Raw genomic sequence first — 111,086 nt, forward strand, 5'->3', positions numbered from 1 at the left:
ATCCGTGAAGGCGGCCGCACCGTCGGCGCGGGCGTCGTCTCCAAGATCATCGCCTAAGCGATCTTCTGACCTCAGTCGCATGACAGAACGGCCCCGGGAGCGATCCCGGGGCCGTTTTGCTGTGGGGAGATATCGATCTTCAGGTCGGCGACGTCGCGACGGCGCAGGGCCGAAAGTCGACCCTGGGCCGGACAAGAAAAGGGGCCCCCGGATGTCCGGGGGCCGTTCTGCTGTCAGGGGTTCCGCAAGGCCGAAGCGTGGCCACGAAAGCCTATCAAGACCTAGGCGCCGATGCGCACCGGTCGACGGAGGAAGGCGGGGATGTCGTCGCCGAAGCCGCGGGCGCCCTCGCGCGCCGGGGCGGGGCGGGAAGATCGCGCGTCGCCGCCTCGTTCGGCCTGGCGAAGTCGAGGCTCGCGCTCAGGCCGTGCCGGGCGTTCCGACGCAGCGACAGCGGCGACCGGAGCTTCGGTCGGCTCCGGCGTCCGGGCGACCGGGGCTTCGGCCTCGACCTCGACCGACTGTTCGCGCGACGGCCGACGGGCGCGGCTGCGACGAGGGGCGTCCTCGCGCTCGGACCTGGGCGCCTCATCCTGACCGACAGGCTTGCGGCGTCCGCCGGCGTTGCTCAGCTCGATGTCCAGCGCCAGTTCCTCGGGCGCCATCTTGATCAGTTTCAGGACCTTATCCAGACCCTTGGCGTCCGCCGGGGTGACGATCATGAACGCCTGACCCTTGCGGCCCGCGCGACCGGTCCGGCCGATGCGGTGCACATAGTCGTCGGCATGATGCGAAACGTCGTAGTTGAACACGTGGCTGACGTCCGGGATGTCCAGGCCGCGCGCCGCGACATCCGACGCCACCAGCAACTTCAGCTCGCCCGAGCGGAAGGCCGCCAGGGTCTTCATCCGCAGCGCCTGGTCCAGATCGCCGTGGATCGGGGCCGCGTCGAACCCGTGGGTCTTCAGCGACTTGGCCACCACGTCCACTTCCGACTTGCGGTTGCAGAAGACGATGCCGTTCTTGACGTCCTCCCGGCCCACCAGCGCCCGCAGGGCGGCGCGCTTCGCCTTCGGGTCGCTGGAAGGGATGCGAACCAGATACTGGGTGATGGTGTCGGCGGTCTGGGCCGGGCGCGAGACCTCGATCCGGGTCGGATCCTTCAGGAAGGCCGTGGTCAGGCGCGTGATCTCGGGCGGCATGGTGGCCGAGAAGAACAGGGTCTGGCGGCGCGGCGGGGTCAGCTTGAAGATGCGCTCGATATCGGGAATGAATCCCATGTCCAGCATGCGGTCCGCCTCGTCGACCACCATGATCTCGACGCCCGTCAGCAGCATCTTGCCGCGTTCGAACAGATCCAGCAGGCGGCCCGGGGTGGCGATCAGAACGTCCACGCCCTTGTTCAGAATGGCGACCTGGTCGCCCATCGACACGCCGCCGATCAACAGGGCCCAGGTCAGCTTCGTGCCCTTGGCGTATTTGGCGAAGCTCTCCGCGACCTGGTCAGCCAGTTCGCGGGTCGGAGCCAGAACGACGGCGCGCGGCATCCGGGCGCGGGCGCGGCCCGAGGCCAGGCGATCGATCATCGGCAGGGTGAAGGCGGCTGTCTTGCCCGTCCCGGTCTGGGCGATGCCGAGGACATCGCGTCCCGCCAGGGCGACGGGGATGGCCTGGGCCTGGATCGGAGTGGCGGTCGTGTAGCCGGTCGCGGCGACCGCCTTGAGGGTCGTGGGCGCGAGGCCCAAAGCAGTGAATTCGGTCATGTGTCCCTGGGACTGGAGAAGACGCCCCGATCGGCGGGGCGTGGGTGCGAAGCGCGGAACCGCCCGTTGTCCGAGGGCGTGCGGGCGGCGCGAATTCGCCAATTCCTGTCCCGAGCACCGCCGCTATATGGAAACCCATGGGATTTAGTCAAGTATTTCCCGGCCAGGCGACCACACCGGTGTGACGACCGTCACCCCTGCGACACGGCCCGTCGCGCCCGGCGCGTCAAGGCTACGCGAGCCGTGACGGGTCGATCACCACGTGGCGGATGCGCGTTCGGTTGTGGGTGTAGGTGGCGTGCACCCGGCCGTCGCGGGTCTGGATGATGGCGGGATAGGCGTATCCGTCCGGAATCGGCTCGCTCTCCAGCGTCAGCACACGCCGCCAGCTGATCCCGTCGTCCGACAAGGCCAGACACAGCGGCCAGCGCGGTCCCTTGCCCGGGGTCTCGGCGCGATGGGCCGAATGGTTGTAGATCATCAGCTGTCGCCCGTCCTCGAGCGTCACCGCGTCATTGGCCGAGTTCGGATTGGGCAGGTCCACGGCGCCCAGCGGCGACCACGTCCGCCCGCCGTCCCGGGACCACGTCGACGCCGTCACGCCCTGGCGCGTCCGCGCCACGGCCTGGAGCAGGCCGTCGGCATGAAACAGCACGCTGGGCTGGATGGCGTCGAGCGCGAGGGGGGAGGGGACATGCGCCCCCACCGTCCAGGTCCGGCCCTGATCCTCGCTGCGCTCGAACGTCAGGGCCCATCCGGCCCCCGCATGGGCGCCGACCCCTTCGCCGGCCTCGACGCTGGACGGCGAAAGCCACGCGCCGTCGCTCAGCACCACCGGCTTGTTCTTGATCGGGCCCAGTATTCCGTCGGGCAGGCGGCGCGGCGCGCTCCAGCTGCGTCCGCCGTCCGCCGACCGGGTCTCCATGCCCCACCACGCCTGCGGGCTGGGACCGGCCTTGTAGTAGAGGATCAGGGGGCCGCCTGGGGCCTGGAACAGGACGGGGTTCCAGGTCGGTTGGCGCTCGCCGCCGGGTTGCACGCCGCTGGCCACGCTGACCGGTGTCGTCCACCCGGCCCCGTCGTGTCGCGAAACCCAGATCTCCACGTCCGGGTGCCGTTCATGCGTCCCGCCGAACCAGGCCGCCGCGAGCGCTCCGTCCGTCACCTGAACGATGGTCGAGGCGTGACACTGGGGATAGGGGGCGGTCTCATAGATGAAGGTCGACGACAGCACCGCTGCGTCCGACGTTTGTGCGCGCGCCGCGCCCCCGCCCGCCGCCAGTCCCGCGATCAGGGCGCCGCCCAGCGTTCTGCGGTTTGGATTGATCATGGTCGTTCCCTGCGTCGATCGTTCCGGCGATCTCTGACACCGGTGTCTCCGATGCTCGCAAGTCGCATCGTCCGCTGCAAGGGCGAGGATGCCGCACGCGCCTACCGGAGGTTCGCGTTCATCTGAACGCAAGGGTTGTGCGGCATGCTGACGCCTCAGTCACACGGACGCCATGCCTTTTTCACCCGCTACCGCCGCCATCTTCGACGCCGCCCAGTTCGCTCGGGCGGTCGAGCATTCCGCGATCGGCACGGCTCTGGTCGGGCTGGACGGCGCGTGGCTGAGCGTGAACGGGGCCCTCCGGGACTTCCTCGGCTATTCCGCCGAAGAGCTTCGGGTCCTGACGTTTCAGGACCTGACCTGGCCGGAAGATCTGGACGTGGATTTGACGCAGCTGCAGGCTGTCCTGGCCGGACATGTAAGCTCCTACCAGATTGAGAAGCGCTACGTCCGCAAGGACGGCGCAGTCGTCTGGGCCGAACTGACCGTGTCGCTGGTGCGCGGCGCCGAAGGCCAGCCGCTGTTCTTCATTTCCCATGTCCAGGACATCGGCGCTCGCAAGGCGGCTGAGACCGAACGCGCCCAACTGGCCGAGCGAGTCACCCTGGCGACGCGCGGCGGCGGGATCGGCATCTGGGACTGGACGCTCGATACGGGGCGACTTGTCTGGTCGCCGGAGATGTTCACCCTGTTCGGCCTGCCCACGCCTCATGCCGGCGATACGGAGGTTTCGCTTGCGACCTTCTTCGACATGGTGGTTCCGGAAGACCGCCCGTCGCTCCAGTCGGCGGTGGCTTCGGCCAAGCGCGGTTCGATCTTCGACGCCGAGTTCCGCATCCGGCGTCCCGACGACGCCGTCCGCTTCATCAAGGCCTTCGCCCGGGTTCACCGGGACGACGACGGACGTGCGGTCCGGATGCTGGGCGCCAACTGGGATGTGACCGATCTGCGCGTCGCGGCGCGGGAGGCCCAGGCCGCAAATCGCGCCAAGTCCCAGTTCCTGGCGATGATGAGCCACGAGATCCGCACCCCCATGAACGGCATTCTCGGCATGACCCAGGTCATGCTGTCGGGATCGGTGTCGGAAGAGCAACGCCGTCATCTCGGGGTGATCGCCGACTGCGGCGAAGCCCTCGTGACCATTCTCAACGACATCCTGGACCTGTCGAAGGTCGAGGCCGGAAAGCTTGAGGTCGAGGCCGTCCCCTTTGACCTGCGCCGGGTGCTGGAAGGCGTTCACGCCACCTATGCCGGCGCCGCCCTCGCCAAGGGCGTGCAGCTGGAGCTGCAGATCGAGGACGATGTGGCCGGGTATGTCGGTGATCCGACGCGTGTGCGACAGATCGCGGCCAATCTGGTGTCGAACAGCGTCAAGTTCACCGGCTCGGGCCGGATCTCGCTGGTGGCGCGCACGGACATCGATGGGGTGGTGCTGCAAGTTTCGGACACCGGACAGGGCATGGATCAGGCGACGCTGGCCCGCATCTTCCGGCCTTTCACCCAGGCGGACGCCTCCACCACGCGCCAGTTCGGTGGAACGGGTCTGGGGCTGTCGATCGTGCAGGAACTGGTCCGGATCATGAATGGCGCCGTCGATGTCGACAGCCGACCCGGCGATGGCTCCTGTTTCACCATCCGTCTGCCGCTTCGCCCGGCGCGACTCAGCTCGCCGGTCGCGACTGACGCTGCGACCGCGGGCGTGCCGCCGCTGCGGGTCCTGGTGGCAGAGGACAATCCGGTCAACCAACTGGTGATCACCGCACTTCTCGGGCCGCTGGGTCTGGAGCCGAAGGTCGTGGCGAACGGCGCCGAGGCGGTCGAGGCCTGGCGCGACGAGCCCTGGGACGTCGTGCTGATGGACGTTCACATGCCGGTCATGGACGGGTTCGACGCCGCCGCCGAGATCCGCCGCCTGGAGTCGTTGGACCGCCGTCCCCGCACGCCCATCATCGCCCTGACCGCCGACGCCATGACCCATCATCGCCAGCGATGCCTGGCGCGGGGCATGGATGATCTGGTGGCCAAGCCGATCCAGGTCGGCGCCCTGGTCGCCGCGCTCCAGGCGATCACGCCGCCCGAACCGACCGTCCGGGCCGCCTGAACGGGATCAGACGTCCAGGTCCGCGGCGGCGAACTGGGCGTTGTCCTGGATGAAGCGGAAGCGCGCCTCGGCCTTCTTGCCCATCAGCCGCTCGACCAGGTCCTCGATGTCATCCTCGGAGGCGGGCAGGGTGACGCGCGCCAAGGTCCGCTTCTTCGGATCCATGGTCGTCTCCTTGAGCTGCGACGCCATCATCTCGCCCAGGCCCTTGAAGCGCCCGATCTCGGTCTTCTTGCCCTTGAAGGTGGTGGCCAGAAGCTCGTCGCGGTGTGCGTCGTCCCGGGCGTACTCCGACAGCGGACCGGCCTGGATGCGATAGAGAGGCGGCAGGGCCATGAACAGGCGGCCCTGACGGATCACCTCCGGCATCGAGCGATAGAAGAAGGTGATCAGCAGCGCTGCGATGTGCGCTCCGTCCACGTCGGCGTCGGTCATGATGACGATCCGCTCGTAGCGCAGGTCGTCGATGTTGAAGCGCGGACCAGGGGTGACGCCCAGGGCCAGCGTCAGGTCTGACAGTTCGACGTTCTGGCGCAGCTTGTCCGCTGTGGCCGAGGCGACGTTCAGGATCTTGCCGCGCAGGGGCAGGATGGCCTGGGTGTTGCGGTCCCGCGCCTGCTTGGCTGAACCGCCTGCCGAGTCGCCCTCGACGATGAACAGTTCGGTGCCGTCCGCCGCCTGGCGGGTGCAGTCCGACAGCTTGCCGGGCAGGCGCAGCTTGCGCGTCGCGGCGGCCCGCTGAACTTCCTTGTCCTTGCGCCGACGCAAGCGGTCTTCGGCCCGGTCGATGATGAAGCCCAGCAGGGTGTTGGCCTGCTTCGGGCTCTCGGTCAGCCAGTGGTCCAGGGGATCGCGCAGCAGTTGCTCGACCAGACGCGCGCCTTCTGGCGACGACAGTCGGTCCTTGGTCTGGCCCTGGAACTCCGGGTTGCGGATGAAGACGCTGATCAGGGCGCCCGCGTTGGCGATGACGTCCTCTGCCGTGATCAGCCCGGCGCGCTTCTCGTTGGTGAGCTCGCCATAGGCCTTCAGCCCCTTGACCAGGGCGGCGCGGAAGCCGGCTTCATGGGTGCCGCCGTCCGGGGTCGAAACGGTGTTGCAATACGAGCTGACGAATCCGTCCGCCTCGCCGAATCCGATCGGCGACCAGGTCACGGCCCATTCCACCGCCCCGGCTTCGCCCTTGCGTTCCACGCGACCGGCGAAGGTCGGGGTGACGGTCTCGATCTCGCCCACACGCTCGGACAGGGCGTCGGCCAGGCCGCCGGGGAAGTGCAGCACCGCCTCGGTCGGCGTCTGGTCGGTGATGCGATCGGCGGCGCAGGTCCATTTGATCTCCACGCCCCGGAACAGATAGGCCTTCGATCGCGCCATGCGGAACAGGCGCGCCGGCTTGAACGCCGCGCCCACGCCGAAGATCTCCGCGTCGGGATGGAACCGGATCAGGGTGCCGTGCTTCTTCGACGGCTGAACCTGCTGGATCGGCGCCCGCACATGACCGCGGCTGAACGACTGCTTCCATTCAAAGCCGTCGCGCCAGACCGTGACGTCCAGATGATCCGACAGGGCGTTGACGACCGAGACGCCGACCCCATGCAGGCCGCCCGAGGTCTCATAGGCCTTGCCCGAGAACTTCCCGCCCGAGTGCAGGACCGTCATCACCACTTCCAGCGCCGACTTGCCCGGATGTTTGGGGTGCGGATCGACCGGAATGCCGCGCCCGTCGTCGAACACCGACAGGAAGCCGTCTGCGTCCAGATCGACCTTGATGACCTTGGCGTGGCGAGCCACGGCCTCGTCCATGGCGTTGTCCAGAACCTCGGCGAACAGGTGGTGCAGGGCCCGCTCATCCGTGCCGCCGATATACATGCCGGGGCGTTTGCGGACCGGCTCCAGCCCCTCCAGCACCTCGATGGAAGAGGCGGAATAGCCGCCGGCGGGCGCCGCTTGAGGCGCGACATCGATCTTTGTCACGGGCGGGGGCGCTGGAGCGGGCGTCGGCGACGCCGCCGCAGGCTGCGCCGGGCGTTCAGGCTCGGGCGCGTCGTCGAACAGGGAGGGAGCGGCGGAGGGGGCCATGACCGTAGTTTGCGGCGATTCGGGGTCGGGTGAGGTAGCCCTCGTCGGCCCGTCGATCAAGCGCGGCGGCGGCGACGTGTCGATCCGCTTCCGGCTCGGGCAGGAATCCGCGCGCCAGCGCCGCGACCAGCAGGGTCCACGGCAGGTTGGCGTTGGTCATCAGCACGCTCTCGGACAGGCTGAGCAGCAGGAAGACGACGAAGTAGGCCAGGCTGAAATAGCCCTCTCGTCCGCCGGCCCCGCCCACCCGGAACAGCAGGGTGAAAAAGACCAGCGCCATGGTTCCGCCGACCAGCACGGCGCCGGGCCAGCCCAGTTGCACCAGAAGATCGATCCAGCCGTTGTGCGCAGACGGCACCGGCCACTGGGTCTCGATCCGGATCCATTCCGCCGGCACCGAGGTGCGCCCCCAGAAGGCCTGGTATCCGAAGCCGGTCCAGGGTCGCTCGGCCACCTTGCGCATCAGGGCCGCCCAGATGTCCGTGCGGCCGGTCAGCGACGGGTCCTTGCCCAGGGCCTTCAGGATCACGGCCGGTTCGGTGATCACCAGATAGACGATCAGGGCCCCGATCACGACGCCCAGCCACACGCAGACGACGGTGAAGGCCGCGCCGCCCTTCCGCATCGCCCAGAAGCCGATGACGATCCCGACGCCCAGGATCAGACACAGCAGCGAGGTCTTGGACTGGGTGGCCAGCACCAGAAGCGAACATGTCCCGACTGTCGCCCAGGACAGGATCATCGACAGCGAGACCCTGCGGGTGTCCGACGACGCCAGATTGGCGGCCGCCGCGATCACGCCGGACACCATGACCAGCCCCATCTGATTCTTCTCGTACCAGAGGCCCCGCCAAAGCCCGGCGTTCTCATACTGGTGAATCCCCACCGTCGGGTTGCCGAACACCATCGCCAGACTGCCAAGGCCCATCAGCAGGCAGGCGATCATCATCACCCGAGGCAGATGCGGCCCGCGGAACCGCGCGCCGAGATACAGGGCGAAAAGGCTGGACAGGGCGAAGGCGATCGTCCGGCGCGTCGTCACGCCGGGATCGATCGACCAGTATTTCGACGCATAGGCGTGGATCACCATGATCAGCAGGATCAGCGCCGCCGGCCAGATGCGCCACAGCTTGTCCAGGCGCAGCAGCACCAGCCCCAGGGTCGCGCCATAGACCGGCAGCCACATCAGCCGCAGGACCGGCGTCTCCTCCTGCGTCGGCGCCAGGATCGGCCCGACCAGAGCCCCGGTCAGCAGGATGATGATAACGACCGTGACCGCCTGCTCCCACAAAGGTGGAGCCGGTTCTTCGCGCGCAACCTCTGGACGAATGGCGGACACACGGTAATCATCGACGGCGTCGCTTAAGGAAGGGTTGGGGATGGGGCTGTCGTTGTTGCGGGAACGCCGCGCGGGCGAACATGCGCGGGTCGGGTTCGTCGAACTGTTCTTCGACCTCGTCTTCGTCTTCGCCATCACCCAGGTCAGCCACGGCCTGCTGGCGCATCTGACGCCGCTCGGCGCGGTTCAGGCGGCCATGATGCTGGCGGCGGTGTGGTGGGCCTGGATCTACACCTCCTGGGTCACCAACTGGCTGGATCCGGAACGTGGCGCCGTGCAGGCCGCTCTGTTCGTCCTGATGGGGGCCGGCCTGGTGCTGGCGGCCGCTCTGCCGCACGCCTTTGACGACAAGGGCCTGGCCTTCGCCGCCGCCTTCGTCTTCATCCAGGTCGGCCGTACCGTCTTCATGCTGTGGGCGGTCCGCGATCATCCCGACCTGCGGCGCAACTTCCTCCGGATTTTGGTCTGGCTGCTGGCATCGGCGGTGCTGTGGATCGCCGGCGGTCTGGCTGCGCCCGATCAGCGTTTGTGGTTCTGGCTGGCCGCTCTGGCGGTCGAGTATGTGTCGCCGGCGCTCTATTTCTTCGTCCCGGGCCTGGGACGGTCCCGAACAGAGGACTGGACCATAGAGGGCGGGCACATGGCCGAGCGGGTCGGCCTGTTCGTCATCATCTGTCTGGGCGAGACCCTGCTGGTGTCGGGCGCGACCTTCGCCGATCTGGACTGGTCGTCCGGGCCGGTGTGGGCGGCTTTCGCCTCGGCCGTCCTCTCGACGGTGGCCATGTGGCGGCTGTTCTTCAGCCAGGCGCACGAATCCGCCGCCCACGCCATCATGCACGCCGCCGACCCCGGCCGCCTCGCGCGCAAGGCCTATACCTATTCACCCATCTTGGTGATCGCCGGGATCATCGTCGTGGCCGTCAGCGACGAACTGGTCCTGGCCCACCCGGGCGGTCATGTCTCCACGGCGGCCGCCCTGACCCTGCTGGGCGGCCCGATCCTGTTCCTGCTGGGAACCGCTGTGGCCAGCTGGGCCATCTGGAACACCGTCGCCTGGACCCGGCTGGCGGGCTGCATCGTGCTCGCCGCTGGCTGGCTGCTCCTGCCCTGGGCCACGCCCCTGATCCTCAGTCTCGCTTCGACGGCGGTTCTGATGGCGATTGGCGTGTGGGAGAGCCTGCGGTCTCAGCGATCCTGATCGCCAGAAGGCTCTTCTTCTTCGTGCGGCAGAAGAGTCCAAGTCGCGACGGGTGGTCGCCGCGCGGCGTTGCGAGCCATACGTCGAAGGTCAGCCTTCGAGGCGATGATGCAGGCGTCCTGCTTCCAGATGTCGATCTGTGCCGTCCGGCGTTCGGCGTTAGCCGGGCATTTCCAGTCCAGCTCCTCCAGAGCCGCTGATAGCTCCGGGCCATGACGTCGCAGCAGAACATAGCGGCTGCCCGCCCGTACGCCGATCTGCAGTGCCAGGAGGTAGTCGTCATTCCCGTCGGCGCGACGAAGCTTGTCCAGTTGGATCAGCCAGGCGTGATCCTCGAACGCCTTCCCCGCATCTTCTCGATCATAGGCCTCGCCATAGATCAGGGCGCAATGGATCACACCATAGTTGGCGACGCGGACGAAGCTCTCGTCTTCGTCCGTTTCGGCGGAGGTCACCCTGTAGATGCCTAGGCCCAACGGAATGGAACAGCCGAAGCTGTCTTCGTCGAAGAAGTGTGTCGGAAACAGGCCCGGATCGGGTTCGTTCTGATAGGTCCAGAGCGGCGAGTCCGACCGAAGCGATTGCGCCTGTGCGACGCCACTCACCAATCCGACCATTGCTAGAGCCAGCCCGAACCTTTTCACTCCGCCTTCTCCACGAACGTGTCGATGACCTTCTTCTCGCCGGCCTTGTCGAAGGCGACCACCAGCTTGTTGCCCTCGATCACCCGCACCGAGCCGTAGCCGAACTTCTGGTGAAAGACCCTCTGACCCCTGATCCAGCCCGATCCGGCTTTCGGATCCGCTGTGGCGACCAGCCGGCCTTCGCCCTCGATGACGCTGTGCCGGGCCATGCGGCCGGCCGGCGTCGCGGCGGCCGTATGGCTCTGAGCGCGTTTCCAGCCGGGCGAGGAATAGCCGCTGCCGAATGAGGGCGCCTCATCCCAGCGCGATTTCGCCTCCTTCATCCCCTGGGACGCCCCGTAATAGCCGGTGTCGGACTGGGCCTCGACGTGGGCGTGGGGCAGTTCATCGACGAACCGGCTGGGCAGTTGCGAGGTCCAGCGGCCATAGACCAGACGGTTGGCGGCGAACGAAATCCGCGCGTCCTGCTTGGCCCGGGTCACGCCGACATAGGCCAGGCGGCGCTCCTCCTCGAGGCCCTTCTCGCCCTTCTCATCGATACTGCGCTGGCTGGGGAAAACGCCTTCCTCCCAGCCCGGCAGGAAGACCAGCGGAAACTCCAGCCCCTTGGCGCCGTGCAGGGTCATGATCTGCACCGCGTCATCCCCGGCCTCGCCGCGATCCAGGTCCATGACCAGGGAGACATGCTCCAGATAGGCCTGCAGCGTCTCGAACTGCTGCATCGACTGGCTCAGCTCCTTCAGGTTCTCCAGCCGTGTCGCGCCCGACGTCCGATCGGCCTTCTGCATGTCGACATAGCCGCTCTCTTCCAGCAGCGTCTCGGTCAGCTCCCAATGGGGCAGGTGGGCGGCCATGCCGCGCCAGCGATCCAGGTCGCGCACGAAGTTGGACAGGGCCGTGCGGGTTCGCGCCTGCAACTCGTCCGAGCCGATCAGGGCCCGGACCGCCGTCATGGCCGAGACGCCCTCGGTGCGGGCGATCAGCAGGATCTTCTGCACCGAGGTGTCGCCGACGCCGCGCTTGGGCGTGTTGACGATCCGTTCGAAGGCCAGATCGTCGTCCTCGGACTGGATCAGCCTGAGATAGGCATGAGCGTCGCGGATTTCGGCCCGTTCAAAGAAGCGCGGCCCGCCGATGACCTTGTAAGGCACGGCCAGCATCAGGAACCGCTCCTCGAATGCCCGCATCTGGAACGAGGCGCGCACCAGAACCGCCATGTCACGATAGGCCGTGCCCGCTCGTCGCGCTGTCTCGATCTCTTCGCCGATCAGCCGCGCCTCGGCCTCGCCGTCCCAGACGCCGCGCACTCTGACCTTGTCGCCGCCCTGATCCTCGGTCCACAGCGTCTTGCCCAGCCGTCCCTTGTTCGCCGAGATAAGCGCCGAGGCGGCGCCCAGAATGTGGGCCGTCGAGCGATAGTTGCGCTCCAGCCGGATCACCTTGGCGCCCGGAAAATCCCGCTCGAACCGCAGGATGTTGTCCACCTCGGCGCCCCTCCAGCCATAGATCGACTGGTCGTCGTCGCCGACGCAGCAGACATTGCCGGTCGAGGACGTCAGCAGCCGCAGCCACAGATACTGGGCGACATTGGTGTCCTGATATTCGTCCACCAGGATGTAGCGGAACCGGCGACGATACTCCTCGGCCAGATCGGCGTGCTGCGACAGGATCGTCAGGTTGTGCAGCAGCAGATCGCCGAAGTCGCAGGCGTTCAACGTGGCCAGCCGCGACTGATAGGCGGCGTAGAGCCCCTGGCCCTTGCCGTTGGCGAAGTCCTCGGACGGCGGCAGCTTGTCCGGCGTCCAGCCTCGGTTCTTCCAGTGGTCGATCAGTCCGGCCAGCGACTTCGGCGTCCACCGCTTGGTGTCGATGTTCGCCGCCTCCAGCAGCTGTTTCAGCAGCCGCTCCTGATCGTCGGTGTCCAGGATGGTGAAGCTGGATTTCAGCCCCACCAGTTCGGCATGCCGTCTCAGGATCTGCGCCGCCACCGAGTGAAAGGTGCCCAGCCAGCGCAGACCCTCGGCCGACGGCCCGATCAGATGGGTGATCCGCTCCCGCATTTCCCGCGCCGCCTTGTTGGTGAAGGTGACGACCAGCAGCTCCCACGGCTTCGCCCGCCCGGTCGCCAGGATATGGGCCAGCCGGGTGGTCAGAACGCGCGTCTTGCCGGTGCCCGCGCCGGCCAGCACCAGAACCGGCCCTTCCGTCGTCTCCACGGCGTCGCGCTGTTCGGGATTCAGCCCCTTCAGGTAGTCGGGCGCCGATCCCGCAGGCGGCGTCGCCCGGGCCAGGTCGGAGATGCGGGGCAGGGGATGATCGGACACAGTCGACAAACTCGGGCGGGCGGAAACGGGCGGAATCAGGGAGAACATAAGGGGCACGCGCGGCAAAGTCAGGGCCGGCCGGCGGAACCGGCGCCGATGCACGTCGTTTGTCTCCCCACCATGGCCGCGCTTGCCGGCGCGGTCCCAGCTTTAGGGAAGGGCGGCATATGACCGATCAGAACACGCAATCCAATGGCGGCCGCAGCGGCGGCGGGGCCGGCATGGCCTTCATCGTCGGCGGTCTCCTGGTCGCGGTCGCGATCATCGCCTGGTTCGTCTTCGGGCGCGGCATGACCCCGGAAACCAAAGACGTCGATGTCGACGTCAACCTGCCGACGGTCGAAGCGCCCAAGCTGCCGCCGGTGGAACCGCCTTCTGTCCCCAGCCCGTCGCCGGCGCCCGCGAACTGAGGGCTATTTCAGGCGATAGCTGACGGTGGTCACCACCCGCACCTTCTTGTCGGGCGACTGGCCCTCATCGCCGATTTCGTCGCGCGCCAGGATTTCGAACGATCCCTGCGTCGCCTGGCGAATGGGACCCAGGCCTGTGCCGGAGTCCTTGGCGAACTGCTCGGCGCCCTTGCGCGCCGAAGCGGTCGCCTCTGCGATCATGGCCGGCCGGACGTCGTTCAGCCTGGTGAAGACATAGGTCGGGCCGTTGAAATCCTGCAGCACGACCCCTTGGCGCACCAGCTCGTTCAAGGCGCGGGTGGTGCGTTGCACCCGATCCACATCGGTCGTGCGCACCACCACGGTCTGGGACAGGATGAACCGAGGGCCGCTGTTGTTGCTGCCCCATTCGCGTGACCGGGTGTCGGCGACCGACAGCTGGCCGAGGTTCACCGCATCTGCCGGATAGCCTTGCGCCGTCAGGAACTGCCGCACGATCGCCAGATCGCCGTCGATCCTGGCCTGGACTTCGGCCAGAACCTCTCCCGAGGCCGTGAACTTGAGCGGCAGCAGGGCCAGATCGGCCTTGACGTTGCGCTCGGACAGACCGCGCACGGTCACCGCCCGCTCCCCGGTCCGGGCGTTGACCACGCCCTGACCGATCGCCCAACCCCCGCCGATCAGCCCCACTGCGGCCAGGCCGCCGATGACCATCGCCGCGCCGATCCGATTGTCGCCCATGATGTCCTCCCCGACATCGCTGTTCGGCAACACAATGACGCCGATCCGTGACGATATTCAACAGGGGGGATGAACGGCCGCTGACAGTCGAATGCCTAAGGGAGCGGCGGCTCGCTTCGACCTGTGGACGCCCACTCCAGCGCCAGCAGGCGGCAGGCCGAAGCCAACGGTCGACGACCCCGCGTCTGGTCTACCCAAAGCATCAGGCCGGTGAACGTCGTCTCGCGTTCAACCGCGATCCGATCCAGCACGGCCCAGAATTCCGGTTCCAGGGCGACGGACGTCGCATGTCCGGCCAGGGTCAGCGACCGCTTCTTCAGTCCGCTCACCCGATCAGTTTCCGGCGGCGCGCAGGACAATCTCCGCCGTGGATCCGGCGCCCTGGGTCAGCACCGAATGCCGGGTGTCCGTCACGAACCGCAGACCGCCGGCCGGATCGCGAATCTCCGCGCGCGCAGCGTAGCTGTGGCGGGGGTCGATCGCGGAGGCCGGGACGCCCAGGGTCGTGACGTAAGGCGGACCGCGGCCGTCCAGCGTCTCCCTGTGCTCGGCCAGTATTCGCGATGGGGCGTCGGCCAGGCTGACGTCCTCGATCCGCACCGTCAGCACATGGCCGGGGGGCAACAGGATGCGCTCCCGGTAGGAGACGCTGACCTGAACCGTGATCATCCCATGGCCGACCTGCGGAGGCGCCGAGGGTGCGCCCGTCGTTGCGGCGCAACCCGTCAGGGCGCAGGCCAGCAGGGCCGCAACTCCTGTCGTCAGACGTATGCCCATCTTCGATCTCCGACCAACCAGCCCCACGCACTGTAAGCCGAAATCGGACCCGGAAACATTCCGGATCGACACGTGACGCGACCCCGGCCGAATCCGGTGCTAGACCGAAATCGGCTGAGTTGGGCGCCGTCCAACTCAGCTCAGATTTCGGTCCAGCCATCCCTGGAGCCTGATTCACGGCATCGACGGAATCGCGGAGCGATTCCACCTCAACCGATCAGGCTCTTGGCGGAGGTCGCCTTCTCAGAGTTTCGCGTGTCCAGCACCCCGTCCGACGATCCCCCCCACGCCATGGGCCGAAACCTCGCGCTCGGCGCCGTGGCGGTCTGCGCCCTTATCTGGGGCACCACCTGGTACGCCATCACCTTCCAACTCGGCGTTGTGGATCCGCTGGTGTCGGTGGTCTGGCGCTTTGCCATTGCGGCGGGCGTTCTGTTCCTCGTGTGCCTTGTCATACGGCGGCCGATCCGCCTGACGCGGAGCCAGCATCTGGCCGCGCTCGGGCAGGGAGGGCTGGCCTTCGCCCTCAGCTATGCCTGCGTCTATGCGGCCGAAGAGAAGATCACCTCCGGCGTAGTGGCCGTCGCCTTCGCCTCCATGGCGCTGATGAACCTCGTGCTGTTCCGGGTCGTGGTGGGCCAGAAGGCGGCGGGTCGTGTCTGGCTGGGCGCCGCCCTGGGCGCCGGCGGCGTCCTGGTCCTGACCGGGGGCGAACTGCTCGGCGCACGGCTCGGGCCGGACGCGTCGACCGGCGTGGCCCTGGCCCTGCTGGCGTCGGTGGCGTCGACGGTCGGCAACTATTTCGCCTGGCGCGGCCAGTCGCTGGGCGCGATGGTCCTGCCGTCCACGGCCTGGGCCATGGCTTACGGGTCGCTGCTGCTGACGATCGTCGGACTGGCGACGGGGGTCGAATGGCGTTTCGATCTCAGCCTGACCTATGTCGGATCGCTCCTCTATCTGGCGATCTTCGGCTCCGTGATCGCCTTCGTTCTTTATTTCTCCCTGGCCCGGTCACGCGGCTTCACCCTGGCCAGCTATATCGGCGCCCTGACGCCGATCATCGCCATGACAGTGTCGGTTCTGTTCGAGAACGCCCGCTTCGGCTGGCCGGCCCTGGTCGGATTGGCCCTCGTCGTGCTGGGGCAATTCCTGATCGTGCGAGCGCCCAAGAGCGGCTGATTTCAGTCGTCCGACCGCGCGTCGGGCTCCCGGCGCGCGCCATCCAGCGCCTTGCGGTCGCGTTCGGCTTCGATCCGGCTCGCGGACCTCTCGGCCTTGCTTCGCCCGAACAGGACGCGGTTGGATTTGGCGGTCTGCGACTTCTGCGCCTTGGCGCGCGCCTTGCGCGCCTGGTTCAGATTGACGACATCTCCCATGTCCGCTCCTGTGAAGCTCAGAAAATCAACGGCTTGCCATGGCCAAGCTGAAACGCGGCGCGTCTCCTCGCGTTCATCCTCCATCGGAAACCTCGTCAGGAGAAGCCCCATGGTGAACGCAGACCTCATCCGCGAACATCTCGAAGTCGTCGGATCGGACGGCGGTCATGTCGGTCGGGTCGATCACGTCCACGGCGACCAGATCGAGCTCGCCAAGCTGGATCTCGGCTCCGGCTTCAAGCACCACATGATCCCCGTCAGCTGGGTGGATCATGTCGATGAACATGTTCACCTCAATCTGACCAAGGACGAAGCCAAGGCGCGCTGGACTGAAAAGCCCCACTGACGCCGGATCGACCGAGCCGCCCGCCGGGGCTTCAATGCCCTTGCGGCGGGCGGTGCGACGGGCCAGGTCATGACCATGATCCGACTCTTCCTGAATGTGCTCTGGCTGATCTTCGGCGGCTTCGTGTCCGGGTGCGCCTGGCTGATCGGCGGAGCCTTCCTCGCCCTCACCATCGTAGGCCTTCCCTGGGCCTTCGCCGCATGGCGCATCGCCGCCTATTCGTTCTGGCCCTTCGGGCGTGAGATCGTGTGGCGCGATCCTGATCCTGCGGACCTGGGGCAAGGCTGTCTGGGCGTCAGTCTGAACCTCGTCTGGCTCGTTGTCGCCGGATGGTGGATCGCCCTGTCGCATCTGCTCATTGCGGTGGCGGAGTTCGTCTCGATCATCGGCATTCCCTTCGCGCTCAAGGATCTCGAGCTCGCCAAACTCGCCCTGGCGCCGATCGGCCGCACGATCCGCGAGAAGCCCTGAGACGGGTGAAACAACGCCGCATAACAACGCCGCCCCCGGTCCGGCCGGAGGCGGCGTTTCTTTGACAGATCGTCAGCGGCTGGTCTGACCTCAGTTCGCCGGCGCTGCGAAGGGGTCTGTGGCGCGTGGCCGGGTCGGCATCGGCATGCGGGGCAGGGGCTCGTCGCTGTTGGCCGCATTCAGCAGGAAGGCCGCCATGACGATGGCCGCCTGACGCAGATCCTCCGCCTTCAGGTGGTCATAGCTGTCGATCGAGGTGTGGTGGATGCGGCTGCCGTAGTCCAGCGGGTCCTGAATGAACTGAAAGCCCGGAATGCCCACCGTCTGCATGTAGACATGGTCCGTGCCGCCCGAGTTGCGCATCGACACCGTGGTGGCGCCCAGGCCGTGCAGCGGCTTCAGCCAGTCTTCGAAAACGGCGGCGGCGGCGACATTGCCCTCGGCGTTGATGCCGCGGATCTTCCCGGAGCCGTTGTCGTAGTTGAAGTAGGCGACCAGGTCGCGATAGCCCTGGCGCGGTTCGATCGGCCAGCGCGCCCGCCAGGTGCGGTTGTTCGGCAGGGCGTTCAGACCGTCGTCCGACAGGGGTGCGCGCGTCGCCAGATATTTGTCGACGTAGGCCAGAGACCCCAGGATCCCCTGCTCCTCTCCGTTCCACAGGGCGAAGCGGATGGTGCGCTTGGGTCGAACCCCCAGCGCCTTCAGGATGCGCGCAGCCTCCATCACCACGGCGCTGCCGGCGGCGTTGTCCTGGGCGCCGTCAGACGCCACCCAGCTGTCCAGGTGGGCGCCGGCCATCACATACTCGCCGGTCCGTCCCGTGCCCGGAATGTCGGCCAGGATGTTGTAGGCGTTGACGTCGTCGTCGTGGAACTGGACCAGGCTTTCCAGCTCCAGCGTCGGTGTCGCGCCGGCCCGCGCCAGGCGGACCAGACGGCGATAGTCCTCGGCCGCCATCTCGACGCCTGCGACCTTGGGCGTCTCTCCGACGCGGAACTGATAGCCCGTGCCGTGCAGCAGGCCGCCGTCCCGCTGCGAAATCCGAACCCAGGCCTTGGCGCCTTCCTCGGCCAGGAAGGCGTCCAGCTGCGCCGCGAAATTCGGCGACCGCAGACCGCGTTCGGCCGCGTCGGGCGCATGGTTCGGCAGGTTCAGCGACGTCCGCCCTGCCAGGTCTTCATCCGTCCAGCGCCGGAAGGCCGGCTCGGTGGGTTCAGAGCCCGTGCCGGGCTGGCTGATCAGCACGACCTTGCCGGCCAGCTTCCCTTTCCAGCGGGCGAAGTCACCCGCGCCGCTCATGGGGGCCACCACCACCTCGCCGCTGACGACACCGTCCGTCGAGGGCGTCCAGGCCACGGGAATGATGTTCAGCTGAAGGGGGCGCGGCGCCGTCATCCGGGCGCTGGACCTCACGATCGACCAGCCCCGGCCGAACTCGAAACCATCGGCCCGCACGTTCGACAGGCCCATGTCGCGGAACCGTTGCTGGGTCCACCGTTCGGCCTCGCGCATCTGGGGCGAGTTGGTCAGGCGTCCGCCGATCCGGTCGGTCAGCCAGGCCGCCGTTTCCATGATTTCCGAATGGTTCAGCCCCTGATCCAGGATGCCGTTCATCGCCACGCGATCGACGGGCTGCGCCGCTGCGGGCAGGGCGACAGGCATGACCAGGGCCATGGCGGTGAGGCCGAGGAGAAGACGCTTCATGTTTCACAATCCAACGAACAGCCGACCGCCTGAATCGGTCGCTCGGGATATGAGCCCAGTCCCGCGTCGTCCGCAAACTTTCCGCTCGCGGACGCGCGCCGTCGCTCAGCGCGCGCCGTTTGCGGCGCTCAGCACCGCCCTGACCGAGGCGGTGGCGACATCCGAGTCGGTTCCGAAGCCGAACACGGTCCGCCCGTCCGGCGTCCGGCACTGGACATAGGCCGCCGCCCTGGCGTCGCTGCCCGCGCCGATGGCGTGCTCCTGATAGTCGGCGACTTCCAGATCGACCCCGCAATCCGTCTTCAACGCCGCCAGCAGGCTGGAGATCAGGCCGTTGCCGCGCCCGGTGATCGACACCGGATTTCCGTCCACCATCAGATGGCCCGAGAACACGCGCAGCCCGTCCGATTTCGCGGCGCCAAGCTCGTCGAAACCCACCAGTTCGAACGGCTGCGGGCCTGACAGGCGATAGGTCGTCTCGAACGCGGCCCAGATGTCGGCCGTGGTCAGTTCGCGGCTGCTTTCGTCCGCCAGCTTTTGCACGGCGCGGCTGAAGTCGGCCTGCATGGCCTTGGGCAGCTTCAACCCCTTGTCCTGCTGCAGCACCCAGGCGACGCCGCCCTTGCCGGACTGGGAATTGACCCGGATCACGGCTTCGTAGCTGGCGCCGATATCCGCCGGATCGATCGGCAGATAGGGCACGTTCCACAGCTGGTCGTTGCGTCGGCCCTGGGCGTCGAACCCCTTCTTGATCGCGTCCTGGTGCGAACCCGAAAACGCGGTGAACACCAGTTCGCCCGCATAGGGGTGGCGCGGGTGGACCGGCAGCTGATTGCAGTATTCGACCGTCTTCACGATCGAGTCCATGTCCGACAGGTCCAGGCCCGGCGACACCCCCTGAGTGTAAAGATTCAGCGCCAGCGTCACCAGATCGACGTTGCCGGTCCGCTCGCCGTTGCCGAACAGACAGCCCTCGACCCGGTCGGCCCCGGCCATGATCGCCAGCTCCGCCGCCGCGACCCCGGTGCCCCGGTCGTTGTGCGGGTGGACGCTGATGACCACGCTGTCGCGACGCGAGATATTGCGGCTGATCCACTCGACCTGGTCGGCGTAGATGTTCGGCGTCGCCGCCTCGACCGTGGCGGGCAGGTTCAGGATCACCGGCTTGTCCGGCGTCGGCTCCAGCACGTCCAGCACCGCCTCACAGACCTCCAGGCTGAAATCCAGCTCGGCGGTCGAAAAGGTCTCGGGGCTGTATTCGAAACGCCAGTCGGTGTCCGGTCGCTTCTGCGCCTGCTCGCGCAGGATGCTGACGCCCTCGACCGCCAGGGCCTTCACCCCGGCGCGGTCCAGGCCGAACACCACTTCCCGCCAGGCCGGCGAGACGGCGTTGTAGACGTGGACGATGGCGGTGCGCGCCCCTTCCAGGCTCTCGAAGCTGCGTTCGATCAGGTCGCGCCGCGACTGGGTCAGGACCTGGATTGTCACATCGTCAGGAATGCTCCCGCCGCGCACCAGCCCCTGGATGAAGTCGAACTCGGTCGCGCCGGCCGAGGGAAACCCGACCTCGATCTCCTTCAGCCCCATCCGCACCAGCATGTCGAAGAAGCGCTGCTTCTTCTCGGCGTTCATCGGGTCGGCCAGGGCCTGATTGCCGTCGCGCAGATCGGTTGACAGCCAGCGCGGCGCCTCGGTGATCGTGCGGCCCGGCCACTGTCGGTCGGCCAGGGGGACCTGGGGGAACGGGCGATATTTTACGGAAGGGTCGCGGAGCATCGAAGGCAGCTTTCTGCGGTTCAGGCGTCGATCGTGTCAGGGGAGGCGAGCGGCGTGCGGCCGGGCGCCGGGACGGCCGTCAGTCCCGGCGGCCGCCGATAAGTCGCATCGAGGCGAGAAGCAGGGCAGGGGCGCTGCGAACCATGCGGCCACGCCTAACGGACGCCACCGGCCAAGTCCAGCCGCGACGGGTTCTCGCGACGAGTTTCCCTGACGTGATCTTGGCGCCACCTCGCCCGGGGGGTAGGTCAGAAGCTCATTCGTCTTAGGGAGACGCTCCATGGTCGATCTGGCCCAGGTTACCGAACACATCCGCAACGCCGTCGGCGACAACTCCGGTCTCGGCAAGACCGTGAAGCTGGACCTCGGCGACGCCGGCAAGATCTTCATCGACGGCGCCTCGTCGCCGAACACGGTCACGAACGAGGACAAACCCGCCGACGCCACCGTCTCGATCGGCTGGGACGACTTCCTCGCCCTGTCGGACGGCAAGCTGGATCCGATGATGGCCTTCATGCAGGGCAAGCTGAAGATCGCCGGCGACATGATGATCGCCCAGAAACTGGCTCCGCTTTTGAAGCGCTGAATCTCTAGTGGTCTGCTGACAAAAGCTATAGGTCGGAACGGCGCGGTCCCTGCGGACTGCGCCGTTCGCACATCGGGAAGGAAGAAACATGGACTTCAAGCACAGCGATCGCGCCCTGGACTGGCAGGCGCGGCTCACCCGGTTCATGGACGAAAAGGTTCTTCCCCGAGAGGCCGACTACTGGGCGGAAGTCCACGCCGACCACACCCGGCAGCCCCCGACCATGGAGGCGCTCAAGGCCGAGGCGCGCGACGCCGGCCTGTGGAACATGTTCCTCCCCGGTGATCACGGCGCCGGCCTGACCAATCTGGAATACGCGCCCCTGGCCGAGATCATGGGGCGCCACCCCTGGTCGTCCGAGGTCTTCAACTGCAACGCCCCGGACACCGGAAATATGGAGGTGCTCCATATGTACGGGAACGAGGCCCAGCAGGCGCGCTGGCTCAAACCGCTGATGGCCGGCGAAATCCGCTCAGCGTTTCTGATGACCGAACCCCGCGTCGCCTCGTCCGACGCCACCAATATCGAGACCTCCATCGTCCGCGACGGCGACGACTACGTCATCAACGGCCGCAAATGGTGGTCGACCAACATGGGTCACCCCAACGTCGCCATCTGCATCGTCATGGGCAAGACGGACACCGGCGCCGCCACCCACCAGCAGCAGTCCCAGATCCTAGTGCCGGTCGACACGCCGGGTTTCCGCGTCGAGCGCATGCTGTCGGTCTTTGGTTATGACGAACGTCCGATCGGCCACGCCGAGGTCGTCCTCGACAACGTCCGCGTGCCGGCCGAGAATCTCATCGCCGGCGAGGGGCGCGGTTTCGAGATCGCCCAGGGCCGCCTTGGGCCGGGCCGGATCCACCACTGCATGCGCACCATCGGCGCGGCCGAGCGGGCGCTGGAGCTGATGTGCCGACGGCTGCTGTCGCGCACCGCCTTCCGCAAGGCCATCGGCGAGCACTCGGTGTGGGAGCAGAGGGTCGGCGAGGCGCGCACCAACATCGAGATGTGCCGCCTTTCCGTGCTGAAGGCCGCCTGGATGATCGATCAGGCCGGCGCCAAGAACGCCAAGTCCGAGATCGCCCAGATCAAGGTCGCGGCCCCGCGCATGGCGCTCCAGGTCATCGATGACGCCATCCAGGCCTTCGGCGGCGCGGGCGTGTCCGGCGACACGCCTCTGGCGGAGCTCTACGCCGGAATTCGCACCCTTCGTCTCGCGGACGGCCCGGACGAAGTCCACAACCGCACGATCGCGCGTCTGGAATACGCCAAACACGGCGCAGGCCGCAGCGCCTGACACCAGGCGCGGCGAGGGCGTCGATGGGCGGTTCTCATCGGCGCCCGCATTGGCTAGACCCGTGACCACGCGGTTCGGAGCGGGGACGGAATGTTCATCGACTGCACGGCGCCGTTCCGAACGCAGTTCAACCTGCGCGGCATGGCGGAGTTCGACGGCCACGCCAGGGCCCTTCCGATTCTGGCCGCGCGCCTGGAGCCGAGATGGACCCCGGGTCCGGCCCTGACCGACAGGGCGCCCGACGACTGCTTCGAACGCTATGCCGACGAGGCGGGGGACGACGTCCCCATCGCGTTCAAGCCGCTGATCATTCTGGGCGGGCTGGAGGAAGACGGCGACGCCGACGCGCTCGGACCGGGCCTCCGTCTCAGTCACGTCCGCGCCGAGCTCTTCGACAACACCATCGCGCTTCTTCGGTACCGAATCGAGGGGCCGGGCGTCGCGGCCTTCATCACGTCGGGCGCCTATTCGCGGGCGACGCACCAATTGGCCCGGCGGTTGTCGCTGCGCGCCAATCGTCTGGCCGATGAACTGGTCGCCGAACAGTTGCAGGCTCAGACTGCGCCTGGCGAGGCAGAGATCGTCGCCCGGCCGGGCAGCTTTCTGGTGTTCGACGACATGAACGCCCTGGTCCGGCCTGACGGGTCGACAGTCTGGTCCGAGGACGCCTCGCCGGTGATCTGGACCAACCGGACGGTCGTGGTCGCGGGAGAGGCAGACCTGGCGGCCCTCGGACAGGCCGGCGGCCTGACGCGTGTTCCCTCGCCGATCCTCGGCCTCGACATCCGCCTGCGCTTCGGCGCCGGCACCGTCTTCGTCGTGGCGGATCCGGATTCCTATGCTGCGGCCAACTATCAGACGGTCATGGGGTGGATGCAGTTCGTCACCGCCCAACTCGACGTCTTCCGCCGCATTTTCTTCCGCGCGCATCAGCGACTGACCAGCGAGCGACGCAGCGAGGCCTTCGCCCACCGCCTCAACGCCATCAAGGCCTACAGCACCAATCTGGTCGAAAGTTACACGGACCTGACCTTCGGAGTGCAGCACGAACGCCGTTTCCTCCTGGACACCATCGCCGCCTGCTATGAGGTCGATCGCCTGATCGAGGTGGCCAAGGAGCGGGTGCGCATGGTCATCGACCGCGTCGGCGACATTCGGGCCGAGACGTCGGCTCGCGGCCGGCGCTTCTTTGAGAAGGCAGCCTTCTTCATCGGCTCGGTGTCGGTGCTCGACTTTGTCGTGAATCTGCTGTGGTTCTCCAAGGGCGACTACGCCCCGACGGCCGAATGGCCCAAGGACATCTTCCAGCCGCTGGTGGTCATCCGAGGGTTCTCCAGCGACCTTGTCGTCGCAGTCGCCGCCGTCCTCATCTTCATCCTTCTGGCCGCCCGCCTGAGAGCCCGCGAATGATCGAGTCCAGTAATGTCGGCCGCGTCCGCGCCGCCGCTGAGGGTCGTCTCGACGCTCGGGAAGTCTGGGGCCCAGCCGCCCCTGCCTTTCTGGAGGCCCAATGGCAGGCCTTCGAGCGGTTCATGGCTGCGGCGCCCGGCCCGATCTATGGCGTCACCACCCTGACCGGCCATCGCGACGGGGAGGCGCATTCGCTGACTCCGGCGCAAATCAACCACGCCATCGCCGACAGCCACTGGTTCGAGCCGACCTCTGAACCCGAAGACGGGTTATGGCGCCTCATCACCCTGACCAAGCTGGCTCAAATGGCCATCGGCGGGACGCCGGTCAGGCTCGAGCTATTCAATGCTCTGGCGGAGGGGCTGACGGCGGGGCGAGCGGGCCGCATCGACATGAACGCCAGCTATTCCAGCGGCGACGTGATCCCGGCCTGCCAGTGGGCGCTACAGTCGCTGCGCTTCGCCGGTCTGTCGGTCGAAGATCTGGCTCCCGGCGAGATGATCGCCTTGATCAATGGCGATTTCGTCCATCTGGGGTCTGCCCTGTGGGCGGCCGAGCGCATTGCTTCTGCCAGGCTACGCAACGACGCCCAGGGGCGACGCGCCGCCCGCCTCCTGAGCGTGAGTGGCCGCTACGCCCAGCGTCAATTCCCGGTTTCCTTCCGCGCCATGGAAGATGTCTCGGCTGCCTTGGCGTCAACAGAACGGCTGATGGACATGACCGCTGATCGGTTGCTGGGCTCGCCCTCGGGCAATCCGCTGTTCCACGTCGGGCCGCCGTCGAGAATGGAGAGTCAGGCCAGCTTTCTGGCGACAGACCTTTCCCTGGCGCAGGGAAGCCTCATCGAGGCCTCCCTGGCATTGGCCTGGATCATATCGCGGCGCATTCAACACCTCTGTGAGGCCTTCCACGACGGAGCCTCTCTCAGCAATCCCATCGCCCTGATACAGAAGCCAAAACTGGCCGAGGCCCGGCTGGAGGCGCTCCGACTGCGGCATGGCGTGCGGACCTTCGCATCCGGCGGCGTGATGTCGGAGGGGGTGGAGGACTTCTGGACGCGAGGCCTGATGACGTCCTCAGCCACAGCGGATATCGCAACCGGCTTGACGGACATGCTCCGGATCGAGGCGGACGTCATGGACTGGATCGAGGCGCAGCAAACGTCGGCCTGAAGGCGGCGATGGATCATGGAAACGGCGGCGACCGTGGTCGCCGCCGTCCGGCCGTCACATCTTGTCTTCGGTGTCCGGTGTCTTGCGCGAACCGTGCGACGCCTCGCCGCCCTTGCGTCCGGCCTGGGCGGCAAGGCCGCGATCCTGGGAGAAGCTGCGCTTCTCGCTGGGGACGCTGGCTCCGCCCTTGCGGGCGATCTCGCGTTGGCGTTCGGGGTCCATCGAGGCGAAGCCTCTCTTCGACACGCCGCCTGGGCGGTTGGTCTGACCTTCGGGCATCGGCGATCCTTCCTGACTGACTTCATCCGTCGTGCGAGGAAAATGCCGCCCCGCCGTCAAGGTTCCTGAGACGTCACGGTTCGTCAGGACGTGCGGGATCGGGCGGGGGCGGCGCTTCGTCGGGCGCGCCCGCAGGATCGATATCCGGACCCGGCGTCTCAGCCGGAGGGATGTCGGTATGATCGGGCCCGATCGGCGGGATGTCGGGCCCGGGCGTTGTCGGTGGCGCGATCTCGGGCCCTTCGGGCTGGAACGGCGGCATTTCGGCCGGGCTGACGGGGTCTATGTGGGTCATGTCGATCTCCTGTTGGGAAACAACGTCTGCTGACGCCGGCCGTTCAGTGCGCCGCGCAGGTCAGGGAACCGTTCTCCCACGCGGCCGGTTTTGGCCTTGCCCCGAACATCTTGCCGAGGACGATCCCCATGACCGACGCTCCGACCCCCATCGCCGACGACATCGTTGATCCGGCCGATCTCGAATCGGACCGGCTCGAGCGCCGCGCCGACGCCCTTCTTGGCGAGGACCGCGCCTTCGCCGCACGTCGAGCGCCCTCGGCGGCGCGCGGCTCGGTCCGGCCTTCGCCCGATCGCGGCCCGGTGCGTTCCGTCAGGGCCGCGATGCGCGAAGATGTCGCCGAGGGCCGGCTGTGGATTGTCCGCCGCGCCGATCACGCCCGTGAGGCGGTGCAGGATGCGCCGATGCGCGCCTCTTTGTACGCGCTCGGCGTCGGCGTGCTTATCGGGCTGCTGCTGCGCCGCTGAGGATCAGGCCGGTCCGCTGGCCGGGCGCGCCCGCGGCGCGCTTCTCAGCGCCGCGTCTGACACGAAGGGGTTGCTGCGTCGCTCCTCCCCGAAGGTGGATACGGGGCCGTGCCCCGGAACGAAGGTCACGTCATCGCCCAGCGGCCACAACTTGGCGACGATCGCGTCCAGCAGCGCCTGGTGATCGCTGCGCGGAAAATCGGTGCGCCCCACTGAGCCCCGGAACAGCACATCGCCGACCTGGGCGAACCGGCTGGCTCGATTGAAGAAGATCACGTGGCCCGGCGTATGTCCGGGCGTATGGTACACCTCCCAGCGGGTATCCCCGAGCCTCAGCTCATCGCCGTCTGCCAGCCACCGGTCCGGCGAAAAGGTGCGGGCGTCCGGCAGGCCCCACCGTCTGCCGTGCTCCTCCAGGTCGGCGATCCAGAACAGATCGTCCTCGTGCGGCCCCACGATCTCGACGCCGCTCTTGTCGCGCATCTCGGCGGCGCCGCCGGCGTGATCCAGATGGCCATGCGTCAGCCAGATCTGGTCGAGCGTCAGCCCGCGCCGCGCGACTTCGGCCAGCACGGCATCGACGTTTCCGCCGGGGTCGATGACCGCCGCCTTCTTCGTCGCGGCGCACCAGACGGTGGTGCAGTTCTGCTGAAGCGGCGTCACCTGGGTGACGAAGACGCCGATCGCGGGGGCAGGGGGCTGGCTCATCACGCCTGCTTAGCCAATGACGATCGTCCTGGCGATCCTGCGGGGAAACCGGCGTTCCCCTGTCGCGGCCCCATCGCGCGTTGACCTTTCGGGCATGTCTCGACATAAGGGCGGGCTTCGAGAGCCGCTCCGTCCGGGGCGGCCTTCTTGCTTTATCCATTCCGCGCACGGTCCCGCCCGGATCGCCGCGCCCCAGAACGTCAGAAACCGACCATGCAAGTCGTCGAAAAGTCCGCCGAAGGCCTGAGCCGCGTCCTCGCGGTGACCATCCCCGCCGCCGAGCTGAACGCCAAGCTGGACGCCAAGCTGAAGGAAGTCGGGCCGCAACTGCGCCTGAAGGGCTTCCGTCCGGGCAAGGTGCCCGCCGGCTACGTCAAGAAGACCTTCGGCCGCGACCTGATGGGCGAGATCGTCAACACCGAGCTGAATGAGTCGAGCCAGAAGGCGCTGGACGAGGCCAAGGTCCGTCCGGCCGCTCCGGCCGAGATGAAGCTGACGTCCGACATGGACAAGGTCATCAAGGGCGAGGAAGACCTGGCCTATGAGATGTCGCTGGAAGTCATGCCGGAATTCACCCCGGTCGATCCGGCCTCGCTGAAGCTGACCCGCCCGACCTACGAAGCCTCGGACGAGGATCTGGAAGAAGCCCTCAAGGAGCTGGCCTCGCAGGCCAAGACCTACGAGGACAAGAAGGGCAAGGCCGTGAAGGCCGCCGAGGGCGACCAGCTGACCATCGATTTCCTGGGCAAGCTGGACGGCGAACCCTTCGAGGGCGGCGCCGCCGAGGACGCCGATCTGGTCATCGGCTCCAACCGCTTCATCCCGGGCTTCGAAGAGCAGCTGAAGGGCGCCAAGGTCGGCGAGGAAAAGACCATCGAGGTCACCTTCCCCGAAGACTATCAGGCCGCTCACCTGGCCGGTAAGGCCGCGACGTTCGACATCAAGGTCAAAGCCATCAAGGCCGAGGCCGAAGCCAAGGTCGACGACGAGTTCGCCAAGCGCATCGGCCTGGAGTCGCTGGACAAGCTCAAGGAACTGCTGAAGTCCAACCTCGACCAGCAGTACGCCGGCGCCGCCCGCTTCAAGCAGAAGCGCGCCCTGCTGGATCAACTGGACGCCGCCCACAGCTTCGACCTGCCGCCCAAGATGGTCGAGGCCGAGTTCGACGGCATCTGGCGTCAGGTCGAGGCCGACAAGGCCGCCGGCCAACTGCCGGAAGAGGACGCCAAGAAGTCCGACGACGACCTGAAGGCTGAATACAGGAAGATCGCCGAGCGCCGCGTGCGTCTGGGTCTGGTCCTGGCCGAGATCGGCCGCGCCAACAACGTCGGCGTCACCGACAACGAGCTGAACAACGCTATCCTGCAGGAAGCCCGCAACTATCCGGGCCAGGAGCGTCAGGTGCTGGACTTCTACCGCCAGAACCCCAACGCCGCCGCCCAGATGCGCGCCCCGATCTACGAGGAGAAGGTCGTGGACCTGATCTTCGACAAGGCCGAGGTCACCGACGCTCCGATCAGCAAGGAAGACCTGCTCAAGGAAGACGACGAGGTCTGATCCCCTCCGTCCCCGCGACGCCATTCAGGGCCAGGAGCGATGTCGCTCCTGGCTTTTTTGGTGCGCGCTGAAAGGGGCCGATCGACCTGCGGACCGTCCCTCCGCCTTGCGCTCTCCGCCCGGCGACGCGATATGCTTCCTTAAGGACGCGGCTTCACGGTAGCGTTCGACGGAATCCTGACAGTCAGAAAGCCCCCATGCGCGACCCGATCGACTATCTGCAATCCAACCTCGTCCCGATGGTGGTCGAGCAATCCAGCCGGGGCGAGCGGTCGTTCGACATCTTCTCCCGCCTGCTGCGCGAGCGAATCATCTTCCTGACCGGCCCGTTCGAGGACGGCATGGCCAGCCTGATCTGCGCCCAGCTGCTGTTCCTGGAATCGGAGAACCCGAAGAAGGAGATCAGCATGTACATCAACAGCCCCGGCGGTCAGGTGACCTCGGCGCTCGCGATCTACGACACCATGCAATACATCAAGAGCCCGGTCTCGACCGTGGTCATGGGCATGGCCGCCTCGGCCGGATCGCTGATCCTGACCGCCGGCGAGGCGGGCCAGCGGATCGCCCTGCCGAACGCCCGGGTCATGGTGCACCAGCCCTCGGGCGGCTTCCGTGGTCAGGCGTCCGACATCGAACGCCACGCCGAGGACATCCGCTACACCAAGCGCCGCCTGAACGAGATCTATGTCCATCATACGGGCCGGACGTACGAGGAAGTCGAGAGCACCCTGGACCGCGACCATTTCATGAGCGCGGAGGAGGCCAAGGCCTGGGGCATCGTCGATCACGTCTATGACAAGCGCGAACAGGCCGACGCCGACGGCGTGAAGACGGTCTGATCGACCTGCCGGAGATCGGCGAAAAGGCGCGCCCCGACCGGCGCGCCTTTTTCTTTTGTGCTATCTGGCCGGCATGCAGTTCACACGCGACGCCAGCGGCTCCGTCGAGGTCGACGGCGAGACCTATCACTGGGAAATCCGCCGCCAGCCCCAGCCCAAGGCCAACGGGGCCTGGGACGGCATGGCCATAACCCTGGTCCTCGACGGCTTTCAGCGCGAGGCCATCGTCCAGTTCCCCATGCCGATGCGCGCCAACGGCCGGCCGGACATGGAGAAGCAGCGCATCAACGTCGACGCCGTCCGCAACTCGGTGACGGCGGTGATCGAGGCGGGCTGGAACCCCACGTCACGGGGCAAGCCCATGGTGTTCGACGTGGACGCCGACGGCCGCTGAGGTCTCCGGTGACGCTGCGCGATATTACGAAACGGAGACGATCATGTGGCAGGCCCTGACCGCCTTCGCTTTTTCGCTGGCCGTCGCAGGCCAGGATGCGGGCGCGGGGGTTGCGGCTCCCCAGGATCCGGCCACCCGCGTCGACGATGTGGTGGTTCAGGGGCGGCGGCTCGAGGACCTGGTGTCCGATTTCGTCACGGAAACGTCGGCCCCCGCGCGGGGTCGAGGGCTTGCCCGCTGGCAGGGGCGGATCTGCGTCGGCGTGGTCAACATCCAGCCGGAGCTGGCCCAGCATATCGCCGACCGCGTCTCGCAGGTGGCCATGGACCTCGGCGTCACACCCGGTGATCCCGGCTGTCGCGCAGACGTCGTCATCGTGTTCACCGACGACGGACGCGGCCTGGCGACCAAGCTGGCGGAAGAACATCAGCGCGCCTTCCGCTCCGGCGTCGGCGGTCTGGATCGGGGCAGGGTCGCCTTCGCCGAGTTCGCGGAGTCAGACCGCCCGGTGCGTTGGTGGCACGTCAGCATGCCGGTGAACGCCGAGACGGGTCAGAGGGCCATCCGCCTGCCGGGAGACGTCGACGCCCAGGGCAATCCCGTCGCACCGGTGATCGGCGTCTTCGCCGCTTCCCGCCTGACGTCACAGATCCGCGACGACCTGCGCAAGGCGATGATCATCGTCGATATCGACGACATCGGGCAGGTCAACCTTCCCCAGTTGGCGGACTACATCGCCTTTGTGTCCCTGGCCCAGGTCGACCCGACCGCCGACTTCTCGGCCTACGACACCATCCTCAACCTGTTCGAAGAGGGCGTGGCGGCGCCTGCCGGCCTGACGGAGTGGGATGTTTCCTATCTGACGACCCTGTACCGGGTGCTGGACAGCCCTCAGGCGCCGTCGAACGCCAAGCGCGCGGTTGGCCGGATCACCGACGCCATGACGCGCGAACGCCAGGACGCGAGCCGCAGGGGCGATCCGCCGCCGGCCGATTCGGATCGCTGAGCCTCAGGGCCGTTTTCGGAACACCCTGAACCCCGGCTGCTCCGCCGCGGCCAGCATCTCCGTGTCGCCGGACGTGTCGCCGTAGGCCGCGAGTACGAGCACATCGTCGCCATACGCCGCGCGAAGTCTCCGCATCTTCTCTTCGCCGCGACAGTTCGGGCCGGTGAAGGCGCCCGTGACCCGGTCTGTGTCGTCGAACGCCATGTGCGTGCCCAGAAGGTTCTCGGCGCCCAGTCTCCGGGCGAAGGGCGCCACGGTGATTTCGGGGCTGGCCGTGACGATCACGCGGTGCGCGCCCTTGCGCCCCCAATCGTCCCAGCACGCCAGGGCGTCCGGCCGCATGAACCGGCTCCAGACCGCCTCGGCGAATCGCTCGGCGTCGGCGTCCAGCGCCTTTCGCCCGGTCCCGCCCAGGAAGGCCGCCACCGCCGCCGCCTTGATCCGCCCCCGATCGCGATGCGCCGGATAGGCGAGCGCGGCCGGAATCAGCCGCGCCATCGCCAGGGCCCAGCCCAGCGGCCCGGCGCGCCATTTCAGGAACGCGGTGAAACTGTCCCGGACCGTCAGGGTCCCGTCGAAATCGAACGCGACCACCTGTCGCACGACGGCCGGCGACCTGCTCTCGACAGGCTGGCGTTTCGGGTCTGTGATCCCCATGTCACTCATTCGCCGTGATCCTCCCGCAGCGTCAGCTATCCACGTCGCATCACAATCTGCTCAACCGCTCCGGGGTTGTGGCGGCTCCCGTGATGGGGGATTGTCATTTTTTGAAGAGTTTTGCGTTGATGATGATGGAATCAACGCGAGGCAAGCGTGGACGCTTTGTCGAGCGCCGCGAAAGTGAGAAGGGTCCATGACCAAAGCCGCCGGCACGGACGCCAAGTCCACCCTGTACTGCTCGTTCTGCGGAAAGAGCCAGCACGAGGTGCGCAAACTGATCGCGGGACCGACCGTGTTCATCTGCGACGAATGCGTCGAACTCTGCATGGATATCATCCGTGAAGAGCACAAGATCGGCTTCAAGAAGTCGTCGGACGGGGTTCCGACGCCCAAGGAGATCCGTGAGGTCCTCGACGACTATGTGATCGGCCAGGGCCACGCCAAGAAGGTGCTCTCGGTCGCGGTGCACAACCACTACAAGCGCCTGAACCACGCGACGAAGAACAACGACGTCGAGCTGGCCAAGTCGAACATCATGCTGATCGGGCCGACCGGCTCGGGCAAGACGCTGCTGGCCCAGACGCTGGCCCGCATCATCGACGTGCCCTTCACCATGGCCGACGCCACCACCCTGACCGAAGCCGGTTACGTCGGCGAGGATGTCGAGAACATCATCCTGAAGCTGCTCCAGGCCTCGGACTATAACGTCGAACGCGCCCAACGCGGCATCGTCTATATCGACGAGATCGACAAGATTTCGCGCAAGTCGGACAACCCGTCGATCACCCGCGACGTCTCGGGCGAGGGCGTGCAACAGGCTCTGCTGAAGATCATGGAGGGCACCGTCGCCTCCGTGCCGCCGCAGGGCGGCCGCAAGCATCCGCAGCAGGAGTTCCTGCAGGTCGATACCGCCAACATCCTGTTCATCGTCGGCGGCGCCTTCGCCGGCCTTGAGAAGGTGATCTCCGCGCGCGGCGAGGGGGCCTCGATCGGCTTCGGCGCCAAGGTCAAGGAGATCGACGAGCGCCGGATGGGCGACGTTCTGAAGGAGGTCGAACCCGACGACCTGATGCGGTTCGGCCTGATTCCCGAATTCATCGGCCGCCTGCCCGTGCTGGCCACCCTCGAGGACCTCGACGAAAAGGCCCTGGTCACCATCCTGACCGAGCCCAAGAACGCCCTGGTCAAACAGTACAAGCGCCTGTTCGAGATGGAGAACGTCGGCCTGACCTTCACCGACGACGCCCTGACGTCGGTCGCCGCCAAGGCCATCAAGCGCAAGACCGGCGCCCGGGGGCTGCGGTCGATCCTGGAAGGGGTCCTGCTGGAAACCATGTTCGATCTGCCCAGCTTCGAGGGCGTCGAGGAGGTCGTGGTCAACGCCGAGGTGATCGAGGGCAAGGCTCAGCCGCTGCTGATCTACTCCGAGGCGTCGAAGAAGAAGGCCGACGGCGCGGCCTGAGGCCCGCTCGCAGGTCAGCTATGCCGAAGGCCCCGGATGTCGTGTCCGGGGCCTTTCCATTTGGAAGCGCGTGCGGACGATGAACTCCCTTCCCGAAGACCCCGATTTCGATTCCGGCGGCTATGACGTCGACGACTGGTCCCGGCTGAAGGCCTTCAGCGGCCGGGTGGCCACGCTGGACGACGTGCAGGCGAAGCGCGCGGTCTTCGCACTTGACGACACCGAGCGTCCTTTCCCTCTCGATATGGACCTGCCCCAGCCGGTCATCTGGTGGGAGGAAGATGGAGAACAGGCGGCCGTGGCGGTTCAGGCCGAATGCCACACCAGTTCGGAGGGCGAGGAGATGGAGGTCGTCGGCCTGATCCTGCCGGACGGCGGGGCGGCGGTGGCCTTGATGGAAGATATCGACCTGGTGGATGACACCGATCCGGTCTGGCGAAGCCTGGTGGCCGGGGCCGTGGACGGGGTCGATCCGGACGAGGATTGATCTCCACACTTGTCCTCATCCTCGGGCTTGTTCCGAGGACCCCTTTATCCCCGGCGTGTGCCGTGAGGGGCAGTCCCGGCAGATGCGCTCCTGATCGAACGCCAGAGGCTGTGGCGCAATGGATCCTCGGGACAAGCCCGAGGATGACGGGAGGCTTGCTACCCTTCCCACCTCACCAGCGGCGTGTCGGCCCGTAGATAAAGCGGATGCTTCGGACTGTTGTCGGCATTGGTCCCGAAACACCAGAGGTCGTGGCCGTCCTCCCGCAGCGCCTCGACCAGGGCGCGACCGGCGGGGGCCAGCGCCCTGTTCAGCTTGCCATGACACAGGACGACCCGCGCGGCGCCCCGCGCGGCCTGACGTATGGCGGGCAGGTTGTCGGGCGAACAGGCCTCCACGTCCGACGCCAGCAGCATTTTCGGATCGGTGGCGCGGTAATCGCCGACGTTCGCCTTGACCATGGCGTCGAAGCCCTCGCGCTGGGCGAAGCTCCATTCGCGGGCGCAGGTCGGGTCATTGACCGTCGCGTCGGCGGTCGAGGGGTTCATGCCGACGAACAGGATGTAGCGATCGGGGAAGGCGTCGCCCAGCCAGCGGCGCATCAGCTGGCGGTACCTGCCGTCGGCGCTGAAGGTGGCGTCGCCTTTGACCCCGGGCATGAGAGCGAGGCGCACCTTGCCGCCGGGGTCGTGCGGGGCGGGATCGCCAGAGATCTCGCGATAATTGGCGCTCATCCGGTCGGCTCTCCGTCTCTCCTGCCGGTGAACTATCATGTTTTTCGACTGCGACCCGGGCGTTTTCAGCGACTTACCGCAAACTTCGCGCGTCCATCCGGCCGCCGTCTCGGACCGTGCTAGTCTGGGAACGATCTTTGACAACCACATATCCGCTCGTCTCGCCCCGGCCTGCCGGCCGGAATCGGCGCACATCCAGGCCAGTGGTCGAACCCGACTCTCCCGACTCTCTCGACTCGTTTTTCAGTCGATCGAAGTTCACGCCATGAAGGCCCGCACGCTGTCGTAGTCGTGGGCGATAAAGTGCGCCCCTGCCGCTGACAGCCGTTCCGCATGGCCAGGGCGCACGTGGCCGCCCGCCAGCAGACCCACGACCGTCATGCCCGCCGCCACACCGGCCTGCACGCCGGCGGGGCTGTCCTCGATGACCAGCGTGCGCCGCGGCTTCACCTCAAGGTCGGCCGCAGCGTGCAGGAACAGGTCGGGATGGGGCTTGCCGCGCGTCACATGGATCGCGCCGCTGTAGATCGGCCCGGCGTGGTCCATCCCTATGCCCATGGTCTGCAGGCCGAGTTCGATCCAGTCAGGCGGGCTGGAGGAGGCGATGCAGCGCGGTTGCGCCAGTTCCGCCATGAAGGCTGCGGCGCCCGGTACGGCCGTCAGGGTGCTCGCCGCCCGCTGGTGGCAGAGGCGGGTCCAGTCGCCGAGTGTGGTCTCGGGGCAGGCGCGGCCCAGCCTGACCTCGATGTCCGGCCGACAGTCCAGCCAGCGTCGGCCCATATAGGTCGCCAACGCCTCGTCCAGCGTCGTCGGCAGGCCGATCCCGGTCAGGACCTCGGCCATCGCCTGGTTGTTCAGCACCTCGCTGTCGGCGATCACCCCGTCGTAGTCGAAGATGACGAGGTCGAACCGGCTCATGCCGTGGCTTTCCGGCTTCGCTCCGCCGCCTTGGCCGCGTTCCACAGGGCGTCCATCTCGGCCAGGTCCGACTGGTCCGGCGTGCGCCCGCCCTTGGCCAGTTCGGCCTCGATGAAGGCGAAGCGGCGCACGAACTTGGCGTTGGCGCCGCGCAGGGCGTCTTCGGGCTCGACCTCCAGCTTGCGGGCCAGGTTGGCGACCACGAACAGCAGGTCGCCGACCTCCTCACGGGCCTTGTCCAGATCGCCGGCGGCGATCTCGACCTTCAGCTCCGCGACCTCTTCGTGCAGCTTGTCGAACACCTCGTCGGTCGAGGGCCAGTCGAAGCCGACGCGGGCGGCGCGCTTGGTCAGCTTGGCGGCGCGGGCGAGGGCGGGCAGGCCGACAGGGACGTCGTCGAGCACGCCGTTCTGGGCTTTCGCCTTGCGTTCCTCGGCCTTGATGTCCTCCCAGCGGGCTTTCTGGGACCAGGAATCGGGCTTGGCGGCCTCGTCCGCGAAGACGTGGGGGTGGCGGCGGGTCAGCTTGTCGGACATGGCCTCGGCCACGTCGTCGAAGGCGAACAGTCCGGCCTCCTCGGCCATGCGGGCGTGGAAGACGACCTGGAACAGCAGGTCGCCGAGTTCCGACTTCAGCTCGGCCATGTCGCCGCGCTCGATGGCGTCGGCGACCTCATACGCCTCCTCGATCGTATAGGGGGCGATGGTCTGGAAGGTCTGGGCCAGGTCCCACGGGCAACCGCCGTCGGGGTTCCTGAGGCGGGCCATGATGGCGATGAGGCGGTCGGTCGAGGCGGTCATGCGGTCTTTGCGGCGGCGTTCCGCGCGTCCAGTTCAGCGCGGATCGCGGCATGGCGGTCGGGAGTGAGCGGGTATCTGTGCAGGGTCCAGGCGGCGAGGGCGATCAGGATGGCCGGTGCGGCGATGAACAGGATCTGGAGGATCAGCAGGGAGCTCGCGCTGTTGCCGCCCGCCGGGGCCACGGCCTCGAAGCCGGCCCAGCCCAGAACCGCATAGGGGATCAGGGCGAACACGTGACCCAGCTTGGTCGTCGCCGACAGGATGGAGAACATCAGCCCGGTCCGGTCCACGCCCGTCTCCAGCCGGATCTCGTCGCCCGCATCAGCCATCATGGCCCGCAGCAGGAACAGGCCCGCCGCATACGGCAGACCCGCGACGAACATGGCCACAGCCGTCAGGCCGAAAGAGCCGCCCGGCAGCAGGGTCGCGCCGAAATAGAGGCCGGCGAAGATCAGGCTGGCGACGATCAGGGCCCTGGCCTTGCCGATCCGGGTCGCCAGCCAGGCCCAGATCGGCGACCCGACCAGGCCGCCGATGAAATACAGCAGCATGAAGATGGAGGCTTCGGTCCGGCCATAGCCCTTTATCTGGTCGAAGAAGAAAAACAGCAGGGCGCCCGTGATGCCGGGCGCGATTCCCAGCAGCAGGTCTGCGGCCAGAAGTTTCGACACGCTGGGTCGTTTCAGCAGTTCGAAATAGACCTTCAGGCCACCATGCGGCGTGTGTCCGGCATTGACGGGCTCGGGCACGACGAACAGCGCCAGACCGACGGTGATCGGCAGCAGGGCGATGATGGTCCAGCCCATGATGTGGACCCCGGCGACGTAGTCTCCGACGCCCGTCTGCACGATGGCGGCGGGCAGGATCAGGATGGCGATCACGCCGATGATGTTGAACGCCTGCCACCAGGCGTAGACCCGGCTGCGCTGGTCATACTCGGGCGCCAGAACGCTGGCCCACCCGAGCTGCCCAAGGGTGCCGACGGAGAAGCCGAGGTAGAGGACCAGCAGCCAGAGAAACAGATATCCCGGCCCGGCGCCCGGCTGGACCATGACGAACATCATGAAGGCCGACAGCATCAGGATCGGCGTCGAGGCCGCCATCCAGGGGCGATAGCGGCCGAAGCGGGTCTTCGTCCGGTCCATGGCGGCGCCGATGAACGGATCGAAGACGATGTCGATGGCCCGCACCGCCATGAAGACATAGCCGACCATGGCGATGTCGATGCCGACATGGCTCGCGTAGAACTCCGGCAGGGTGACCGGCAACGCCACCCCGAACGCCGCAAGCGGCAGGCAGACGGCGGAAAAGGCGGCGAGGATCGCGTTGCTGCGTCTCTGGGCGGGGGCGCCGGTCATGCGGTCCTGGTCCGTGCGGCAGGCCGGCGGAATCGGCCCTGCGGCACCATCGCAGTTTTGCGTGAAGGACGGGAGGGCGTCTGAGGCCTTGATCCGCGCAACAGGCTGCGGCCATGTGCCGACATGATGCTTCGCCTTCTTGCTGTCCTCGCCCTCGGCCTGTCGCTTCTGACAGCCGCTACGGCGCGCGCGCAGGCGACCGATTGCACCGGTGACCCGGCATGGGCCGAAGCCGCCCTGGCCAACGCCCTGAGCCTCAACACCCTGTCGTGGACGCCTTTCAATCAGGCCGAAACGGGCTGGGAAGCCTATGTGCCCATCCTTCAGCACGAGATCGGCGTGAAGTGCGACCCGGCCGGCGGCGCCTTCGCAGCCGGGCTGGCGAGGTTCCAGGCGCGATACGACCTGCCTCCGACGGGCGTCTTCGATGCCGCGACCTTCATCGTGCTGAAAGGCGTGTTGCAGGAACGTCGGCCCTTCGTGATGGCGCGGGTGCGTAACGAATGTCCCGATCCGCCTCCCCTGAATCAGCTCGGCTACCTGCTGCCCGAGGAGGAACACGCCGACCGCCTGACGCGTCTGCTGCGCCGGGACGTTCTGGACGCCTATCGCCGAATGGTTGAGGCGGCGCGAACCGAGGTTCCAGCCATCGCCGCCGATCCGGAGTTGCTGCAGATATTCTCCGGCTTTCGTGATCCCGAGGCCGACGCGGCCCGGTGCGCCCAACAGGGCAACTGCGACGGGGTGCGCCGCGCGGCCTGTTCTCCTCATCGAACCGGCACGGCGATCGACCTGTACGTCGGGCGCATGGCAGGCATGGATGTGGACTCGACCGCGCCGGAAAGTCGCCGGCACATGAGCCGCGGTCCGGCTTACCAATGGCTGGTCGCGAACGCCGGTCGGTTCGGGTTCAGGCCCTACCTGTATGAGCCTTGGCACTGGGAATATGTCGGAGGAGGGGGATGAACCTCGCTGACCATTTGCGGCGGCTGTCGGATTTCAGCGGGCGGGAAAGTCGGCGCGCGTTCTGGCCCTATGTCGGCGTGATGGTGGCTGTCAGCTTCCTGGCGATGACATTGGCGATGAGCGCCTTCGTCCTTCCGGTTATCCTCGCCGTCGAGGCCGGCAATATGCCCAATGTCTTGGTCGCCATCAGCCCGTTCTTCCTGACCGTCTTGGCGTTCGTCGCCATGCTCGCGGCCGCAGTGGTGAGGCGGCTTCATGATCGTGGCGTTTCTGGCTGGTGGGCCTTGCCGACGCCGCTGCTGTTGATGGGCGGCGTCGTGGCTTTCGGGATCGAGATGAACGCCTTCCTCGGGGGAGCCGGCATAGAGGACGAGACGTTCGCAGGGCTTTTCGCCGTGCTTCTGCTCTTGAATGGTCTCTACATCGCCAGCCTCTCGGGCCTGACGACCGTGCTCTGCCTGCCGGGGCAGCCACGATCAAACCGCTTCGGGCCGCCGCCGTGATGCGCCGACGCGCCCTGACGGCCGGCGAGTTCGCCCTGGCGCGGTCGGTGTTCGCAGACGCGATCCGGCTTAAGACGGTACGAATCCTGTCGGCCCCCTGGCAATTGACCCGAGCGTTCGTGCCGGGGTGCTGGTTCGGGCGGGATTGGATCGTCTGGCCGGCAAAGCAGGTTCCCGACGATGCAGTGAAGGCGTCGACGGGGGTGCAGGCTATGCTGATCCATGAACTGGTGCATGTCTGGCAGGCGCAGCAGGGGGTGAACCTCCTGGTGGCCAAGATCCGGGCCGGGGACAGCGCCGCCAGCTATCGCTACCCGCTTGACTGCGTCTCATGGGAAGCCCTGAACATCGAGCAGCAGGCGAGTCTGATTGAGCATCGGTTCCGACGGTCGAAAGGGCAGGGTGTGCCAGGCGACGCCGCCTTCTATGACCGGCTGTGTCCATTCCCGAAACCGAGCGTTTCAAACCCGGGACTTGAATGAATCAGGTATGCACCTAAATCGCTACTGACGCTGTTACGAAATGGCGGGTTCACGATTTGAAGGAGCGCCCCGATGGCGAAGGTTCTGGTTCTCTATCATTCCACCTACGGCCACCTCGAGACCATGGCCAAAGCCGTGGCCGAAGGCGCATGCTCGGTCGAGGGCGTTTCCGTCGACATCAAGCGTGTGCCCGAGACCTTGCCGGAAGAGCTGGCCAGGGCGTCCCACTACAAGCTCGATCAGGAAGCGCCGATTGCGACGATCGACGACCTGAAAGATTATGATGCAATCATCATCGGGGCCGGCACGCGTTTCGGCACTGTGGCGTCGCAGATGCGCGCCTTCTGGGACCAGACCGGCGGGCTGTGGTTCTCTGGCGCCCTGATCGGGAAGGTGGGCGGTGTGTTCACCGCGACCGCGACCCAGCACGGAGGTCAGGAATCTACCATCCTGGGCTTCATCCCGACCTTGCTGCACCACGGCCTTGTCGTTGTCGGACTGCCCTACAACTATCAGGAGCAGATGACGCTTGAGGCCATTCACGGCGGCAGCCCCTACGGCGCCTCGACCATCACCGGCGGCGACGGCTCGCGTCAGCCCTCGGAGATCGATCTGGGCGGCGCCCGCCATCAGGGCAAGCACATCGCGGAAATCGCGAAGAAGCTGCACGGTTAATCCGATGAGCTGTCAACCCGCCGTCTTCTTTGGCCACGGGTCGCCGATGAACGCGCTTGGCGGCCCGTACGGAGCCGTCTGGCGTGAAGTGGGGCAGGCGATCGGCAGGCCGAGAGGCGTGCTGATGGTTTCGGCTCACTGGGAGACGGGCGGGCTTGGTGTCACGGCGATGGAGCAGCCCCGGACCATCCACGATTTCGGAAACTTCGGCCCGGAGCTGCAGGCGATGCAGTACCCTGCGCCGGGATCCCCGGAACTGGCCGAGCGAGTTTCCGAGCTGACAGGGGCGATCCAGACGGGCCAGTGGGGCCTCGATCATGGGACCTGGTCGGTGCTTTGCCATGTCTGGCCCGACGCCGATGTGCCGGTGGTGCAGATGTCTCTGGATCGCAACCTGACCGCCCGTCAGCACTATGATCTGGCGAGGAGACTGCGACCCTTGCGCGATGAGGGCTATGTCATCGCGGGCTCCGGCGACTTCGTGCACAATCTTCGAACCTGGAAGCGCGAAGGCGGCGCGCCTTATGGCTGGGCGACCGAGTTCAATGATGCGGTGAAGGCTGCTCTGGTCGCTCGCGACCACGAGGCCTTGATCGACTGGCTCGGTCTGGCCGAAGACGCTCAGCTCAGCGTGCCGACCGACGAACACTATCTGCCGTTGCTCTATGTCGCCGCCCAGCAGGATGAAGGCGAGCCCGTGCTGTTCTTCAATGACGCCATCGAGGGTGGGTCGATCTCCATGACCGGTGTGCGGATCGGCTGATCCCACAGACGTCTTGTGTTTTGCCTCCGGTTCTGCGCCTATGCGCGCGTCAATCTCTAAGCGTAACGCCCCTTCTTTGCGCACGCCGCGAGTTCCGGACGATCCATTGAGACCTGACAGGCGCGAGGGACGGTCCCTCGGGTCAACTGCTACAAGGAGGTCTTTCATGGCTACCGGCACCGTTAAATGGTTCAACGCCACCAAAGGCTACGGCTTCATCCAGCCGGATGACGGCGGCAAGGACGTGTTCGTTCACATCTCGGCCGTGGAAGCGGCTGGCCTGCGCGGCCTGAACGACAACCAGAAGGTTTCCTATGAACTTGAGCGCGATCGTCGCTCGGGCAAGGAATCGGCTGGCCAGCTGAAGGTCGAAGGCTAAGGCTTCCGACGTCGCTGACGTCTGAAACGATCAGGGCGGCGATCCAGCGGGTCGCCGCCCTTTTCATGTCCGGCGCGGATCAGGTTTCGGCGTCGGCCAGTTTCTGGATGCTGACGTAGTCGGTCTTGCCTGTGCCGAGGACAGGCACCTCTTTGACCTTCAGGATTTTTTTCGGGACCGCCAGTTCGGGCGCGCCCGTGCTGCGGGCCCATTCGGCCAGGTCGGCGACCTGGGCCGCGTTCCAGTCCGTCACCAGGACCAGTTTCTCGCCCTTGCGACTGTCCGGCACGGCGACGACGGCGTGACGGCCTTCGGGCCAGGCGCCCTGCGCCAGACCCTCGACGGCGGTCAGGCTGACCATCTCGCCGCCGATCTTGGCGAACCGCTTCACGCGACCCAGGATGGTGATGTAGCCCTCGGGGTCGATGTCGACGACGTCGCCGGTGTCATGCCAGCCGTCCTTGAGCAGATCGAGCGCCAGCGGGTCGTCGGTGGCGATATAGCCTTCCATCACATTGGGCCCGCGCAGGAACAGGCGACCACCGCCCTTGATGCCCTCGACGGTCTTCAGCCGATACTCCATGCCCGGAAGGATCTGGCCGACCGAGCCGGGCCGGTTGCGGTCGGGATGGTTGACCGCGACGACGGGCGCCGCCTCGGTGGCGCCGTAGCCCTCCAGCAACTCGACCCCGCCGAACTTGGTGTTGAACAGGGCGCGAGTCTCGTCGCGCACCTTTTCGGCCCCGGCCACCGCGAACTCCAGGGTCTTGAAGTCGTCCGGCTCGGCCACGCGGGCGTACTGGTTCAGGAAGGTGTCGGTCGCGAACAGGATCGAGGCCTTCACCTTGGGCAGCAGGTCGGTGATCTGCTTGGCGTGAAGGGGGGAGGGGTACTCGAACGCCTTCATGCCCTGGAACAGGGGCAACAGAACGCCGCCGGTCAGGCCGAAACTGTGAAAGGTCGGCAGGGGGTTGAACATCACCCATTCGGGCTTGAGGTCGATGTGCTGGGCCACCTGGCGGGCGTTGGCGATCAGGTTCGCCTGGCTGAGGACCACGCCCTTGGGCGCGCCGAAACTGCCGGACGTAAACAGGACGACGCCCGGATCAGAAGGTTTGGTCCGGACGCGGAAGCGTTTGGGCGCCAGACCGGCGGCCAGGCCGAACAGCTTGTCCTTGAGGCCGATCGTGGCGCGGATGTCGTCCAGCCAGGTGATTTCGGCCTCGGCCTGCAAGGCGGTGACCAGGTCGTTGAGCTTGGCCTGCTCGATGAAGCGTTTGGCGGTCAGGATGCGTTTGACCCCGGCGGTCTGAAGCGCCGCCTTCAGATTGGCCTCGCCGGCGGTGAAGTTGAGCATGACCGGAACGCGACCGAAGGCGTGGAGGCCGAAAAAGGTGACCACGACCCCGACAGACGACGGGAGAAGGACGCCAACACGTTCGCCGCGGCGTGTCCGCTCCGCGATCTTGCGCCCCAGGACGAAGGCGGCCCGGATCAGGCCGGTGTAGGTGAGAGGATTGCGGTCCTGATCTTCCAGGATCTCCTTGTCGCCGAAACGCGCGCGGGCGGCGACAAGGGCGTCGAACAGCGGCAGGTCATAGGCCTTGCGATCCACGGTTCCGTGCTGCGGTTTGACTGCCAAGCCTGTCCTCCTTCGGGACGATAGGGTCGTCCTCGTGTCGAACGCCGGAACCTAGAGGCGCCGCCGGGGAAAGGGAACAGGGAGCGAAAGGTTTCGTAACGCGTCGTGAGGCCGCCGGTCGGGCGAGCCAATTCGGAGTCGGGATAGTCCATAGAGTCGGTATGGCGGCAGGCGTTCGCCGATCTGGTTGTTCGGCGGCCATTCTACACCCTGCGCGGCGACGGCCGGAAGAACGGCTCTTCAAAACAAAAATCACAACAAAAACAACAGAGGGAGCGCCGCTTCCGGCGCAGAAGGCGCCGCGACCCGTGGACCGGGCAGGGCTCGGCAGGGCTGAAACGTGACTTGCCTTGCCTTTGCCGCGTCGAGGGACGACATACCGGGTTCGCCTGAAGGAGCCCGGCCGCGCGCGATGGTCACCCTGATCGACAAGTTGAAGACCTCGCCGTCGGCGCTGCGTCACCCGGAAAAGCAGAACCGGCCGGAGTCGGTCGTCCTGAAGAAGCCGGACTGGCTGCGGGTCAAGGCACCGGGATCGGGCCAGTACAATGCGACCAAGGACATCGTCCGCTCCAAGGGGCTGGTGACGGTTTGCGAGGAAGCGGCGTGCCCGAACATCGGGGAATGCTGGAGCCAGAAGCACGCCACCCTGATGATCATGGGCGACACCTGCACGCGGGCCTGCGCCTTCTGCAACGTCAAGACGGGCCTGCCGCAGCCGCTGGATCCGGAAGAACCGGGCAAGGTCGGGCTGGCCGTATCGCAACTGGGCCTGAACCACGTTGTGATCACCAGCGTGGACCGGGACGACGTCCCGGACGGCGGCGCGGCCCATTTCGCCGAGGTGGTGCGTCAGATCAGATTGCAGGCGCCGCAGACGACGATCGAGATTCTGACGCCTGACTTCCTGCGCAAGGACGGCGCGGCCGAAGTCATGATCGACGCCCGCCCGGACGTGTTCAACCACAACCTGGAGACCGTGCCGCGCCTGTATCTGAAGATCCGGCCCGGCGCGCGCTACTTCCACTCCCTGCGGCTGCTGCAGATGGTCAAGGAGCGCGATCCCAACCAGTTCACCAAGTCGGGCATCATGGTCGGCCTGGGCGAGACCAAGGAGGAGGTCATGCAGGTGATGGACGACATGCGGTCCGCCGGCGTTGATTTCATCACCATCGGCCAATACCTGCAGCCGACGCGCAAGCACGCCGCCATCGACCGGTTCGTCACGCCGGAAGAGTTCAAGGCCTATGAGGCGATCGCCCGGGCCAAGGGCTTCCTGATGGTGTCGTCGTCGCCCCTGACGCGGTCGTCGCACCACGCGGGCGACGATTTCGCGCGGCTGAAGGCGGCGCGCGAGGCGCAGAACAAGCGTTGATCGGTCCAGAGTTTTCCTTCTCCCCTCGGGGGAGAAGGTGGGCCCGGAGGGCTCGGATGAGGGGGCTCTGTCAGCATGCATGGCGGTTGGGAATGAGTTTGGGGCGAATAGCCCCCTCATCCGGCTCGCTCCGCGAGCCACCTTCTCCCCCGAGGGGAGAAGGAATGTAGATGGCCGTTCATCGCGTCACGCGCGTCCTGCCCTATGCGCCGGAGCAGCTTGCGGCCCTGGTGGCGGACGTGCGCGCCTATCCGGACTTCGTGCCCTGGGTGACCTCCATGCGGGTGTGGAACCTGCGCGAGGAGGCGCCCGGCGTCAGCCTGCTGGACGCCGAAGCGGGGGTCGGGTTTTCGATGCTGAAGGAGCGGTTCTCCACCTGGGTGCGACATGACCACGTCCGGAACCGCGTCGAGGTCGGCCTGATCCGGGGACCGTTCAAGCATCTGAAGAACCGTTGGGACTTCGTGCCCGAGGGTGAGGGCGCGCGGATCGATTTCATGATCGATTTCGCCTTCAGGTCCCGCCTGCTGGACATGATGCTGCAGGCCAATTTCGATCTGGCGGTCGGCAAGCTGATGGCCTGTTTCGAGGCCGAAGCCGAGAGGCGCTATGGCCCGGCGACGTCGCGGGGGGCGGCGTGAGCGCGGCGTTCGACTTTGACGCGGTGGTGGTCGGGGCCGGGGCCGTCGGCCTGGCCTGCGGACGGGCGCTGGCCCGGCGTGGCCAGTCGGTGCTGGTGCTGGAAAAGGAGAGCCACATCGGCCAGGGCGTGTCCTCGCGCAATTCCGAGGTGATACACGGCGGCCTCTATTATCCGACCGGGTCGCTGAAGGCGCGGTTTTGCGTCGACGGGCGACGCGCGCTCTACGCCTTTCTCGACAGTCGCAAGATCGACTACCGGCGCTGCGGCAAGCTGGTCGTGGCGACCGAGGAGGCCGAGGTCGAGCGGATCGAGGCCATTTTCCAGCAGGCCACGGCGAACGACGTCGAGGGGCTGGAGCATCTGAGCGGCGCCCAGGCCCGCGCGCTTGAGCCGGGGCTGAACGCCCATGCGGCCATCCTGTCGCCGGAGAGCGGGGTTTTCGCCAGCCACGACTACATGCTGGCGTTACAGGGCGAGATCGAGGACGCGGGCGGCTCGGTCGTGGTCTCCACCCCGTTCGAACGCGCCGAGCCCCTTGCCGACGGCGGGTTTCGCGTCACGGCCGGCGGCGAAGGCGGCGCGACCCTGACGACGCGTCTGCTGATTACGGCCGCCGGACTGTCGGCGCAGGATGCGGCGGCCCGGATCGAGGGCTATCCGGCGGCGGACATTCCGGCGCGGCGGCTGGGCAAGGGGATCTATTTCCGTCTGACCGGCAAGGCGCCTTTCGAGCGGCTGATCTATCCGCCGCCCATTCCCGGCGCCCTGGGCACCCACTATCGCAAGGATCTGGGCGGGCAGGGGGTGTTCGGGCCGGATCTGGCCTATGTCGAAACCGAGGACTATTCGGTCGATCCGGCCAAACGGGACGAATTCGTTCGCTACATTCGCCGCTTCTGGCCGGGGGTGGAGGCCGAGCGGTTGACGCCGGATTACGCCGGCATCCGGCCCAAGCTGCATGGGCCCGGCGAACCCCAGCTGGACTTTCAACTGCACGGGCCCGAACGCCACGGGATGGACGGTCTGATGGCCCTGTTCGGCATCGAAAGCCCGGGCCTGACCAGTTCGCTGGCGATCGGGGAGGCGGTGACGGAACGGCTGTGTGCGGACGTTCAAGTCACGCCTTGATATCGCCTGACGATTCGGGCATAAGCCGCGCCTCGCGTGGCGGCTCTTTCCGGGGCCGCCGCTGTTGTTTTCGCGCTGACCGGTTTCGCGGGGCGGCGCCCGACCTAGAGATTGAGACGGACATGGCCGTTCCGAAGCGCAAAGTATCGCCCTCGCGTCGCAACATGCGCCGCGCCCACGACGCCCTGGGCACGAACGCCTACACCGAGGACAAGGACACCGGTGAGCTGCGTCGTTCGCACCACATCGACCTGAAGACCGGCACCTATCGCGGCCGTCAGGTTCTGACGCTGAAGGAAGATTGAGGTCTTGCTGCGGGCCGCCTGATCCAGGGCCGGCAGACGATTTCAACGGCGCGCGGTGCAGACCGCGCGCCGTTTTCGTGCGTTGATGCCGTTCCACAGCCCGGAGCGACCCCATGATCCGCACCTTGTCCGCCGCCGCCGTCTCGGCGCTTCTGCTGGTCGCCTGCGGGCAAGAGCAGGTGGAGCCCGCGTCTTCCGAGACGCCGCCGGTCGCCGTCGCCCCGCCGACGGATCCGAATGTTCTGACCGCGACCGGATTCGGCCCGCTTCGCATCGGCATGACGAAGGCCGAGGTCGTCGCGGCCCTGGGCGACGACAGCGATCCGAGTTCGGTCGGCGGCCCAGAGCCGGAGGTCTGTGACCAGTGGCGTCCGACCCGCGCGCCGGAGGGCCTCCTGGTCATGATCCAGAACGGCGTGCTGACGCGCATCTCGATCGCCCGGACCTCGACCCTGAAGACCGATCGCGGGTTCGGCGTCGGTGACGCCGCCGCCGCCGTCAAGGCCGCCTATGGGGCCGCCGCCGTGGTTGAGCCGCACAAATATTCGCCGGCGCCCGCCGAGGACATCTTCGTCTGGACCACTGGCGGACCGGTCGCGCCCGGCCGCTATGTCGAGGACCCGGCGGCGCGCGGGGTTCGCTATGAGATCGACGGCGAAGGCAAGGTCGGGATCATCCATGTCGGCGGCCCGTCCATCCAACTGGTCGAAGGCTGCGCCTGAGGGTTTCGTGCATGATCGAGGTTCGCAAGGATGATCTGAGCGGGGAGCCGGTGAGGAACCTGCTGGCCTATCATCGGGCGACGATGGTGGCGGACTCGCCGCCCTGTCATGCCTATGCCCTGGACCTGGCCGGGTTGGAGGCGCCGGACATCACGGTCTTTTCCGCCTGGCGCGAGGGGGACTTGTGCGGCGTCGGCGCCCTGCGCCGGCTCGACGGGGGTGTCTGCGAGATCAAGTCGATGCGCACCCATCCGGATCATCTGCGCGCGGGCGTCGGCGCCGCCGTCCTGGCCGCCCTGCTGGCCGAGGCGCGGGCGAGCGGCGCGCGGCGGGTCAGCCTGGAGACGGGCAGCGGCCCGGCGTTCGAGGCGGCGCTGGGGCTGTACCGCAGAACCGGCTTCGCTGCCGGGCCTGCGTTCGGCGACTACGTGGCCAGCGACTTCAACCAGTTCCTGCATCTGGACCTGTGAGCGTGGTTGGCGTTTGCGGCCAAGGCGTCTAAACGCGGAGCGAAATCCCACCCAGAGTTCATCGAGCCCGCCATGACCGACATCGCCGACATCGTCGCCCGCCAGATCCTCGACAGCCGGGGCAATCCGACCGTCGAGGTGGACGTGATCCTGGATGACGGCAGCTTCGGCCGTGCGGCGGTGCCGTCGGGCGCCTCGACCGGCGCGCACGAGGCGGTCGAGCTGCGCGACGGCGACAAGGACGTCTGGGGCGGCAAGGGCGTCCAGAAGGCCGTCGACGCGGTCAACGGCGAGATCTTCGACGCCCTGTCCGGCATGGACGCCGAGGATCAGCGCCGCATCGACGAGGCGATGATCCAGCTGGACGGAACGTCCAACAAGGCGCGCCTGGGGGCCAACGCCATCCTGGGCGTCTCCCTGGCCGTGGCCAAGGCCAGCGCCGTGTCGGCCGGCCTGCCGCTGTATCGCTATGTCGGCGGGGTTTCGGCCCGCGTGCTGCCGACGCCGATGATGAACATCATCAACGGCGGGGCGCATGCCGACAATCCGATCGACATCCAGGAATTCATGATCATGCCGACCGGCGCCGAGACCTTCTCGGAAGGTCTGCGCATGGGTTCGGAAATCTTCCACGCGCTGAAGAAGGCGCTGAAGGATGCGGGTCATAACACCAACGTCGGCGACGAGGGCGGCTTCGCCCCGAACCTGGCCTCGGCCGAGGAGGCGTTGAGCTTCATCACCAAGGCGGGGCAGGCGGCCGGCTATCTGGCGGGCGAGGACTTCCATCTGGCGCTGGATGTCGCCTCGACCGAGTTCTTCAAGAACGGGAAGTACGAGCTGGCCGGCGAGGGCAAGAGCCTGAATCAGGACGGGATGGTCGCCTACCTGGCCGACCTGTGCGAACGCTTCCCGATCGTGTCGATCGAGGACGGCTGCGCCGAGGATGACTTCGACGGCTGGAAGCTGCTGACGGACCGTCTGAGCGACAAGATCCAACTGGTCGGCGACGATCTGTTCGTGACCAACCCCCTGCGTCTGGCGGCCGGCATCGGCGAGGGCCTGGCCAATTCGATCCTCATCAAGGTCAACCAGATCGGCACCCTGACCGAGACGCTGGACGCCGTCGATATGGCCAATCGCGCCGGCTACACCTCGGTGATGAGCCACCGGTCGGGCGAGACCGAGGACTCCATCATCGCCGACCTGGCGGTCGCGACCAACTGCGGGCAGATCAAGACGGGTTCGCTGGCGCGTTCGGACCGGACGGCCAAGTACAACCAGCTGCTGCGCATCGAGGAGATGCTGGGCGACCAGGCCGCCTACTACGGCGACGGCATGCTGCTGAGCCGCTGAGGTCGGCGTCAGGTTTGACGACCTTGGAAGGGGCGGTCGAAAGGCCGCCCCTTTTCGCATGCGAATTCACCACGCCCGGTAACGGCTCAGCTACCAATCGTTAGGCATTTTCGGCGAGGTTTCGTTGATTATTTTTCGCGCTCAGAAGGAGCGTCCGAGTGCCTGAACGGATGAAGCCGTATTTCCCCTCCGTCGCCCTGCTGCTGGTGTTTTGCTATCTCGGCGTGCAGGCCCTGACGGGGGATCGAGGCCTTCTCGGCGGACATGAGCGCCGCCTCTTGCTGGCCGAGCGCGAGCATCAGCTGGCCGAACTGATCGAGCGGCGCGCCGATATGGAGGTGCGCGTGCGGTACCTGAAAACCGACCATCTTTCGCGGGACCTGCTGGAAGAGCGGGCGCGGGCGGTGCTGGGTTTCGCCGATCCCCGCGACTATGTGATCCGGGTGGCCGACCTGCCGGGCGTCACGGCGGATCAGGCGTCGGTCTCGACCCGCTCCTGAACTATTGTTACAGCCGAGCCGGGTCGCTTTGCGTTTCGGGAACGAAGGCTGCTAAAGCCCCTTTCCGTAACGAAAAGAAGGCCGGGCTTCGCCATGTGCGGAGCGGTCCCCAACCGGGAGATGTCGGATGGCGAAAGCCCCCGCCGCCAAGTCTGCTCAGAAGTCCGCCGACAAGGGAACATCCATTCCCAACGGCCCCAGTGCGTCGAAGGAAGACCTCCTTCGCTACTATCGTGAAATGGTCCTTATCCGCCGCTTCGAGGAGCGCGCGGGACAGCTGTACGGCATGGGGCTGATCGGGGGCTTTTGCCACCTGTACATCGGCCAGGAAGCCGTCGCCGTCGGCGTTCAGGAGAGCGTCAAGCCGGGCCACGACAAGATCATCACCGGCTATCGCGACCACGGCCACATGCTGGCCGCCGGCATGGATCCGAAGGAAGTCATGGCCGAGCTGACCGGCCGCATCGGCGGTTCGTCCAAGGGCAAGGGCGGGTCGATGCACATGTTCGACGTGCCGACCGGCTTCTACGGCGGTCACGGCATCGTCGGCGCCCAGGTGGCGCTGGGCACCGGCCTGGCCTTCGCCGGCAAGTATCGCGGCGATGACAGCGTCTCGTTCGTCTACTTCGGCGACGGCGCCTCGAACCAGGGGCAGGTCTACGAGAGCTTCAACATGGCGCAGCTGTGGAAGCTGCCGGCCATCTACATCATCGAGAACAACCAGTACGCCATGGGCACGAGCATCGAACGCTCGTCCTCGACGACCGAGCTGTACATGCGCGGCGCCTCGTTCGGCATCCCGGGCGAGCAGGTGGACGGCATGGATGTGCTGGCCGTGCGTGACGCCGTGGCCAAGGCCGTCAAGCGCGCCCGGGACGGCGAAGGGCCCTACATCCTCGAGGTGAAGACCTATCGCTATCGCGGTCACTCCATGTCCGATCCGGCCAAATACCGGTCCAAGGAGGAGGTCGACGAGGTCAAGAAGACCCGCGACCCGATCGACCACATCAAGATCCTGCTGGAGCAGGCCAAGGCGACCGAAGACGAGCTGAAGGCCATCGACGCCGAGATCAAGGCCATCGTCGCCGAAGCCGTTCAATTCGCCCAAGAGAGCCCGGAGCCCGATCCGTCCGAGCTCTACACCGACGTCTACGTGGAGGCCTGATCCGTGACCGACATTCTGATGCCGGCGCTGTCCCCCACGATGGAAGAGGGCACGCTGACCAAATGGCACATCAAGGCGGGCGACAACGTGTCGGCCGGCCAGGTGATCGCCGAGATCGAAACCGACAAGGCCACGATGGAAGTCGAGGCCGTCGACGAGGGCGAGGTTCTGGAGATCCTCGTGGCCGAAGGGTCCGAGAACGTGAAGGTCAACACGCCGATCGCGCGTCTGGCCGGCGAGGACGGCGCGGCCGCCCCGGCGCCGAAGGCCGAACCCGCCGCTGAAGCGCCGAAGGCTGAGGCTGCTCCGGTCGAAGGCGCGCCGGCCGACGCCCCGGTCAAGCCCAAGACCGAACTTCGCGACCCGGAAATCCCGGCCGACGCCAAACTGGTCAAGACGACCATCCGCGACGCCCTGCGCGACGCCATGGCCGAGGAGATGCGCCGCGACGAGGCGGTGTTCCTGATCGGCGAGGAAGTCGCCCAGTACCAGGGCGCCTACAAGGTCAGCCGCGAACTGCTGCAGGAGTTCGGCGACAAGCGCGTCGTCGACACCCCGATCACCGAGCACGGCTTCGCCGGCCTGGGCGTCGGCGCGGCCATGGCGGGCCTGAAGCCGATCGTCGAGTTCATGACGTTCAACTTCGCCATGCAGGCGATCGACCACATCATCAACTCGGCGGCCAAGACCCTGTACATGTCGGGCGGCCAGATCCGGGCGCCCATCGTGTTCCGCGGCCCGAACGGCGCGGCCTCGCGCGTGGCGGCCCAGCACAGCCAGGACTATTCGGCCTGGTATGCGAACGTCCCCGGCCTGAAGGTCATCGCGCCCTATGACGCGGCCGACGCCAAGGGCCTGCTCAAGGCCGCCATCCGCGACCCGAACCCCGTCGTCTTCCTCGAGCACGAGATGATGTACGGGCTGGAGTTCGACGTGCCTGAGGTCGAGGACTATGTCCTGCCGATCGGCAAGGCCAAGGTCCGCCGCGAAGGCACGGACGTCACCATCACGGCCCACAGCCGCATGGTCGGATTCGCCCTGCAGGCCGCCGAGAAGCTGGCCGAGGAAGGCATATCGGCCGAGGTCATCGACCTGCGCACCCTGCGTCCGCTGGATCACGAGACGATCGTCGAGAGCGTCAAGAAGACCAGCCGTCTGGTGTCGGCCGAGGAAGGCTGGGGTCCGATGGGCGTCGGCGCCGAGGTCGTGGCGCGCGTGATCGAACACGCCTTCGACTATCTGGATGCGCCGCCGCTGCGCGTGCACCAGGAAGACGTGCCGCTGCCCTACGCCGCCAATCTGGAAGCCCTGTCGCTGCCGGGCGTGGACAAGATCATCGCCGCCGTGAAGGCCGTGACCGCATGAGCGAGCCCGAGGCCCACCAACTGACCGTGCCGGACAGCGTCGCCAATGATGACGACGCCATCGAGATCATGCGCATGTGGTGGTCGAAGAGCGAGCCGGTCATGTCGATCAAGCCGGCCTTCAACGACCCGACCCAGTTCGGCCGGATGCTGGCCTATGCCGCGCGGCACATGGCGCATGGCTACGCCGTGCGTCACGGGCACAACGAAAAGCAGGCCTATGACCGGATCCTGGTCGGGATCACCGAAGTGATCCGGGCCGACAATGCGCTGACCGTCGCCGAACCCGACGCCCCCAAGGGAGGGAACGCCTGATGACCGACATCCTGATGCCCGCCCTGTCGCCCACGATGGAAGAGGGCGTGCTGGCCAAGTGGCACGTCAAGGCCGGCGACGTGGTCAAGGCCGGCGACGTGATCGCCGAGATCGAGACCGACAAGGCGACGATGGAGGTCGAAGCCGTCGACGAGGGCGAGATCACCGAAATCCTGGTCGCCGAGGGGACCGAAGGGGTCAAGGTCAATACGCCGATCGCCCGTCTGAAGGACGAAGGCGGCGCGACCGCTCCGGCCAAGGCGCCTGAAAAGGCCGCGGCCGAAAAGGCTGAGGCTCCGAAGGCCGAGGCCGCGCCGGCCAAGGCTGAGTCGGCCAAGGCTGAAGCCGCTGCGCCCGCCAAGGCGCCGGCCGCTCCGGCGTCGTCGGATGGCAAGCGGGTTTTCTCCTCGCCGCTGGCCCGCCGGATCGCGGCCCAGAAGGGCATCGACCTGTCCACGATCAAGGGCACGGGGCCGCATGGCCGTGTCGTTCGCCGCGACGTGGAGAACGCCAAAGGCGGATCGCCTGCCGCCGCATCCGCGACGTCGGCCGCCGCCGAACCGCGCAAGGTTCAGTCGCTGGAGCAGCAGGGCATCCTGTCGGGCAGCTATGACCTGATCCCGCTGGACGGCATGCGCAAGGCCATCGCGCGTCGTCTGACCGACAGCTTCCGCGACGTGCCGCATTTCCCGCTGACCATCGATTGCGAGATCGACGGCCTGCTGGCGGCGCGCGCCAAGGTCAATGCGCTGCTGGAAAAGGACGGCGTGAAGGTTTCGGTCAACGACTTCGTGCTGAAGGCCTCGGCCATGGCGCTGAAGGCCGTGCCGGAAGCCAACGCCAGCTACACGCCGGAAGGCATCGCCATGCACCACAACGCCGACGTGGCGATGGCGGTGGCGATCGACGGGGGGCTGATCACCCCGATCATCCGCAAGGCCGAGACCAAGTCGCTGCGCCAGATCGCCAATGAGGCCAAGGATCTGGCCAAACGCGCCCGGGATCGGAAGCTGAAGCCTGACGAGTTCCAGGGCGGCACCTTCTCGGTGTCCAACCTGGGCATGTTCGGCATCAAGCAGTTCGCCTCGATCATCAATGAGCCCCAGGGCGCGATCATGTCGGTCGGCGCAGGCGAGCAGCGTCCTGTGGTCCGGAACGGCCAACTGGCCGTGGCGACGGTGATGACCGTGACCCTGACCTGCGATCACCGCGTGGTGGACGGGGCGGTCGGCGCCAAGGTCCTGCAGGTGTTCAAGGCGATGATCGAAGATCCGGTGACGATGCTGGCCTGATCGGCGATCGGCTTGCATCATCGACCGCCGCGCCTTTAGCTAGGCGCGTGAGGGGCCGAACCGATCAAGGCGAACCTACCGCGATCGATACGGATCGCCCGGCGAACTGTGGTGCGTGCGGCGCAACTTTGGTCGGGCGATACTGCCATGACTGCGGTCAGGACGCTGACGCCCGGCCACGTCCGCTGAAGGAGTGGGCGTCGGAAGCGTTTTCCGAGACCAATCTGGTCGATGGCCGTACGGCGCGCACCCTGGCGGCGTTGGCCGTGCGACCGGGCCGCCTGTTGCAGGCCTATCGTTCGGGCGCCGGCAGCCTGTACCAGACCCCGACAAAATTGTTCGTCGTGATGACGGCGCTGTTTCTGCTGGCGCTGAACTTTTCGGACGTCGCCCTGTACCAGTACGTCGCCCAGCCGATCGATGCGGGACGGCCTGTCACGGCGCGCGCCGATCCGGACGGCTCGACGGTCCACTATGTCAATGTGCGGGAAGGGGAGGTCTGGCTGCAAAGGCGGGCCGCCGTCGCCATCGATCCGGCCGTCACGGCCGCGCTCCAGGCTGCGGCCGATCGCGCAGAAAACGAAAAGGATCGCCAGAACCTGATCTACGAGATCCAGAGCAACCGCGAGCAGGCGGTGATATCGGAGCGTCTGGCGGCCTGGCTCCCCAACGCCCTCTGGCTGCTGATGCCGCTGTACGCCGCGCTGCTGACGCCTCTGTTTCGACGGCGGTATGCGATGGAGCATCTGGTGTTCGCCATGTGGGCCCATGTGATGGGGTTCGGGCTGCTGATCCTGGTGATCCTGGCCAACAAGTTCGGAGTTGGAGCGCCCGGATGGGTCGTCGTGCCGCCTTACCTGGCCTACTTCGTGGTCGCCGCCCGCGCCTATTACGATGTCTCGCCCGTGTCCGCCCTTTGGCGGGGTGTGGCGCATCTGGCGATGTATGTCCTGTTCGCCTTGATGCCGGCGATGATCGTCGTCGCGATCTCGGCGATGGATTTCGCGGCCTTCATCCGGTTCGTCCTGGCCTGACATTTGGTTTCGAAGGCAGCACGCGGGCTGGCCCTTTGCCCCTGCGTCACGCTACAGCGACCTTCTGAGTCCATTCGCAATCGGGTAGCGTTCGAGCCTTGCCCGCGAAACAAGAACGGCCGAACGGGCCGTCCCAAGGAGACATCCCATGGCTGAGTTCGATCTGGTCGTCATCGGCTCGGGCCCGGGGGGCTATGTGGCCGCCATTCGCGCCAGCCAGCTGGGCCAGAAGGTCGCGATCGTCGAGCGCGAGAATCTGGGCGGCATCTGCCTGAACTGGGGCTGTATCCCGACCAAGGCGCTGCTCAAGTCGGGCGAGAAGTTCGAGAGCCTGAGCCATCTGAAGGACTACGGCCTGTCCGCCTCGGGCGCGACGTTCGATTTCGACGCCATCATCCAGCGCTCGCGCGGCGTGGCGGCGACGATGAACAAGGGCGTCACCTTCCTGATGAAGAAGAACAAGATCGAGGTGATCGAGGGTTCGGCCAAGCTTGAGAAGGGCGCGGCTGCACCCAAGGTCGTCATCGATCTGAAGGCCGGAGGCTCGCGCACGGTCGAGGCCAAGGCGGTCATGTTGGCCGTCGGCGCCCGCGCCCGCGCCCTGCCGCAGATCGGCCTGGAGGCCGACGGCGACAAGATCTGGGCCTATCGCGACGCCCTGGCGCCCAAGAAACTGCCCAAGACCTTCGTGGTGATCGGCTCGGGCGCCATCGGTCTGGAGTTCGCCAGCTTCTATCGCGCCCTCGGCGCGGAGGTCACGGTCGTCGAGGCCGTGGACCGCATCATGCCGGTCGAGGACGAAGAGGTCTCCAAGGCCGCCCAGAAGTCGTTCGAGAAGCGCGGCATCAAGTTCAAGGTCGGCGCCAAGGTGACCAAGGTCAGCAAGACCGCCTCGGGCGTGAAGGTCGACATCGAGGCCGGCGGCAAGGCCGAGAGCCTGGAGGCCGAGGTCTGCATCTCGGCCGTGGGCATCACCGCCAACACCGACGGCATCGGTCTGGAGGCGCTGGGCGTCACCCTGGATCGCGGCCATATCGTCATCGACAGCCATTGCCAGACCAATGTGAAGGGGCTCTACGCCATCGGCGACTGCGCCGGCGCGCCCTGGCTGGCGCACAAGGCGTCGCACGAGGGCATCCACGCCGCCGAATACATCGCCGGGTACAAGACCCCGAACGTCGTTTCGCCCATCGCCGGCTGCACCTACACCCAGCCCCAGGTGGCCTCGGTCGGGGTCACCGAACAGGCCGCGCGTGAAGCCAAGCGCGAGGTGAAGATCGGCCGCTTCCCGTTCCGCGTGAACGGCAAGGCCGTGGCGGCGGGCGAGGTGGACGGCTTCGTCAAGGTCATCTTCGACGGCAAGACCGGCGCCCTGATCGGCGCCCACATGATCGGCCACGAGGTCACCGAGATGATCCAGGGCTATGTCACCGCCATCACCATGGAAGCGACCGAGGAAGACATCCACGGCATCGTCTATCCGCACCCCACGATGAGCGAGGCCATGCACGAGGCGGCGCTGGACGCCTATGGGCGGACGCTGCACCTGTAGAACACCCGACCTCCGCTTATCCCGGCGGAAGCCGGGATCCAGTGCCTTCGCTGGGCACGGTGCGTGGGATTGATGGCAGTGCGACCCGGCTGGCGATCATCGCCGAAAGGTCTGGGTCCCGGCTTCCGCCGGGATGAGCGGAGTGAGTGGTTCTACCGCTTCTTTCCCAGCTCCGCCGCGATGTCTTTGGTCATGCGGCCGACCTTGCGGTGGGCGGTGACGATCTGGTCGCGGGTCACGCCCCAGCGCTTCATCCAGTATTCGACGGCCTGACGTTCGGTCAGGTCGAGCCGGTCCTTGTCGATGAAGCCGCGCTTGTCCTTAAGGCCCGGCATGTCGCACTCCGTATCTGGGAGGGCATCCTTGCGCGTCTGCGACGGAATGCGCCAGCGCCCCGGCTATGACACCGGTGGACATGGCGGCCGGAAAGGTCAACATTCGTCCTACTAATCGGCGCGAGACCGACGGAGGATAGTGATGGCCCGGACTGCGGAAATCGTCGCCAGCGCCCTGCTGCTGACCGGACTGGCGGCTGCGGCCGGGCCGGCGATCGCTCAGGACGGCTGGTACGTCCAGGGCGACTTCGCGCCCTCGGCCCGGATCGAGATCGTGATCGCCAACGATCTGCCCGAAGACCGCAAGGATGCGCCCATCGTCATCCGGCGCGACCAGCTGCCGATGCTGGCCGACATTCAGGAGCTGACGGTCACCTTGGTCGATCCCGACGGCGAGGCGAGGCCCGAACCCTCCGCGGCGCTGCTGGCGCGGCAGGGACCGCATGAACGGCGGGGGGAGGCCAACGGGCGGTCGCTGGACTATCAGTTCGACGATCTGGACCGCGACGGAATCTGGGACGAACTGTTCTTCGTCGCGGACCTGAAGGCGGGCGAGAAGAAGCGGTTCTATCTGTATCGCGGTTTCCAGCAGCGCGGCTGGAATCCGCACCGGACCCATGCGGCCATCGGCTCCTACATGCGCCACACCGTGCCGTTCTGGGAAAGCGAGCATGTGGGCTGGAAGCTGTGGTTCCCGACCGACATCGACATCTACGGCAAGCGCAAGGCGCTGTTGATGTCGAACCGGCTCTATATGGGCAATCTGGACGGCTATGGCGTGGCGGCCGAGAATCCGGACTACGGCGCCGATATCCAGTCGGTGGACGACAGCTTCGGCGGCGGCGGGATCGGGGTTTTTGAAGGCGAGGTGCTGGCGCGACCGCGCTTCACCCCCACGGCGGATCTGAAGCATCGCTTCAACGCCGGGCAGCAGTCGGACACGCGCTATGCGTTCGAGACCCTGGTCAACGGGCCGTTGCGCAGCATGGTGCGCATCAAGACCATGAACTGGAACACAGGTCAGGGCCGGTATGAGGTCGAGCAGACCTATACGGCCTATGCGGGTCAGAACTACACCACCGCCGAGGTGCGGTTCACGCGCTGGGAGCCGGGAGCCCAGGGCGCCGATTTCGCGGTCGGGGTGCGCAAGCGGCCGGGGCAGAACTTCGAGCGGCGGGGCCCCAACTGGGTGGTGACGACGGCGCCGGAGGCCCTGCGCAATCCGGACGACACCGAGGGGCTGCAGCAGCAGGAGCCCATTCTCTATTCCGGCACGGCCCTCATCGTGCCCGAGGGGGACGGCGGCGCTTATCAGTTCGTCCCGGCGCGAGGCGAGAACCATGTCTTCCGCATCCCGGCCCAGGCCGATCGGACCTATCGCTACATGCTGGCGGCGGGGTGGTCGGAAGGGGAGGTGCTGAAAACGCCAGAGGCCTTCGCCGACTATGTGGCCGCCAGCGCCCGCAGCTACGCCAGCCCGCCCCGACTGGACGGCGTGCGGGAAGAGACCAGGCCCTAGGCCGGGAGGCGACCCTCGGTGAAGAAGGCGTCCAGCCGCGCCTCCCACGGCGCCACCTCGAACCCATTCTCGACCAGCCAGGCGTCGCTGAAATAGGTCGAGGCGTAGCGGTCGCCGTGGTCGCACAGGATGGAGACGATCGAGCCACGCTCGCCTGCCTCGGCCATTTCGGTGGCCAGCAGGGCGCAGGCCCACAGGTTCGTGCCGGATGAGCCGCCGCAGCGACGACCGAGCCGGCGGCTCAGCACCCGGGCGGCGGCGATGGAGGCGACGTCCGGCACGGCGATCATCCGGTCCACGACCCCGGGAATGAAAGAAGGCTCGACCCGGGCGCGGCCGATGCCCTCGATGCGCGACGTCGGGCCGTCGACCGTCTGGACCGAGCGATCGGCCCAGTGGCGATGGAAGACCGAGGCCTCCGGGTCGGCGACGCAGATGCGGGTTTCGTGGCGGTTGTACCGGGCGAAGCGGCCGATGGTGGCCGAGGTGCCCCCGGTGCCGGCGCCGCACACCACCCAGCGCGGAACCGGGCAGGGCTCGCGCTGCATCTGGGCGAAGATGGCTTCGGCGATGTTGTTGTTGCCGCGCCAGTCGGTGGCCCGCTCGGCATAGGTGAACTGGTCCATGTAGTGGCCGCCCAGCTCGTCGGCGAGGCGCTGGCTTTCCGCATAGGCGTCGCCGGGGCGGTCCACGAAGTGGCAGCGGCCGCCATAGAACTCGATGGCGGCGATCTTCTCCGGCGCGGTCGAGCGCGGCACCACGGCGATGAAAGGCAGTTTCAGCATCCGCGCGAAATAGGCCTCGGACACGGCGGTCGATCCGCTGGACGCCTCGACGATGGTCATGCCCTCGCCGATCCAGCCGTTGCACAGGGCGTAAAGGAACAGGGACCGGGCCAGGCGGTGCTTCAGGCTGCCCGTCGGATGGCTCGACTCATCCTTGAAATAGAGGGCGATGTCGGCGAGAGCCGGCATGTCCACGGGGATCAGATGGGTGTCGGCCGAGCGATTGTAGTCGGCTTCGATCCGCCGCACGGCGCGGGCGACCCAGTCACGGTCTATGGCACGGCAAACGGGCAAGGGGGCGGAGGACGGGCTCATGATCGGGGGATAGGGCACTTCGGATAGGGCGTCGAGAGGGGCGCTTGTCACCCCTAATCCCGTCACCCTCGGGCTTGTCCCGAGGGCCCATGGAGAGGTCAAAGTGCGGCTTTGAGTTGTTCCGAACGTCGCTCGAAACGGCAGGCTACAAAGTTCGGCGCAACGATGGGCCCTCGGGACAAGCCCGAGGGTGACGGGGTGTTGGGAATGGGAAGCGAGTGCTGTCTCGTCTTGCGGAACTCGCCCTCAATCCAACCCGCCCCGGTCGTTGCGCCAGTCGAACAGGGCCTCCAGCACCTGCACCGCACGACCGCGTTCGGACGTCAGGTCGGGGTCGCGCGCCAGGATCAGGCGGGCGTCGTCGGCGGCGGCCAGCATCAGGCCGCGGTGGCGGATAGGGTCGGCGAGACGGTACGCGGGCAGGCCGCTCTGCTTCAGGCCCAGGGGATCGCCGCCGCCGCGCAGGCGGAAGTCTTCCTCGGCGATCTCGAACCCGTCCTCGGTGCGGCGCAGGGTCTCCAGCCGTTCGCGGGCGGTCTCGCCCAGCCCGCCGTCGTCGCCGCCGTACAGCAGGATGCAGGCGCTGGAACGGGCGCCGCGCCCGACGCGGCCGCGCAGCTGGTGGAGTTGGGCCAGGCCGAAGCGGTCGGCGTGTTCGATGACCATGATGGAGGCGTTGGGCACATCGACGCCCACCTCGACCACCGTCGTGGCGACCAGCAGGGGAATGCGCCCGTCGGCGAAGTCGGCCATGACCGCCTCGCGCTCGGCGCCCGGCATCTGGCCGTGAACCAGACCGACCTCGATATTCAGTATGCGGCGCAGGTCGACGGCGCGGGCCTCGGCGGCCGCCAGGTCGATCGCCTCCGACTCGGCGACCAGAGGGCAGATCCAGTAGGCCTGGGCGCCGGTCTCGACGGCGGCCTTCAGTCGTTTGGCGACCTCGCCGATGCGGGCCTGGGGCAGGACGGCGGTGATGACGGGGGTGCGACCCGGCGGTTTTTCCATCAGGCGGCTGACGTCGAGTTCGCCGAACTGGGTCAGTTCCAGGGTGCGCGGGATCGGGGTGGCCGACATGGTCAGGAGATGGACGCCACCCAGACGCGGATCGCCCTTGGCCTGAAGCCGGTTGCGCTCGTTGACGCCGAAGCGGTGCTGTTCATCGATGACCGCCAGGGCCAGACGGTCGAAACGGACGGCGTCCTGGAACAGGGCGTGGGTGCCGATGGCGACGGCGGCGCGGCCGGTGGCGAGAGCGTCGAGCCGTTCACGGCGCTCCGCCGGCGTGTCGCGCCCGGTCAGCAGGATCGTCGCAACGCCCGCCGCCTCCAGCATCGGGCCCAGGCGCTGGTAGTGCTGACGCGCCAGGATTTCGGTCGGAGCCATCAGGGCCGCCTGAAAGCCGGACGAGGCCACGTCGGCCAGGGCCAGGGCGGCCGCGGCGGTCTTGCCGGAGCCGACGTCTCCTTGCAGCAGCCGCCCCATCTGCTGGCCCGAGGCGAGATCGCGGCGAATCTCGGCGACGGCCTGGTCCTGCGCCCCGGTCAGGCGGAAGGGCAGGGCGGACAGGAGGGCGGCGGACGCCTCGCCGGCGGTGATGACGGGGGCCGGGTTGATCTGACGGGCCCGGCGGCGGCGAGCGAGGGCCAACTGGTGAGCCAGCAGTTCGTCATAGGCCAGTCGTTGTCGCGCCGTCGCATCCGTCTCCAGGTCCGTCAGGCCCTCGGGGTGGTGCAGGGCCGAGAGGGCCACGCGCCACGACGGCCAGCCCTGTTTCGCCAGCCAGGCCGGGTCCTGCCACTCGGGAAGGTCGGGGGCGGCCTCCAGGGCGGCCAGGGCGAACTTGCGGACCATGCGCGACGTCAGGCCCTGGGTCGCCGGATAGACGGCCTCGACGGGTGGGATTTCGGCCGCACGGGCCACAGGGACGATCCAGTCCGGGTGGACGATCTGGACCTCGTTGTTGAACCGCTCGACCTTGCCGGAGATCAGGCGCCGCTCGCCGCGCGGCAACTGACGGTCGATGTGGCGGGGATCGCCGCCGAACCAGACCAGGTGGACGAAGCCGGTGTCGTCGGAGGCCCGGACCTTCAACGGCGCCCCGGGCTTCGACGGAATGAACATCCGGTCGATGACGATGTCGAAGATACCGACCTCGCCCTCGCGGGCTTCCGCCGCCGTGGTCGCGCGCCGCACGACCAGGCCGGTGGGGCCAAGCATCGCCAGGTCGCGCACCAGAGGGCCGGCCAGCTTCTCGACCAGGGGCGCGACCTTGGGGCCGACGCCTTTCAGCGTCGTCGCCTGGGCGAACAGTGGAAACAGAATCTCGGGCCGCATCGGCCTCAGCATAGCTGGCGCAGCGCCGTCTGGAACGCTATCTGATCCGGCGAATATCAAAGGGATGGATCGGGCAGGAAACCCTGCATCCGGCGAACAGGCGCGTCTGATGAGTATCGAAACAGCAACCGACGATCGCAAGGCGCGACTGGGCCGACTGACCTTTCGCGCCTGGAGGCGGGGATTCCGCGAGGCCGATCTGGTCCTCGGGCCGTTCATCGACCGTGAAGGGCCGAGCCTGGCGAAGGCGGATATGGACGATCTGGAGGCTCTGCTGGCGCAGGACGACGATCATCGCATCTATGCCTGGATCATCGGGACGGAGCCGACGCCTGTGGAGTTCGAGACGCCGGTCATGGGGCGGATCCGCCGCTTCATGACAGCCCATGTCGCCCAGGCCGTGCGGGATGGAGCCGGCTGATGGACGCCCGGATCGAGACCCGCACCGACGCCGAACTGAGCGGCGCGCCTGAAGGCCTGGACGCCCGCGTGGTGGCCGAACGGCTGGCGGCCTTGGGCGGCGTCGCCGTCTTTGTGGCGCGTGACTATCAGCGGGCAGGAAATTTCACTCAGGCTTTCCGGTTTTTCGCCAAGGATATTGAGGTCATTGAGTTTCCCGCATGGGACTGCCTGCCCTATGATCGGTTGAGCCCTACGTCCGGCGTGTCCGCCGAGCGCATGGCCGCCCTGATGCGGCTGGCGGCGCGCGCGCCGAGCGACGCCTCGCCGATGCTGGTCGTGACCACGGTGGCGGCCGCGACCCAGCGCACCCCGCCGCAGGAAGTGACCCAGGCCGCCAGCTACAGCGCCAGGGTCGGCGCCGATCTGGATACGGCGGCGCTGGAACGGTATTTCACCGTCAACGGCTATATGCGCGCCTCGACGGTCAACGAACGCGGCGAGTACGCCGTGCGCGGCGGCGTCATCGACGTCTTCCCGCCGGGCTTTGACGAGCCCGTGCGCCTGGACATGTTCGGGTCGGAGCTGGAGTCCATCCGCACCTTTGATCCGGCGACCCAGCGTTCGACCGGTCAGTTGAAGGCCGTGGAGCTGGCGCCGGTTTCGGAGGCCCTGCTCGACGCCGACGCGATCTCCCGGTTCCGCACCGGCTATCTCGGCCTGTTCGGCGCCGGTGGCGACGATCCCCTGTACGTCGCAGTCAGCGAAGGCGCGCGTCGACAGGGACTGGAGCACTGGCTGCCGCTGCTCTATCCGCGGCTGGAGACCCTGTTCGACTACCTGCCGGACACGGCGGCGGTATTCCTGGACGCCCAGGCCGAGGCGGCGCGGGCGGAGCGCTGGACGCTGACGGCCGACGCCTATGAGGCGCGTCGAGCGGCGGCGACGGCCAAGGGATCGGGAACCGCCAACAGAGCCCTGCCGCCCGATCGGCTGTATCTGCCCGAAGACGAGTGGAACGGCGCCCTGGCCGGGCGGACCGTCCGGAGACTGACGCCGCTGGAAGGACCGGGCGACAGCGCCGGCGGCCGTCTCGGCCGGACCTTCGCCGCCGAGCGGGGACAGGACAGCGTCAATCTGTTCGAAGCGGTGGCTCGCCACGCCGAAGACCTGAAAACCGAAGGGCGGCGCGTCCTGTTCGCCAGCTGGTCCGAAGGATCGTCGGAACGTCTGGCGGCCATGCTGTCCGACCACGGCCTGCCGCACGTCGTGGTGGTGCGCGACTGGGCCGATGTTCAGGCGGCGCCCGAGGGGCTTTTCCTGCGGGCCGTGCTGCCGGTCGACCACGGATTCGTCGCGCCTGACCTGGCGGTGATTTCCGAGACCGACATTCTGGGCGACCGGCTGGCGCGGCCGCGTCGCAAACGCCGGGCCTCGAACTTCCTGGCTGAGGCCTCCGCCCTTACGGCGGGTGATCTGGTCGTCCACCTGGATCACGGCATCGGTCGCTATGAGGGGCTGAAGACGCTCGATATCCAGGACGCGCCGCACGACTGTCTCGAACTTCTCTACGCGGGCGAGAGCAAGCTCTATCTGCCGGTTGAAAATATTGATCTTCTGACCCGGTACGGCGCCGCATCCGACGATGTGCAGCTGGATCGCCTCGGCGGCGCGGGATGGCAGGCGCGCAAGGCCAAGGCCAAGCAGCGTCTGCGCGACATGGCCGAGGGACTGATCGCCCTGGCCGCCAAGCGCGCGCTGCGAATCTCCGACGCCATCACGCCGCCCCAGGGCCTGTTCGACGAGTTCTGCGCCCGCTTCCCCTACGAGGAGACCGACGATCAGCTGAACGCCATCGGCGATGTGCTGGAGGATCTGGGCAAGGGCACGCCGATGGACCGCCTGATCTGTGGCGACGTGGGTTTCGGGAAGACCGAGGTGGCGCTGCGGGCCGCCTTTGTGGTGGCCATGAGCGGTCAGCAGGTGGCGGTCGTCTGCCCGACGACGCTGCTGGCGCGCCAGCACTTCAAGACGTTCAGCGAGCGGTTCGCCGGCTGGCCGGTCAAGGTCCGCCACCTGTCACGCATGGTCACCGCGAAGGACGCCGCAGAGACGCGCGCCGGGCTGAAGGACGGATCGTTCGAGATCGTGGTCGGCACCCATGCGGTGCTGAGCGAACAGGTCGGGTTCAAGGACCTGGGCCTGGTGATCGTCGACGAGGAGCAGCACTTCGGCGTCAAGCACAAGGAAAAGCTGAAGTCCCTGCGCGCCGATGTGCACCTGCTGACCCTCACGGCGACGCCGATCCCGCGCACCCTGCAGATGGCGCTGTCCGGCATCCGCGAGATGTCGATCATCGCCACGCCGCCGGTCGATCGCCTGGCGGTCCGGACCTATGTGGCCCCGTGGGATCCGGTGATGGTCCGAGAGGCCCTGCTGCGCGAGAAATATCGCGGGGGGCAGGCCTACTACGTGGCGCCGCGACTGAAGGACCTGCCGGACATCGAACGGTTCCTGAGAGAGCAGGCGCCGGAGATCAAGTTCGTCGTCGGCCACGGACAGATGTCGCCGACCCAGCTGGAAGAGGTGATGAGCGCCTTCTACGACGGGCAGTACGACGTGCTGGTGTCGACCACCATCGTCGAAAGCGGCATCGACATTCCGACCGCCAACACCCTGATCGTGCATCGTTCCGACATGTTCGGCCTGGCGCAACTGCACCAGATCCGGGGCCGGATCGGGCGGTCCAAGGCGCGCGCCTTCGCCTATCTGACCACCGATCCGATGCGGCCGTTGAGCCTGTCCGCCGAGCGGCGGCTGCAGGTGCTTCAGTCGCTGGACAACCTGGGTGCCGGCTTCCAGCTGGCCAGCCACGATCTTGATCAGCGCGGCGGCGGCAATCTGCTGGGTGACGAACAGTCGGGTCACATCCGCGAGGTGGGGGTCGAACTCTATCAGCAGATGCTGGAGGACGCGGTTGCGGAACTGCGCGCCAACGGCGAGGGAGAGGCCGTCGATCGCGGCTGGTCGCCCGCTATCAATGTCGGCGCAGCGGTATTGATTCCAGAGGATTACGTCCCGGACCTGAATGTCCGTCTCAGCCTTTATCGTCGATTGTCGGACGCTGAACGCACGGAGGAGCGAGAGGCCCTGGCCGCGGAGTTGATCGACCGGTTCGGACCGCTGCCGGACGAGGCCAAACAGCTGCTGCGGATCGTGGGCGTCAAGGCCAACTGTAAGACCGCCTGCGTCGAACGGATCGACATCGGGCCCAAGGGCGCGGTCCTGACCCTGCGCAACAACAGCTTCCCCAACCCGATGGGGCTGGTGGGCCTGATTCAGAAGAACCAGGCCTACTGGAAGATCCGGCCGGATCAGAAGATCGTCGTGAAGGGCGAGTGGCCGACGCCGGAAGACCGGCTGAAGGTGGCGGAACGGATCACGGCCGACCTGGCGCGGGTCGCAGGGGCCTGATCGCGATCAGGCGTCCGCCTTGCGGGCGATCAGGTCGGCGAAGGCGCGTTCCAGAACGCCGGCCGGGTTCTCGCCCGGCCCCACCTCGGCGGCGCCGATGTCGAATTCGACGACGAACGGCGAGCGGTCCGGGCCCGCGTCGAAGGCGGTGCAGGCCACGACGGCGCCGATCCGCTCGGCGGTCAGCCGCGCTTCGCCGCCCGTGGTCGCGGGCAGGGCCAGGGCGAAGACCTCCGGCGCCAGACGGCCGGCCGTGTCCTCGACCCGAACAAGCCGCGACACCATGGCCCCGATCTGGGGCATGGCGCGGTCCAGCCAGCCGCCGACGCGGGCGTGGGCGAGATCGGCGGCGGCGGATACCCGCAGCACGCAGACGGACAGGGGACGGCGACGCCGGCGGGCGGCCTCGGCGAGGCGGGCCAGATGGGCGGCGAACAGCTCCTGTGTGAACAGGCCGGTGGACGGATCCATCAGGGACGAGCCCCGTGCGCTCTCCAGCGACTTGCGGATCGATACGAGGCGACGGTGCGACCGCGCGAGAGACAGGACCCGCGCCGCCGTCTCCGGCTCGCTGGTGTCCGGAGCGGCCACGTCGGCGAATCCCCGGTTGAACAGCTCCGTCAGGTTCAGATCGCCCGCGTCGCGCAGATAGAGCGTCAGGGGAATGTGATAGAGGCGGGTGTTGCGCTTCATCCCGGAGGCGATCGACAGGGCCGGCGCCGGGTCGGGGGCGCCCCACAGCACCGCGCCGTCGAAGGCCGCCTCGTGCAGATAGTCGAAGGCGGTGTAAGGGGTCGGGGCGGCCACGACCTCCGCGCCTGCGGCCGTCAGAGCGTTCGACAGGGCCAGAAAGCGCGGGTCGGCTCCGCCCGCCACGAGGATCCGCAACGGCGTCCCATCCGTCGCGTCCTGCGCCAGGGTCGCGCCGTGCTGGGCCAGGGTGGAGGCGCGAAGCTCGAACTCCTCCTCGGCGATGGCCGCCCGCACCAGTTGCTCGATACGCAGCGCCAGCTGGCTGGGGTGCGGGACGCCGGACATGACGAGATCAGCGTCGGCGTCCGTGTGCGCGCCGCCGCCGTTGATCAGGACCACCGCCAGACGACGGGCCCCGCCCGCCTTTCGCAGCGAACGCGCCAGTCCTGCCGCATCGGCATGGGCGGCGTCGACGATCGCGGCGTCAAAGGCGAAATCGGCCATGGCGGCCGAAGCGGCCGCATGGGAGCGCGCCGTCAGCGTCCGCCAGCCGAGCGCATCCAGACCCGCGCAGAGCGCGCCAATGCTGTCGTCCGTTTCAGCGACGACCAGAAGGCGTGGATCGGACCCCAAGGACATGTCTCCAGAGCGGCCGGAATCAACCCCACGGTCGGCCGCCGAGCCGGGACCATAGCGACCTCGCGGCGCGACAGGCAACGGCAGAAGACGGGCGTCGGCGCCGACCTCGTCTGCGGGTTCCCTCCGTGGCCGGAAATGGGCTAGGCTGACCGTGACGACCCGGGGCGGGGTTGGGGCGGGGACCGTCAGTATTGAGTGCCAATGATCTTCCGAAACCGGCGGCCGTGTGGTCGCCTGGCTTCTGGGCCGGGCTTTCAGGCCGGGCCTTCGCCCGGAGTTGGGGCCGCGACGTCATGCTCTATACGGGCGGCGTTTCCTTCTTCGCCCTGTTGGCCGTGTTCCCGGCGATCGCGATCCTGATCGGCTTCTACAAGGCGGTGCTGTCGATCAGTCAGGTGAGCGAGCAGGCGGCGGCCCTGGCGGACCTGCTGCCGCATGCAGCCCAGGGCATCTTCAAGGCCGAGATCGAGCGCCTGGCGAATGTCGGCGCTCGCACGGTTTCCGCGCAAAGCCTGTTCGCCCTGGTGATCGGCGCCTATGCCGCCCATCGGGGATTCAAGGCGTTGTTGGCAGGTTTGAACCTGATACATGACGATGCGGCGCCGCACGGCTTTGTGAAGTTCAACCTTCTGGCCTTCTTCGTCGCCCTGTTCGCCTTTGCGCTGTTCACCGTGGTGTCCGGCGCCGTGGTCACCTCGCGCCTGTTCGAGCAGGCGGCCGAGGCGCGGGGCGGGCAGGACATCGATTTCCTTCATGTCGACGCCCTGTGGCCGGCTCTCGGCCTGGCGATAGGTCTGACCGCCCTGTACCGCTACGCCATGGCGCACCGCACGCGCGTGGCGTGGATGCCGGCGGTCGTGGGCGGCGTGGTCGCGACCCTGCTGTCGATGGTGTCGTCCTGGCTGTGCGCCATCTATGTCGAACAGATCGCCTCGCTGGGGGCGACCTATGGGTCGGTCGGCGCCGTCGTGGTCCTGCTGATCTGGCTGTCCTGGAACGTCAACGCGGTCTTCTACGGCGGCGCCTTCGCCACGGAGATGGAGATGGCGTTCGGCCAGCGGACCACGGCCGACACGCCGCTGATCGCCGATCCGACGGTCGTCAATCTGGTGGAGCGCCGGCGGTCTCGACGACAAGGCTGAGTTCGCCGCCGACCTCTTCGACGCTGATCATCCGTCCGCCGAGCTCCTGCATCAGGAACGGCACGTCGATGCGCGCCATCGGGTCCGTCGCCAGCAAGGTGACGCGGACGCCCGGAGAGGCGGACTCCAGTGCGCGCCGAAGCCGGAGCGACGGCACGGGACAGAGGTGCCCCCTGGCGTCGACGACGGTCATCCGCCGACTTTCTGCAACAACAGGCCCAGGGCGACTCGGACCGACGCCAGGCGCACCTGATCGCGGCCCAGGTCGCTGAACCGCTCAACGCGATGCACCGTGCCCGCGGCGTCATGTGCGGCGAAATGAACCAGGCCGACCGGCTTTTCGACGGATCCGCCGCCAGGGCCGGCGACCCCGGTGATCGACACGGCCAGGTCAGCGTCGGAATGGGCGACGGCGCCCTCGGCCATCGCGCGGGCCACGCCCTCGGACACGGCGCCGTCCGCCGCGATCACAGCGGCGTCCACCCCGATCATGCTGGCTTTCGCGGCGTTGCTGTAGGTCACGAAGCCCCGGTCGAGGACGGCGGAAGAGCCGGGCACGGCGGTCAGCGCCGCGGCCACCAGTCCGCCGGTGCAGCTTTCGGCGGTCGCCACCCGGACCCCTTTGCGGACGGCGGCGTCGATCACCTCGGCGGCGAGGGTCTGGATGTCTTCGGGAAACATGGGCCTATCCGAACCGGGTCCGAGTCGGCCTAAAGTGTCGATCGCCGTCGCATCTGTCGACAGCGGCCGTGACGAAAGGCGACGATGAGCGAGCTTCCCCTGTCCGCCGAGGCGGCGCCCGCGCGAGGTCCTTCCGGCCATGCGGCGATCCCCTGGATTTTCGCCGCCGCCGTGTTCGCCTCCGCCAGCCTGGTGTTCGTGGTCCAGCCGATGGTCGCCAAGCTGGTCCTGCCGATGCTCGGCGGATCGCCGGCGGTGTGGAACACCTCCATGGTCTTCTTCCAGGCGGCGTTGCTGGCCGGTTACGGCTATGCGCACCTGCTGCAGCGGATAACCTCCTTGCGGGCGCAGGTCGGCGTGCACCTGGTGCTGCTCGTCGCGGCGGCCCTGTTCCTGCCGCTGCGCGTCTCGGGTCTGTTGGGAGATCCCGATGCGTCAGCGCCGGCGGCCTGGCTGCTGGCGACCCTGGCCCTGTCGGTCGGCGCGCCGTTCGCGGTCCTGTCGGCCACGGCGCCCCTGATGCAGGCCTGGTACGCGCGCGTCCGGGCCGGTCACGCCGACGGGGCCAACCCTTACGTCCTCTACGCCGCGTCGAACCTCGGCAGCTTCCTTGCCCTGCTGGCCTATCCGGTTCTGATCGAGCCCCTGGCCTCCCTGACCGGCCAGAGGCTGGGGTGGAGCGTCGGCTATGGCGTGTTCATCGCCCTGGTCGTGATCCTGGCCATGGCGGTGGGTCGTGGGCGCGACGCCGTCCGCGCCGCAGAGCCTGCGCCGCTGGATCGCAGCGCGCCCATCGCCTGGCGCGAAAAGGGCATGCTGGTGCTGCTGGCGGCCGCGCCGTCCAGCCTGATGCTGGGGGTGACCGCCCACCTGTCGACGGACGTCGCCTCCGCGCCCTTCCTGTGGGTCATTCCGCTGGCCCTGTATCTTTTGACCTTCGTCCTGGCCTTCCAGGCCCGTCCGCTGATCCCGCTGCCGATCACCCTGCTGCTCCAGGCCGCGATCGGCGCGGTCTGCGTGATGATGACGCCGTTCCGCACCGGCGACTGGGGCCTGATGTTCGCCATCCACATCGCGGCCTTCTTCATCACCACCCTGATGTGCCACCAGTTGCTGGTCCAGCGGCGTCCTGCGCCGGACCGGCTGACGGAGTTCTATCTGCTGATGTCGCTGGGCGGCGTCGTGGGAGGCGCGTTCACAGCCCTGTTGGCCCCGAGCCTGTTCAAGGGCGTGTGGGAATATCCGCTGGTGATGGTGCTGGTGGCCCTGTTCCGGCCCGCCAGCCGGAAGGAGATCGGCAAGCACACGGTCATCCTGTTCGTCGGCGCCTTGCTGGTCGCCGCCGCGCCGCCGGTGATTTCAGCCGCGTTCCGTGCGGACTGGGATCTGGCCTGGGCCTTCAACCGGATGTTCAACATGCGGATGGAGCAGCTGACCGTGCTGATCCTCGGCGTGGCCGCCCTTATCGCCTTCCTGCTGCGGGATCGGCCGCGTTTTCTGGTGGTCATCCTGGCAGTCATGGCCCTGTCGGGGCACGAGATCGCCAAGGGGTATGACGCGGCGCTGCGAGAGCGGAGCTTCTTCGGCGTGCTGCGGGTCTCGACGACCAATGACCCGCGCCTGGGCGGGACGGTGAATGTCCTGACCCATGGAACCACGCTGCACGGCGCCCAGCCTCGGGCGGAAATCACGGCCTGCACGCCGACCCTTTACTACGCACCCCCAACGCCCATCGGGCAGGCGGCCCTGGCCCTGCGTGGCCGCGGTCGTGGGTTAAACATGGGCGTGGTCGGCCTGGGGTCCGGGGCCATGGCGGCCTACAAACGCGCCGATGACCGGCTGACCTTCTTCGAGATCGATCCCGCGGTGGATCGGATCGCGCGCGACCCGCGCTGGTTCACCTTCATCAGCGATTGCGCCGAAGGGCCGGTGCAGACGGTGCTGGGGGATGCGCGCCTGACCATGGCGCGAGAGGCGCCCGGTTCCTACGATCTGCTGCTGATCGACGCCTTTTCGTCGGACGCCGTGCCGACCCATCTGCTGACGCAGGAGGCCATCGCGGGTTATCTGAAGCTGCTCAAGCCGGACGGGGTGGTGGTGCTGCACCTGTCCAACCGGAACCTCGACATCACCGGCCCGGCCCAGGCCGCCGCGCGGGCTCTGAACGTCCCGTTCCTGCATCAGATTTACGCCGAGGATCCCGAAGCGCCCGACATGGCCGAAGCCTCGACCGAGGCGCTGATCATTTCGCCGACGGCGGCCGGACTGGCCGAGTTCGCCGAAGATCCGCGCTGGAACGCCGGGCAGAGCTCGGACGTCAGGCCCTGGACCGATGACTATGTGAATCTGGCGGGCGCGGTCTGGCGGCACATGCGGCGCTGAGGCGTCTCTGCGTCGTCACGCCGCCGGCAGGTCGAGCGTCGCGACGGCCTGGGCGGCCAGGCCCTCGTTGCGGCCCGTGAAGCCCAGGCCCTCGGTCGTGGTGGCCTTCACGCTGACGGCGTCGAGGGGGAGGGACAGCAGCCCGGCGATCCGCTCGCGCATCGCCTGACGGTGCGGCTTCACCTTGGGCTGTTCGCAGATCAGAGTGACATCGACGTGGACGATCTTTCCGCCACGCCGGCTGACGAGGTCGGCGGCGTGCTGCAGGAAGCGGTCGGACGACGCCCCCTTCCATTGCGGATCGCTGGGCGGGAAATGATCGCCGATGTCGCCGGCCGACAGGGCGCCCAGGATGGCGTCGGTCAGGGCGTGCAGGCCGGCGTCGGCGTCGGAATGACCGATGAGGGTCTGGTCGTGCGGCACCTCGATCCCGCACAGCCAGACCGAACCGCCGGGCCCCCAGCGGTGCACGTCGAAGCCGGACCCGACGCGGGTCTGGCGCGGGATGAGCCGTTCGGCCATGTCGAAATCCTCGGGATAGGTCAGCTTCATCAGTCGGGCGTCGCCTTCAACCAGATCGACCCGCCCACCGGCGTGCTCGACCACGGCGGCGTCGTCCGTCGGCGTCTGGTCGCCTGGCCACTGGGTCCAGGCCCGTGACAGGGCGCCGACGCGAAACGCCTGCGGGGTCTGGGCGCGGAACAGTCCGTCCCGATCGACGGTCTCGATCGTCTCTCCGGCGCGACGCTTCAGGGTGTCCGCCACGGGAAGGACCGGCAGGGCCGCGTCTGCACCGCCTTCGATCGCATCGATCAGGCGGCGAACGACCGCTTCCGGCACGATCGGCCGGGCGGCGTCATGGACGAGCACGATCTGCTCCGGCGCGGGGGCCAGCGTCTCCAGGCCCGCCCGAACCGAGGCCGCTCGCGTCTCCCCGCCGACGGCGAGACGCCAGCCGGTCAGCCCTTCGAGCGCCGCTGCGGCCCGCGCCTCCTCGCCCTTCGCGACGACGACGACGACGTGCGACGCGCCGGCGGCCAGCAGGGTCTCGACCGACCAGCGGATCACGGGCTTTCCGGCTAGGGTCCGCCACTGCTTGGCGTCGCCGGCTCCGGCGCGCATCCCGGTCCCGGCGGCGACGACGAGGGTTGAGAAGGTCATGGCGGCCTTCTAATGGCCCGGGTTTGGGTTGACGAGGGGCCGATGAGCCGAGGGTTGAGGATCGGAGACGTCGAGATCGCCGGGCGGGTGCTGATGGCCCCCATGACCGGTGTCACCGACCTGCCGTTCCGACAGGTCGCCTCGCGGCTGGGCGCGGCCTATGTGGCGACCGAGATGGTGGCCTCGGCCGAACTGGCGCGGGGACGGCCCGACGTGGTGCGCAGAGCCGCTGTGGGCGGCGGCCTGCCGCTGACGGTGATCCAGCTTGTCGGCGGCGACCCGATCAAAATGGCCGAAGGCGCGCGGATGGCCGAGCGCGCGGGCGCGGACATCATCGACCTGAACTACGGATGCCCGGCGAAGGAGGTGGTCGGCGTCGCCTCCGGTTCGTCCCTGATGCGCGATCCGGCTCGGGCGGTCGCCATCGTTTCGTCTGTGGTCGAGGCCGTCAGTCGACCGGTGACGGTCAAGATGCGGCTCGGCTGGGACGATGAGGACCGGAACGCGGCGGAGCTCGCCCAGGCGTTCGAGGCGCGCGGCGTGGCCGCCGTGACGGTGCATGGCCGCACGCGACAGCAGTTCTACAAGGGCGTCGCCGACTGGGACGCCGTGGCGGAGGTGAAGCGCGCGGTCGCCGTTCCCGTCATCGTCAACGGCGACATCGTCACGGCGGAGCAGGCGAGGGAGGCCCTGGATCGATCCGGCGCGGACGCCCTGATGCTGGGGCGCGGCGTGTACGGTCGGCCCTGGCTGGCGGCCCATCTGGAGCGCGCCCTGACCGATGGAACGCAGCTCCAGGAGCCCGCCGCGGAGGCGAGGGCGGCGATCGTCATCGATCACATGCGTGCGTCCCTGGCCTTCTATGGCGCACACCTTGGATTGCGCATGTTCCGCAAGCATCTCGGCTGGTACATCGAACAGGCGCCGTGGCCTGCGGACGCTACGGCCCGGCGGATCGCCAAGTCGGAGTTGTGTCGACTGGACGACCCGGATGAGGTCGAACGTCGGCTGCGCGGGCTCTGGCTGAGCGGTTCAGACAATTTCACCGCAAGGCCTGTTGAAATTTCGCCACAGGCGGCGGAAACTACTGCTGCATGACGGCAACACCTCCAGCCAAGGCCGAGCGACGCCTCCCTGTGCGGGACGCGGCGGCCGAGGCGTCCGTCGGCCCTGATCCCCTCTGGACCCGATTTGTCGCCGGCCGGACACGCGCGCTGTTCGCCGCCGCCTATGGGGTGGCGGTTCTTGTGGCGGCCGCCGCCATCTGGATCGTCGCGGTGGCGCCCGGCGCCTCGCTGGACGACGCGGGCGGCGCGCGGGCGGTGGCGGGCCAGGTCGTGCTTTACGTGCTGCTCGCCAATCTGGTGCTCATCATCGCTCTAGCGGCGGCGGTCGGCGGACAGGTCATGCGGCTGGCCAAGGGGCGGCGCACCGATCCGGGCGCCCGTCTGCACCTTCGCTTCGTGGCCCTGTTTTCGCTGGTCGCGGTGGCGCCGGCCATCATTATCGCCCTCGTGTTCGGCGTCCTGGTGAACCGGGGGGTCGATCAGTGGTTCAGCGAGAACGTCAGCTCGGCGGTCGAGAACGGCGCGCTGATCGGCGCCGCCTATGTTGAGGATGTCGGTTCCGACATGGAGCGCGACCTCGACGCCATGGCCACCGAGCTGGGCGGCGTGAGACCTCTGTTCGACAACCGCCTTCAGTTCTCCAGCGCCCTGACCCAGATCGCGGACTTCTTCGGCTATCCGGCGGTGTACATCCTGGACGCCGACGGCAAGGTGCTGGCCCAGGGCGTTCTCGCGGGCGCTCCGCCCTATGTCGCGCCGCCGGCGTCCGCCTTTCAGATCGCAGCAGAAGGCGAGGAAGCTCCGGTAGAGGTCACGGAGAACCCGGACACCATCCGGGCGGTCTATCCGCTGGAAAGCTATGGCGACGCCTATCTGTATGTGGTGCGTCCGCTGGCGCCCGGCCTGGTCGGCCAGATGCGGACCAGCGCGGAATCCATCCGCCGATACCGCGAAGCCGAGGAAAGCCGCTTACGAATCCAGTCGGCCTTCATTCTGAGCTATCTTGAGACCGCGCTTCTGGTTCTGGTCGGCGCGGTGTGGCTGGGGATGTCCGCCGCCAGCGCCATTTCCGGGCCGATCGGGCGTCTGGTCAAGGCGGCGGATCAGGTGGCGGGCGGGGATTTGTCCGCGCGCGTCGACAGTGAAGGCGCACCGGGTGAGATCGCCGCCCTGTCCGACGCCTTCAACCGCATGACCGGCGACCTCCAGACGCAGCAGGCGGCGCTTCGGGCCGCCAGCGCCGAGGCCCAGGATCGCAGCCGGTTCATCGAAACCGTGTTGTCCGGCGTCAGCGCCGGGGTGATCGGTCTGGACCGGTTGGGGCGGGTTTCCGCGATCAACGACAGCGCCATGCAGCTCTTGTCGATCGCCTCGGACGAGGTGATGGGGCGTCCGCTGGCGGACGTCGCCCCCGAACTCGGCGAGCTGGTCGGCCGGGTGGAAGCGCACATCGAGGAAGACATCGACGTCGGCCGGGCCGGGGAGACGCGTCGGCTGCGGGTCCGGATCGAGGGCGGGATGGGCGGCGAAATGGTGCTGACCTTCGACGACATCACCCGGCTGGTGACGGCCCAGCGCAACGCCGCCTGGCGTGACGTCGCGCGCCGCATCGCCCACGAGATCAAGAACCCGCTCACGCCGATCCAGCTGTCGGCCGAGCGCCTGAAGCGAAAATATCGCGCGCGGATCGGCGACGATGTCGAGGTGTTCGACCGCTGCACGGACACCATCATCCGGCAGGTCGGCGACATCGGCCGCATGGTCGACGAGTTCTCGTCCTTCGCCCGGATGCCGACGCCGCGCTTCACGTCCGAAGACCCGGCGGAACTGTTGCGTCAGGCGGTGTTCGCGCAAAGGGTGGCCCTGGCCGAGGTCGGCGTCGAACTGATCGAGCCCCTGCCGCAGGTCACGCTTCAGGCCGACGGCCGCATGGTCGGCCAGGCGCTGACCAACATCCTCAAGAACGCCGGCGAGGCGGTGCAGGCGCATCGGGCCGAGGCCGCGGACGACGCCGCGCCGGGCATCCTGGCCTGGCTGGAGGCGGACGACCAGCGCGTCATCTTCGTGATCGAGGACTCCGGAAAGGGCTTGCCGGATCGCGACCGCGATCGCCTGACCGAGCCCTATGTCACGACGCGGGAGAAGGGCACCGGCCTGGGTCTCGCGATCGTGCGTCGCATCTGTGAGGACCACGGCGGCGAGCTGAAACTGGCGGACGCCGAAACCCTGTCCGGCGCCCGTATCTGCCTGATCTTCCCTCTCAACCCCCACGCCCCGTCGTCGCAGGATGTCCCTGCCGGCGTCGTGGCGGCCGAATAGCGAGGACCCATGCGCTCCACTGGCGCCGACATCCTGGTCGTTGACGACGAAGCCGACATCCGCGAGCTGGTGTCCGGCCTGCTGGAGGACGAAGGCCATGCCGTCCGGGTCGCCTCGAACTCGGAGGAGGCTCTGGCCGCCGTGCGGGCGCGCAAGCCCTCGCTGATCGTGCTGGACATCTGGATGCAGGGCGGGGGCATGGACGGGCTGGAGATGCTCGACATGGTCCGGGGCCTGGACGAGGACCTGCCGGTCGTCATGATGTCCGGACACGGCAACATCGAAACGGCCGTCAGCGCGTTGAAGCGCGGGGCTTACGACTTCATCGAAAAGCCGTTCAAGTCGGATCGGCTGGTGGTGGTGGTCGAGCGGGCGCTGGAGGCGGCGACGCTGAAGCGCGAGAACCGTCGCCTTCGGGCCCAGAGCATGACGCCGTCCGGGCTGATCGGGCGCTCGGCTGCCGCCCAGTCGCTCCGCTCCACGATTTCGAAGGTGGCGCCCGCCAATAGCCGCGTGCTGATTTCCGGCCCGCCGGGATCCGGCAAGGAACTGGTCGCGCGGCAGATCCACGACGCCAGCCCGCGCGCCCGCGCCGAGTTCGTCGCGATCTCCGCCGCCGGCATGACGCCGGAGCGCCTGGATTCCGAGCTGTTCGGCGAAGAGGGGCATGACGGCCGTCCGCGCAAGATCGGCCTGTTCGAACGCGCCCACGGCGGCACCCTGTATATCGACGACGTGTCGGACATGCCGCGTGAAAGCCAGAGCCGCGTGCTGCGGGTGCTGGTCGAGCAGCGGTTTCGTCGCGTCGGCGGCGAGCAGGACGTTCAGGTCGATGTCCGGGTGGTCACCTCGACCTCGAAGGACCTCAAGGCCGAAATCACGGATGGCCGCTTCCGCGAGGACCTGTTCCATCGTCTGAATGTCGTGCCAATCCGGGTGCCGCCGCTGTCGGAACGGCGGGAGGACATCGCCGAACTGGTCGATCACTTTATCGATCTGCTGGCTTCGTCGCAGGGGCTGCAGCGTCGCCGGATCGGCGATGACGCCATCGCCGTGCTTCAGGTCCATCCCTGGCCGGGCAATGTGCGCCAGCTGCGCAACAACGTCGAACGGCTGCTGATCCTGGCGACCGGCGATCCGGCCGATCCCATCACGGCCGACATGCTGCCCCAGGAGGTCGCGGCCTCGGGCGGCGCGTCCTCTCTGGGCGCCGACAAGATCATCGCCCTGCCGTTGCGGGAGGCGCGCGAGGTCTTCGAGCGGGAGTATCTGGCGGCCCAGATCATGCGGTTCGGCGGAAATATCTCGCGCACCGCCGCCTTTATCGGCATGGAGCGGTCGGCCTTGCACCGCAAGCTCAAGTCACTGGGAGTCTCGCCGTCGCGCGGCGGAGACGATGAGGAAGGAACCGCCGGCTGATGTCCCGCGTCGCCTATGTCAACGGCACCTATCGCCCGCACGGTCAGGCCGTGGTTCACATCGAGGATCGGGGCTTCCAGTTCGCCGACGGCGTCTATGAGGTCTGGGGCGTGTTCGGCGGTCGGCTGGCCGATTTCGACGGGCACATGACCCGGCTGCATCGCAGCCTGAACGAATTGCGCATTCCAATCCCGATGACGCGCGAGGCGCTGAAGCAGGTGCTGAACGAGACGATCCGGCGCAACCGGGTCCAGAACGGCATCGTCTATCTGCAGGTCACTCGCGGCACGGCGCCGCGCGACCACGCCTTCCCCCAGGACACCGCGCCCAGCGTGGTGGTCACCGCCAAGCGGGTGGATACGGCCAAGGGCGAGGCCATGGCGGCGCGGGGCGCGGCCGGGGTCACCCAGCCGGACATCCGTTGGGGCCGCTGCGACATCAAGACGGTCGGCCTTCTGCCCAATGTACTGGCCAAGCAGGCGGCGCGGGAAAGCGGCGCCTATGAGTGCCTGATGTACGACGAAATGGGCCTGATCACCGAAGGGTCATCCACCAACGCCTGGATCGTCGACGAGAACGGCAAGCTGCGGACCCGTGACACCCAGGCGAACATTCTGAAGGGCGTCACCCGGACCCAGTTGCTGGACATCATCGCCGAAGAGGGGGTCGAGCTGGACGAGCGGCCCTTTTCCGTCGAGGAGGCGAAGAAGGCGCGCGAGGTGTTCGTGACGGCCGCCAGCACCTTCGTCATGCCGCTGGTTTCTCTGGACGGCGTGCGGATCGGCGACGGCAAGCCAGGCCCGGTGGCGACCCGCCTGAGGGCCGCCTATCTGGAGCAGGCCGACCGCGACGCCGTCTGACCAGCGATCACTTATGACTGCAGGGCGGTTGCGGCCCGGCGCACGGGGTGTCTAAGGTGGTGGACCGGAATGTGACCGGTCCCGCGTCGCTCCCTCGACGTGGCGAAACAACGAAGAACAGGATGAACCTGCCATGTCGCAAGACAAGCGTCAGAACCTTCAGGACACCTTCCTCAACTCGGTCCGCAAGACCAAGACGCCGCTGACCATCTTTCTGGTCAACGGCGTGAAGTTGCAGGGCATCGTGACCTGGTTCGACAACTTCTGCGTGCTGCTGCGTCGCGACGGCCAGTCGCAACTGGTCTACAAGCACGCCATATCGACCATCATGCCCTCGGCGCCCGTCCAGCTGTATGAGCCGGAAGCCGACGAGGACTGAAATCACCGGCTTTCGTCCCGCCTCTGGCTGTACGGCCGGGGTGAATAGATGAAGGCAAGGGTTTGAGTTCAAAACTGATCGATCATTCGGTCCCGCTGATCCGGGCCGTCGTCATTCACCCGGACGGACGGGGCGAGAACGCGCGTCACGCAGCCGAGCGGCTGGAAGAGGCGGTCGGTCTCGCCCGGGCCCTGGATCTGGATGTCCGCGCCGAGGAGATCGTGCGCCTGCGCAAGCCGACGCCCGCGACCCTGTTCGGCGCCGGCAAGGTGGACGAGCTGGCCGCCCTGGTTCGCGCCGCCGAGGCCGAGGCTGTTGTGGTCGACGATGCGCTGACGCCGGTGCAGCAGCGCAATCTCGAGAAGGCCTGGGACGCCAAGGTCATCGATCGCACCGGCCTGATCCTCGAAATCTTCGGCCGGCGCGCACGAACGAAGGAAGGTCGGTTGCAGGTCGAACTGGCCCGACTGGACTATGAGCGGTCGCGGCTGGTCCGGACCTGGACCCACCTGGAACGCCAGCGCGGCGGCACGGGATCGACCGGCGGCCCCGGCGAAACCCAGATCGAGCTCGATCGCCGCCTGATCGCCGATCGCATCGTCCGCCTGAAGGGGGAACTGGAGGAGGTGCGTCGCACGCGCGGACTGCACCGCAAGGCCAGGGCCCGCGTGCCTTACCCGACGGTCGCCTTGGTCGGCTACACCAACGCCGGCAAGTCGACGTTGTTCAACCGTCTGACCGGCGCCGAGGTCCTGGCCAAGGACCTGTTGTTCGCGACGCTGGACACCACGGTGCGGACGATCCGCCTGCCGCAGGGCCGGCCCGCGATCGTGGCGGACACCGTCGGCTTCATCAGCGATCTGCCGCACGAGCTCGTTGAGAGTTTCCGCGCCACTCTGGAAGAGGTGGGGGAGGCTGACCTGATCCTGCATGTGCGCGACATCGCCTCGCCCGACACCGACGCCCAGGCGCGCGACGTCGAAGCGGTCATGAAGCAGATCCCCACGCCGGAGGGCCGGCAGCGGCGCATTCTGGAAGTGTGGAACAAGGTCGATCTCGTCGATGCCGAGACGCGGGAGCGGCTGACGGGGGAAGCGGCGCGGCGCAGCTGGAGCGAGGCCGGCGCCGTCCTGGTTTCGGCCTGGACCGGTGAAGGGATCGAGGGCCTTCGTGAAGCGATCGCGGCGCGGATCGACGATGATCCGCCCTTCGACCTGATCCTGCGCGCGGCCGAGGGGGAGGCTCTCGCCTGGCTGTACGCCAACGGCCGGATCACGGCGCGCGATCACGACACGGATGGCGACGTCCATGTCACCGTCCGCCTGTCCCCCCAGGCCCTGGGTCGCCTGGAACGGCTGTATCCCGACATTCTGGCTCGGGTCTGAGGCGGTGCATCTGATCGAGACCGTCCTGCTGCTGCTGTTGGCGGTCGTGATCTCCGGCTGGCTGGCGCGAGTGACCCGGATCGCCCTGCCGCTGGTCCAGATCGGTCTGGGCGCGGCCATCGTCCTGGCGACCGGTCACACGGTCGATCTGGAGCCCGACGTCTTCTTTCTGCTGTTTCTGCCGCCGCTGCTGTTTCTCGACGGTTGGCGCATCCCCAAGGAGGATCTGTTCCGGGATCGGGCGACCATTCTGGAGCTGGCGCTGGGCCTCGTGCTGTTCACCGTCATCGGCCTGGGCCTGCTGATCTGGTGGATGATTCCGGAAATGCCGCTGGCGGTGGCCTTCGCCCTTGCCGCCATCCTGTCGCCGACCGACCCGATCGCGGTGCAGGCGATCGCGGCGCGCGCGCCGATCCCCAAGCGGCTGATGCACATCCTGGAGGGCGAGTCGCTGCTGAACGACGCGACCGGCCTGACCTGCATGCGGATCGCCGTCATCGCCGCCACGACGGGCGCCTTCTCCCTGACCCAGGCGGTCGGAACGTTCGCCTGGCTGGCCGTCGCGGGTATCGCGGCCGGCGTGGCCGTCACCCTGGCGGTCAATCTGGTGAAGGGATGGATCAGCCGTCGCTGGGGCGATGACGTCGGGGCGCAGATCCTGATCAGTCTGCTGACCCCGTTCGCGGCCTATCTGGTGGCCGAGAAGCTGCAGGGCTCGGGCATTCTCGCGGCCGTGGCCGCCGGCGTCACCATGAGCTTTTCGGAGCAGGGCGGGTTCCGCAGCCCGGTGCTCGCCACCACGCGCGTGCACCGGGCGGTCGTCTGGGATGCGGTCCAGTTCGCGGCCAACGGCGTGATCTTCGTCCTGCTGGGCGAGCAGATGCCGTCGATCCTGTCGCGCGCGGCCGAGGTCGTGGCGGGCACCAGCCGACCGGAGGTCTGGTGGCTGGCGGTCTATGTCCTGGCCATCGTCGCCACCCTGGCGGCGCTGCGGTTCATCTGGGTGTGGACGTCCCTCAAGTTGACCCTGTACCGGCGTCGGCATCGCGGCCCGCCGCCCAAGGTCGGGCTTCGCCTGACCCTCGTGATGTCTCTGGCCGGGGTGCGGGGCGCCATCACCCTGGCCGGCATCCTGACCCTGCCGTTTGCGCTGGAGGACGGCTCGGCCATGCCGTCGCGCAACCTTGCGATCTTTCTGGCGGCGGCCGTGATCGTGGTGTCGCTGGTGCTGGCCTCCGTGGCGCTGCCGCGGCTGCTGAAGGATGTGGAGCTGCCTCCGGAGCCGTCCCACGAGCGCGACGAGGATCAGGCGCGCGCCGCAGCGGCCCAAGCCGCGCTGCGGGCCATCGAGGACCTGTCGCATGACCTCGCGGAGGGCAAGCCCAACCCGGATCTCTATTCCGAGGTGGCGGCGCGGTTGATGGCCTTCTACCGGCACCGCATCGAAAGCCGGACCAAGACCGACGAGGACGAAGCCCGCGTCGCCCGCCAGGCCGACGACATCGAGCGTCGCCTTCGATTGGCCGGCCTCGCCGCCGAACGCGAGGAACTGGGACGTCTCGCCCGCCTTCGACGGATCGACGAGGAGACGGCGCGGCGGTTGATCCGTGAGATCGATCTCCAGGAACTGCGCTACGGCTGAACCGCGGCGGGTTGTTCTATGTCCGCACCGCTCGCGAGACGGTGACCGCCCGCGCGTTCCGGTCGAGCTTGAACCGGGCGGCGTCGAGACCACATACTGGCCTGATGCCGCCAGAGTCGGCGGGTCGTCGCCCAGGGTTGCTGCATGTCGCGGGGCCGGGCGCGACGGCGGGTCGGAGATTCTCGATGACCCCGGAGCAAGTGAATATGACCGAGTCCAAAATCCTGCCCGTGTTGCCGCTTCGGGACATCGTGGTGTTTCCGCACATGGTCGTGCCGCTGTTCGTAGGGCGCGAGAAATCCGTGCGCGCGCTCGACGAGATCATGAAGGGTGAGAAGCAGATCCTGCTGGCGACCCAGAAGAACTCGGCGGACGACGAGCCGTCGCATGACGCCATTTATCCGATCGGCGTGCTGGCCAGTGTTCTGCAACTCCTGAAACTGCCCGACGGCACCGTGAAGGTGCTGGTCGAGGGCAAGGGCCGGGCGAAGCTGAAGCAATTCACCGACCGTGACGACTATTTCGAAGCCGAGATCGAGGGCATCGAGGACGAGCCCGGCGACGCCGCCCAGTCCGAAGCCATGTCGCGCGCGGTCGTCGAACAGTTCGAAAACTATGTGAAGCTGAACAAGAAGGTCCCGCCCGAGGCCCTCAGCGCCATCCCGCAGATCACCGACCCGTCGAAGCTGGCCGACAGCGTCGCCGCTCACCTGTCGGTCAAGATCGCCGAGAAGCAGGCCCTGCTGGAGACCATCGACGTGCCGCGTCGTCTTGAGGCCGTTTACGGGCTGATGGAAGGCGAGATCAGCGTGCTTCAGGTCGAGAAGAAGATCCGCTCGCGCGTGAAGCGCCAGATGGAGAAGACCCAGCGCGAATACTATCTGAACGAGCAAATGAAGGCGATCCAGCGCGAGCTGGGCGAGACCGACGACGCGCGTGACGAGATCCTCGAACTCGAGAAACGCATCCGCAAGACGCGCCTGTCCAAGGAAGCGCGCACCAAGGCCGAGGCCGAGGTGAAGAAACTGCGGAACATGAGCCCGATGTCGGCCGAGTCGACCGTCGTGCGGAACTATCTGGACTGGCTGCTGGGCATTCCCTGGGGCAAGGCCAAGACCAAGCCGATCGATCTGACCAAGGCCGAAGCGATCCTCGAGGAGGACCACTATGGTCTGGAGAAGGTCAAGGAACGGATCATCGAATATCTGGCCGTTCAGGCCCGCACCAATTCGCTGAAAGGCCCGATCCTGTGCCTGGTCGGCCCTCCCGGCGTCGGCAAGACCTCGCTGGCCAAGTCGATCGCCAAGGCGACCGGCCGCGAATATGTTCGCATGTCGCTGGGCGGGGTCCGTGACGAGGCCGAGATCCGGGGTCACCGCCGGACCTATATCGGGTCCATGCCGGGCAAGATCATCCAGTCGATGAAGAAGGCCAAGACCACCAACGCCTTCATCCTTCTGGACGAGATCGACAAACTGGGCGCCGACTGGCGCGGCGACCCGTCGTCGGCGCTGCTGGAAGTGCTGGACCCGGCCCAGAACTCGACGTTCGGGGATCACTATCTGGAGGTCGACTACGACCTGTCGAACGTGATGTTCGTGACCACGGCCAACAGCCTGAACATGCCGCAACCGCTGATGGACCGGATGGAGATCATCCGGGTGTCCGGCTACACCGAGGACGAAAAGGTCGAGATCGCCCGGCGTCACGTCCTGCCCAAGGTCACGACCGACAATGGCCTGAAGCCGGCCGAGTTCACGGTCCCGGACGACACGATTCGCGACCTGATCCGCTACTACACGCGTGAGGCCGGGGTGCGGTCGCTGGAGCGCGCCCTGGGCGGCCTGGCCCGCAAGGCCGTCCGCGAAATGGCCAAGACCAAGGCCCTGTCGATCACCGTCGATGACGCCAAACTGGCCGAGTACGCCGGTGTGCGGAAGTATCGCTACGGCGAGACGGACGAGGACGATCAGGTCGGCATCGTCACCGGCCTGGCCTGGACCGAGTTCGGCGGCGACATCCTGACGATCGAGGCGATCAAGATGCCGGGTCGCGGCCGTATGACGGTCACCGGCAACCTGCGCGACGTGATGAAGGAGTCGATCTCCGCGGCGGCCTCCTATGTCCGCAGCCGGGCCCTGAGCTTCGGCGTCAAGCCGCCGGTGTTCGAGAAGACCGACATCCACGTCCACGTGCCGGACGGCGCCACGCCCAAGGACGGGCCGTCCGCCGGCGTCGCCATGACGGTCGCCATGGTGTCGGTCCTGACCGGCATTCCGATCCGCAAGGACATCGCCATGACCGGCGAGATCACCCTGCGTGGCCGGGTGACCGCCATCGGCGGCCTGAAGGAAAAGCTGCTGGCCGCGCTGCGCTCGGGCATCAAGACGGTGTTGATCCCGCAGGAGAATGAAAAGGACCTGGCGGACGTGCCTGACAATGTGAAGTCGGCGTTGGAGATCGTCCCGATCTCCACGGCTGACGAGGCGCTGAAGTGGGCGCTGACCGGCACGCTCACGCCGGTCGAATGGGACGAGGCGGCCGAGCCCCTCAGCCCGACACCGCCGCCGTCCGCCGGCGACGGGGGCGTGGTGGTCAGCCACTGATGCAGACAGAGGGAACGGCCCCGGAGTCATCCGGGGCCGTTTCCATTTGCGGCTTGAACAGGCTGCGCCGGGCGGGCAAAACCCCAGCCTGCGGTCAGGGCGGCTAGCTCAGCTGGTCAGAGCATCTCGTTTACACCGAGAGGGTCGGCGGTTCGAACCCGTCGCCGCCTACCACCGCAGGACATGAAAAGGGCCGTCGCGGCGTCGCGACGGCCCTTTTCCTTTTTCCCTGTCGCCTCTGGATCAGAAGCGGAAGCTGGCCCGCAGCAGCAGGGTGTAGCGGATGTAGTCTTCCAGCTTTTCGGCGTCGGCGCTGATGGTCAGCATGCCGAGTTCGTTGCCGACGGCCAGCCGCAGGCCCGCGATCGGACCACCGCCCTTGACCAGTTCCGGCGTCAGGACGAAGTCCGGACCGCCCGAAACGTAACGGCCGATGGTTTCGCCGGCCTCGACCGAGATGTTCTGACGCCAGCCGAGGCGAAGCTCGGGACGGATCCAGCCGTTGGTGCCGAAGCCGTAGCCGAAGTTCACCGCCGCGACGGACGAGAAGATGTGGCCGTCCCGCTCGTCGATCTCCAGATCGAAGCCGTCGCCGCCGCCGCTCTCGACGCGCGCATCCTCACTCAGGGCGAAGTATTCGGCATAGACCTCCGGTCGGACGCTGAAGCGACCGAACGACTTCTCGTAGGACGCGCCGCCGGCCAGGGCCAGGGTGAAGCCGTTCCATTCGGAGGTGTTGCGCAGATACAGGCCGTCGCCCACGAGCGAGCGGTTGGCCTCGAAGGTCGCGTAGCCGCCGGCGGCGCGGGCCCAGGTCGTCCAGTTCCCGCCCTGCGCTCGCCAGTAGAGACCGAGCTCGATCAGATTGGCCGACAGGACCTCTTCGGCCTCGGCCTCCGGATCCTGGATATCGGACGAGGTGAAGGCCAGGGAGACGCCGATCGCGCCGAGGCCCGTGCCTCGCTCCACGCCGCCCGCCATGCCGAAGCCTTCGGAGCGATAGCCGTAGGTGTCGGTCTTGTCCTTGTCGGCGTAGAAGTTGATCTCCTGCACCCAGGCGCTGGTCTCGCCTTCGGCCGCCGAGGCGTTGCGGCCGGTCAGGGCCCGGGTCACGGCGTCCACGCCCGTCGCCAGTGAGGTGAGGGGGCCGCCCGAGTGGTCGGGCAGCATCTGCTCGTACAGATCGAAGAAGCTCTCGCGATCAGTGGCGCTCAGGAAGGCGGACGCCAGGGCGCTGTTGGCGCCGACCCCGGCGTAGAAGGCGTCGAAAGCGCCGGCCTCGGCGGAAATCATGTCCGCTTCGGCGGCGGTGCGCCGCCGGGCGTCGACGTAGATCTGGCCCTGGGCCAGGTCCGTTCCCGCGTTGACCACATAAAGATAGGGCGAGTTGTCGGCGATCAGGCTCTGGTCGAAGTCGCCCGCTGACAGAGTGTCCGCATCGATCAGCGTGAACCGTCCCGGCTGTTGCAGCAGGGACGTGAAGCGGACGCCCAGGCCGGCGCCGTCGGCGATCGTCGCCGAGCTATTGACCTTGAAGCCGCCGCTCGCGCTCTGGTTGGGATCGAACGCCACGATCAGATTGCCGTCCGCGCCGACGTTCAGGCCGGAGACGTTTAGCTGGGCGGCCTGGCGGGACTGCAGCGTGCCGTTCTGTATGTCGATGTTCAGAAGCCCGTCGGTATCCGACAAAGCGCCGATGACCGATGCGCCGCCGGTGATCCGCAGCTGGTCCGCGCCGGCGCCGAAGCTGATGTCGCCGATGACCAGGCCGTTCTGGATATCGACCAGATCGGCGCCGGAACCGAGCTTGATCGCGCCGTAGATCGAGGGCTCTTCCGAATCGACGATGCCGTCGCCGTCGGTGTCGTCTTCCTCGTTGTCCTCTTCGCTCTGGATGCCGATCTGGCGCAGGGTCACGCCCGAGGTGTTGGCCGACAGATCGAAGGCGGTGGAGGTTCCGGTGATCGGGTCGCCGGCCTCGTTCGACGTCAGGTTCGCTTGAATCACACCGTTGTTGGTGATCGAGTTGAGGGTCCCCGACAAGTCACGCACGGCGGTCAGGGCGCCGACGCCGCCAGATGCGGTCGTCAGGATCGTCCCGTCATTGACGAGCGAGGTCAGGCTGGCGCCGCTGTCGATCAGGATCGAGGAGACGGTCGAACCCGTCTTGGCCGCAGCACCTGCGGTGATGAATCCGCTGTTGTAGAGCGTGGGAGCGACCGCACCGTCCGAGAACCGCATTCCGGTGGCGGAGCCGCCGTTGGAAAGCGCCGCGATCGTGCCCTCGTTGCGGACGCCGCCCTGGATGGTGACCGACTGGCCGCCGTCGACGCCGAAGCGCACGCCGGTGGCGTTGATGCCGTCGTAGACGCCGGAGCCCGTGACCGAGCCCTTGTTGATGAAGCCGTAGTTCAGATCACCCGCGCCGACGACGCCCAGGGTGATGTCGCGCGCCGTCGATCCGACCACGACGGCAGGCGCCGCGCCATAGGTGAATATGGTGGCGAGCCCCTCGCCGGCGTCGGGGCGCCCGTCGCCGTCGACATCGGTGTTCTCGCCATCGGCCTGTGGCGGTCCATCCAGAATCACGCCGCCGGCGATGCTGCCGGCGACGCTGATGGCCGATCCGCCCTGAAGCAGGTCGTCGGCATCGAGATTGCTGACAAAGGTGTCGCCACCCAGGGCTGTGTAGCGATAACCGGTGCTGGTCACTCCGCCCTGAATGCTCAGCCGCCCGCCGACGTCTCCGCTGACGGCCACGCCGATGGCGCCCTCGCCATTGGCCCGCAGCGTGCCGTCCTGTAGCACATTGCCGGACACGGGGCCGGCAACGCTGAGCCCGACGCTGCGATCGCCATAGGTTGTGATCGTTCCGAACGCAGACACGTTGCCGGTCAGGGCCGTGTCGACGGCGACGCCATAGGAGTCATTGCCTTCGACGCGAATACTGGAATCGCCCTGCAGCACAACGTCGCCGACGACACCGCCCGCGCCCGCAAGGCGAATGCCGTAGCGGCCCGAGCCCGTGGCCCACGGTCCGTCGATGTCGCCGTCCGTGTCTGAATCCGGATAGGTCTCGATCGAGTCGAGAACGGTGATGGATCCCGATACACGAAGAGTCGTGGCCACGCCGCCATTGACCAGCACGCCGACGGCGCCATCCGCCGCCTTGTCCATGGTGATGGAGCTGCCGGCGTCGAGCGTCAGGGTGTTGTTGGAATCGACGACGATGGCCGAACCCGACGTCAGATTGATCGCCCCGCCGCTGGCGAGACGGATGTTGTCGGCGGCCGACCCCGTGGCGTTGGACGTCTGAATCGGCGTCGTGCGCGCCGTAGAGATCACCACCTCGGCCTGTACGCCTGTGGCGACCATCAAAGGGGCGAGCGCAGCAGCCGCCGCGAGCAGGTTACGCATTCGATCAAACAATCCCAGTGGTCGAACAGTCCGCCGGCGGGCGGCGCATGCCGGGCCCGTCTAGCAGGCCCTATGCAAGCTTGCCTCAAGTTTCTCGAATTTGAGGCGAATGCAAGGCCGTGATCCCCGACTTTCGCCAGCCGCCGATTGACCAACGGATCAAGGATTGATACTGAAGTGATATCACTATGATTTGAATTTCCGGGAGGGCTGAATGTCTCAAACCAAGTCTGTCGAACGGCCGGCGAACACCGCCAACGGCATTGCGATGTTGCTGGTCGGCCTGTTGACGCCGATCGCGGGCTTCGCCTGGGCGGCGCAGTCCGGCGGGGCGGTCGTTCCCGTCATCGTCGCCGTCGTGGCCGGCGTGATCGGGCTGTTGCTGCTTTGCGGTCTGTATTCGCTTCAGCCCAATGAGGGGATGGCGATCCTGCTGTTCGGCGAATACCGCGGCACCGATCGAAAGACCGGCCTGCGTTGGGTCTTGCCCTGGTACAGCCGCAAGAAGATCTCGCTGCGCGCCCGCAACGTCACCAGCGACCGCCTGAAGGTCAATGACAAGCGCGGCAACCCGGTCGAGATCGCGGCCAACGTCGTCTGGCGGGTGCAGGATTCGGCCCAGGCCCTGTTCGACGTGGACGACTATCAGGCCTTTGTGGACATCCAGATCGACACCGGCCTGCGCGACATCGCCACCCACTACGCCTACGACCACGGCGAGCACGAAGAGGGGCAGGATCGCGAACTGACCCTTCGCGCCGACGCCGAGGACGTCGCCGAGCATCTGCAGCGTGAACTGGCGGTGCGGGTGACGGCCGCAGGCATCGCGATCGACGAGGCGCGGCTGGCGCACCTGGCCTATGCGCCGGAAATCGCGGGCGCCATGCTGCGGCGTCAGCAGGCCGAAGCGGTCCTGTCCGCCCGCCGCATGATCGTCCAGGGCGCTGTCAGCATGGTCGAAAGCGCGCTGAAGGACCTGAACGAGCGGGACGTCGTGTCGCTGGACGAGGACCGGAAGGCCGCGATGGTGTCCAACCTGCTGGTGGTCCTGTGCGCCGATCGTGAGGCCCAGCCGGTCGTCAACACCGGGACGCTCTACGGCTGATGGCGGGCAAGACGCGTAAGCCGTTCCTGATGCGCGCGTCGCCCGGCGTCATGGCGGCGGTCGAGAAATTGGCCGCCGCCGAGCTGCGCTCGGTCAACGCCCAGGTCGAGGTGCTGCTGCGGGAGGCGCTGGCGCGCCGGGGCGTCGACCTGGCCGACACAGAGACCGGCGGGTCGTGATCCGCCTGCCTCTTGAGCTTGGCCGCAGCGAAGAGTAGGGGCTGGCTCCGCCGCCTCCGGCTTTGTCCGCACGCATCCCAATTCGGGCATTGTGCGTTCCGGAGCGTCAACCCCGGAGCGCGCCTGGATGAGCTACACCGATCTCGACGTTCAGGAAGGCGAGCTTCAGCTCATTCCCGGTCTGGATGAAGAGGTGGCCGCCACCCTGCGGGCGCTGAAGGCGGCGTCCGAGGAGCCCCGTCCGCGTCTTGTCGACACGACCATGCTTTATGCGCCGCGGTCGGGCGGCGTGAAGCGGTATCTACTGTCGAAGAAGGCCTGGCTGGCCGAGAACCGACCCGGCGTCGCCCATTCCCTGATCGTCCCCGGCGCCCGCCATCGCGCGGGGCTCGACGGCATTGTGAAACTGCGGGCGACGAAACTGCCCTTCGGAGACGGCTATCGCTGGCCCACCTCCGTTCGTCGTTGGGGCGCCTGGGTCGCGGCGATGAAGCCCGACCTGATCGAGGCCGGCGATCCCTATACGCCGGGGCAGGGGGCTCTGGAGGCCGGTCAGCGCGCCGGTTGTCCCGTTGTCGGCTTCTGCCATTCCGACCCCGCCAGCCTCGCCGCCCTTCATTTCGGCGAATGGGCCAAGAAGCCGGTCGAAAAGCGGTGGGCGCGGCTGTTCTCCCAGTTCGATCGCGTCGTCTCGCCCAGCCGTTTCATCGCCCGACGTCTGGAAGAGGCCGGCATCGACAACATCGTGGTGCGGCCGCTGGGCGTCGAGATCGACACCTTCCGGCCGGACCGTGGCGACCGTGACTGGCTGCGTCGCAAGCTGGGTCTGGGCGCTGACGCGCGCATTCTCTGTTTCGCGGGCCGTCCGGCCAAGGAAAAGAACATCGACGTTCTGATCGAGGCGGTGCAGAAGCTGGGCGCGCCCTATCATCTGGTCCTGGTCGGCGCCGGCACCGGCATGCCGCCCGAGGACCGCGTGATCTGCCTTCCCTATGAAAAGGATCCGAAGGCCGTCGCACGGATCATCGCCAGTTGCGACGCCTTCGTGCACGCCAACGACAAGGAGCCCTTCGGCCTGATCGTGCTGGAGGCCATGGCCTGCGGGCGGCCGGTCGTCGGCGTCAACGCGGGGGGCGTCGCCGAGACCGTCACCAATGATGTGGGGCAACTGGCCGCCTCCGCCGACCCGGACGACTACGCCCAGGCCATCGAGGCCCTGTTCGCCCGCGACGTCGACGCCCTGGGCGTTGCGGCCCGCGCCCATGCCGTGGACAGGTTCGCGTGGAACCGCGTCTTCGAGGACCTGTGCGCCACCTACGCCGAGGTCAGCGGCCGATCGGAGTTCGTGCGGCCGTCGACAGGCTTGAGCCTGAACTGATCGGCGTCCCGGCATCAGGTTTCGTTCACCATCCTGATGAACCCCGTCTTGTGCCTCCCGGGCGCAGGATCGAGGCATGTCGCGCCCTTGGTCCATCTCGCACCTCACGCCCCGTCAGATCATACGGCTGAGCCGTCTCGGCGCGGCCGTGTCCGGACTGGCGCTCGCCGGCCTCATGCTGGGTCCGTTTCAGGGGCTTGAGCAGGCGTTCGGCCTGTCCGACACGGCCGCGCACGCCATCGCCTTCTTCGCCGCCACCACGGGGTTGTTCCTGGTCGCGCCCAAGTGGCGGCGCGGCGACATCGCCATGGGGGCGATCGCCTTCGGCGTGATCATCGAACTTCTTCAGGGTCTGACGGGCCGCAGCATGTCGATCACCGACGTGCTGGCCGATCTGGTCGGGGTCGCGGTCGCCCTGGTTCCCGGCACGATCGAGCACCTTCGCTGGATGGCGCGGGCGCATCCGGACCTGACCCTGGCCGAAATCGCCGCCCAGGACCGACGACGGCTGCGCGGACAGGCGGCGGACACGCCGCTTCCGTCGTCGACTGACGCCTGACTTTCCGGTTGAAGGGGGGCGGTGCGCCACTTCCTGCAATCACAAGAAGTGGCGCGAGTGACGGGGCTCGAACCCGCGACCTCCGGCGTGACAGGCCGGCACTCTAACCAACTGAGCTACACCCGCGTTGCCCGCCGAAGCGCTGTGCGTCTCGGCGAGGGGCGTCGTTTAGGCGGGACGGCCTCTCCGTGTCAAGCGACCCCAAACGACATTTCGGCGCTTTATTTCCGCCGCGCGGATCGACGCCGAAATCACGGCGTCGCCGGAGCCGCCGCGCCCGGGGCGGGCGGGACGTAATGCACGCCCACGCCCGGCCCCAGAGGCAGGTCCAGCGCCACCCAGGCGGCCACCATCAGCAGACCGGCGACCAGGAAGGCCCCGGCGTAGGGCAACATGGTCGCCATCAGCGAGCCTAGTCCGAACGATCGGTCCCAGCGTTGGGCGAAGGTCAGGATCAGCGGGAAATAGCTCATCAGCGGCGTGGCGATGTTGGTCACCGAATCGCCCATCCGATAGGCGGCGGTCGTCATCTCAGGGCTGATGCCCAGAAGCATGAACATCGGCACCACGATCGGCGCCAGGGCCGACCACTTGGCCGAGGCCGAGCCGATGAACAGGTCGAAGATGCAGGACACCAGGACCACGCAGATCAGCAGCACCGGGGCGGGCAGGGCGATCTGCTTCAGCCCCGCCGCCGCATTGACCGCCAGGATCGGACCCAGGCCCGACCAGTTGATCATCGCCACGAAGTGGGCGGCGAAGAAGGCCAGCACGATGTAGGGGGCCAGTTGAGCGATGCCTTCGCCCATCATCCGCACCATGTCGCGATGGGACTTCACCGTCCCGGCGCCGGCTCCATAGGCCCCGCCGGCGACGAAGAAGGTGATGGCGAAGAAGGCGATCAGCGAGCGATACAGCGGATTGTAGGTCTGACCCTCGCCCGCTTCCGGATCGACGAAAGGGGATCCGGGGATCAGGGTCAGGGCCGTCCACAGGGCGATCATGCCCAGCACGGCCAGACCGGCCCAGGCCAGTCCCTTCTTCTGTTCGGGGGTAAGCGGAACCCTTTCCTCGGCCGCGGGCGCCGAAACGCCGTCTCCGGGGGTCCATTTGCCCAGCCGGGGCTCGATGATCCGGTCCGTCAGGAACCAGACGATCGGGGTGAAGACCAGCACGACCCCGATGATGAAGAACCAGTTGCCGGCGATGTTCACCGAATAGCTGGGATCGATCAACTGCGCCGCCGGCTCGGTGATTCCCAGGATCAGGGCGTCCTGGGAGCCGGGGAACAGGTTCCCGGCATAGCCGCCGGATACGGCCGCGAAGCCCGCCGCCAATCCCGCCAGCGGATGCCTCCCGGCGGCGGCGAAGATCACCGCGGCCAGGGGAATCACCACGACATAGGACGCGTCGGAGGCATGGTGCGACAGCATGCCGGTCAGGACGACGATCGGCGTCAGCACCGCTCTGGGCGCATTCAGCAGGGCGCCGCGGATCGCCGTCGAGAACAGCCCCGTCCGCTCGGCCACCGACGCGCCATAGATGATGGTGACCACGATCGCGAGCGGCGGGAAATCCGCCAGGGTGCGCGGCATGCCGATGATCAGCTTTTCCAGATTTTCGCGCGACAGCAGGCTTTGCGCCTGCATCAGCTCTCCGGTCACCGGATTGACCGCCGACCAGCCCAGCCCCGCCCCGACCAGGCTGAGGACGACCAGGCCCACGATCAGCCACAGGAACAGGAAGACAGGATCCGGCAGGCGATTGCCCACCCGTTCGATCACGCCCAGAAGGCCACGCGTTTCAGTCATCTGTCCTCACTCTCGTCGCTTCGGCGGAAGCCCGCCTAGTGAGGCCGGATCGCGCGGCGCGAGACAACTGCGACAAATGCGACCGCTTGAGAACCGTTCTCAAGAAAATCCTTTCGCCACATGGGTTTGAACGGCGGCGCTCTTGGGTCTAAGAAGCGCCGAATCCGCCGTCCTCCCCCGGCGCGGACTTGGCCGCGCGAGGCTTTCGAATGAATGATTTTCTGCTTCAGTATCTGCCGATCGTGATCTTCATCGGTCTGGCGGCGGTGATCGGCGTCCTGTTCATGGTCGCGGCCTGGTTGATGGCCCCGTCGAACCCGGACTCCGAAAAGCTGTCGGCCTATGAGTGCGGCTTCAACGCCTTCGATGACGCGCGCATGAAGTTCGACGTCCGGTTCTATCTGGTGTCGATCCTCTTCATCATCTTCGACCTAGAAGTGGCCTTCCTGTTCCCGTGGGCGGTGTCGATGTTCGACCTGTCGCGCGGCGGCATGATCTTCGCCTTCTGGTCGATGATGGTCTTCCTGGGCGTGCTGACGGTCGGCTTCATCTACGAATGGAAGAAGGGAGCTCTCGAATGGGAGTAGTCGCGCCCACCAGCTCCCTGATCACGCCTTATGGTTCGGGCGCACGCTCGACCGTCGAGGGCTATGATCCCAGGCTGCACGACAAATTCTTCGAGGCGGTCAACACCGAGGTCGCGGAAAAGGGCTTCCTGACCGCGCCCCTGGACGACGTCATCACCTGGGCCCGCACCGGCTCGCTGATGTGGATGACCTTCGGTCTCGCCTGCTGCGCCGTGGAGATGATCCAGGCGTCCATGCCGCGTTATGATCTGGAGCGGTTCGGCATGGCCCCGCGCGCCAGCCCGCGGCAGTCGGACCTGATGATCGTCGCCGGCACCCTGACCAACAAGATGGCTCCGGCCCTGCGCAAGGTCTACGACCAGATGCCGGACCCGCGCTACGTCCTGTCGATGGGCTCCTGCGCCAACGGCGGCGGCTATTACCACTACAGCTACAGCGTGGTGCGGGGCTGCGACCGGGTCGTGCCGGTGGACGTCTATGTGCCGGGCTGTCCGCCGACGGCCGAGGCTCTGGTCTACGGCCTGCTGCAGCTGCAGAAGAAGATTCGCCGCACCGGGACGATCGAACGATGAGCGGCCCGATCAAATCCATCGGCATGGTCGCCACCATGGCGGCCAACGAGACGCTGCTGACGCCGCTGGGTCAGGAGATGGTCGCGGCCCTGGGCGTGGATGCGCATGTGGCGTTCGGTGAACTGACGCTGACGACACATCGCGACCGCATCATCGAGGTGCTGACGGCGCTGCGCGACCGGTTCGGCTTCCAGCAGCTGATCGATCTGTGCGGGGTGGACTATCCCGAGCGGGCCGAGCGCTTCGACGTGGTCTATCACCTGCTATCGCTGACGCGGAACGCGCGGGTGCGGGTCAAGGTCGCGACGGACGAGGTCCAGCCCGTGCCGACGGCCATCCCGGTCTATCCGTCCGCCGGCTGGTTCGAGCGCGAGGCGTTCGACATGTACGGCATGGTCTTCGCCGGCCACCCCGACATGCGCCGCATGCTGACGGACTACGGTTTCGAGGGGCATCCGCTGCGCAAGGACTTCCCGATGACCGGCTATGTCGAGGTCCGCTACGACGAGGAGCAGAAGCGGGTGGTCTATGAGCCCGTCAAACTGACCCAGGAATACCGCAGCTTCGACTTCCTCTCTCCATGGGAAGGCGCCGAGTATCCGGCGCAGGTGCTGCCGGGCGACGAAAAGGCGGCCCAGGCCGCAGCGGCCGGCAAGGCCGCGCCTTCGGGAGGGAAAGCCTGATGGCCGACGGACATCCCGCCACGCCCGCCGTCCTCGGCACGGACGTCTTCGACGACGCGCCGGACAATCGCACGGCCCACGCCCGCGAACTGGACGACCGCAAGTTCACCATCAACTTCGGCCCGCAACACCCGGCCGCCCACGGCGTGCTGCGTCTCGTGCTGGAGCTCGACGGCGAGGTCGTCGAACGCGTCGATCCGCACATCGGCCTGCTGCACCGCGGCACCGAGAAGCTGATGGAGGCGCGCACCTACCTCCAGAACATCCCCTATCTGGACCGGCTGGACTACGTTTCGCCGATGAACCAGGAGCACGCCTTCTGCCTGGCCATCGAGAAGCTTCTGGGTCTTGAGGTGCCGTATCGGGGTCAGTTGATCCGCGTCCTGTTCTGCGAGATCGGCCGGATCCTGAACCACCTGATGAACGTGACGACCCAGGCCCTGGACGTCGGCGCCCTGACGCCGCCGCTGTGGGGCTTCGAGCCGCGCGAACAGCTGATGGTCTTCTACGAGCGGGCCTGCGGCGCGCGCCTGCACGCCAACTACTTCCGTCCCGGCGGGGTCCACCAGGACCTGACCCCGGCGCTGATCGACGACATCGACGCCTGGTGCAAATGGTTCCCGCAGAAGCTGAAGGACATCGAGGCCCTCGTCACCGAAAACCGCATCTACAAGCAGCGCAACGTCGACATCGGCGTGGTGTCCAAGGAGCAGGCGCTGGCCTGGGGCTTCTCGGGCGTGATGCTGCGCGGCTCGGACATCGCCTGGGACCTGCGCAAGTCGCAGCCCTATGAATGCTACGCCGACCTCGACTTCGACGTGGTCGTGGGCAAACACGGCGACTGCTGGGACCGCTACCTGTGCCGCATCGAGGAGATGCGCCAGTCGGTCCATCTGATGGAGCAGTGCATCCACGAACTGCGCAACCGTCCGGGCGAGCCCGTCCTGGCCGAGGACAACAAGCTGGTTCCGCCCCGCCGCGCCGAGATGAAGCGGTCGATGGAAAGCCTGATCCACCACTTCAAGCTCTACACCGAGGGCTTCAAGACGCCGCCGGGCGAGGTCTATGCGGCCGTCGAGGCGCCCAAGGGCGAGTTCGGCGTCTACATCGTCTCGGACGGCACCAACCGGCCGTATCGCGTCAAGCTGTCGGCGCCGGGCTTCCGCCACCTGCAGGCGATGGACTGGATGAACCGCGGCCACATGCTGGCCGACGTCTCCGCCATCCTGGGTTCGCTCGACATCGTGTTCGGCGAGGTGGATCGGTGAGCGAGCGTCCTCTCAGCAACCTGGTCAAACAGGGCTGGAACGTCGTCGGCTATTCGACGACCGACGCCTCGGGGACCGCCTATCAGCACAGCCTGCTGCTGCACCGGAACGGTCAGCACAAACTGCTGGTGCTGCGTAAGAAAATGCTCGGCGACGGGATCGTCGTCGAGGAGGAGCTGGACGTCTGATGTCTGTTCGTCGTCTCGCCAAGGAACAGCCCGCCTCCTTCGCCTTCTCCAAGGCGACGAAGACCAAGCTCGACTGGTGGATCCAGAAATACCCGGAAAGCCGTCGCCAGTCGGCGGTGATCCCCGGCCTGTGGCTGATCCAGAAGCAGGAAGGCTGGGTGTCGGAACCCGCCATCCGTACGCTCGCCGACTACCTGGGCATGCCCTACATCCGGGTGCTGGAGGTCGCGACCTTCTACACCATGTTCATGCTGGAGCCGGTCGGCTCGGCCGCCCTGATCCAGGTCTGCGGCACCACCCCCTGCATGCTGCGCGGCTCGGGCGAGCTGATGAAGGTGTGCAAGAGCCGCATCGGCCCGAAACAGACCCTGTCGGCCGACGGCAAATTCTACTGGGAAGAGGTCGAGTGTCTGGGCGCCTGTGTCAACGCGCCGATGGCCATGATCAACGACTACTATTTCGAGGACCTGACGGCCTCGGACATGGAAAAGATCATCGACGACTTCGCCGCCGGCAAGAAGCCCAAGCCCGGTCCGCGCGTCGATCGCATCAACTCGGCGCCCGAGGGCGGTCCGCAGTCGCTCACCGACCCGAAATTGTATGACGGCTCGGCCGCAAAGCCGATCAAGAAACTGCCGAACAGCGAGCCGGTGAAGGCATGACCCGTCCCAACCTCGACACCGACGAGGGCGTGGCGGCCTATCGGCATGAGCTGAAGCAGGTCGGCCGGCCGCTGCGGTTCGCCGGCCTGGCGCTGATCGTCGGCGCCGCCCTGCTGATCCTCAGTGTCCGCGAGGGCTATGTCGGCGGCGGCGAACTAACCACCAATATCGGCTACGGCATGCTGGCCCTGGGCTGGGCCTCGTTCATCGCCGCAACCTTCCTGCGCACCCGTCACCACCGGCGTCGCATGGCGGAGACCCAGTGACCATGGTCGGCATTCTCGAAGACAAGGATCGCATCTTCACCAACCTGTACGGCCTCCATGACTGGGGCCTGGAAGGGGCGAAGACCCGCGGCTGCTGGAACGCGACCAAGGACATGCTGGACATGGGCCGCGACTGGCTCATCAACAATGTGAAGGCCTCGGGCCTGCGCGGCCGTGGCGGCGCCGGTTTCTCCACCGGCCTGAAGTGGTCCTTCATGCCCAAGGAGGTGAAGGATCGGCCGCATTACCTCGTCGTCAACGCCGACGAGTCCGAACCCGGCACCTGCAAGGACCGGGAGATCATGCGTCATGATCCCCACCTGCTGATCGAAGGCTGCCTGATCGCTTCCTTCGCGATGCAGGCCCACGCCTGCTACATCTATCTGCGCGGCGAATATGTGCTGGAACGCGAGCGCATGGAGGCGGCGGTCAAGCAGGCCTATGAAGCCAAACTGATCGGCAAGAACAACGTCCACGGCTGGGACTTCGACGTCTATATCCACCACGGCGCCGGGGCCTATATCTGCGGCGAAGAGACCGCCCTGCTGGAATCGCTGGAAGGCAAGAAGGGCCAGCCGCGCCTGAAGCCGCCGTTCCCGGCCGGAGCGGGCCTCTATGGCTGCCCGACGACCGTGAACAATGTGGAATCCATCGCCGTCGTGGGGACGATCCTGCGGCGCGGCGCCGACTGGTTCGCGGGCTTCGGCCGCGCCAACAACACCGGCACCAAGCTGATGTCGATCTCGGGCCACGTGAACCGGCCGTGCAACATCGAGGAGGCCATGAGCATCCCGCTGCGCCAGCTGCTGGAAGAGCATTGCGGCGGCGTTCGCGGCGGCTGGGGCAATCTGAAGGCCGTGATCCCCGGCGGCGTTTCCGTGCCGCTGATCACGCGCGAGATGTCCGAGGCGGCGCTGATGGACTTCGACTCCCTGCGCGAAATGCGCTCGGGTCTGGGCACCGCCGCCGTCATCGTCATGGACAACGACACCGACCTGGTGAAGGCCATCGCCCGCATCAGCTATTTCTACAAGCACGAGAGCTGCGGCCAGTGCACGCCGTGCCGCGAAGGCACCGGCTGGATGTGGCGCGTGCTGGAGCGGATGGCCGTGGGCGAGGCCGATCCGTCGGAAATCGACCTGCTGCTGGACGTCGCCGGTCAGGTCGAGGGCCACACCATCTGCGCCCTCGGCGACGCCGCCGCCTGGCCCGTCCAGGGGCTGATCCGTCACTTCCGTCACGAGATCGAAGAGCGCATCGCCAACTATCGTTCGGCCCGCGCCAACTTCGCCGGCCACGCGATCGCGGCGGAGTAGGGGCGTGAGGCGGTTCCTTCTTCCTTTGCTGGCCGGGGCGGCCCTGGCGTCATGCGGCGATCGGACCGAGGCGCCCGAGGCTGCGCCGACGGCGGCCGATCCTGCGCCCGCTCCAGCCACGCCTGTGGCCCAGCTGACGCCGGAACAGTCCTGCCGTGAGGCCGTGCGCATCCTGTATGGTCAGGAAGGCGACGCCGTGACGTTCGACAATGACGACTTTTCGATCTCCTGGCCCGCGCCGGTGGACGGCGGTCGTCTGGCGTTCGCCTGTTCGTTCGCCGGGTCGCAGGTCTCGCTGACGCGCGACGGCAAGCGCCAGACCATCGATATTTCCTCCCCGGCGTCCGCGCCGGTGCTGCAAGAGGCCCGCTGATGCCCATCGCCAAGGTCAACGGCGTCGAAACCGAGTTCGAGCCCGGCATGACCGTGCTCCAGGTCGCCGAGCGCGCCGGGCACGAGATCCCGCGCTTCTGCTATCACGAGCGGCTGTCGATCGCCGGCAACTGCCGCATGTGCCTGGTCGAGGTGAAGCCTGGACCGCCCAAGCCCCAGGCGTCTTGCGCCCTGCCGGCCGCCGAAGGCCAGGAGATCTTCACCGACACGCCGATGGTGAAGAAGGCCCGCGAAGGGGTGATGGAGTTCCTGCTCATCAACCACCCGCTGGACTGCCCGATCTGCGACCAGGGCGGCGAGTGCGACCTGCAGGACCAGTCGGTCGGCTATGGCCGCGACGGCTCGCGCTATTCCGAGAACAAGCGCGCCGTCGAAGAAAAGAACATGGGTCCGACGGTCAAGACCTTCATGACCCGGTGCATCCAGTGCACCCGCTGCGTCCGCTTCATCACCGAGGTGGCGGGCGTGCCCGAGATCGGTCTGATCTCGCGCGGCGAGAGCGTGGAGATCACCACCTATCTGGAACAGAACATCGACAGCGAGCTGTCGGGTAACGTCAACGACCTGTGCCCGGTCGGCGCCCTGACGCACCGTCCGTGGCAGTATCACTATCGCCCGTGGGAGCTGAAGAAGACCGAGACCATCGACGTGATGGACGCCCTCGGCTCCAACATCCGCGCGGATGCGAAGGGCGCCGAGGTCATGCGCATCCTGCCGCGCGTGCACGAGGGCATCAACGAGGAGTGGCTGTCGGACCGCAGCCGTTACGCCGTCGACGGCCTGCAGAAGCGCCGCCTGGATCGCCCGTGGGTGCGCGAGAACGGCAAGCTGCGCGCCGCATCATGGGACGAGGCCCTGACCGTCGTGGCCGGCAAGCTGAAGGCCGCCGCGGCCGACCGCATCGGCGTGATCGCCGGCGACCTTCAGGACGCGGAATCGATGAAGGCGGCGCTGGACCTGTTCGGCGCCCTGGGTTCCGCCAACACCGACTGCCGCCAGGACGGCGCGGCGCTGGGCGATGGGCCGCGCGAGAGCTGGCTGTTCAACTCCGGCCTGCAAGGCGTTGAAAATGCAGACTATGTCCTGCTGGTCGGGGTCAATCCGCGCACCGAGGCGCCGCTGCTGAACGCCCGCCTGCGCAAGATCTGGCTGGCCGGCAAGGCCGAGATCGCCGTCATCGGCGAACAGGCCGACCTGACCTATGACTACGCCTGGCTGGGCGCGGGAACGAAGACCCTCGGCAAACTGCCGAAGGCCGCGACCGACGCCCTGGCCAAGGCCGAGCGTCCGGCGATCATCGTCGGTTCGGCGGCCCTGTCCTCAACGACCTTGGCCGGCGACACCGGCCCGGCCGTGCTGAACGCCCTGGGCGCCCTGGCGAAGAAGCACGGCGTCGTGGCCGACGGCTGGAACGGCTTCAACGTCCTGCATTCGGCGGCGGCGCGCGTCGGCGGTCTCGACATGGGCTTCGTCCCCGGCGAGGGCGGTCTGGCCGTGGCCGACATGCTGAAGCCGGGCGCTCTGGACGTGCTGTTCCTGCTGGGGGCCGACGAGGTCAACGCCTCGGCTTCCGACGCCTTCCGCATCTATCTGGGCAGCCACGGCGATCGCGGGGCCCACGGCGCCGACGTCATCCTGCCGGGCGCCGCCTATACCGAGAAGTCGGGCCTGTATGTGAACACCGAGGGCCGGGTGCAGATGGCCGAGCGGGTCGTCTTCCCCAAGGGGGAGGCCAAGGAAGACTGGGCTGTCCTGCGCGCCCTGTCGGACAAGGTCGGCCAGACGCTGCCGTACGACAATCTGAACCAGCTGCGCGCGAAGCTGATGGCCGATCACCCGACCTTCGGCCGCATCGACTATCTGGCGCCGAGCGCCGCGTTCGATGTGGCGAAGCTGGGCGCCAAGGGCGATCTGGGCGACACCGCCTTCGTCTCGCCGACGCTGGACCCTTATCAGACCAACCCGATCGCGCGCGCCAGCGCGACCATGGCCGAACTGAGCGCCGCGCGCGTCCAGCCGGCCGCGATGGCCGCGGAGTAAGTCATGACCGACCTCGCATCCCCGCGCCGATCCAATCCTCTGGCGACGATCTTCCTGACCGTTGTCGCTCTGGGCGTGCTTGTCGCAGCCGGGTTCGGCGCCGTCTACCTGTGGGGCCTGATCCCCGAACGCTTCTGGACCAGCCCGTTCGGCTGGTTCCTTATGATGACCGGCGCCATCCTGCTGGTGACGGTCGGCGTGCTGATCGCCGTGGCCTTCCTGCTGCTCGCCGACCGCAAGATCTGGGCGGGCATCCAGATGCGCAAGGGGCCGAACGTGGTCGGGCCCTTCGGCCTGCTTCAGTCCTTCGCCGACATGATCAAGTTCGTGCTGAAGGAGATCGTCGTCCCGGCGGGCGCCGACAAGGCGGTCTTCCTGCTGGCGCCGGTCATCACCGTGATCACGGCCTTCATCACCTGGGCGGTCATTCCGTTCGCGCCGGGCTGGGTGATCTCGGACCTGAACGTCGGCATCCTCTACATCTTCGCCATCAGTTCTCTGGGCGTCTACGGCATCATCATGGGCGGCTGGGCGTCGAACTCGAAGTATCCGTTCCTCGGCTCGCTGCGGTCGGCGGCCCAGATGGTGTCCTATGAGGTCTCCATCGGTCTGGTGATCATCAACGTCATCCTGCTGGCCGGGACAATGAACCTGTCCGAGATCGTCAACGCCCAGCAGGGCGGCTTCTGGAACTGGTTCGCCTTCGGCGGCGGGCTCGACACCTGGCCGACCGTCGTCATCCTGTTCCCGATGATGATCGTCTTCTTCATCTCGGCCCTGGCCGAAACCAACCGCCCGCCGTTCGACCTGCCCGAGGCCGAGTCCGAACTCGTGGCCGGCTATCAGGTCGAGTATTCGTCGACGCCCTATCTGCTGTTCATGATGGGCGAGTACGTGAACATCATCTTCATGTGCGCGATGATCTCCATCCTGTTCTTCGGCGGATGGAACCCCGGCGTGCCGCAGGCCTGGCTGGACGCCCTGCCGGCCTGGCTGGAATATTCGATCTACCTGCTGACCCTGTTCGGCAAGATCGTCTTCTGGTTCGTCATGTTCGCGATCGTGAAGGGCTTCGTGCCGCGCTATCGCTATGACCAGCTGATGCGCCTGGGCTGGAAGATCTTCCTGCCGACCTCGCTGGTGGCGGTCGTCGCCACGGCGGCGTATCGCGTGTTCGTGGTGGGGGCGTGATGCGCATGGCCCTGATCGCGATGGCCCTGATTGCGATGGCCGGTGCGGCGACGTCTGCCTGCACCTTTCCGGCCTACGAGCCGCAGCCGACGACTGTGCACCAATGGGAACGCCGCCAGGAGGACATCCAGCGGCGCGAGGCCGAGCGCGTGCGCCTGTGCCAGATGATGAACAAGGACAGCGATCGCTACAAACGCGATTGCCGCCGTCCGGGAGATCCGAACTGATGCTGGCCCGACTGACCCAGACCGTGAAGGGCGCCCTGCTGCTGGACGCCGTCGGCGCCGTCGGCCTGACGGTGCGCGAGATGTTCCGTCCCAAGATGACGGTCAACTATCCGTTCGAGCGCAATCCGCAGTCGCCGCGCTTCCGGGGCGAGCACGCCCTTCGCCGCTATCCGAACGGCGAGGAACGCTGCATCGCCTGCAAGCTGTGCGAGGCCATCTGCCCGGCCCAGGCCATCACCATCGAGGCCGAACCGCGCGAGGACGGCAGCCGCCGCACCACCCGCTATGACATCGACATGGTGAAGTGCATCTACTGCGGCCTGTGCCAGGAGGCCTGCCCGGTGGACGCGATCGTCGAGGGGCCGAACAGCGAGTTCGCCACCGAGACCCGTGAGGAGCTGTATTTCGACAAGCAGCGCCTGCTCGACAACGGCGACCGCTGGGAACGGCAGATCGCGAAGAATCTGGAACTCGACGCGCCTTATCGCTAAGGCCCGTCTCGCTTGAACCGACCGCCGATTCCGAAGGGAAGGGCGGTCGAAACTGAAGGGGGCTCGGTCCCGCCCATGCTGCAAGGCATAGCGTTCTATCTGTTGGCGACGGTGGCGGTGATCTCCGCCCTGCTGGTCGTGACCGCGCGCAATCCGGTCCACAGCGTGCTGTTCCTCATCCTGACCTTCTTCTCGGCGGCCGGGCTGTTCGTCCTGCTGGGCGCCGAGTTCCTGGCCATGCTGCTGGTGGTCGTCTACGTCGGCGCCGTCGCGGTGCTGTTCCTGTTCGTGGTCATGATGCTGGACGTCGACTTCGTCCGCCTGCGCGAGGGTTACGCCCGCTACCTGCCCTTCGCCGCCATCATCGCGGCCGTGCTGCTGGTGGAGATGATCGTGATCTCGACCGCCGTCGCCTCGGGCGGCGCCGCGGCCGGGTCCGAGGGGCCGATGACGGCCACCGCCGAGGCCTCGAACGTCGAGATGATCGGCCGGGTGCTCTACACGGACTACGTCTATATCTTCCAGGCGGCCGGGATCGTGCTGCTGATCGCCATGATCGGCGCCATCGTCCTGACCCTGCGCCACAAGCCGGGCGTGCGCCGCCAGAACATCCACCAACAGGTCACCCGCGACGCCAAGACCGCCATCGAGATCAAGTCGGGCGTCCAGACCGGCGTGGGCGTGAAACCTGAGGAGCTGCTGTGATGATCGGGCTGCCCCACTATCTGGCGCTGGGCGCCATCCTGTTCACCATCGGCGTCTTCGGCATCTTCGTGAACCGCAAGAACGTCATCATCATCCTGATGTCGATCGAACTGATCCTGCTGGCGGTGAACATCAACTTCGTCGCCTTCTCGGCCTATCTGCACGACATCGCAGGTCAGATCATGGCCATGTTCATCCTGACCGTCGCCGCCGCAGAGGCCGCCGTCGGCCTGGCCGTGCTGGTGACCTTCTTCCGCAATCGCGGCGACATCGCCGTGGACGACGCCAGCGTGATGAAGGGCTGATCGCGTGAACCTCGAACTGCTCGTCACTCTCGGCGTCTTCGCTCCGCTGCTGGGGGCCGCCGTCGCCGGCTTCTTCGGTCGCCGCATCGGCGACCTGCCGTCGCAGGCCGTCACGACCGGTCTGCTGTTCTTCTCGTGCGCGGTGTCCTGGATCGTGTTCGGCCAGTGGACCTGGGGTCACCTGGAGGCGTTCACGGTCGAACTGGCGCCGTTCATCACGGTCGGCGACTTCAAGTCGGTCTGGTCGATCCGCGTCGACGCCCTGTCGGCCACCATGCTGATCGTGGTGACGACGGTGTCGTCGCTCGTGCACCTGTACTCCTGGGGCTACATGGCCGAGGACGACTCGAAGCCGCGCTTCTTCGCCTATCTGTCCCTGTTCACCTTCATGATGCTGGCGCTGGTGACGGCCGCCGACTTCATGCAGATCTTCTTCGGCTGGGAAGGCGTGGGTCTGGCGTCCTATTTGCTGATCGGCTTCTGGTTCAAGAAGCCCACGGCCAGCGCCGCCGCGATCAAGGCCTTCGTCGTCAATCGCGTCGGCGACTTCGGCTTCGTCCTGGGCATCATCACCGTCTACTGGATGTTCGGCACGATCAATTTCGCCGAACTGTTCCCGATGATCGAGGCCAAGGCCGGCACGACCTGGTCGTTCCTGGGCCATGACTGGTCGGCGCTGGATCTGGCCGGAATCCTGCTGTTCATCGGCGCCATGGGCAAGTCGGCCCAGTTCTTCCTGCACACCTGGCTGCCCGACGCCATGGAGGGCCCGACACCGGTGTCGGCCCTGATCCACGCCGCGACCATGGTCACCGCCGGCGTCTACATGGTCTGCCTGCTGAGCCCGATCTATGAGCACGCGCCGACCGCCTCGCTGATCATCGCGATCATCGGCGGCATCACGGCCCTGTTCGCGGCCACCGTCGGCATGATGCAGAACGACATCAAGCGGGTGATCGCCTATTCGACCTGTTCGCAGCTCGGCTACATGTTCTTCGCGGCCGGGGTGGGCGCCTATCAGGGCGCCATGTTCCACCTGTTCACCCACGCCTTCTTCAAGGCCCTGCTGTTCCTGGGCGCCGGTTCGGTGATCCACGGCATGCACCACGAACAGGACATGCGGAAGATGGGCGGGCTGTGGAAGCTGCTGCCGATCACCTACGGCGTCATGATGATCGGCACCATCGCCATCACCGGCCTGGGCATTCCCGGGATCTGGGGCTTCGCGGGCTTCTACTCGAAGGATTCGATCATCGAGAGCGCCTTCGCGGCGGCCACCAGCGGCCATTCGCCGGCCGGCTATTTCGCCTTCTTCATCGGCATCTCCGCCGCCCTGCTGACGTCCTACTATTCGTGGCGCCTGATCTTCATGACCTTCCACAACAAGCCCGCCTGGGCCGGGGAGGGGGCGCACGGCCACGACGATCACGCCCATGGACATGACGACCATGCGTCGCACGCCCAGCTGGAAACCCATTCCGAGCCGATCGCCGACGCCCACGACGACCACGCTCACGACGACCACCATCATCACGGCCCCCTGCATCCGCATGAGAGCCCCTGGGTCATGGTCGTGCCGCTGCTGGTGCTGTCGGTCGGCGCCGTGTTCGCGGGCTGGCTCTTCGCCCCGCATTTCATCGGCCACCACGAACACGAGTTCTGGCGCGGCGCCATCTATGTGGGCGAGCACAACCATGTGCTCCACGACAGCCACTCGGTCCCGACCTGGGTAAAGTGGTCGCCGCTGATCGTCACCCTGACCGGCCTGCTGGTCGCCTGGTGGATCTACGTCAGCCGCGAGGGCGTCGCCCGCCGCTGGGCCGAAGAGAACAGCCCCGTCTGGCGCTTCCTCTACAACAAGTGGCTGTTCGACGAGCTCTATGACGCCGTCTTCGTCAAGGGCGCCAAGGCCCTGGGCGACCTGTTCTGGAAAGTCGGCGACGTGAAGATCATCGACGGCCTGGGCCCCAACGGCGCCGCCTGGGCCTCGCTGAAGTCGGCGGCCCGACTGTCGCGGCTGCAGTCCGGCTATGTCTATTCCTATGCGTTCGTGATGCTGATCGGCGTGGCCGTTCTGCTCGCCTTCGTCATCCAAGCGTTCGGAGCCTGACCGTGCCCGCTATCCTGAGCATCGTCACCTTCCTGCCGCTTCTGGGCGCGCTCGCCATCCTGGTCGCGCGCCTGACGTCGAAGTCGCAGGACGCCGCCGCCCCGGCCGCGCGCTGGATCGCCCTGGGCACGACCCTGGCGGTCCTGGCCGTCTCGATCGTGCTGGTCGCCGGCTTCGACGCCTCCAACTCCGGCTATCAGTTCGTCGAGCGCCACGCCTGGTTCGCCGGCGCGTCCTATCATCTGGGTGTCGACGGGATCTCGATCCTGTTCGTCCTGCTGACCGCCTTCCTGATGCCGATCTGCATCCTGGCCAGCTGGAAGTCGATCGAGACCCGCGTCGTCGAATACATGATCCTGTTCCTGGTGCTGGAGACCCTGGTCATCGGCGTCTTCACCGCCCTGGACCTGTTCCTGTTCTACATCTTCTTCGAAGGCACCCTGGTGCCGATGTTCTTGATCATCGGCATCTGGGGCGGGGCGAACCGGATCTACGCCTCGTACAAGTTCTTCCTCTACACCCTGCTAGGCTCCGTCCTAATGCTGCTGGCCATGTTGTGGATGGCGCATGACGCCGGCACGACCAGCATCCCGGACATGAAGGCCCACGTCTTCGACGCCCGCTATCAGCCCCTGCTGTGGCTGGCCTTCTTCGCCTCGTTCGCGGTCAAGATGCCGATGTGGCCGGTCCACACCTGGCTGCCCGACGCCCACGTCCAGGCGCCGACGGCCGGATCGGTCATCCTGGCCGGCATCCTGCTGAAGCTCGGCGGCTACGGCTTCATCCTGTTCAACGTGCCGATGTTCCCGATCGCCTCGCAGATGTTCCAGCCCCTGGTGCTGGCCCTGTCGGTGATCGCGGTCGTCTACACCTCGCTGGTCGCCTTCCGTCAGACCGACATCAAGAAGCTGATCGCCTATTCGTCGGTGGCCCACATGGGCTTCGTCACCATGGGCATCTTCGCCGGCAATGACGTCGGCATGCAGGGCGCCATCTTCCAGATGCTGAGCCACGGCCTCATCTCCGGCGCCCTCTTCCTCTGCGTCGGCGTGGTCTATGACCGGATGCACACGCGCGAGATCGCCTTCTACGGCGGTCTGACCAGCCGCATGCCGTGGTACGCCGCCATCTTCCTGATGTTCACCATGGCCAACGTCGGCCTGCCGGGCACCTCCGGCTTTGTCGGCGAGGTCCTGACCATGACCGGCGCCTATCAGGCCTCGACCTGGGCGGCCCTGATCGCGGCCTCGGGCGTGATCTTCTCGGCGGTGTATGCGCTGACGCTGTACCGCAACGTCATGTTCGGCGAGATCACCAACCCGGCGCTGAAGACCATCACCGACATCGACAGGCGCGAACTGCTGATCTTCGTGCCCCTGATCGTCGGCACCATCTGGCTGGGCCTCCAGCCGGACCTCATCCTCAATACGACCGCCGCCTCCGTTGACGCCGTCGTGGGCGCCTATCGCGCCGCGACCGGCGGGTGAGACCGACATGCCTGATCTGATTTCCGCCCTGCATCTCGCCGCCCCGGAAGCGACGCTCGCCGTCGGCGGGCTGATCCTGCTGGTCTTCGGCGCCTTCGCCGGCGACAAGGCGACGAAGCTGGTGTCCGGCGCATCGGTGCTGCTGCTGATCGGCGCCGCCGTCCTGGCCGCCGTCGGTCCGCTGGGCCAGGCGTTCAACGGCGCCTATGTGGCCGACCCGCTGGCGGTCTACGGCAAGGTCCTGATCTTCCTGTGTTCGGCCGTGGCCGTGGTGCTGGGCGGCGGCTGGATCGGCCGCCAGAAGATCGCGCGTTTCGAATTCCCCATCCTGATCGTCCTGGCCTCGGCCGGTATGGGCATGATGGCGTCATCGGGCGATCTGATCAGCCTGTATGTCGGCATCGAGCTGCACTCCCTGGCCCTCTACGTCCTGGCCGCCTATCACCGCGACGACCTGAAGGCGTCCGAGGCGGGCCTGAAGTATTTCGTTCTCGGCGCCCTGTCGTCGGGCCTGCTGCTGTACGGCGCCAGCCTGATCTACGGCTTCACCGGCTCGATGCGCTTCGAGGACATCGCCGCCATCGCGCAGCAGTCGGACGTCGGCCCGGGCCTGATCTTCGGCCTGGTGTTTCTGATCGCGGGCCTCGCCTTCAAGGTCTCTGCCGCGCCGTTCCACATGTGGACGCCCGACGTCTATGAGGGCGCCCCGACCCCGGTCGTCGCCCTGTTCGCCACGGCCCCCAAGGTCGCGGCCATGGTCCTGATCGCGCGCGTGCTGGAAGGCGCCTTCGCCGGGGCCCACGCCCAATGGTCCCAGGTCGTGATCCTGATCGCCTTGGCCTCGTTCGTGGTCGGCGCCCTGGGGGGTCTGGCGCAGAAGAACATCCAGCGCCTGCTGGCCTATTCGTCGATCATCAACATCGGCTACGCCCTGCTGGCCATCGCCGCAGGCACGACCCTGGGCGTCAAGGCCATGCTGCTGTTCCTGACGCTGTACGTCATCGACCAGTTCGGCTTCTTCTCGATCCTGCTCAGCCTGGCGCGCGGCGGCAAGCCGATCCGCGAGATCGCCGGCCTGGCGGGTCTGAAGGCGGACAAGCCGCTGACCGCCGTCGCCCTGACCATCCTGTCGCTGTCGGTCCTGGGCATGCCGCCGCTGTCCGGCTTCTGGGCCAAGTGGGCGGTGTTCGGCGCCTCGGTCAACGCGGGCTACTGGATGGCTGCCTCGGCGGGTCTGGTCGCCTCTGTCGTAGCCGCCTTCTATTACCTGCGGATCATCAAGCTGATGTGGTTCGACGCGGCGCCGGAGGGAACTGCGCCCACCGACGCGGCTCCGGTCGAGGCCAGGTGGATCGGCTGGGCCTGCGCCGCCTTCGCCTTCCCCCTGGTGATCCTCGGCCTGATCTGGCTGGATCCGCTGACCCAGGCGGCGGCGGCCGGCTTCGGCGTAGGCTAGGTGGCGACGCCCCCGATCCTGATTCTCGACAGCGTCGACTCCACCAATGCGGAGGCCCGGCGCCGGGCGGAGGCGGGCGAAACCGGGCCGCTCTGGATCGTGGCGCGCACCCAGACGGCGGGCAGGGGACGACGGGGCCGCGAGTGGGTCAGCGATCGGGGCAACCTGTTCTCCACCCTGCTGACCACGACCCAGAAATCCCCCGCCGAGGCGGCCCAGGTCACCTTCATCGCGGCCCTCGCCGTGGCGGAGATGCTCGACATGTTCGCGCCGTCGCCTCTGGTGACGATCAAATGGCCAAATGACGTGATGATCGACGACGAGAAGGTCTCGGGCATCCTCGTCGAGTCCGGCGCGACGGCCGGCGGTCTGTGGCTGGCCGTCGGTGTCGGCGTCAACCTCAATCACGCGCCTGTGGCGACAGAGCGTCCGGCGGCGGCCCTGGGCGGCCATCTGCGCGGCGACGTCTTCGCGCCCCCCTCGATCGAAACGGCGGCCGAGGTTCTGGCCGAGGCGTTCGAGACCTGGCGGGCGCGTTGGGAAGGCCTGGGCTTCGCGCCGGTGCTCGACGCCTGGCGCAGCCGGTGCCGAGGCCTGGACGGACCGTGCGTGGCGCGTCTGGGGCATGAAACGATCGAAGGGACGGCGGACGGGGTCGAGGACGACGGCGCCCTCAGGCTTCGTCTGGCGGACGGGTCCCTGCGCCTCGTCTCGGCGGGCGACGTCTTTTTCGGCGCCGCGAACGGAGGGCGCGCCTGATGCTGCTGGCCATCGAACAGGGCAACACCAACACGCTCTTCGCCATTCATGACGGCGAGACCTGGATCGCCCAGTGGCGCGCCGCCACCGAGGCCAGCCGAACCGCCGACGAATACGCCGTCTGGCTCAGCCAGCTGCTGCACATGCACCGGCTCGGGTTCGATGACCTGAAGGGCTGCATCGTCTCCAGCGTCGTGCCCCAGTCGATCTTCAACCTGCGGAACCTCTCGCGGCGCTATATGAACGTCGAGCCGCTGATCGTGGGCGAGAACGCCGACCTGGGCATCGAAATCCGCATTCCCAAGCCCAGCGAGGCGGGGGCTGACCGGTTGGTCAACGCCATCGGGGCGCATCTGACCTATCCGGGCGACCTGCTCTTGATCGACAGCGGCACGGCCACCACCTTCGACGTCGTCGCCGCCGACGGCGCCTTCGAGGGCGGACTGATCGCGCCGGGCATCAATCTGTCGCTGACGGCCCTGCACGAGGCAGCCGCAAAATTGCCCCGCATCGCCATCCAGAAGCCGGATCGGGTGATCGGCAAGGACACGGTGGGGGCCATGCAGTCGGGCGTCTTCTGGGGCTATATCGCCCTGATCGAGGGCCTGGTCGACCGCATCCGCGCCGAATGGGGCCGGCCCCTGACCGTCATCGGAACCGGCGGCGTGGCCAGCCTGTTCGAGGGCGCGACAACAAGAATTGACCGGTTCGATCCGGACCTGACCATCCGCGGACTGCTGGAGATCTGGCGCCGCAACTCACACTGAAAGACTGAATGAAAAAGAAACCTGACGACGAACTCGTCTTCCTGCCGCTGGGCGGCTCGGGCGAGGTCGGAATGAACCTGAATGCCTATGGCTACGGGCCGGAGGCTGACCGCGAATGGCTGGTGGTCGACGTGGGCGTGACCTTCGGCGACCTGTCGACCCCGGGCGTCGACGTGATCGTGCCGGACCCGACCTTCCTGGAAGGGGAGACCCTGCGCGGCATCGTCCTGACCCATGCGCACGAGGACCACATCGGCGCCCTGCCGTGGCTGTGCCCGCGCCTGAAGGCGCCGCTCTACGCCACGCCCTTCACCGCCTTCCTGATCCGCGAAAAGCTGCGCGAGGCGGGGATTCTGGATCAGGTGACGATCCACGAGGTCCCTTTGGGCGGGACCATCGAGCTGGGTCCGTTCAAGGTCGAAATGGTCACCATGACCCATTCGATCGCGGAGCCGAACGGCCTGGCCATCACCACGCCTCTGGGCACGGTCCTGCATACCGGCGACTGGAAGATCGACGAGGCGCCGGTCATCGGCCGCACGACCGACAGCGACGCCATCAAGGCCTTGGGCGACGACGGTCTGCTGGCCCTGGTCTGCGATTCCACCAACGTCTTCGTCGAGGGCTCGGCCGGGTCCGAAAGCGATGTGCGCGACGCCCTGTTCGAACTGATCGGTTCGCTGAAGACCGGCCGGATCGCCGTGGGCTGTTTCGCCTCCAACGTCGCCCGGATGGACAGCGTCATCGCCGCCGCCGAGGCCGCCGGCCGCCGGGTCTTCCTGGCCGGCCGGTCGATGAACCGCATCACCTCGGCCGCCAAGCACGTCGGCCTGCTGGCGAACGCCGGCAAATTTCTGTCGGACGAAGAGGCCAGGCGCTGGCCCGACGACCAGATCCTGTATCTGTGCACCGGCAGCCAGGGCGAGGCCAACGCCGCCCTGGCGCGCGTATCGGGCGGAACCCATCCGGTCGTGAAGCTGGGCCTCGGCGACCACTGCATCTTCTCGTCTCGGGTCATTCCCGGCAATGAGCTGTCGATCGCCCGCCTGCAGGATCGCCTGTCCGACCGCGGCGTGCGCATCTACACCGAGAAGGACCACCCCGGAATCCACGTCTCGGGCCACCCCTGCCGCGACGAATTGCGCCAGATCTACGCGTGGGCGCGGCCGCAGATCGCCGTCCCGACCCACGGCATGCGCCGCCATCTGGCCGAGCACGCCATTCTGGCGAAGGAGTTGGGCGTCGAGCAGACGGTCACTCCGCGCAACGGCGATGTGGTCCGCCTGGCCCCGGGCCCGGCGGCGATCGTCGATGAGGTTCCGAACGGCCGTCTGTTCGTCGACGGCGGCATGCTGGTGACCGAACAGGGCGAGGCCCTGCGCGAGCGTCGCCACGCCTCCACCAACGGCGTCCTGATCGTCAGCTTCGCCCTGGATCGTCGCGGCAAGATCGTCTCCGACATCGATCTGCGCGCCATCGGCCTGCCCAGCGGAGACGAGAACCCGCTGGAAGACGCCCTCGACAATATGGCCGAGCGCGTCGAGCAGGTGGTTCGCAGCCTCAAGGCCGAGGCGCTCGAGGACGACATGGTCATCGAACAGGCCGTGGCCCGCACGCTCAAGAAGGCCGGCCAACAGTTCTGGGATCGGCGTCCGATCGTGGAAACCATCGTCCTCAGGCTGTAGGAAATCGCCATGGCCGAGACCCTGTTCTTGCTGCACCCCGACTGGCACGACGATCAGGGCGGACCGTGGTTCTGCCCAGCCGGCGCCTATATCGAGGGCGTGCTCGGCTTCTATCCAATCCTGCGCGAACGGCTGGAGGTGGTCTATCTGGATCATCCCCGGCCGCGCCCGCCGGTGATCGCGGCGGTCGGCGAAGATCACCAGAGCTGCCCCATCCTGATACTGGACGGCGAACTGGACTGGCCCGAGGCCCAGGTCAGCGCGGCCACCGGCCGTCGCTTCCTGCAGGATCACGCCATCGCTCCCTATCTGGCCGCCCGCTATGGCGTCGGCCGACCCCATCCCTGACGGAGACGCGGTCATGCCCATCGGCCCCATCACCATGTTCGCCATCTATCTGACCGTCTGGTGGACCGTCCTGTTCGCCGTCCTGCCGCTGGGCATGACGCAGGAGGACCGCGAGCGCCCGACGGACGGTGCCCAGTGGGGCGCGCCGGTGAACCCGAACCTCAAGAAGAAGTT

107 protein-coding genes and 2 tRNA genes (1 of these 109 running past the window's edge) are annotated in these 111,086 nt (G+C 67.1%); 78 read left to right on the top strand and 31 right to left on the bottom strand.

Going from position 1 to position 111,086, the window contains the following annotated elements; all coding sequences use genetic code 11:
• Positions 1-281: 281 nt before the first annotated feature.
• Together ACO2Q1_RS13415 and ACO2Q1_RS13420 are read right to left on the bottom strand one after the other, a co-directional pair.
• Positions 282-1,763 (bottom strand): DEAD/DEAH box helicase, encoded by a 1,482-nt coding sequence (locus ACO2Q1_RS13415; RefSeq protein WP_423329983.1) that lies wholly within the window; start codon positions 1,761-1,763, stop codon positions 282-284.
• 232 nt (positions 1,764-1,995) lie between these two features.
• On the bottom strand, positions 1,996-3,093 hold the full coding sequence (locus ACO2Q1_RS13420) for a sialidase family protein (RefSeq protein ID WP_423329984.1): 1,098 nt from the start codon (positions 3,091-3,093) through the stop codon (positions 1,996-1,998).
• 172 nt (positions 3,094-3,265) lie between these two features.
• Here ACO2Q1_RS13420 and ACO2Q1_RS13425 point away from each other — a divergent pair, with 172 nt between their 5' ends.
• A complete protein-coding gene (locus ACO2Q1_RS13425; RefSeq protein WP_423329985.1) occupies positions 3,266-5,194 on the top strand; it encodes an ATP-binding protein in 1,929 nt (642 codons plus the stop codon).
• A gap of 6 nt (positions 5,195-5,200) precedes the next feature.
• Here the strand turns inward: ACO2Q1_RS13425 and parE are convergent, their stop codons facing one another.
• Together parE and ACO2Q1_RS13435 are read right to left on the bottom strand one after the other, a co-directional pair.
• Entirely contained in the window at positions 5,201-7,273 is a 2,073-nt protein-coding gene (gene parE, locus ACO2Q1_RS13430; RefSeq protein WP_423329986.1) for a DNA topoisomerase IV subunit B, read from the bottom strand.
• Complete coding sequence (locus ACO2Q1_RS13435; RefSeq protein WP_423329987.1) at positions 7,224-8,612, bottom strand: O-antigen ligase family protein; 1,389 nt, start codon at positions 8,610-8,612, stop codon at positions 7,224-7,226. Before ACO2Q1_RS13435 ends, parE begins: the two co-directional genes overlap by 50 nt.
• A 40-nt stretch (positions 8,613-8,652) precedes the next feature.
• Here ACO2Q1_RS13435 and ACO2Q1_RS13440 point away from each other — a divergent pair, with 40 nt between their 5' ends.
• A complete protein-coding gene (locus tag ACO2Q1_RS13440; RefSeq protein WP_423329988.1) occupies positions 8,653-9,810 on the top strand; it encodes a low temperature requirement protein A in 1,158 nt (385 codons plus the stop codon).
• Here ACO2Q1_RS13440 and ACO2Q1_RS13445 read toward each other — a convergent pair.
• Together ACO2Q1_RS13445 and ACO2Q1_RS13450 are read right to left on the bottom strand one after the other, a co-directional pair.
• Positions 9,798-10,454 carry a hypothetical protein gene (locus tag ACO2Q1_RS13445; RefSeq protein ID WP_423329989.1) on the bottom strand — a complete coding sequence of 219 codons (657 nt, stop codon included), beginning with the start codon at positions 10,452-10,454 and terminating at the stop codon, positions 9,798-9,800. The two genes, ACO2Q1_RS13440 and ACO2Q1_RS13445, sit on opposite strands and share 13 nt — an antisense overlap.
• A complete protein-coding gene (locus tag ACO2Q1_RS13450; RefSeq protein WP_423329991.1) occupies positions 10,451-12,826 on the bottom strand; it encodes an ATP-dependent helicase in 2,376 nt (791 codons plus the stop codon). Before ACO2Q1_RS13450 ends, ACO2Q1_RS13445 begins: the two co-directional genes overlap by 4 nt.
• Positions 12,827-12,945: 119 nt before the next feature.
• Between ACO2Q1_RS13450 and ACO2Q1_RS13455 the strand changes: the two genes are divergently transcribed.
• On the top strand, positions 12,946-13,188 hold the full coding sequence (locus tag ACO2Q1_RS13455) for a hypothetical protein (protein WP_423329992.1): 243 nt from the start codon (positions 12,946-12,948) through the stop codon (positions 13,186-13,188).
• 3 nt (positions 13,189-13,191) lie between these two features.
• Here the strand turns inward: ACO2Q1_RS13455 and ACO2Q1_RS13460 are convergent, their stop codons facing one another.
• The 3 genes from ACO2Q1_RS13460 to ACO2Q1_RS13470 all read right to left on the bottom strand — a co-directional run bounded on the left by ACO2Q1_RS13460 (position 13,192) and on the right by ACO2Q1_RS13470 (position 14,685).
• A complete protein-coding gene (locus tag ACO2Q1_RS13460; protein WP_423329993.1) occupies positions 13,192-13,908 on the bottom strand; it encodes an SIMPL domain-containing protein in 717 nt (238 codons plus the stop codon).
• A 95-nt stretch (positions 13,909-14,003) separates the two neighbouring features.
• On the bottom strand, positions 14,004-14,237 hold the full coding sequence (locus ACO2Q1_RS13465; RefSeq protein WP_423329994.1) for a ribbon-helix-helix domain-containing protein: 234 nt from the start codon (positions 14,235-14,237) through the stop codon (positions 14,004-14,006).
• Between the two features lie 4 nt (positions 14,238-14,241).
• Positions 14,242-14,685 (bottom strand): YbaY family lipoprotein, encoded by a 444-nt coding sequence (locus tag ACO2Q1_RS13470; protein WP_423329995.1) that lies wholly within the window; start codon positions 14,683-14,685, stop codon positions 14,242-14,244.
• A gap of 255 nt (positions 14,686-14,940) precedes the next feature.
• On the opposite strand from ACO2Q1_RS13470, the gene ACO2Q1_RS13475 reads away from it, so the two are divergent.
• On the top strand, positions 14,941-15,864 hold the full coding sequence (locus ACO2Q1_RS13475) for a DMT family transporter (protein ID WP_423329996.1): 924 nt from the start codon (positions 14,941-14,943) through the stop codon (positions 15,862-15,864).
• A gap of 2 nt (positions 15,865-15,866) precedes the next feature.
• On the opposite strand, the gene ACO2Q1_RS13480 is transcribed toward ACO2Q1_RS13475, so the two are convergent.
• Complete coding sequence (locus tag ACO2Q1_RS13480) at positions 15,867-16,061, bottom strand: DUF4169 family protein (protein WP_423329997.1); 195 nt, start codon at positions 16,059-16,061, stop codon at positions 15,867-15,869.
• A 109-nt stretch (positions 16,062-16,170) separates the two neighbouring features.
• Between ACO2Q1_RS13480 and ACO2Q1_RS13485 the strand changes: the two genes are divergently transcribed.
• Positions 16,171-16,407 carry a DUF2171 domain-containing protein gene (locus tag ACO2Q1_RS13485; RefSeq protein WP_423329998.1) on the top strand — a complete coding sequence of 79 codons (237 nt, stop codon included), beginning with the start codon at positions 16,171-16,173 and terminating at the stop codon, positions 16,405-16,407.
• 75 nt (positions 16,408-16,482) lie between these two features.
• Entirely contained in the window at positions 16,483-16,878 is a 396-nt protein-coding gene (locus ACO2Q1_RS13490) for a YccF domain-containing protein (protein ID WP_423329999.1), read from the top strand.
• A 90-nt stretch (positions 16,879-16,968) separates the two neighbouring features.
• On the opposite strand, the gene ACO2Q1_RS13495 is transcribed toward ACO2Q1_RS13490, so the two are convergent.
• Positions 16,969-18,582, bottom strand: coding sequence for a M20/M25/M40 family metallo-hydrolase (locus ACO2Q1_RS13495; protein WP_423330000.1), 1,614 nt, complete (start codon positions 18,580-18,582; stop codon positions 16,969-16,971).
• Between the two features lie 105 nt (positions 18,583-18,687).
• On the bottom strand, positions 18,688-20,358 hold the full coding sequence (gene leuA / locus ACO2Q1_RS13500; RefSeq protein ID WP_423330001.1) for a 2-isopropylmalate synthase: 1,671 nt from the start codon (positions 20,356-20,358) through the stop codon (positions 18,688-18,690).
• Between the two features lie 280 nt (positions 20,359-20,638).
• Here leuA and ACO2Q1_RS13505 point away from each other — a divergent pair, with 280 nt between their 5' ends.
• The 4 genes from ACO2Q1_RS13505 (at position 20,639) to ACO2Q1_RS13520 (ending at position 24,826) form a co-directional block, all read left to right on the top strand.
• On the top strand, positions 20,639-20,944 hold the full coding sequence (locus ACO2Q1_RS13505) for an SCP2 sterol-binding domain-containing protein (RefSeq protein ID WP_423330002.1): 306 nt from the start codon (positions 20,639-20,641) through the stop codon (positions 20,942-20,944).
• Between the two features lie 88 nt (positions 20,945-21,032).
• Complete coding sequence (locus tag ACO2Q1_RS13510) at positions 21,033-22,244, top strand: acyl-CoA dehydrogenase family protein (RefSeq protein ID WP_423330003.1); 1,212 nt, start codon at positions 21,033-21,035, stop codon at positions 22,242-22,244.
• Positions 22,245-22,334: 90 nt separating this feature from the next.
• The gene (locus tag ACO2Q1_RS13515; RefSeq protein ID WP_423330004.1) at positions 22,335-23,654 is read left to right on the top strand and encodes a hypothetical protein; all 1,320 of its coding nucleotides are present in this window, start codon (positions 22,335-22,337) and stop codon (positions 23,652-23,654) included.
• Positions 23,651-24,826, top strand: a complete 1,176-nt coding sequence (locus ACO2Q1_RS13520; RefSeq protein ID WP_423330005.1) for an aromatic amino acid lyase — start codon at positions 23,651-23,653, stop codon at positions 24,824-24,826. The genes ACO2Q1_RS13515 and ACO2Q1_RS13520 overlap by 4 nt, the downstream gene beginning before the upstream one ends.
• A gap of 54 nt (positions 24,827-24,880) precedes the next feature.
• Here the strand turns inward: ACO2Q1_RS13520 and ACO2Q1_RS13525 are convergent, their stop codons facing one another.
• Entirely contained in the window at positions 24,881-25,105 is a 225-nt protein-coding gene (locus ACO2Q1_RS13525; protein ID WP_423330006.1) for a general stress protein, read from the bottom strand.
• A gap of 73 nt (positions 25,106-25,178) precedes the next feature.
• A complete protein-coding gene (locus ACO2Q1_RS13530; protein WP_423330007.1) occupies positions 25,179-25,400 on the bottom strand; it encodes a hypothetical protein in 222 nt (73 codons plus the stop codon).
• Positions 25,401-25,528: 128 nt separating this feature from the next.
• On the opposite strand from ACO2Q1_RS13530, the gene ACO2Q1_RS13535 reads away from it, so the two are divergent.
• The gene (locus ACO2Q1_RS13535) at positions 25,529-25,867 is read left to right on the top strand and encodes a hypothetical protein (protein ID WP_423330008.1); all 339 of its coding nucleotides are present in this window, start codon (positions 25,529-25,531) and stop codon (positions 25,865-25,867) included.
• Positions 25,868-25,870: 3 nt separating this feature from the next.
• Here ACO2Q1_RS13535 and ACO2Q1_RS13540 read toward each other — a convergent pair whose 3' ends face one another.
• On the bottom strand, positions 25,871-26,575 hold the full coding sequence (locus tag ACO2Q1_RS13540) for an MBL fold metallo-hydrolase (protein ID WP_423330009.1): 705 nt from the start codon (positions 26,573-26,575) through the stop codon (positions 25,871-25,873).
• Between the two features lie 213 nt (positions 26,576-26,788).
• On the opposite strand from ACO2Q1_RS13540, the gene tig reads away from it, so the two are divergent.
• The 4 genes from tig (at position 26,789) to ACO2Q1_RS13560 (ending at position 30,371) form a co-directional block, all read left to right on the top strand.
• The gene (tig, locus tag ACO2Q1_RS13545) at positions 26,789-28,132 is read left to right on the top strand and encodes a trigger factor (RefSeq protein ID WP_423330010.1); all 1,344 of its coding nucleotides are present in this window, start codon (positions 26,789-26,791) and stop codon (positions 28,130-28,132) included.
• A 197-nt stretch (positions 28,133-28,329) separates the two neighbouring features.
• Positions 28,330-28,971 carry an ATP-dependent Clp protease proteolytic subunit gene (locus ACO2Q1_RS13550; RefSeq protein ID WP_423330011.1) on the top strand — a complete coding sequence of 214 codons (642 nt, stop codon included), beginning with the start codon at positions 28,330-28,332 and terminating at the stop codon, positions 28,969-28,971.
• A gap of 73 nt (positions 28,972-29,044) precedes the next feature.
• Positions 29,045-29,365, top strand: coding sequence for a hypothetical protein (locus ACO2Q1_RS13555; protein WP_423330012.1), 321 nt, complete (start codon positions 29,045-29,047; stop codon positions 29,363-29,365).
• 43 nt (positions 29,366-29,408) lie between these two features.
• Complete coding sequence (locus ACO2Q1_RS13560; protein ID WP_423330013.1) at positions 29,409-30,371, top strand: hypothetical protein; 963 nt, start codon at positions 29,409-29,411, stop codon at positions 30,369-30,371.
• Between the two features lie 3 nt (positions 30,372-30,374).
• Here ACO2Q1_RS13560 and ACO2Q1_RS13565 read toward each other — a convergent pair whose 3' ends face one another.
• Positions 30,375-31,037, bottom strand: coding sequence for an HAD-IB family hydrolase (locus ACO2Q1_RS13565; RefSeq protein ID WP_423330014.1), 663 nt, complete (start codon positions 31,035-31,037; stop codon positions 30,375-30,377).
• A gap of 187 nt (positions 31,038-31,224) precedes the next feature.
• On the opposite strand from ACO2Q1_RS13565, the gene clpX reads away from it, so the two are divergent.
• Together clpX and ACO2Q1_RS13575 are read left to right on the top strand one after the other, a co-directional pair.
• On the top strand, positions 31,225-32,493 hold the full coding sequence (gene clpX / locus ACO2Q1_RS13570) for an ATP-dependent Clp protease ATP-binding subunit ClpX (protein ID WP_423330015.1): 1,269 nt from the start codon (positions 31,225-31,227) through the stop codon (positions 32,491-32,493).
• 79 nt (positions 32,494-32,572) lie between these two features.
• Positions 32,573-32,980, top strand: coding sequence for a hypothetical protein (locus ACO2Q1_RS13575; RefSeq protein ID WP_423330016.1), 408 nt, complete (start codon positions 32,573-32,575; stop codon positions 32,978-32,980).
• A 158-nt stretch (positions 32,981-33,138) separates the two neighbouring features.
• Here ACO2Q1_RS13575 and ACO2Q1_RS13580 read toward each other — a convergent pair whose 3' ends face one another.
• The 4 genes from ACO2Q1_RS13580 to ACO2Q1_RS13595 form a co-directional block, all read right to left on the bottom strand.
• On the bottom strand, positions 33,139-33,714 hold the full coding sequence (locus ACO2Q1_RS13580) for a DUF1643 domain-containing protein (RefSeq protein ID WP_423330017.1): 576 nt from the start codon (positions 33,712-33,714) through the stop codon (positions 33,139-33,141).
• A gap of 258 nt (positions 33,715-33,972) precedes the next feature.
• Positions 33,973-34,632, bottom strand: a complete 660-nt coding sequence (locus ACO2Q1_RS13585; protein WP_423330018.1) for an HAD family hydrolase — start codon at positions 34,630-34,632, stop codon at positions 33,973-33,975.
• Entirely contained in the window at positions 34,629-35,432 is an 804-nt protein-coding gene (gene mazG, locus ACO2Q1_RS13590) for a nucleoside triphosphate pyrophosphohydrolase (RefSeq protein WP_423330019.1), read from the bottom strand. Before mazG ends, ACO2Q1_RS13585 begins: the two co-directional genes overlap by 4 nt.
• On the bottom strand, positions 35,429-36,790 hold the full coding sequence (locus ACO2Q1_RS13595) for an MFS transporter (protein WP_423330020.1): 1,362 nt from the start codon (positions 36,788-36,790) through the stop codon (positions 35,429-35,431). Before ACO2Q1_RS13595 ends, mazG begins: the two co-directional genes overlap by 4 nt.
• Before the next feature lie 126 nt (positions 36,791-36,916).
• Here ACO2Q1_RS13595 and ACO2Q1_RS13600 point away from each other — a divergent pair, with 126 nt between their 5' ends.
• The 6 genes from ACO2Q1_RS13600 (at position 36,917) to ACO2Q1_RS13625 (ending at position 40,558) form a co-directional block, all read left to right on the top strand.
• Positions 36,917-37,756 (top strand): M15 family metallopeptidase, encoded by an 840-nt coding sequence (locus ACO2Q1_RS13600; protein WP_423330021.1) that lies wholly within the window; start codon positions 36,917-36,919, stop codon positions 37,754-37,756.
• A complete protein-coding gene (locus ACO2Q1_RS13605) occupies positions 37,753-38,259 on the top strand; it encodes a DUF805 domain-containing protein (protein ID WP_423330022.1) in 507 nt (168 codons plus the stop codon). Before ACO2Q1_RS13600 ends, ACO2Q1_RS13605 begins: the two co-directional genes overlap by 4 nt.
• Positions 38,259-38,741: a hypothetical protein gene (locus ACO2Q1_RS13610; protein WP_423330023.1), complete on the top strand. Its 483-nt coding sequence runs from the start codon at positions 38,259-38,261 to the stop codon at positions 38,739-38,741. Before ACO2Q1_RS13605 ends, ACO2Q1_RS13610 begins: the two co-directional genes overlap by 1 nt.
• A 72-nt stretch (positions 38,742-38,813) precedes the next feature.
• Entirely contained in the window at positions 38,814-39,416 is a 603-nt protein-coding gene (gene wrbA / locus ACO2Q1_RS13615; RefSeq protein ID WP_423330024.1) for an NAD(P)H:quinone oxidoreductase, read from the top strand.
• A gap of 4 nt (positions 39,417-39,420) precedes the next feature.
• On the top strand, positions 39,421-40,179 hold the full coding sequence (gene ygiD, locus ACO2Q1_RS13620; RefSeq protein WP_423330025.1) for a 4,5-DOPA dioxygenase extradiol: 759 nt from the start codon (positions 39,421-39,423) through the stop codon (positions 40,177-40,179).
• Between the two features lie 166 nt (positions 40,180-40,345).
• Positions 40,346-40,558: a cold-shock protein gene (locus ACO2Q1_RS13625; protein ID WP_423330026.1), complete on the top strand. Its 213-nt coding sequence runs from the start codon at positions 40,346-40,348 to the stop codon at positions 40,556-40,558.
• A 79-nt stretch (positions 40,559-40,637) separates the two neighbouring features.
• On the opposite strand, the gene ACO2Q1_RS13630 is transcribed toward ACO2Q1_RS13625, so the two are convergent.
• Positions 40,638-42,200 (bottom strand): AMP-binding protein, encoded by a 1,563-nt coding sequence (locus tag ACO2Q1_RS13630; RefSeq protein ID WP_423330027.1) that lies wholly within the window; start codon positions 42,198-42,200, stop codon positions 40,638-40,640.
• Between the two features lie 412 nt (positions 42,201-42,612).
• On the opposite strand from ACO2Q1_RS13630, the gene lipA reads away from it, so the two are divergent.
• From lipA to lpdA, 14 genes are all read left to right on the top strand, one after another.
• A complete protein-coding gene (lipA, locus tag ACO2Q1_RS13635; protein ID WP_423330028.1) occupies positions 42,613-43,575 on the top strand; it encodes a lipoyl synthase in 963 nt (320 codons plus the stop codon).
• Positions 43,576-43,745: 170 nt separating this feature from the next.
• Positions 43,746-44,216: a type II toxin-antitoxin system RatA family toxin gene (locus ACO2Q1_RS13640; protein WP_423330029.1), complete on the top strand. Its 471-nt coding sequence runs from the start codon at positions 43,746-43,748 to the stop codon at positions 44,214-44,216.
• Positions 44,213-45,346 (top strand): NAD(P)/FAD-dependent oxidoreductase, encoded by a 1,134-nt coding sequence (locus tag ACO2Q1_RS13645; RefSeq protein WP_423330030.1) that lies wholly within the window; start codon positions 44,213-44,215, stop codon positions 45,344-45,346. Before ACO2Q1_RS13640 ends, ACO2Q1_RS13645 begins: the two co-directional genes overlap by 4 nt.
• Positions 45,347-45,468: 122 nt before the next feature.
• On the top strand, positions 45,469-45,651 hold the full coding sequence (gene rpmF, locus ACO2Q1_RS13650) for a 50S ribosomal protein L32 (protein WP_423330031.1): 183 nt from the start codon (positions 45,469-45,471) through the stop codon (positions 45,649-45,651).
• Between the two features lie 113 nt (positions 45,652-45,764).
• A complete protein-coding gene (locus ACO2Q1_RS13655; RefSeq protein WP_423330032.1) occupies positions 45,765-46,373 on the top strand; it encodes a hypothetical protein in 609 nt (202 codons plus the stop codon).
• Between the two features lie 11 nt (positions 46,374-46,384).
• On the top strand, positions 46,385-46,843 hold the full coding sequence (locus tag ACO2Q1_RS13660; protein WP_423330033.1) for a GNAT family N-acetyltransferase: 459 nt from the start codon (positions 46,385-46,387) through the stop codon (positions 46,841-46,843).
• A gap of 72 nt (positions 46,844-46,915) precedes the next feature.
• Positions 46,916-48,196 carry a phosphopyruvate hydratase gene (gene eno, locus ACO2Q1_RS13665; protein WP_423330034.1) on the top strand — a complete coding sequence of 427 codons (1,281 nt, stop codon included), beginning with the start codon at positions 46,916-46,918 and terminating at the stop codon, positions 48,194-48,196.
• 158 nt (positions 48,197-48,354) lie between these two features.
• On the top strand, positions 48,355-48,696 hold the full coding sequence (locus tag ACO2Q1_RS13670) for an FtsB family cell division protein (protein WP_423330035.1): 342 nt from the start codon (positions 48,355-48,357) through the stop codon (positions 48,694-48,696).
• Between the two features lie 127 nt (positions 48,697-48,823).
• The gene (gene pdhA, locus ACO2Q1_RS13675; RefSeq protein WP_423330036.1) at positions 48,824-49,861 is read left to right on the top strand and encodes a pyruvate dehydrogenase (acetyl-transferring) E1 component subunit alpha; all 1,038 of its coding nucleotides are present in this window, start codon (positions 48,824-48,826) and stop codon (positions 49,859-49,861) included.
• Positions 49,862-49,864: 3 nt separating this feature from the next.
• Positions 49,865-51,226 carry a pyruvate dehydrogenase complex E1 component subunit beta gene (locus ACO2Q1_RS13680; protein ID WP_423330037.1) on the top strand — a complete coding sequence of 454 codons (1,362 nt, stop codon included), beginning with the start codon at positions 49,865-49,867 and terminating at the stop codon, positions 51,224-51,226.
• A complete protein-coding gene (locus ACO2Q1_RS13685) occupies positions 51,223-51,540 on the top strand; it encodes a DUF5076 domain-containing protein (RefSeq protein WP_423330038.1) in 318 nt (105 codons plus the stop codon). The genes ACO2Q1_RS13680 and ACO2Q1_RS13685 overlap by 4 nt, the downstream gene beginning before the upstream one ends.
• Positions 51,537-52,832 (top strand): pyruvate dehydrogenase complex dihydrolipoamide acetyltransferase, encoded by a 1,296-nt coding sequence (locus tag ACO2Q1_RS13690; protein WP_423330124.1) that lies wholly within the window; start codon positions 51,537-51,539, stop codon positions 52,830-52,832. The genes ACO2Q1_RS13685 and ACO2Q1_RS13690 overlap by 4 nt, the downstream gene beginning before the upstream one ends.
• A gap of 128 nt (positions 52,833-52,960) precedes the next feature.
• Entirely contained in the window at positions 52,961-53,866 is a 906-nt protein-coding gene (locus ACO2Q1_RS13695; RefSeq protein WP_423330039.1) for a DUF3667 domain-containing protein, read from the top strand.
• Positions 53,867-54,014: 148 nt separating this feature from the next.
• Entirely contained in the window at positions 54,015-55,418 is a 1,404-nt protein-coding gene (lpdA, locus tag ACO2Q1_RS13700) for a dihydrolipoyl dehydrogenase (RefSeq protein ID WP_423330040.1), read from the top strand.
• 152 nt (positions 55,419-55,570) lie between these two features.
• On the opposite strand, the gene ACO2Q1_RS13705 is transcribed toward lpdA, so the two are convergent.
• Positions 55,571-55,753, bottom strand: a complete 183-nt coding sequence (locus ACO2Q1_RS13705; protein ID WP_423330041.1) for a DUF3606 domain-containing protein — start codon at positions 55,751-55,753, stop codon at positions 55,571-55,573.
• A gap of 142 nt (positions 55,754-55,895) precedes the next feature.
• Between ACO2Q1_RS13705 and ACO2Q1_RS13710 the strand changes: the two genes are divergently transcribed.
• Positions 55,896-57,272, top strand: coding sequence for a DUF4861 family protein (locus ACO2Q1_RS13710; protein WP_423330042.1), 1,377 nt, complete (start codon positions 55,896-55,898; stop codon positions 57,270-57,272).
• Here the strand turns inward: ACO2Q1_RS13710 and ACO2Q1_RS13715 are convergent.
• Both ACO2Q1_RS13715 and recG read right to left on the bottom strand, forming a co-directional pair.
• Positions 57,269-58,306 carry a PLP-dependent cysteine synthase family protein gene (locus tag ACO2Q1_RS13715; RefSeq protein WP_423330043.1) on the bottom strand — a complete coding sequence of 346 codons (1,038 nt, stop codon included), beginning with the start codon at positions 58,304-58,306 and terminating at the stop codon, positions 57,269-57,271. The genes ACO2Q1_RS13710 and ACO2Q1_RS13715 overlap by 4 nt on opposite strands.
• Before the next feature lie 312 nt (positions 58,307-58,618).
• Positions 58,619-60,709, bottom strand: a complete 2,091-nt coding sequence (gene recG / locus ACO2Q1_RS13720) for an ATP-dependent DNA helicase RecG (RefSeq protein ID WP_423330044.1) — start codon at positions 60,707-60,709, stop codon at positions 58,619-58,621.
• 109 nt (positions 60,710-60,818) lie between these two features.
• Between recG and ACO2Q1_RS13725 the strand changes: the two genes are divergently transcribed.
• On the top strand, positions 60,819-61,130 hold the full coding sequence (locus ACO2Q1_RS13725) for a succinate dehydrogenase assembly factor 2 (protein ID WP_423330045.1): 312 nt from the start codon (positions 60,819-60,821) through the stop codon (positions 61,128-61,130).
• Complete coding sequence (gene mfd / locus ACO2Q1_RS13730; protein WP_423330046.1) at positions 61,130-64,582, top strand: transcription-repair coupling factor; 3,453 nt, start codon at positions 61,130-61,132, stop codon at positions 64,580-64,582. Before ACO2Q1_RS13725 ends, mfd begins: the two co-directional genes overlap by 1 nt.
• 6 nt (positions 64,583-64,588) lie before the next feature.
• Here mfd and ACO2Q1_RS13735 read toward each other — a convergent pair whose 3' ends face one another.
• Complete coding sequence (locus ACO2Q1_RS13735) at positions 64,589-65,908, bottom strand: diguanylate cyclase domain-containing protein (protein ID WP_423330047.1); 1,320 nt, start codon at positions 65,906-65,908, stop codon at positions 64,589-64,591.
• A gap of 299 nt (positions 65,909-66,207) precedes the next feature.
• Between ACO2Q1_RS13735 and ACO2Q1_RS13740 the strand changes: the two genes are divergently transcribed.
• Positions 66,208-67,056, top strand: a complete 849-nt coding sequence (locus ACO2Q1_RS13740) for a YihY/virulence factor BrkB family protein (RefSeq protein ID WP_423330048.1) — start codon at positions 66,208-66,210, stop codon at positions 67,054-67,056.
• Here the strand turns inward: ACO2Q1_RS13740 and ACO2Q1_RS13745 are convergent.
• Together ACO2Q1_RS13745 and ACO2Q1_RS13750 are read right to left on the bottom strand one after the other, a co-directional pair.
• Positions 67,016-67,249 (bottom strand): sulfurtransferase TusA family protein, encoded by a 234-nt coding sequence (locus tag ACO2Q1_RS13745; RefSeq protein ID WP_423330049.1) that lies wholly within the window; start codon positions 67,247-67,249, stop codon positions 67,016-67,018. The genes ACO2Q1_RS13740 and ACO2Q1_RS13745 overlap by 41 nt on opposite strands.
• Positions 67,246-67,737, bottom strand: coding sequence for a CinA family protein (locus tag ACO2Q1_RS13750; protein ID WP_423330050.1), 492 nt, complete (start codon positions 67,735-67,737; stop codon positions 67,246-67,248). The genes ACO2Q1_RS13745 and ACO2Q1_RS13750 overlap by 4 nt, the downstream gene beginning before the upstream one ends.
• Before the next feature lie 84 nt (positions 67,738-67,821).
• On the opposite strand from ACO2Q1_RS13750, the gene ACO2Q1_RS13755 reads away from it, so the two are divergent.
• The gene (locus tag ACO2Q1_RS13755) at positions 67,822-70,119 is read left to right on the top strand and encodes a spermidine synthase (protein ID WP_423330051.1); all 2,298 of its coding nucleotides are present in this window, start codon (positions 67,822-67,824) and stop codon (positions 70,117-70,119) included.
• A 15-nt stretch (positions 70,120-70,134) separates the two neighbouring features.
• On the opposite strand, the gene ACO2Q1_RS13760 is transcribed toward ACO2Q1_RS13755, so the two are convergent.
• Positions 70,135-71,280, bottom strand: a complete 1,146-nt coding sequence (locus tag ACO2Q1_RS13760; protein WP_423330052.1) for a bifunctional 2-C-methyl-D-erythritol 4-phosphate cytidylyltransferase/2-C-methyl-D-erythritol 2,4-cyclodiphosphate synthase — start codon at positions 71,278-71,280, stop codon at positions 70,135-70,137.
• A 42-nt stretch (positions 71,281-71,322) separates the two neighbouring features.
• On the opposite strand from ACO2Q1_RS13760, the gene dusB reads away from it, so the two are divergent.
• The 9 genes from dusB to ACO2Q1_RS13805 all read left to right on the top strand — a co-directional run bounded on the left by dusB (position 71,323) and on the right by ACO2Q1_RS13805 (position 83,131).
• The gene (dusB, locus tag ACO2Q1_RS13765) at positions 71,323-72,378 is read left to right on the top strand and encodes a tRNA dihydrouridine synthase DusB (protein WP_423330053.1); all 1,056 of its coding nucleotides are present in this window, start codon (positions 71,323-71,325) and stop codon (positions 72,376-72,378) included.
• On the top strand, positions 72,375-74,666 hold the full coding sequence (locus ACO2Q1_RS13770; RefSeq protein ID WP_423330054.1) for an ATP-binding protein: 2,292 nt from the start codon (positions 72,375-72,377) through the stop codon (positions 74,664-74,666). Before dusB ends, ACO2Q1_RS13770 begins: the two co-directional genes overlap by 4 nt.
• Positions 74,667-74,675: 9 nt before the next feature.
• Positions 74,676-76,085, top strand: coding sequence for a sigma-54-dependent transcriptional regulator (locus ACO2Q1_RS13775; protein WP_423330055.1), 1,410 nt, complete (start codon positions 74,676-74,678; stop codon positions 76,083-76,085).
• On the top strand, positions 76,085-76,945 hold the full coding sequence (locus tag ACO2Q1_RS13780; protein ID WP_423330056.1) for a D-amino-acid transaminase: 861 nt from the start codon (positions 76,085-76,087) through the stop codon (positions 76,943-76,945). The genes ACO2Q1_RS13775 and ACO2Q1_RS13780 overlap by 1 nt, the downstream gene beginning before the upstream one ends.
• Positions 76,946-77,078: 133 nt before the next feature.
• Positions 77,079-77,324, top strand: coding sequence for an RNA chaperone Hfq (hfq, locus tag ACO2Q1_RS13785; protein WP_013269198.1), 246 nt, complete (start codon positions 77,079-77,081; stop codon positions 77,322-77,324).
• A 62-nt stretch (positions 77,325-77,386) separates the two neighbouring features.
• Complete coding sequence (gene hflX, locus ACO2Q1_RS13790) at positions 77,387-78,709, top strand: GTPase HflX (RefSeq protein WP_423330057.1); 1,323 nt, start codon at positions 77,387-77,389, stop codon at positions 78,707-78,709.
• Between the two features lie 4 nt (positions 78,710-78,713).
• Positions 78,714-80,351 carry a Na+/H+ antiporter gene (locus ACO2Q1_RS13795; protein ID WP_423330125.1) on the top strand — a complete coding sequence of 546 codons (1,638 nt, stop codon included), beginning with the start codon at positions 78,714-78,716 and terminating at the stop codon, positions 80,349-80,351.
• A 206-nt stretch (positions 80,352-80,557) separates the two neighbouring features.
• Positions 80,558-82,957, top strand: a complete 2,400-nt coding sequence (gene lon, locus ACO2Q1_RS13800) for an endopeptidase La (RefSeq protein ID WP_423330058.1) — start codon at positions 80,558-80,560, stop codon at positions 82,955-82,957.
• Positions 82,958-83,054: 97 nt separating this feature from the next.
• Positions 83,055-83,131: transfer RNA gene (locus ACO2Q1_RS13805), tRNA-Val, on the top strand.
• 69 nt (positions 83,132-83,200) lie between these two features.
• Here ACO2Q1_RS13805 and ACO2Q1_RS13810 read toward each other — a convergent pair.
• The gene (locus ACO2Q1_RS13810; protein ID WP_423330059.1) at positions 83,201-86,374 is read right to left on the bottom strand and encodes an autotransporter outer membrane beta-barrel domain-containing protein; all 3,174 of its coding nucleotides are present in this window, start codon (positions 86,372-86,374) and stop codon (positions 83,201-83,203) included.
• A gap of 214 nt (positions 86,375-86,588) precedes the next feature.
• Between ACO2Q1_RS13810 and ACO2Q1_RS13815 the strand changes: the two genes are divergently transcribed.
• The 4 genes from ACO2Q1_RS13815 to ACO2Q1_RS13830 all read left to right on the top strand — a co-directional run bounded on the left by ACO2Q1_RS13815 (position 86,589) and on the right by ACO2Q1_RS13830 (position 89,595).
• Positions 86,589-87,479 carry an SPFH domain-containing protein gene (locus ACO2Q1_RS13815; protein ID WP_423330060.1) on the top strand — a complete coding sequence of 297 codons (891 nt, stop codon included), beginning with the start codon at positions 86,589-86,591 and terminating at the stop codon, positions 87,477-87,479.
• Entirely contained in the window at positions 87,479-87,658 is a 180-nt protein-coding gene (locus ACO2Q1_RS13820) for a hypothetical protein (protein ID WP_423330061.1), read from the top strand. The genes ACO2Q1_RS13815 and ACO2Q1_RS13820 overlap by 1 nt, the downstream gene beginning before the upstream one ends.
• A gap of 127 nt (positions 87,659-87,785) precedes the next feature.
• The gene (locus ACO2Q1_RS13825; RefSeq protein WP_423330062.1) at positions 87,786-89,036 is read left to right on the top strand and encodes a glycosyltransferase; all 1,251 of its coding nucleotides are present in this window, start codon (positions 87,786-87,788) and stop codon (positions 89,034-89,036) included.
• Positions 89,037-89,112: 76 nt separating this feature from the next.
• Positions 89,113-89,595, top strand: coding sequence for a hypothetical protein (locus ACO2Q1_RS13830; protein ID WP_423330063.1), 483 nt, complete (start codon positions 89,113-89,115; stop codon positions 89,593-89,595).
• A 49-nt stretch (positions 89,596-89,644) separates the two neighbouring features.
• On the opposite strand, the gene ACO2Q1_RS13835 is transcribed toward ACO2Q1_RS13830, so the two are convergent.
• Both ACO2Q1_RS13835 and ACO2Q1_RS13840 read right to left on the bottom strand, forming a co-directional pair.
• Positions 89,645-89,721, bottom strand: a tRNA-Asp gene (locus ACO2Q1_RS13835).
• 125 nt (positions 89,722-89,846) lie between these two features.
• Complete coding sequence (locus ACO2Q1_RS13840; protein WP_423330064.1) at positions 89,847-91,406, bottom strand: AbgT family transporter; 1,560 nt, start codon at positions 91,404-91,406, stop codon at positions 89,847-89,849.
• A 209-nt stretch (positions 91,407-91,615) separates the two neighbouring features.
• Between ACO2Q1_RS13840 and ACO2Q1_RS13845 the strand changes: the two genes are divergently transcribed.
• The 23 genes from ACO2Q1_RS13845 to ACO2Q1_RS13955 form a co-directional block, all read left to right on the top strand.
• Positions 91,616-91,993, top strand: a complete 378-nt coding sequence (locus ACO2Q1_RS13845) for an NADH-quinone oxidoreductase subunit A (protein ID WP_423330065.1) — start codon at positions 91,616-91,618, stop codon at positions 91,991-91,993.
• Positions 91,963-92,565: a NuoB/complex I 20 kDa subunit family protein gene (locus ACO2Q1_RS13850; protein ID WP_423330066.1), complete on the top strand. Its 603-nt coding sequence runs from the start codon at positions 91,963-91,965 to the stop codon at positions 92,563-92,565. The genes ACO2Q1_RS13845 and ACO2Q1_RS13850 overlap by 31 nt, the downstream gene beginning before the upstream one ends.
• Before the next feature lie 23 nt (positions 92,566-92,588).
• Positions 92,589-93,248 (top strand): NADH-quinone oxidoreductase subunit C, encoded by a 660-nt coding sequence (locus ACO2Q1_RS13855; protein ID WP_423330126.1) that lies wholly within the window; start codon positions 92,589-92,591, stop codon positions 93,246-93,248.
• The gene (locus ACO2Q1_RS13860) at positions 93,248-94,516 is read left to right on the top strand and encodes an NADH-quinone oxidoreductase subunit D (RefSeq protein ID WP_423330067.1); all 1,269 of its coding nucleotides are present in this window, start codon (positions 93,248-93,250) and stop codon (positions 94,514-94,516) included. Before ACO2Q1_RS13855 ends, ACO2Q1_RS13860 begins: the two co-directional genes overlap by 1 nt.
• A complete protein-coding gene (locus tag ACO2Q1_RS13865) occupies positions 94,513-94,704 on the top strand; it encodes a hypothetical protein (RefSeq protein ID WP_423330068.1) in 192 nt (63 codons plus the stop codon). Before ACO2Q1_RS13860 ends, ACO2Q1_RS13865 begins: the two co-directional genes overlap by 4 nt.
• Positions 94,704-95,366, top strand: coding sequence for an NADH-quinone oxidoreductase subunit NuoE (nuoE, locus tag ACO2Q1_RS13870; RefSeq protein WP_423330069.1), 663 nt, complete (start codon positions 94,704-94,706; stop codon positions 95,364-95,366). The genes ACO2Q1_RS13865 and nuoE overlap by 1 nt, the downstream gene beginning before the upstream one ends.
• Positions 95,363-95,632: a hypothetical protein gene (locus tag ACO2Q1_RS13875; RefSeq protein ID WP_423330070.1), complete on the top strand. Its 270-nt coding sequence runs from the start codon at positions 95,363-95,365 to the stop codon at positions 95,630-95,632. Before nuoE ends, ACO2Q1_RS13875 begins: the two co-directional genes overlap by 4 nt.
• 2 nt (positions 95,633-95,634) lie before the next feature.
• On the top strand, positions 95,635-96,948 hold the full coding sequence (gene nuoF, locus ACO2Q1_RS13880) for an NADH-quinone oxidoreductase subunit NuoF (protein ID WP_423330071.1): 1,314 nt from the start codon (positions 95,635-95,637) through the stop codon (positions 96,946-96,948).
• Positions 96,949-96,952: 4 nt separating this feature from the next.
• Positions 96,953-97,321 carry a hypothetical protein gene (locus ACO2Q1_RS13885; RefSeq protein WP_423330072.1) on the top strand — a complete coding sequence of 123 codons (369 nt, stop codon included), beginning with the start codon at positions 96,953-96,955 and terminating at the stop codon, positions 97,319-97,321.
• Positions 97,321-99,381, top strand: coding sequence for an NADH-quinone oxidoreductase subunit NuoG (nuoG, locus tag ACO2Q1_RS13890; RefSeq protein ID WP_423330073.1), 2,061 nt, complete (start codon positions 97,321-97,323; stop codon positions 99,379-99,381). The genes ACO2Q1_RS13885 and nuoG overlap by 1 nt, the downstream gene beginning before the upstream one ends.
• Before the next feature lie 162 nt (positions 99,382-99,543).
• Complete coding sequence (gene nuoH / locus ACO2Q1_RS13895) at positions 99,544-100,572, top strand: NADH-quinone oxidoreductase subunit NuoH (RefSeq protein WP_423330127.1); 1,029 nt, start codon at positions 99,544-99,546, stop codon at positions 100,570-100,572.
• Positions 100,572-100,799, top strand: a complete 228-nt coding sequence (locus tag ACO2Q1_RS13900; protein WP_423330074.1) for a hypothetical protein — start codon at positions 100,572-100,574, stop codon at positions 100,797-100,799. Before nuoH ends, ACO2Q1_RS13900 begins: the two co-directional genes overlap by 1 nt.
• Entirely contained in the window at positions 100,799-101,290 is a 492-nt protein-coding gene (nuoI, locus tag ACO2Q1_RS13905) for an NADH-quinone oxidoreductase subunit NuoI (protein WP_423330075.1), read from the top strand. Before ACO2Q1_RS13900 ends, nuoI begins: the two co-directional genes overlap by 1 nt.
• Before the next feature lie 75 nt (positions 101,291-101,365).
• The gene (locus tag ACO2Q1_RS13910) at positions 101,366-101,995 is read left to right on the top strand and encodes an NADH-quinone oxidoreductase subunit J (protein WP_423330076.1); all 630 of its coding nucleotides are present in this window, start codon (positions 101,366-101,368) and stop codon (positions 101,993-101,995) included.
• Positions 101,995-102,300, top strand: coding sequence for an NADH-quinone oxidoreductase subunit NuoK (gene nuoK, locus ACO2Q1_RS13915; protein WP_423330077.1), 306 nt, complete (start codon positions 101,995-101,997; stop codon positions 102,298-102,300). The genes ACO2Q1_RS13910 and nuoK overlap by 1 nt, the downstream gene beginning before the upstream one ends.
• A 4-nt stretch (positions 102,301-102,304) precedes the next feature.
• Positions 102,305-104,410 carry an NADH-quinone oxidoreductase subunit L gene (gene nuoL / locus ACO2Q1_RS13920; RefSeq protein WP_423330078.1) on the top strand — a complete coding sequence of 702 codons (2,106 nt, stop codon included), beginning with the start codon at positions 102,305-102,307 and terminating at the stop codon, positions 104,408-104,410.
• A 2-nt stretch (positions 104,411-104,412) separates the two neighbouring features.
• Entirely contained in the window at positions 104,413-105,897 is a 1,485-nt protein-coding gene (locus tag ACO2Q1_RS13925; protein ID WP_423330079.1) for an NADH-quinone oxidoreductase subunit M, read from the top strand.
• Between the two features lie 7 nt (positions 105,898-105,904).
• Positions 105,905-107,353 carry an NADH-quinone oxidoreductase subunit NuoN gene (gene nuoN / locus ACO2Q1_RS13930; RefSeq protein WP_423330080.1) on the top strand — a complete coding sequence of 483 codons (1,449 nt, stop codon included), beginning with the start codon at positions 105,905-105,907 and terminating at the stop codon, positions 107,351-107,353.
• Positions 107,354-108,112 (top strand): biotin--[acetyl-CoA-carboxylase] ligase, encoded by a 759-nt coding sequence (locus tag ACO2Q1_RS13935; protein WP_423330081.1) that lies wholly within the window; start codon positions 107,354-107,356, stop codon positions 108,110-108,112.
• Positions 108,109-108,879: a type III pantothenate kinase gene (locus tag ACO2Q1_RS13940; protein ID WP_423330128.1), complete on the top strand. Its 771-nt coding sequence runs from the start codon at positions 108,109-108,111 to the stop codon at positions 108,877-108,879. Before ACO2Q1_RS13935 ends, ACO2Q1_RS13940 begins: the two co-directional genes overlap by 4 nt.
• An 8-nt stretch (positions 108,880-108,887) precedes the next feature.
• Positions 108,888-110,564, top strand: a complete 1,677-nt coding sequence (locus tag ACO2Q1_RS13945) for a ribonuclease J (RefSeq protein ID WP_423330082.1) — start codon at positions 108,888-108,890, stop codon at positions 110,562-110,564.
• Positions 110,565-110,573: 9 nt separating this feature from the next.
• Positions 110,574-110,912 carry a DUF3088 family protein gene (locus tag ACO2Q1_RS13950; protein ID WP_423330083.1) on the top strand — a complete coding sequence of 113 codons (339 nt, stop codon included), beginning with the start codon at positions 110,574-110,576 and terminating at the stop codon, positions 110,910-110,912.
• Positions 110,913-110,925: 13 nt separating this feature from the next.
• Positions 110,926-111,086, top strand: the 5' portion of a protein-coding gene (locus ACO2Q1_RS13955) for a DUF1467 family protein (RefSeq protein ID WP_423330084.1). It continues 88 nt past the right edge of the window; 161 of the gene's 249 nt are visible here — the first part of the coding sequence; it begins with the start codon at positions 110,926-110,928; its stop codon lies beyond the right edge, outside the window.

The organism is Brevundimonas sp. VNH65 (genome assembly GCF_049445955.1).
GTDB lineage: Bacteria > Pseudomonadota > Alphaproteobacteria > Caulobacterales > Caulobacteraceae > Brevundimonas.

What these genes read in the sequence shown, in the direction of transcription:
- ACO2Q1_RS13745 (WP_423330049.1), bottom strand. Translation starts at nt 67,249, where the DNA reads ATGACCGTCGTCGACGCCAGGGGGCACCTCTGTCCCGTGCCGTCGCTC.
- ACO2Q1_RS13595 (WP_423330020.1), bottom strand. Translation starts at nt 36,790, where the DNA reads ATGACCGGCGCCCCCGCCCAGAGACGCAGCAACGCGATCCTCGCCGCC.
- ACO2Q1_RS13705 (WP_423330041.1), bottom strand. Translation starts at nt 55,753, where the DNA reads ATGCCGGGCCTTAAGGACAAGCGCGGCTTCATCGACAAGGACCGGCTC.
- ACO2Q1_RS13485 (WP_423329998.1), top strand. Translation starts at nt 16,171, where the DNA reads ATGGTGAACGCAGACCTCATCCGCGAACATCTCGAAGTCGTCGGATCG.
- lpdA (WP_423330040.1), top strand. Translation starts at nt 54,015, where the DNA reads ATGGCTGAGTTCGATCTGGTCGTCATCGGCTCGGGCCCGGGGGGCTAT.
- ACO2Q1_RS13845 (WP_423330065.1), top strand. Translation starts at nt 91,616, where the DNA reads ATGAATGATTTTCTGCTTCAGTATCTGCCGATCGTGATCTTCATCGGT.
- nuoN (WP_423330080.1), top strand. Translation starts at nt 105,905, where the DNA reads ATGCCTGATCTGATTTCCGCCCTGCATCTCGCCGCCCCGGAAGCGACG.
- ACO2Q1_RS13415 (WP_423329983.1), bottom strand. Translation starts at nt 1,763, where the DNA reads ATGACCGAATTCACTGCTTTGGGCCTCGCGCCCACGACCCTCAAGGCG.
- ACO2Q1_RS13535 (WP_423330008.1), top strand. Translation starts at nt 25,529, where the DNA reads ATGACCGACGCTCCGACCCCCATCGCCGACGACATCGTTGATCCGGCC.
- ACO2Q1_RS13540 (WP_423330009.1), bottom strand. Translation starts at nt 26,575, where the DNA reads ATGAGCCAGCCCCCTGCCCCCGCGATCGGCGTCTTCGTCACCCAGGTG.
- ACO2Q1_RS13655 (WP_423330032.1), top strand. Translation starts at nt 45,765, where the DNA reads ATGATCCGCACCTTGTCCGCCGCCGCCGTCTCGGCGCTTCTGCTGGTC.
- ACO2Q1_RS13605 (WP_423330022.1), top strand. Translation starts at nt 37,753, where the DNA reads ATGAACCTCGCTGACCATTTGCGGCGGCTGTCGGATTTCAGCGGGCGG.
- ACO2Q1_RS13850 (WP_423330066.1), top strand. Translation starts at nt 91,963, where the DNA reads ATGGAAGAAGGGAGCTCTCGAATGGGAGTAGTCGCGCCCACCAGCTCC.
- ACO2Q1_RS13755 (WP_423330051.1), top strand. Translation starts at nt 67,822, where the DNA reads ATGAGCGAGCTTCCCCTGTCCGCCGAGGCGGCGCCCGCGCGAGGTCCT.
- eno (WP_423330034.1), top strand. Translation starts at nt 46,916, where the DNA reads ATGACCGACATCGCCGACATCGTCGCCCGCCAGATCCTCGACAGCCGG.
- ACO2Q1_RS13950 (WP_423330083.1), top strand. Translation starts at nt 110,574, where the DNA reads ATGGCCGAGACCCTGTTCTTGCTGCACCCCGACTGGCACGACGATCAG.
- ACO2Q1_RS13490 (WP_423329999.1), top strand. Translation starts at nt 16,483, where the DNA reads ATGATCCGACTCTTCCTGAATGTGCTCTGGCTGATCTTCGGCGGCTTC.
- ACO2Q1_RS13900 (WP_423330074.1), top strand. Translation starts at nt 100,572, where the DNA reads ATGCGCATGGCCCTGATCGCGATGGCCCTGATTGCGATGGCCGGTGCG.
- ACO2Q1_RS13555 (WP_423330012.1), top strand. Translation starts at nt 29,045, where the DNA reads ATGCAGTTCACACGCGACGCCAGCGGCTCCGTCGAGGTCGACGGCGAG.
- ACO2Q1_RS13455 (WP_423329992.1), top strand. Translation starts at nt 12,946, where the DNA reads ATGACCGATCAGAACACGCAATCCAATGGCGGCCGCAGCGGCGGCGGG.
- ygiD (WP_423330025.1), top strand. Translation starts at nt 39,421, where the DNA reads ATGAGCTGTCAACCCGCCGTCTTCTTTGGCCACGGGTCGCCGATGAAC.
- nuoE (WP_423330069.1), top strand. Translation starts at nt 94,704, where the DNA reads ATGTCTGTTCGTCGTCTCGCCAAGGAACAGCCCGCCTCCTTCGCCTTC.
- ACO2Q1_RS13510 (WP_423330003.1), top strand. Translation starts at nt 21,033, where the DNA reads ATGGACTTCAAGCACAGCGATCGCGCCCTGGACTGGCAGGCGCGGCTC.
- ACO2Q1_RS13480 (WP_423329997.1), bottom strand. Translation starts at nt 16,061, where the DNA reads ATGGGAGATGTCGTCAATCTGAACCAGGCGCGCAAGGCGCGCGCCAAG.
- ACO2Q1_RS13740 (WP_423330048.1), top strand. Translation starts at nt 66,208, where the DNA reads ATGCTCTATACGGGCGGCGTTTCCTTCTTCGCCCTGTTGGCCGTGTTC.
- ACO2Q1_RS13760 (WP_423330052.1), bottom strand. Translation starts at nt 71,280, where the DNA reads ATGACCTTCTCAACCCTCGTCGTCGCCGCCGGGACCGGGATGCGCGCC.
- ACO2Q1_RS13585 (WP_423330018.1), bottom strand. Translation starts at nt 34,632, where the DNA reads ATGAGCCGGTTCGACCTCGTCATCTTCGACTACGACGGGGTGATCGCC.
- tig (WP_423330010.1), top strand. Translation starts at nt 26,789, where the DNA reads ATGCAAGTCGTCGAAAAGTCCGCCGAAGGCCTGAGCCGCGTCCTCGCG.
- ACO2Q1_RS13450 (WP_423329991.1), bottom strand. Translation starts at nt 12,826, where the DNA reads ATGTTCTCCCTGATTCCGCCCGTTTCCGCCCGCCCGAGTTTGTCGACT.
- nuoK (WP_423330077.1), top strand. Translation starts at nt 101,995, where the DNA reads ATGATCGGGCTGCCCCACTATCTGGCGCTGGGCGCCATCCTGTTCACC.
- ACO2Q1_RS13470 (WP_423329995.1), bottom strand. Translation starts at nt 14,685, where the DNA reads ATGGGCATACGTCTGACGACAGGAGTTGCGGCCCTGCTGGCCTGCGCC.
- ACO2Q1_RS13660 (WP_423330033.1), top strand. Translation starts at nt 46,385, where the DNA reads ATGATCGAGGTTCGCAAGGATGATCTGAGCGGGGAGCCGGTGAGGAAC.
- ACO2Q1_RS13830 (WP_423330063.1), top strand. Translation starts at nt 89,113, where the DNA reads ATGTCGCGCCCTTGGTCCATCTCGCACCTCACGCCCCGTCAGATCATA.
- ACO2Q1_RS13600 (WP_423330021.1), top strand. Translation starts at nt 36,917, where the DNA reads ATGCTTCGCCTTCTTGCTGTCCTCGCCCTCGGCCTGTCGCTTCTGACA.
- ACO2Q1_RS13425 (WP_423329985.1), top strand. Translation starts at nt 3,266, where the DNA reads ATGCCTTTTTCACCCGCTACCGCCGCCATCTTCGACGCCGCCCAGTTC.
- ACO2Q1_RS13710 (WP_423330042.1), top strand. Translation starts at nt 55,896, where the DNA reads ATGGCCCGGACTGCGGAAATCGTCGCCAGCGCCCTGCTGCTGACCGGA.
- mfd (WP_423330046.1), top strand. Translation starts at nt 61,130, where the DNA reads ATGGACGCCCGGATCGAGACCCGCACCGACGCCGAACTGAGCGGCGCG.
- leuA (WP_423330001.1), bottom strand. Translation starts at nt 20,358, where the DNA reads ATGCTCCGCGACCCTTCCGTAAAATATCGCCCGTTCCCCCAGGTCCCC.
- recG (WP_423330044.1), bottom strand. Translation starts at nt 60,709, where the DNA reads ATGCGGCCCGAGATTCTGTTTCCACTGTTCGCCCAGGCGACGACGCTG.
- ACO2Q1_RS13855 (WP_423330126.1), top strand. Translation starts at nt 92,589, where the DNA reads ATGGTCGCCACCATGGCGGCCAACGAGACGCTGCTGACGCCGCTGGGT.
- ACO2Q1_RS13525 (WP_423330006.1), bottom strand. Translation starts at nt 25,105, where the DNA reads ATGCCCGAAGGTCAGACCAACCGCCCAGGCGGCGTGTCGAAGAGAGGC.
- ACO2Q1_RS13565 (WP_423330014.1), bottom strand. Translation starts at nt 31,037, where the DNA reads ATGAGTGACATGGGGATCACAGACCCGAAACGCCAGCCTGTCGAGAGC.
- ACO2Q1_RS13840 (WP_423330064.1), bottom strand. Translation starts at nt 91,406, where the DNA reads ATGACTGAAACGCGTGGCCTTCTGGGCGTGATCGAACGGGTGGGCAAT.
- lon (WP_423330058.1), top strand. Translation starts at nt 80,558, where the DNA reads ATGACCGAGTCCAAAATCCTGCCCGTGTTGCCGCTTCGGGACATCGTG.
- ACO2Q1_RS13610 (WP_423330023.1), top strand. Translation starts at nt 38,259, where the DNA reads ATGCGCCGACGCGCCCTGACGGCCGGCGAGTTCGCCCTGGCGCGGTCG.
- ACO2Q1_RS13820 (WP_423330061.1), top strand. Translation starts at nt 87,479, where the DNA reads ATGGCGGGCAAGACGCGTAAGCCGTTCCTGATGCGCGCGTCGCCCGGC.
- ACO2Q1_RS13550 (WP_423330011.1), top strand. Translation starts at nt 28,330, where the DNA reads ATGCGCGACCCGATCGACTATCTGCAATCCAACCTCGTCCCGATGGTG.
- ACO2Q1_RS13520 (WP_423330005.1), top strand. Translation starts at nt 23,651, where the DNA reads ATGATCGAGTCCAGTAATGTCGGCCGCGTCCGCGCCGCCGCTGAGGGT.
- hfq (WP_013269198.1), top strand. Translation starts at nt 77,079, where the DNA reads ATGTCGCAAGACAAGCGTCAGAACCTTCAGGACACCTTCCTCAACTCG.
- ACO2Q1_RS13530 (WP_423330007.1), bottom strand. Translation starts at nt 25,400, where the DNA reads ATGACCCACATAGACCCCGTCAGCCCGGCCGAAATGCCGCCGTTCCAG.
- ACO2Q1_RS13770 (WP_423330054.1), top strand. Translation starts at nt 72,375, where the DNA reads ATGACGGCAACACCTCCAGCCAAGGCCGAGCGACGCCTCCCTGTGCGG.
- pdhA (WP_423330036.1), top strand. Translation starts at nt 48,824, where the DNA reads ATGGCGAAAGCCCCCGCCGCCAAGTCTGCTCAGAAGTCCGCCGACAAG.
- ACO2Q1_RS13810 (WP_423330059.1), bottom strand. Translation starts at nt 86,374, where the DNA reads ATGCGTAACCTGCTCGCGGCGGCTGCTGCGCTCGCCCCTTTGATGGTC.
- ACO2Q1_RS13460 (WP_423329993.1), bottom strand. Translation starts at nt 13,908, where the DNA reads ATGGGCGACAATCGGATCGGCGCGGCGATGGTCATCGGCGGCCTGGCC.
- ACO2Q1_RS13945 (WP_423330082.1), top strand. Translation starts at nt 108,888, where the DNA reads ATGAAAAAGAAACCTGACGACGAACTCGTCTTCCTGCCGCTGGGCGGC.
- ACO2Q1_RS13825 (WP_423330062.1), top strand. Translation starts at nt 87,786, where the DNA reads ATGAGCTACACCGATCTCGACGTTCAGGAAGGCGAGCTTCAGCTCATT.
- nuoG (WP_423330073.1), top strand. Translation starts at nt 97,321, where the DNA reads ATGCCCATCGCCAAGGTCAACGGCGTCGAAACCGAGTTCGAGCCCGGC.
- ACO2Q1_RS13780 (WP_423330056.1), top strand. Translation starts at nt 76,085, where the DNA reads ATGTCCCGCGTCGCCTATGTCAACGGCACCTATCGCCCGCACGGTCAG.
- nuoH (WP_423330127.1), top strand. Translation starts at nt 99,544, where the DNA reads ATGATGACCGGCGCCATCCTGCTGGTGACGGTCGGCGTGCTGATCGCC.
- ACO2Q1_RS13420 (WP_423329984.1), bottom strand. Translation starts at nt 3,093, where the DNA reads ATGATCAATCCAAACCGCAGAACGCTGGGCGGCGCCCTGATCGCGGGA.
- ACO2Q1_RS13640 (WP_423330029.1), top strand. Translation starts at nt 43,746, where the DNA reads ATGGCCGTTCATCGCGTCACGCGCGTCCTGCCCTATGCGCCGGAGCAG.
- mazG (WP_423330019.1), bottom strand. Translation starts at nt 35,432, where the DNA reads ATGACCGCCTCGACCGACCGCCTCATCGCCATCATGGCCCGCCTCAGG.
- ACO2Q1_RS13750 (WP_423330050.1), bottom strand. Translation starts at nt 67,737, where the DNA reads ATGTTTCCCGAAGACATCCAGACCCTCGCCGCCGAGGTGATCGACGCC.
- ACO2Q1_RS13875 (WP_423330070.1), top strand. Translation starts at nt 95,363, where the DNA reads ATGACCCGTCCCAACCTCGACACCGACGAGGGCGTGGCGGCCTATCGG.
- ACO2Q1_RS13495 (WP_423330000.1), bottom strand. Translation starts at nt 18,582, where the DNA reads ATGAAGCGTCTTCTCCTCGGCCTCACCGCCATGGCCCTGGTCATGCCT.
- rpmF (WP_423330031.1), top strand. Translation starts at nt 45,469, where the DNA reads ATGGCCGTTCCGAAGCGCAAAGTATCGCCCTCGCGTCGCAACATGCGC.
- ACO2Q1_RS13560 (WP_423330013.1), top strand. Translation starts at nt 29,409, where the DNA reads ATGTGGCAGGCCCTGACCGCCTTCGCTTTTTCGCTGGCCGTCGCAGGC.
- nuoF (WP_423330071.1), top strand. Translation starts at nt 95,635, where the DNA reads ATGGTCGGCATTCTCGAAGACAAGGATCGCATCTTCACCAACCTGTAC.
- wrbA (WP_423330024.1), top strand. Translation starts at nt 38,814, where the DNA reads ATGGCGAAGGTTCTGGTTCTCTATCATTCCACCTACGGCCACCTCGAG.
- ACO2Q1_RS13575 (WP_423330016.1), top strand. Translation starts at nt 32,573, where the DNA reads ATGAACTCCCTTCCCGAAGACCCCGATTTCGATTCCGGCGGCTATGAC.
- nuoI (WP_423330075.1), top strand. Translation starts at nt 100,799, where the DNA reads ATGCTGGCCCGACTGACCCAGACCGTGAAGGGCGCCCTGCTGCTGGAC.
- ACO2Q1_RS13685 (WP_423330038.1), top strand. Translation starts at nt 51,223, where the DNA reads ATGAGCGAGCCCGAGGCCCACCAACTGACCGTGCCGGACAGCGTCGCC.
- ACO2Q1_RS13440 (WP_423329988.1), top strand. Translation starts at nt 8,653, where the DNA reads ATGGGGCTGTCGTTGTTGCGGGAACGCCGCGCGGGCGAACATGCGCGG.
- ACO2Q1_RS13725 (WP_423330045.1), top strand. Translation starts at nt 60,819, where the DNA reads ATGAGTATCGAAACAGCAACCGACGATCGCAAGGCGCGACTGGGCCGA.
- ACO2Q1_RS13515 (WP_423330004.1), top strand. Translation starts at nt 22,335, where the DNA reads ATGTTCATCGACTGCACGGCGCCGTTCCGAACGCAGTTCAACCTGCGC.
- lipA (WP_423330028.1), top strand. Translation starts at nt 42,613, where the DNA reads ATGGTCACCCTGATCGACAAGTTGAAGACCTCGCCGTCGGCGCTGCGT.
- ACO2Q1_RS13910 (WP_423330076.1), top strand. Translation starts at nt 101,366, where the DNA reads ATGCTGCAAGGCATAGCGTTCTATCTGTTGGCGACGGTGGCGGTGATC.
- clpX (WP_423330015.1), top strand. Translation starts at nt 31,225, where the DNA reads ATGACCAAAGCCGCCGGCACGGACGCCAAGTCCACCCTGTACTGCTCG.
- ACO2Q1_RS13775 (WP_423330055.1), top strand. Translation starts at nt 74,676, where the DNA reads ATGCGCTCCACTGGCGCCGACATCCTGGTCGTTGACGACGAAGCCGAC.
- dusB (WP_423330053.1), top strand. Translation starts at nt 71,323, where the DNA reads ATGAGCCGAGGGTTGAGGATCGGAGACGTCGAGATCGCCGGGCGGGTG.
- parE (WP_423329986.1), bottom strand. Translation starts at nt 7,273, where the DNA reads ATGGCCCCCTCCGCCGCTCCCTCCCTGTTCGACGACGCGCCCGAGCCT.
- ACO2Q1_RS13625 (WP_423330026.1), top strand. Translation starts at nt 40,346, where the DNA reads ATGGCTACCGGCACCGTTAAATGGTTCAACGCCACCAAAGGCTACGGC.
- ACO2Q1_RS13815 (WP_423330060.1), top strand. Translation starts at nt 86,589, where the DNA reads ATGTCTCAAACCAAGTCTGTCGAACGGCCGGCGAACACCGCCAACGGC.
- ACO2Q1_RS13860 (WP_423330067.1), top strand. Translation starts at nt 93,248, where the DNA reads ATGGCCGACGGACATCCCGCCACGCCCGCCGTCCTCGGCACGGACGTC.
- ACO2Q1_RS13505 (WP_423330002.1), top strand. Translation starts at nt 20,639, where the DNA reads ATGGTCGATCTGGCCCAGGTTACCGAACACATCCGCAACGCCGTCGGC.
- ACO2Q1_RS13580 (WP_423330017.1), bottom strand. Translation starts at nt 33,714, where the DNA reads ATGAGCGCCAATTATCGCGAGATCTCTGGCGATCCCGCCCCGCACGAC.